Annotated in this window: 81 protein-coding genes (2 of these 81 running past the window's edge); 48 read left to right on the top strand and 33 right to left on the bottom strand. The window is 37.7% G+C overall.

Features of this window, described 5'->3' with window-relative positions; genetic code table 11:
* On the top strand, positions 1 to 683 hold the 3' portion of the coding sequence (locus IWC72_RS18460; protein WP_194530813.1) for a hypothetical protein. Its footprint begins 454 nt before the window's first position; the window shows 683 of its 1,137 coding nt (coding positions 455–1,137); its start codon lies beyond the left edge, outside the window; the stop codon is at positions 681 to 683.
* Positions 684 to 762: 79 nt separating this feature from the next.
* Here IWC72_RS18460 and IWC72_RS18455 read toward each other — a convergent pair whose 3' ends face one another.
* Entirely contained in the window at positions 763 to 1,479 is a 717-nt protein-coding gene (locus IWC72_RS18455; protein WP_194530812.1) for a hypothetical protein, read from the bottom strand.
* 194 nt (positions 1,480 to 1,673) lie between these two features.
* On the opposite strand from IWC72_RS18455, the gene IWC72_RS18450 reads away from it, so the two are divergent.
* Complete coding sequence (locus IWC72_RS18450) at positions 1,674 to 2,237, top strand: fasciclin domain-containing protein (RefSeq protein WP_194530811.1); 564 nt, start codon at positions 1,674 to 1,676, stop codon at positions 2,235 to 2,237.
* A 29-nt stretch (positions 2,238 to 2,266) separates the two neighbouring features.
* Here IWC72_RS18450 and pheT read toward each other — a convergent pair whose 3' ends face one another.
* The gene (gene pheT / locus IWC72_RS18445) at positions 2,267 to 4,693 is read right to left on the bottom strand and encodes a phenylalanine--tRNA ligase subunit beta (RefSeq protein ID WP_194530810.1); all 2,427 of its coding nucleotides are present in this window, start codon (positions 4,691 to 4,693) and stop codon (positions 2,267 to 2,269) included.
* Between the two features lie 130 nt (positions 4,694 to 4,823).
* On the opposite strand from pheT, the gene IWC72_RS18440 reads away from it, so the two are divergent.
* Positions 4,824 to 6,047, top strand: a complete 1,224-nt coding sequence (locus IWC72_RS18440; RefSeq protein WP_194530809.1) for a peroxiredoxin family protein — start codon at positions 4,824 to 4,826, stop codon at positions 6,045 to 6,047.
* A 2-nt stretch (positions 6,048 to 6,049) separates the two neighbouring features.
* Here IWC72_RS18440 and leuB read toward each other — a convergent pair whose 3' ends face one another.
* Together leuB and IWC72_RS18430 are read right to left on the bottom strand one after the other, a co-directional pair.
* Positions 6,050 to 7,168 (bottom strand): 3-isopropylmalate dehydrogenase, encoded by a 1,119-nt coding sequence (gene leuB, locus IWC72_RS18435; RefSeq protein ID WP_194530808.1) that lies wholly within the window; start codon positions 7,166 to 7,168, stop codon positions 6,050 to 6,052.
* Between the two features lie 139 nt (positions 7,169 to 7,307).
* Complete coding sequence (locus IWC72_RS18430) at positions 7,308 to 8,480, bottom strand: 2-isopropylmalate synthase (RefSeq protein WP_194527643.1); 1,173 nt, start codon at positions 8,478 to 8,480, stop codon at positions 7,308 to 7,310.
* A 306-nt stretch (positions 8,481 to 8,786) separates the two neighbouring features.
* Here IWC72_RS18430 and IWC72_RS18425 point away from each other — a divergent pair, with 306 nt between their 5' ends.
* Together IWC72_RS18425 and IWC72_RS18420 are read left to right on the top strand one after the other, a co-directional pair.
* Positions 8,787 to 10,331, top strand: a complete 1,545-nt coding sequence (locus IWC72_RS18425) for a hypothetical protein (protein WP_194527642.1) — start codon at positions 8,787 to 8,789, stop codon at positions 10,329 to 10,331.
* 3 nt (positions 10,332 to 10,334) lie between these two features.
* Positions 10,335 to 11,198 (top strand): DMT family transporter, encoded by an 864-nt coding sequence (locus IWC72_RS18420; protein WP_226979633.1) that lies wholly within the window; start codon positions 10,335 to 10,337, stop codon positions 11,196 to 11,198.
* Positions 11,199 to 11,265: 67 nt separating this feature from the next.
* On the opposite strand, the gene IWC72_RS18415 is transcribed toward IWC72_RS18420, so the two are convergent.
* Genes IWC72_RS18415 through panB form a run of 3 tightly spaced genes read right to left on the bottom strand, consistent with a single transcriptional unit; the run spans position 11,266 to position 13,376 of the window.
* Positions 11,266 to 11,802 (bottom strand): DUF4252 domain-containing protein, encoded by a 537-nt coding sequence (locus IWC72_RS18415; RefSeq protein ID WP_194530807.1) that lies wholly within the window; start codon positions 11,800 to 11,802, stop codon positions 11,266 to 11,268.
* A gap of 33 nt (positions 11,803 to 11,835) precedes the next feature.
* The gene (locus IWC72_RS18410; protein WP_194527640.1) at positions 11,836 to 12,534 is read right to left on the bottom strand and encodes an RluA family pseudouridine synthase; all 699 of its coding nucleotides are present in this window, start codon (positions 12,532 to 12,534) and stop codon (positions 11,836 to 11,838) included.
* Between the two features lie 23 nt (positions 12,535 to 12,557).
* The gene (panB, locus tag IWC72_RS18405; RefSeq protein WP_194527639.1) at positions 12,558 to 13,376 is read right to left on the bottom strand and encodes a 3-methyl-2-oxobutanoate hydroxymethyltransferase; all 819 of its coding nucleotides are present in this window, start codon (positions 13,374 to 13,376) and stop codon (positions 12,558 to 12,560) included.
* Between the two features lie 148 nt (positions 13,377 to 13,524).
* Between panB and IWC72_RS18400 the strand changes: the two genes are divergently transcribed.
* Both IWC72_RS18400 and IWC72_RS18395 read left to right on the top strand, forming a co-directional pair.
* Entirely contained in the window at positions 13,525 to 13,992 is a 468-nt protein-coding gene (locus IWC72_RS18400) for a nuclear transport factor 2 family protein (protein WP_194530806.1), read from the top strand.
* Positions 13,993 to 14,386: 394 nt separating this feature from the next.
* Complete coding sequence (locus IWC72_RS18395; protein ID WP_194530805.1) at positions 14,387 to 16,066, top strand: leucine-rich repeat domain-containing protein; 1,680 nt, start codon at positions 14,387 to 14,389, stop codon at positions 16,064 to 16,066.
* Between the two features lie 122 nt (positions 16,067 to 16,188).
* On the opposite strand, the gene IWC72_RS18390 is transcribed toward IWC72_RS18395, so the two are convergent.
* A complete protein-coding gene (locus IWC72_RS18390) occupies positions 16,189 to 17,652 on the bottom strand; it encodes a Gfo/Idh/MocA family protein (RefSeq protein ID WP_194530804.1) in 1,464 nt (487 codons plus the stop codon).
* A gap of 173 nt (positions 17,653 to 17,825) precedes the next feature.
* Here IWC72_RS18390 and IWC72_RS18385 point away from each other — a divergent pair, with 173 nt between their 5' ends.
* Positions 17,826 to 18,755: a 3-keto-disaccharide hydrolase gene (locus tag IWC72_RS18385; RefSeq protein WP_194530803.1), complete on the top strand. Its 930-nt coding sequence runs from the start codon at positions 17,826 to 17,828 to the stop codon at positions 18,753 to 18,755.
* 63 nt (positions 18,756 to 18,818) lie between these two features.
* Here IWC72_RS18385 and IWC72_RS18380 read toward each other — a convergent pair whose 3' ends face one another.
* From IWC72_RS18380 to IWC72_RS18360, 5 genes are all read right to left on the bottom strand, one after another.
* Complete coding sequence (locus tag IWC72_RS18380) at positions 18,819 to 19,616, bottom strand: DNA/RNA non-specific endonuclease (RefSeq protein ID WP_194527635.1); 798 nt, start codon at positions 19,614 to 19,616, stop codon at positions 18,819 to 18,821.
* A 122-nt stretch (positions 19,617 to 19,738) separates the two neighbouring features.
* Positions 19,739 to 20,527 carry a DUF3050 domain-containing protein gene (locus IWC72_RS18375; RefSeq protein WP_194530802.1) on the bottom strand — a complete coding sequence of 263 codons (789 nt, stop codon included), beginning with the start codon at positions 20,525 to 20,527 and terminating at the stop codon, positions 19,739 to 19,741.
* Between the two features lie 110 nt (positions 20,528 to 20,637).
* Positions 20,638 to 20,964 carry a DMT family transporter gene (locus tag IWC72_RS18370; RefSeq protein WP_194527633.1) on the bottom strand — a complete coding sequence of 109 codons (327 nt, stop codon included), beginning with the start codon at positions 20,962 to 20,964 and terminating at the stop codon, positions 20,638 to 20,640.
* Between the two features lie 47 nt (positions 20,965 to 21,011).
* Positions 21,012 to 22,415, bottom strand: coding sequence for a pyridoxal phosphate-dependent decarboxylase family protein (locus IWC72_RS18365; RefSeq protein WP_194530801.1), 1,404 nt, complete (start codon positions 22,413 to 22,415; stop codon positions 21,012 to 21,014).
* A gap of 78 nt (positions 22,416 to 22,493) precedes the next feature.
* Entirely contained in the window at positions 22,494 to 23,921 is a 1,428-nt protein-coding gene (locus tag IWC72_RS18360) for an L-serine ammonia-lyase (protein ID WP_194531192.1), read from the bottom strand.
* 307 nt (positions 23,922 to 24,228) lie between these two features.
* Between IWC72_RS18360 and dnaK the strand changes: the two genes are divergently transcribed.
* Both dnaK and IWC72_RS18350 read left to right on the top strand, forming a co-directional pair.
* Positions 24,229 to 26,136 (top strand): molecular chaperone DnaK, encoded by a 1,908-nt coding sequence (gene dnaK / locus IWC72_RS18355; RefSeq protein ID WP_194530800.1) that lies wholly within the window; start codon positions 24,229 to 24,231, stop codon positions 26,134 to 26,136.
* Positions 26,137 to 26,264: 128 nt separating this feature from the next.
* A complete protein-coding gene (locus IWC72_RS18350; RefSeq protein WP_194530799.1) occupies positions 26,265 to 27,200 on the top strand; it encodes a hypothetical protein in 936 nt (311 codons plus the stop codon).
* A gap of 33 nt (positions 27,201 to 27,233) precedes the next feature.
* Here the strand turns inward: IWC72_RS18350 and IWC72_RS18345 are convergent, their stop codons facing one another.
* On the bottom strand, positions 27,234 to 27,662 hold the full coding sequence (locus IWC72_RS18345) for a YybH family protein (protein ID WP_194530798.1): 429 nt from the start codon (positions 27,660 to 27,662) through the stop codon (positions 27,234 to 27,236).
* Between the two features lie 88 nt (positions 27,663 to 27,750).
* Positions 27,751 to 28,458 (bottom strand): Bax inhibitor-1/YccA family protein, encoded by a 708-nt coding sequence (locus tag IWC72_RS18340; RefSeq protein ID WP_194530797.1) that lies wholly within the window; start codon positions 28,456 to 28,458, stop codon positions 27,751 to 27,753.
* A 299-nt stretch (positions 28,459 to 28,757) separates the two neighbouring features.
* On the opposite strand from IWC72_RS18340, the gene IWC72_RS18335 reads away from it, so the two are divergent.
* Positions 28,758 to 29,426: a bifunctional 4-hydroxy-2-oxoglutarate aldolase/2-dehydro-3-deoxy-phosphogluconate aldolase gene (locus IWC72_RS18335; protein ID WP_194527627.1), complete on the top strand. Its 669-nt coding sequence runs from the start codon at positions 28,758 to 28,760 to the stop codon at positions 29,424 to 29,426.
* On the opposite strand, the gene uxuA is transcribed toward IWC72_RS18335, so the two are convergent.
* Together uxuA and IWC72_RS18325 are read right to left on the bottom strand one after the other, a co-directional pair.
* Complete coding sequence (gene uxuA / locus IWC72_RS18330) at positions 29,423 to 30,631, bottom strand: mannonate dehydratase (protein ID WP_194530796.1); 1,209 nt, start codon at positions 30,629 to 30,631, stop codon at positions 29,423 to 29,425. The two genes, IWC72_RS18335 and uxuA, sit on opposite strands and share 4 nt — an antisense overlap.
* Positions 30,632 to 30,683: 52 nt before the next feature.
* Positions 30,684 to 31,490 (bottom strand): SDR family oxidoreductase, encoded by an 807-nt coding sequence (locus IWC72_RS18325; RefSeq protein ID WP_194530795.1) that lies wholly within the window; start codon positions 31,488 to 31,490, stop codon positions 30,684 to 30,686.
* A gap of 344 nt (positions 31,491 to 31,834) precedes the next feature.
* Between IWC72_RS18325 and IWC72_RS18320 the strand changes: the two genes are divergently transcribed.
* The 6 genes from IWC72_RS18320 to IWC72_RS18295 all read left to right on the top strand — a co-directional run bounded on the left by IWC72_RS18320 (position 31,835) and on the right by IWC72_RS18295 (position 47,500).
* Positions 31,835 to 34,915 carry a SusC/RagA family TonB-linked outer membrane protein gene (locus IWC72_RS18320; protein ID WP_194530794.1) on the top strand — a complete coding sequence of 1,027 codons (3,081 nt, stop codon included), beginning with the start codon at positions 31,835 to 31,837 and terminating at the stop codon, positions 34,913 to 34,915.
* A 17-nt stretch (positions 34,916 to 34,932) separates the two neighbouring features.
* Positions 34,933 to 36,489: a RagB/SusD family nutrient uptake outer membrane protein gene (locus IWC72_RS18315; protein WP_194527623.1), complete on the top strand. Its 1,557-nt coding sequence runs from the start codon at positions 34,933 to 34,935 to the stop codon at positions 36,487 to 36,489.
* A 146-nt stretch (positions 36,490 to 36,635) separates the two neighbouring features.
* Entirely contained in the window at positions 36,636 to 40,088 is a 3,453-nt protein-coding gene (locus IWC72_RS18310) for a VCBS repeat-containing protein (protein ID WP_194530793.1), read from the top strand.
* A gap of 27 nt (positions 40,089 to 40,115) precedes the next feature.
* Positions 40,116 to 44,336 carry a two-component regulator propeller domain-containing protein gene (locus IWC72_RS18305; RefSeq protein WP_194530792.1) on the top strand — a complete coding sequence of 1,407 codons (4,221 nt, stop codon included), beginning with the start codon at positions 40,116 to 40,118 and terminating at the stop codon, positions 44,334 to 44,336.
* Positions 44,337 to 44,345: 9 nt separating this feature from the next.
* On the top strand, positions 44,346 to 46,181 hold the full coding sequence (locus IWC72_RS18300; RefSeq protein WP_194530791.1) for an arylsulfatase: 1,836 nt from the start codon (positions 44,346 to 44,348) through the stop codon (positions 46,179 to 46,181).
* Positions 46,178 to 47,500 carry a Gfo/Idh/MocA family protein gene (locus tag IWC72_RS18295; RefSeq protein ID WP_194530790.1) on the top strand — a complete coding sequence of 441 codons (1,323 nt, stop codon included), beginning with the start codon at positions 46,178 to 46,180 and terminating at the stop codon, positions 47,498 to 47,500. The genes IWC72_RS18300 and IWC72_RS18295 overlap by 4 nt, the downstream gene beginning before the upstream one ends.
* A 3-nt stretch (positions 47,501 to 47,503) precedes the next feature.
* Here IWC72_RS18295 and IWC72_RS18290 read toward each other — a convergent pair whose 3' ends face one another.
* A complete protein-coding gene (locus IWC72_RS18290; protein ID WP_194530789.1) occupies positions 47,504 to 48,367 on the bottom strand; it encodes an AraC family transcriptional regulator in 864 nt (287 codons plus the stop codon).
* Positions 48,368 to 48,596: 229 nt separating this feature from the next.
* Between IWC72_RS18290 and IWC72_RS18285 the strand changes: the two genes are divergently transcribed.
* From IWC72_RS18285 to IWC72_RS18270, 4 genes are all read left to right on the top strand, one after another.
* Entirely contained in the window at positions 48,597 to 51,845 is a 3,249-nt protein-coding gene (locus IWC72_RS18285; RefSeq protein ID WP_194530788.1) for a DUF1553 domain-containing protein, read from the top strand.
* Positions 51,846 to 51,869: 24 nt separating this feature from the next.
* Positions 51,870 to 53,387: a DUF1501 domain-containing protein gene (locus IWC72_RS18280; protein WP_194530787.1), complete on the top strand. Its 1,518-nt coding sequence runs from the start codon at positions 51,870 to 51,872 to the stop codon at positions 53,385 to 53,387.
* A 65-nt stretch (positions 53,388 to 53,452) separates the two neighbouring features.
* On the top strand, positions 53,453 to 54,556 hold the full coding sequence (locus IWC72_RS18275) for a twin-arginine translocation signal domain-containing protein (protein WP_194530786.1): 1,104 nt from the start codon (positions 53,453 to 53,455) through the stop codon (positions 54,554 to 54,556).
* Between the two features lie 164 nt (positions 54,557 to 54,720).
* Positions 54,721 to 56,400: a sulfatase family protein gene (locus tag IWC72_RS18270; protein WP_194530785.1), complete on the top strand. Its 1,680-nt coding sequence runs from the start codon at positions 54,721 to 54,723 to the stop codon at positions 56,398 to 56,400.
* Between the two features lie 86 nt (positions 56,401 to 56,486).
* Here IWC72_RS18270 and IWC72_RS18265 read toward each other — a convergent pair whose 3' ends face one another.
* The 9 genes from IWC72_RS18265 to IWC72_RS18225 all read right to left on the bottom strand — a co-directional run bounded on the left by IWC72_RS18265 (position 56,487) and on the right by IWC72_RS18225 (position 66,857).
* Positions 56,487 to 56,828 carry an L-rhamnose mutarotase gene (locus tag IWC72_RS18265; RefSeq protein ID WP_194530784.1) on the bottom strand — a complete coding sequence of 114 codons (342 nt, stop codon included), beginning with the start codon at positions 56,826 to 56,828 and terminating at the stop codon, positions 56,487 to 56,489.
* A 1-nt stretch (position 56,829) separates the two neighbouring features.
* On the bottom strand, positions 56,830 to 58,173 hold the full coding sequence (fucP, locus tag IWC72_RS18260) for an L-fucose:H+ symporter permease (protein ID WP_194530783.1): 1,344 nt from the start codon (positions 58,171 to 58,173) through the stop codon (positions 56,830 to 56,832).
* A 25-nt stretch (positions 58,174 to 58,198) separates the two neighbouring features.
* Positions 58,199 to 58,993, bottom strand: a complete 795-nt coding sequence (locus tag IWC72_RS18255) for an SDR family oxidoreductase (protein WP_194530782.1) — start codon at positions 58,991 to 58,993, stop codon at positions 58,199 to 58,201.
* A gap of 79 nt (positions 58,994 to 59,072) precedes the next feature.
* On the bottom strand, positions 59,073 to 59,900 hold the full coding sequence (locus tag IWC72_RS18250) for an amidohydrolase family protein (protein WP_194530781.1): 828 nt from the start codon (positions 59,898 to 59,900) through the stop codon (positions 59,073 to 59,075).
* A 28-nt stretch (positions 59,901 to 59,928) separates the two neighbouring features.
* Entirely contained in the window at positions 59,929 to 61,374 is a 1,446-nt protein-coding gene (locus tag IWC72_RS18245; protein ID WP_194530780.1) for a tagaturonate reductase, read from the bottom strand.
* 39 nt (positions 61,375 to 61,413) lie between these two features.
* A complete protein-coding gene (locus IWC72_RS18240) occupies positions 61,414 to 63,066 on the bottom strand; it encodes a UxaA family hydrolase (RefSeq protein ID WP_194530779.1) in 1,653 nt (550 codons plus the stop codon).
* A gap of 51 nt (positions 63,067 to 63,117) precedes the next feature.
* Entirely contained in the window at positions 63,118 to 64,134 is a 1,017-nt protein-coding gene (locus IWC72_RS18235) for a zinc-binding alcohol dehydrogenase family protein (protein ID WP_194530778.1), read from the bottom strand.
* Between the two features lie 175 nt (positions 64,135 to 64,309).
* Positions 64,310 to 65,848 (bottom strand): alpha-L-fucosidase, encoded by a 1,539-nt coding sequence (locus tag IWC72_RS18230; protein WP_194530777.1) that lies wholly within the window; start codon positions 65,846 to 65,848, stop codon positions 64,310 to 64,312.
* A 169-nt stretch (positions 65,849 to 66,017) separates the two neighbouring features.
* Entirely contained in the window at positions 66,018 to 66,857 is an 840-nt protein-coding gene (locus tag IWC72_RS18225) for an AraC family transcriptional regulator (RefSeq protein ID WP_194530776.1), read from the bottom strand.
* 183 nt (positions 66,858 to 67,040) lie between these two features.
* Between IWC72_RS18225 and IWC72_RS18220 the strand changes: the two genes are divergently transcribed.
* The 26 genes from IWC72_RS18220 to IWC72_RS18095 all read left to right on the top strand — a co-directional run bounded on the left by IWC72_RS18220 (position 67,041) and on the right by IWC72_RS18095 (position 106,494).
* Complete coding sequence (locus IWC72_RS18220) at positions 67,041 to 68,204, top strand: cytochrome P450 (RefSeq protein ID WP_194530775.1); 1,164 nt, start codon at positions 67,041 to 67,043, stop codon at positions 68,202 to 68,204.
* A 5-nt stretch (positions 68,205 to 68,209) separates the two neighbouring features.
* On the top strand, positions 68,210 to 68,518 hold the full coding sequence (locus IWC72_RS18215; RefSeq protein ID WP_194527603.1) for a 2Fe-2S iron-sulfur cluster-binding protein: 309 nt from the start codon (positions 68,210 to 68,212) through the stop codon (positions 68,516 to 68,518).
* Between the two features lie 6 nt (positions 68,519 to 68,524).
* A complete protein-coding gene (locus IWC72_RS18210) occupies positions 68,525 to 69,781 on the top strand; it encodes an NAD(P)/FAD-dependent oxidoreductase (RefSeq protein ID WP_194530774.1) in 1,257 nt (418 codons plus the stop codon).
* Positions 69,782 to 69,801: 20 nt separating this feature from the next.
* Positions 69,802 to 70,920 (top strand): Zn-dependent alcohol dehydrogenase, encoded by a 1,119-nt coding sequence (locus IWC72_RS18205; protein WP_194530773.1) that lies wholly within the window; start codon positions 69,802 to 69,804, stop codon positions 70,918 to 70,920.
* A 6-nt stretch (positions 70,921 to 70,926) separates the two neighbouring features.
* Positions 70,927 to 71,718 carry an alpha/beta hydrolase gene (locus IWC72_RS18200; RefSeq protein WP_194530772.1) on the top strand — a complete coding sequence of 264 codons (792 nt, stop codon included), beginning with the start codon at positions 70,927 to 70,929 and terminating at the stop codon, positions 71,716 to 71,718.
* A gap of 68 nt (positions 71,719 to 71,786) precedes the next feature.
* Positions 71,787 to 72,671: a phytanoyl-CoA dioxygenase family protein gene (locus IWC72_RS18195; protein ID WP_194530771.1), complete on the top strand. Its 885-nt coding sequence runs from the start codon at positions 71,787 to 71,789 to the stop codon at positions 72,669 to 72,671.
* Between the two features lie 176 nt (positions 72,672 to 72,847).
* On the top strand, positions 72,848 to 74,452 hold the full coding sequence (locus IWC72_RS18190; RefSeq protein ID WP_194530770.1) for a sulfatase: 1,605 nt from the start codon (positions 72,848 to 72,850) through the stop codon (positions 74,450 to 74,452).
* 668 nt (positions 74,453 to 75,120) lie between these two features.
* Positions 75,121 to 78,150 (top strand): SusC/RagA family TonB-linked outer membrane protein, encoded by a 3,030-nt coding sequence (locus IWC72_RS18185; RefSeq protein ID WP_194530769.1) that lies wholly within the window; start codon positions 75,121 to 75,123, stop codon positions 78,148 to 78,150.
* 30 nt (positions 78,151 to 78,180) lie between these two features.
* A complete protein-coding gene (locus IWC72_RS18180; RefSeq protein WP_194530768.1) occupies positions 78,181 to 79,785 on the top strand; it encodes a RagB/SusD family nutrient uptake outer membrane protein in 1,605 nt (534 codons plus the stop codon).
* A gap of 175 nt (positions 79,786 to 79,960) precedes the next feature.
* Positions 79,961 to 83,314, top strand: coding sequence for a VCBS repeat-containing protein (locus tag IWC72_RS18175; RefSeq protein ID WP_194530767.1), 3,354 nt, complete (start codon positions 79,961 to 79,963; stop codon positions 83,312 to 83,314).
* Positions 83,315 to 83,317: 3 nt separating this feature from the next.
* Positions 83,318 to 84,955: a tetratricopeptide repeat protein gene (locus IWC72_RS18170; protein WP_194527594.1), complete on the top strand. Its 1,638-nt coding sequence runs from the start codon at positions 83,318 to 83,320 to the stop codon at positions 84,953 to 84,955.
* A gap of 94 nt (positions 84,956 to 85,049) precedes the next feature.
* A complete protein-coding gene (locus tag IWC72_RS18165; protein WP_194527593.1) occupies positions 85,050 to 85,841 on the top strand; it encodes an IclR family transcriptional regulator in 792 nt (263 codons plus the stop codon).
* A gap of 426 nt (positions 85,842 to 86,267) precedes the next feature.
* Complete coding sequence (locus IWC72_RS18160) at positions 86,268 to 89,450, top strand: SusC/RagA family TonB-linked outer membrane protein (protein ID WP_226979631.1); 3,183 nt, start codon at positions 86,268 to 86,270, stop codon at positions 89,448 to 89,450.
* Between the two features lie 19 nt (positions 89,451 to 89,469).
* Entirely contained in the window at positions 89,470 to 91,218 is a 1,749-nt protein-coding gene (locus IWC72_RS18155) for a RagB/SusD family nutrient uptake outer membrane protein (protein WP_194530766.1), read from the top strand.
* A gap of 55 nt (positions 91,219 to 91,273) precedes the next feature.
* Complete coding sequence (locus IWC72_RS18150; protein WP_194530765.1) at positions 91,274 to 91,645, top strand: helix-turn-helix domain-containing protein; 372 nt, start codon at positions 91,274 to 91,276, stop codon at positions 91,643 to 91,645.
* Between the two features lie 124 nt (positions 91,646 to 91,769).
* Positions 91,770 to 92,915: a glycoside hydrolase family 117 protein gene (locus IWC72_RS18145; protein WP_394370076.1), complete on the top strand. Its 1,146-nt coding sequence runs from the start codon at positions 91,770 to 91,772 to the stop codon at positions 92,913 to 92,915.
* Between the two features lie 16 nt (positions 92,916 to 92,931).
* Complete coding sequence (locus IWC72_RS18140; RefSeq protein WP_194530764.1) at positions 92,932 to 93,948, top strand: zinc-dependent alcohol dehydrogenase; 1,017 nt, start codon at positions 92,932 to 92,934, stop codon at positions 93,946 to 93,948.
* 30 nt (positions 93,949 to 93,978) lie between these two features.
* Positions 93,979 to 94,743, top strand: coding sequence for an SDR family NAD(P)-dependent oxidoreductase (locus IWC72_RS18135; RefSeq protein ID WP_194531190.1), 765 nt, complete (start codon positions 93,979 to 93,981; stop codon positions 94,741 to 94,743).
* A 46-nt stretch (positions 94,744 to 94,789) separates the two neighbouring features.
* On the top strand, positions 94,790 to 96,181 hold the full coding sequence (locus tag IWC72_RS18130; protein WP_194530763.1) for a sulfatase: 1,392 nt from the start codon (positions 94,790 to 94,792) through the stop codon (positions 96,179 to 96,181).
* 9 nt (positions 96,182 to 96,190) lie between these two features.
* Complete coding sequence (gene aldA / locus IWC72_RS18125) at positions 96,191 to 97,645, top strand: aldehyde dehydrogenase (protein ID WP_226968085.1); 1,455 nt, start codon at positions 96,191 to 96,193, stop codon at positions 97,643 to 97,645.
* Entirely contained in the window at positions 97,646 to 98,740 is a 1,095-nt protein-coding gene (locus IWC72_RS18120; protein ID WP_194530762.1) for a mandelate racemase/muconate lactonizing enzyme family protein, read from the top strand. It begins immediately after the preceding gene.
* A 35-nt stretch (positions 98,741 to 98,775) separates the two neighbouring features.
* Positions 98,776 to 99,819, top strand: coding sequence for an aldose epimerase family protein (locus IWC72_RS18115; RefSeq protein ID WP_194530761.1), 1,044 nt, complete (start codon positions 98,776 to 98,778; stop codon positions 99,817 to 99,819).
* A 59-nt stretch (positions 99,820 to 99,878) separates the two neighbouring features.
* Positions 99,879 to 100,898 (top strand): L-rhamnose/proton symporter RhaT, encoded by a 1,020-nt coding sequence (locus IWC72_RS18110; protein WP_194527586.1) that lies wholly within the window; start codon positions 99,879 to 99,881, stop codon positions 100,896 to 100,898.
* A 105-nt stretch (positions 100,899 to 101,003) separates the two neighbouring features.
* Positions 101,004 to 103,541 carry a glycoside hydrolase family 2 TIM barrel-domain containing protein gene (locus IWC72_RS18105; protein WP_194530760.1) on the top strand — a complete coding sequence of 846 codons (2,538 nt, stop codon included), beginning with the start codon at positions 101,004 to 101,006 and terminating at the stop codon, positions 103,539 to 103,541.
* Between the two features lie 459 nt (positions 103,542 to 104,000).
* Positions 104,001 to 105,302, top strand: a complete 1,302-nt coding sequence (locus IWC72_RS18100; protein WP_194527582.1) for an MFS transporter — start codon at positions 104,001 to 104,003, stop codon at positions 105,300 to 105,302.
* A gap of 31 nt (positions 105,303 to 105,333) precedes the next feature.
* Complete coding sequence (locus IWC72_RS18095) at positions 105,334 to 106,494, top strand: mandelate racemase/muconate lactonizing enzyme family protein (protein WP_194530759.1); 1,161 nt, start codon at positions 105,334 to 105,336, stop codon at positions 106,492 to 106,494.
* A gap of 9 nt (positions 106,495 to 106,503) precedes the next feature.
* Here IWC72_RS18095 and IWC72_RS18090 read toward each other — a convergent pair whose 3' ends face one another.
* The 6 genes from IWC72_RS18090 to IWC72_RS18065 form a co-directional block, all read right to left on the bottom strand.
* Positions 106,504 to 107,274, bottom strand: a complete 771-nt coding sequence (locus IWC72_RS18090; protein WP_194530758.1) for a carbohydrate-binding family 9-like protein — start codon at positions 107,272 to 107,274, stop codon at positions 106,504 to 106,506.
* Positions 107,275 to 107,288: 14 nt separating this feature from the next.
* Complete coding sequence (locus IWC72_RS18085; protein ID WP_194530757.1) at positions 107,289 to 110,591, bottom strand: DUF5107 domain-containing protein; 3,303 nt, start codon at positions 110,589 to 110,591, stop codon at positions 107,289 to 107,291.
* A 112-nt stretch (positions 110,592 to 110,703) separates the two neighbouring features.
* Positions 110,704 to 112,425, bottom strand: a complete 1,722-nt coding sequence (locus tag IWC72_RS18080) for a phytoene desaturase family protein (protein ID WP_194530756.1) — start codon at positions 112,423 to 112,425, stop codon at positions 110,704 to 110,706.
* 111 nt (positions 112,426 to 112,536) lie between these two features.
* Complete coding sequence (locus IWC72_RS18075; protein ID WP_194530755.1) at positions 112,537 to 113,223, bottom strand: SGNH/GDSL hydrolase family protein; 687 nt, start codon at positions 113,221 to 113,223, stop codon at positions 112,537 to 112,539.
* Between the two features lie 17 nt (positions 113,224 to 113,240).
* Positions 113,241 to 113,699 (bottom strand): DUF4271 domain-containing protein, encoded by a 459-nt coding sequence (locus IWC72_RS18070; RefSeq protein WP_194530754.1) that lies wholly within the window; start codon positions 113,697 to 113,699, stop codon positions 113,241 to 113,243.
* Positions 113,700 to 113,768: 69 nt separating this feature from the next.
* Positions 113,769 to 114,053, bottom strand: coding sequence for a hypothetical protein (locus IWC72_RS18065; RefSeq protein WP_194527575.1), 285 nt, complete (start codon positions 114,051 to 114,053; stop codon positions 113,769 to 113,771).
* A gap of 159 nt (positions 114,054 to 114,212) precedes the next feature.
* On the opposite strand from IWC72_RS18065, the gene IWC72_RS18060 reads away from it, so the two are divergent.
* Positions 114,213 to 115,343, top strand: the 5' portion of a protein-coding gene (locus IWC72_RS18060) for a Gfo/Idh/MocA family protein (protein WP_194530753.1). The gene runs 9 nt beyond the window's last position; 1,131 of the gene's 1,140 nt are visible here — the first part of the coding sequence; it begins with the start codon at positions 114,213 to 114,215; the stop codon falls past the right edge of the window.

Genomic DNA, 115,343 nt, shown 5'->3' with positions numbered 1-115,343 from the left:
ATGTTCGCGTTTTAGACGTGTCAGTTTCGGAACCTACATTTATAGATGTAGAATTAAATCAAAGACCGCTTGAACTGGCTTACGCAAATAATAGATTGTTTGTACTTGGTGTAGATGAGGCTGTGACAGATGAAAATTCTATTACAGTAGTAGATGCTAATGCAAATACCGTAATACATAACCAACTCGTTGGTTTTGATGTAAGACGAATTTTTACAAACCCGGCCAATAATATCATTATTAGCTATGATAATTTGCATAGTACATTGAACAGTGAAACCATGGCTTTATTATATACTAGTTATGGTGAAGGTAAGGAGCCTAATTTTACCAAGTCGTCTACTTTGCATTTTGATAGTGCAGGTAAGATGTATTATCAAATGTCTCCAACAGCATATAGCATTTTCCCTGTAATACCGGCTATTTATGATTTCAGTAAGAATTTGACCGTTTTATATGCTTACGAAAACTTCATGACGGAAACTCAGCTTAATTTTGAGTTCAATGTAGAAAAAACAACAATGGTGAGTTATGATGAGGAAAATAATTTGTTATTAATTGGATACAAGAAAACAAGCGGAGAAAACAAAGGTGGTTTATTATTGATTAAACCAGAGCCTGATCCGGAATTATTGAACAGTATAGATGTAGAGGGTATACCCACATCTATTTTTATGAATTAATCAGTTGTTTTTAACTCAATCGAAAAAAGGCATTTTACTGTGTAGTAGAATGCCTTTTTGCATGGAATATAGTTTATGGTCAGGCGTTAAAGTATTTGCTGTTCCAAATGGTATGATTAAAGTTTTTTCCCAAAGCAAAGCCGTAAAAAATAACAATCGATGCCAAACATTTGAACATAAAAAAAAAGAGGATAAAAAACTGTGCATTAGAACTACTCTTGGAGAATAGTCCGCTAGGAACCAAAAGTGTAACTAGGTAACTTAGAGCAACTACTAGGCAAGTTAGGTTTACAATACTTTTAAAAGGCCACATTAACCATTTTCTTAGAGGATGTAAATCCTCTCCCCATTTATGAATAAGATAGAAGTAGTTGTTGCCAATAGGGGCAAATAGAATAGGGTCATCTTTGTCTTCAAGTTTAAAAAGCTTGGATGGTGCAATGATTTTAAAACCTCTTAATTCAATGCCATGAATTCTTTCTAGGCTCTTTATTTCGGCAATGGCCTCTGCTGGTATTTTTCCTTTGAAATAGTTTGAAGCTAAGAAGCGAAGCCTATAATCTATGCAGATTTTCTTTATTTGATCTATGTGGTAAATGCGGTCCGTTTGTAAGAGATCTAGGTTAAAGGAGTTGGTAGTAGAAGTGTTTTTTGTTTTAAGAGTTTCTCCAATTTTCTCTCTACTTTTAGAATCTTTACTTAGTATTTCATGCAATTCATATAAAGACTGTATAGGGTCTTTTTTACGTAAAGTTTTACGTAGTTCCTCTTCTATATTTACCTTTTTTAAGAGCATGTTTTTACAGGTTATCTCAAAATTAAAAAAATATGGAGCGAAATTTAGATTGCAAATCACAAGTGTTTGTTAATAATTTGTTAAAAATTAACATTTGAATGCCCCTAAATTACAGGGTGACTGGCATATGTTGTAACTTGTCGAAGTATTTGAACCGTTAATCGACTGCTTTAACAACTCCCTGGCTTATTTATATGAAATATCTTACTAAAGTCTTTTCTTGTGCCCTATGCTTTTCTTTTTTGTCACTTACTGCTCAAGAAAGTGTAAGTAAATCAAATTCAACTTATCATAAGACAGAAGGCAAGAAGTCAATTGTCAATTCTACGGCAACTTCTAAGAATCATCAAACTCTTTTGGCGGTTATGAAAGCTACGGACTTAGAAGAGCTATTGGATCATGCAGGTCCATTTACTGTTTTTGCACCATCTGATCTTGCATTTCAAAAGATATCGGGTAAAACTGTAGAGTATTTATTACATCCGGAAAATAGAAAAGAATTAAAAGATTTATTGACTTACCATATTGTAGCAGGTCAAATTACGGCCTCAAAAATATTGAAAGCTATGTGCAGGGGTAAGGGTAAGGCAACTTTTACCACGGTTCAAGGAGATATAATTACAGCTACCATGAAGGGTATAGACATCATTCTTAACGACAGTTTTGGGAATACTGCAACAATAGTAGTTGCAGATTCTAAGCAGCGTAATGGTGTGATCCATGAAATTGATAGTGTTATTCTTCCAGGGAAAATCTAAAGGTTTTTTAAATTTTTCCCTTTCCAAAATTATCTCAGTTCCGCTCCTAATTCGTTTTGGTACGTTTTTTCAAGCTTACCCATTATGCGGTCTATTTGTTTATCCGTTAACGTGCGTTGGCTATCCTGCAGGGTGAAACTTACTGCGTATGATTTTTTTCCTTTAGGTAACTTGTCACCTTTGTAAACATCAAAAAGGTTGATGTTTTTAAGTAGCTTCTTTTCTGTTTTTCTGCCTAATTCGTAAACCTTTTGGAAAGTAACGGAATCATCCAATAGAAGTGCAAAATCTCGCTTTACTTCAGGGTACTTTGGTATTTCGCGATAGGTGATACTATTTTTCTCAGCAAAGGATATTACGTTACTCCAATTAAAATCGGCGTAAAGGACCTCTTGCTTAATATTCATTTTCTTTAGTATGGATTTTTTAACCAATCCAAAGGAGACCAAATCTTTAGTTCCCGCATTTAAGCTTAAACCTTCTGAAAACAATGTGTTTGAAGTAGGTGCTGGTGTAACATCAGAAATACCTAAACGATTTAAAATGTTGGTTACAATTGATTTCAGGTAGAAAAAATCATTTGCTTTTTCCGTTCCGGCCCATCCACCTTCATTTCTGTTTCCGGTCAAATACAGGCAAAGATGTTTGTTCTCTATATATTTTGATTTTTTTTGCTCGTACGTTTTACCAAATTCAAATAACTTCAAATTCAGTTTTTTACGGTTGTTGTTGTATTGAATTGTTTCAAGACCGGTAAACAACATAGAACGACGCAAAACGGACAGGTCATTGCTCAACGGATTCAACATTTTTACACTTTCCTCCGTAGAATTATCGTCTAATAATTCCGCATTACCAGGAGCCGTTAAACTATTGGTCATAATCTCATAGAAGCCCTGAGAAGCTAAAAAGTCTCCGGTTATGCTCTGAAGTTTATAATCGTCAAACTTGGAAACTAATGCCGTAGAAGCATTTAGTTTTGTTCCAAAATCAATATTGTTATAACCATAAACGCGTAAAATCTCTTCAATAACGTCAACCTCTCGTTGTACATCTACTCGGTAACTTGGTATAGAAAGACCAAGACCGGCTTCAGTAACACTTTTAACCCTAATATCTAATGATGCCAAAATAGACTTAATAGTGTCTTGCGGAATTTCCTGCCCAACAAGAGAATAGGTTTTCTTAAAGGTTAGAAAAACTTGATGCTCGTCAAATCGCTTCGGATAAAAATCAACAATGTCAGAAGTAATATCACCTCCGGCTATTTCTTTGATTAATAAAGCGGCACGTTTAAGAGCGTACTCTACGTTTTCAATATCAATACCACGTTCAAAACGGAAAGAAGCATCCGTATTTAACCCATGTCTTTTGGCTGTTTTTCTAATGGCCACAGGATCAAAATAAGCGCTTTCAAGAAAGATGGAAGTAGTTGTTTCCGTTACCCCTGTATTTATTCCGCCAAAAACCCCAGCAATACACATTGGCTTTTCAGAATCACAAATCATTAAATCATCTTCATGTAACTCACGTTCCTCCCCATCTAAAGTCATGAATTTTGTTCCGGCAGGTAGTGTTTTTACTATTATCTTTTTACCGTGAATACGATCAGCATCAAAAGCATGCAATGGTTGCCCTAGATCATGCAAAACATAATTAGTGGCATCTACCAGGTTGTTTGTAGGATTGATGCCAATGGCCCGCAATCTGTTTTGTAGCCATTTTGGAGATGGTTTAACCACAAGATTACTTATGGTAATGCCTGCATAACGGGGAACCAGCTTGCTATCATCTACCTGTACTTGTAGTTTTAGTGAGCGGTTGTCTATGTTAAAATGACTTATAGAAGGTGTAATCAGCTCTTTAGTAATCTCTTTTTGCCTTAAACCGGCCTTTAAATCTCTTGCTACGCCATAGTGGCTCATAGCGTCTGCTCGGTTGGGAGTGAGTCCAATTTCAAAGACTTCGTCAACCTCTACATCAAAAATATCTGCACAAGGAGTACCCGGTTTTAGTTTGGCGTCCAATACCATAATGCCTTCATGGCTGGAGCCAAGCCCCAATTCATCTTCGGCACAGATCATACCATGACTTTCTTCGCCGCGAATTTTGCCTTTTCCTATTTTCCAAGCTTTGCCCTCTGGTGTATAAAGTATGGTTCCAACGGTAGCAACGGGAACTTTTTGGCCTTTTGCTACATTAGGAGCTCCGCAAACAATTTTTAATGGAGTATCGTCGCCTACGTCTACAGTAGTGATTTTTAGTTTGTCCGCATTTGGGTGCTTTTCGCAAGTAAGGACGTGTCCTACGACAATACCTTTTAACCCTCCTTTTATGGACTCAAAAGGAGTGATTCCTTCTACTTCTAAACCTAAATCGGTTAAAAGTTCACCTGTTTTTTGGGAGTCCCAATCAAGTTTAAGAAAATCTTTTAACCAGTTGTATGAAATCTGCATCGGTAAATTTTAGTGGCGGTAAAGATAAAACAATGCATTAAGACATTCAATATACAGCGCAACTGAATTACTCATTTTTTTGTTGTAAGTTTTACGCCTTTAAAACGATTATTAGGAGAAATAGATGATAATGAGGAAATTGATTTTTTTATGGGCGATAATTATTGTTTTGGTATCCTGTAAAAATGAAAATGAAAGCGAGCTGAACCAAGGTATTTGGTTGGGACAATTAGAAGTTATGGATGGTAAAAAACTACCCTTTAATTTTAATGTTTCAAAAGATGAAAATGATGCATATACCATTGAAATTTACAATGCTAGTGAAATTATTAAGGTTGATGAAATTGAGATAAAGGGCGATTCAATCCGGATTCAGACGCCTGTTTTTGAGGGGTATATTCAGGGTAAATTGAGTGAGAAAAGTATAAAAGGGAATTTTATAAAGGAAAGTTTGGATAGGGTAGTCCCGTTTGAAGCTTCTTATGGAGTGGAAAAACGTTTCACTGTAAATACACCGCCCGCTGTAAATATTTCTGGTATTTGGGAAACTGAATTTAGTCAAGGCACTTCCGATAGTTATATGGGAAAAGGGATTTTTGCAGAGAATGACGGTAAGGTTACGGGAACGTTTAGAACTACAACGGGAGACTATAGGTATTTGGAAGGCGTGGTTTCTGGTGATTCTCTAAAATTGTCTGCTTTTGATGGGGCGCATGCATTTTTGTTTCTGGCCAAGGTAACGGACAGTACACTGAATGGCACATTTTATTCTGATAATCATTTTAAAGAACCTTTTGTTGCAAAGCGAAATGAGAGTTTTGAGCTTCCTGAAGCGGACGAGCTTACTTTCTTAAAAGAGGGCTATGATAAGTTTGAGTTTTCTTTTCCTGATACAAATGGAAAGATGGTTTCATTAGAAGATAAAGCTTATAAGGATAAAGTGGTGCTAGTTCAGATAATGGGTTCTTGGTGTCCTAATTGCTTGGACGAGACCAAATTCTATGTTAATTATTTAAATGATAATCATACAACGGATTTGGAGATGGTAGGTTTGGCCTTTGAATATGCTAAAACTAAAGAGCTTGCTTATAAAAGTATTGAGCGATTAAAACAGCGGATAGGAGTGAACTATCCTATTTTATTGGCACAATACGGGACTTCGGATAAAGATGAGGCGCAACAAAAACTTCCTATGTTAAATCACGTTCTGTCTTATCCTACCACTATATTTATTGATAAAAAGGGAAAGGTCAGAAAGATTCATACCGGGTTCAATGGTCCTGCAACAGGAGAAAAGTATACCGTTTTCAAAAGGGAATTTGACAGCTATGTAAAAATGTTGATAAACGAATAGGTTTAAATAATAGTAGATTTACCTAAGCCTATGTTCTCATCATTAATACTAGGGCTTTCATCAGATTCTACAATATTTTCTGAAATGAAATCTCCTACATAATCCGTACCGTATTTGCTGCTTCCTAAGACGTCCGTGGTAACCACTTTTTTCACGAAAGATTTGTGAACGGCAGCTACAATGGCATTTGCCTCTTCGTTAAGGTTAAAATGTTGTAGCAACATAGCTGTGCTTAAAATAGAGGCTACAGGGTTGGCAATATTCTTTCCCTTTGCTTGTGGGTAGGAACCATGAAAAGGTTCAAACATAGCATTGTCAGTACCTACGGATGCAGAAGGCAACAATCCAACGGAACCAAGAATAACACTGCCTTGGTCAGAAAGGATATCACCGAACATATTATCGGTTAAAACCACGTCAAACTGGCGAGGGTTCAACATCATTTGTACTGCGGCATTGTCTATAAAAAGACATTCTAAAGTGACTTCAGGATAACTTTTTGAAATTTCCGTAACCGTTTTACGCCAAAGCCTAGAAGATTCAAGAACGTTGGCCTTATCCACTAAAGTCAGTTTTTTCCGTCTTTTTTTTGCAGTTTTAAATGCTAAGTGGGTTATACGGCTAATTTCTTCTTCGGAATAGCTGCAAAGGTCAGATGCGACCGTACCATCTTCGCTTAAAGTTTTTTCTCCAAAATAGATACCACCTGTAAGCTCTCTAAAGATTACTAAATCGGTATTATCAACAATATTTCGTTTTAAAGGGGAGTTGTCCAAAAAAGCAGGAAACATTTTTATAGGCCTGATACTGGCAAAAAGGCCAAGTTCTTTACGTAATCTCAAAAGACCTTGTTCAGGTCTTACTTTAGCTTCGGGATTATTATCATACTCTAAAGAGCCGATAGAGCCAAAAAGAATAGCATCAGATGCTCTACATAGCTCTAAAGTTTTATCAGGTAAAGGTCTTCCTGAACCGGACATGGCAATTGCACCTACGGGCGCTTCAACAAGTTCAAACCTGTGATTGAACGTTTCTTCGATCGCTTTTAGGCATTTTACGGATTGAGCCAATACTTCTGGTCCAATTCCGTCACCACCAAGGAGGGCAATTTTTAGCTGCATCTAGAGAATTTTTAGGGTGCTACCTGAATAAAACGCACATAAAAGTGCTTTCAATCCTAGGGGGCTAAGATTAAAAATTTTAATGACATAATCGCCAAAAAAACAGTAAAATATAAAGGATAAATTCTCTAGATGTTACCTACGAAATACTTTCTATGCTTATGTTGCTAGCTTCAATGATTTTTGGAATGTCTTGATCTGAAATCTCTTTGTGAATATCCGCAAACTTCAAGAACTCTTGATATACTTCGTCAAGCTGAAGTTTTGTTAGCTCATATCCTACCAATTTGGCTCTATATGCCAAAGCCGCTCTACCGCTTCTAGCGGTAAGAACTATAGAAGATTCGTTGACTCCAACATCTGCAGGGTCAATTATTTCATAAGTCTCCCTATTCTTAATGACTCCATCTTGGTGAATACCGGAACTGTGGGCAAAAGCATTTGCTCCAACAATAGCTTTATTGGGCTGCACCATCATTCCCATTTTCTGGGAAACCATTTGGCTCGTGTCAAAAAGTAATTTGCTGTTGATATTCGTATCCAAGTTTAGACTAGGGTGTTGGCGTAAAATCATCACCACTTCTTCTAAAGAGGTATTTCCTGCACGCTCGCCAATACCGTTAATGGTACATTCTATTTGGCGGGCACCGTTTATTACCCCGGCAATTGAGTTTGCGGTAGCTAAACCTAAATCGTTATGACAGTGGCAAGAAAGGATTGCTTTATGAATTCCGGTTACATTTTCCTTAAGATATTTAATCTTAGCTCCGTATTCATCTGGTAAGCAATAGCCCGTTGTATCCGGTATATTTAAAACCGTAGCTCCGGCTTTTACAACAGCCTCACAGACCCTTGCTAAGAATTCGTTATCCGTACGGCCTGCATCTTCTGCGTAGAATTCAACATCTTCAACAAAAGTTTTTGCATAACTAACGGCATCAACAGCACGTTCTATTATAGCATCTCTGTTGGAGTTGAACTTGAATTTTATATGCGAATCAGAAGTTCCTATTCCTGTATGAATACGTGCTCTTTTAGCAGATTTAAGGGCTTCGGCAGCAACCTCAATATCTTTCCTTACCGCACGGGTAAGTCCACAAACAGTTGCGTTTTTAACGAGGTCAGATATTTGGCTTACAGATTTGAAATCACCAGGACTAGATATAGGAAAACCGGCTTCAATAATATCCACACCCAAATAGTCTAATCGTTCAGCGATCACCAATTTTTGTTCTGCATCTAATTTACAACCGGGTACCTGTTCCCCATCACGAAGCGTTGTATCAAAAATTTGTACCTTATCTTTACTCATTATATCTTGTAGTTTAGCTAACTTAGGAACTGCTTACAACTTTTTCTTTGTCTACAAATATCACATTTTGTACTGTTATATCAACATTTTTAATAACCTTAGCCTTGGCTTTTACTAAAATAGGATTGGGTTATAGTACAAAACCTATGTGTTAGGTTCTAAATAAAAAATAGCAATAAAGTTCAATACGAATATATAACCAATAGGGCGAACCACCTAGGGCCTGCTGAAAATAGTACAACGTTAAGCTGGTTTTTTGGTTATGTAATAAACTGATATTAAGTAAATTAAATAATATTTTTTACGATGACAAATGCGCATAGAGATGCTTTGTTCGTGCTGGTGAAATCTCTTTCAAAATCTGAAAAACGTCAATTCAAATTGTATGTAGGGCGCTTGGGGGTGAATACGGATGCTAAGTTTTTAGCATTGTTCAACCTTATGGATAAACTTAGAAAGTATGATGAGAAGGCAATTTTAGAGAGTGGTATCGTTAAAAAGGCACAATTGTCTAACCTAAAGGCGCATCTTTACAAGCAAATTTTAGTCAGTTTAAGACTAAATCCCGTCAACCAGAACATTCGGGTTCAGATAAGGGAGCAACTAGATTTTGCTACAATTCTTTACCAAAAAGGACTTTACAAACAAAGCTTAAAAATTTTGGATAAGGCAAAATCTACAGCCATAGAAAATGAGGAAAAGAATATAGCTTATGAGATTGTAGAGCTAGAGAAAATAATTGAAACACAATACATTACTCGTAGTATTCCTGATAGGGCAGATGAGTTGGCCATACAGGCCAAAGAGCTTTCTGCTCAGAATGTTATGACCAGTAAATTATCAAATCTTTCGTTACAACTTTATGGATTAATGCTTAAGGTGGGTTATGTTAGAAGTGATGAAGATTATATTAGGGTAAAGAATTATTTTGAAATCCATTTGCCCAAATACAAATTAAAAGATTTAGGGTTCAGGGAAAAACTTTGGTTATATAAGGCTCACCTTTGGTACAGCTTTTTAACTCAAGATTTTCTTTCATCCTACAAGTATGCCAGTAAATGGGTAGACCTTTTTTATGAGCACGAAGACCAGATACATTTAAACCCCGTTTTCTTCCTAAAAGGGAACCATTATTTGTTGGAGTCTATTTTTTATGTGAAATACAGTTCACACTTCAGAGAAGTTTTAGAACGACTAGAAGCGGTAGTGGAGAGTAAAGATTTCCCAAAGAACGATAATATTGCTTCTTTGGCATTTTTATATATAAATGCCAATAAATTGAACCTTCATTTTTTGGAAGGTACTTTTAACAAGGGTTTATATCTGGTTAAAATTATTGAGTATGGCATCAATAAGCATAAGGATAGAATAGATGCACACCATATTATGGTGCTGTACTATAAAATAGCTTGTTTATATTTTGGTATTGGTGACAATAAGACTTGCATTCAGTACTTGAAAAAAATAATAAACAACAAGAACTTAAAAATGCGTGAAGACCTCATGTGTTTTGCTCGGGTTTTAAGTTTGGTGGCGCACTATGAAGCCGGAATGGATTATCACCTAGAAATTCAATTAAAGAGTACGTATAAGTTTCTGTTGAAGATGAACGATCTTCATGCGGTTCAAAAGGAGATGATTAAATTTTTGAGAAACTTAGGGAATATTTTTCCGAACGAGCTTAAAAACGAGTTTCAAAAATTGCACACGGAGCTTAAGAAATACGAAGACCACCCTTACGAGAAAAGAGCTTTCCTGTATTTGGATATTATTTCTTGGTTAGAGAGTCACTTAGAGAACAGGCCCGTGGCAGATATTATTCGTGAAAAGGCTATGGCCGTAAAAAGATAACTTTTGGCTTCAAGTACATCGTTTAATCTGGGGGACTTTTTGGAAATTAATTTGGCAATGGTACTTTTAAGTACTTCCGGCCCATTGGGTAGATTTATAGAATTACCAGTGGCGGTAACTATTGGTATCCGATCTATAATAGCACTCATTTTATTGGTGCTCTACTGCCGTTTTAAAGGTATTTCTTTTGGTTTGAGCAGTAAGGATAAAGGGCCAATTATCATTAGTGGTTTTCTTATGGGCATACACTGGTTGGCCTATTTTGTAGCACTTCAAAAGTCTAATGTGGCCATAGGAATGCTATCCTTGTTTACCTATCCTGTTATCACTGCTTTTTTAGAGCCTTTATTTCTTAAAACAAAGTTTCAGAAAATGCATTTGCTTTTGGGGCTTTTGGTGCTTTGTGGTATTTATTTTCTGGTTCCGGATTTTAGTTTTGAAAACAGTTATACGGTAGCCATTGGGTTTGGAATATTTTCTGCACTTTGTTATGCTGCGCGAAATCTTATATTAAAAAAACAAGTGAGCAAGTACCAGGGTTCGGTTCTAATGGCATACCAAATGGCGATTATTTGCTGTATGCTTATTCCAGCTTTCTTTTATTACGATTTAGAGACAGTACCGAGCCAGTGGCAGGGTTTGTTAGGACTGGCGGTCGTAACCACGGTTTTTGGTCATACCATGTTCGTGAACTGTTTTAAGTATTTTTCCATTACCACAATTAGTATTTTGAGTAGTATCCAACCCGTTTATGGTATTTTAATTGGTGCTTTATTGCTCTCGGAAATTCCGGTTTGGTCTACCGTAGTAGGCGGATGTTTAATATTGACTTCGGTGATTGTGGAGAGTGTTCGGTCTTATCGGTGAATCTTTTTTTTCTCATGTGTTTAGATTTTCACAAGACAAATTTCATCATTGTTCATCAAAAATTAATTTAATTACCTTCATTGATACCCGGAGTAAACCCACCTCCTTGGTACTGATTAATTAACCCGTCACCTAACTTTTGAAACTCTTCGTTTTGGGCCATTTGGCGGACTTTTACCGGGTCAAAATCCCCATTAAAGTATAGGAAAGAACCGTTCTGGTTATTGTTGTTGTATATCAAGATTTCTTTTACGGCGTCCCGTTTTTCACGTATGCTTACTACGTTTCGTTTGAGCTCATCGTTCTTACGGTATACTTCTATAAATGAACTGCCTGTTATGCCGTTCATTTGTTTGTTGAGAAACTCTGTTTTGGTAGCTGTAGTACTGGGAAAAGACATGTAGCGCAAGTCTTTGGTGTTCCCTACTAGAGATTTCATTTCAGGAGATATACCGCTAATGAGCGAGAGCATAAAACGAGGTACACGTACCGCCGTAACATGGTCATCTTCTTTGTGGGCATCGTAAAAGGTATCTATTGAGTTGTAGGTACGGCAAGACGCAAGCAGTACAAGACTGCAAATGAATAGTGTTCTTTTAATCATGGTTGTGTGTTTATACAGTTAAATATACTGTTTTTAACAACAAGCGTTCCAAACTGGGTCTTCCGGCGGTGGGGCCACGATTTCTATAGGTTCTTTTCTTACGGGATGCACAAAGGAAAGACTGCGTGCGTGCAGATGTATGCTCGCATTGGGATTGCTTCGGTCAAAACCATATTTTAAATCCCCTTTTATAGGGCAGCCAATAGCCGATAATTGTGCTCTTATTTGATGATGACGCCCGGTGTGTAAATCAATTTCAAGTAGATAATAACGATCCAGTTTTTTAATCACCTTGTAATCTAAAATCGCTTTTTTACTATCGGATACTTCTTTGGTATGCGCGTACGATTTATTTTGTTTATTGTTCCGTTTTAACCAATGCGTAAGGGTATCGGCGTTCTTTTTTGGTTTATTTTTTACAATGGCCCAATACGTTTTTTGGGCTTCTTTTTCAGCGAACAGCTTATTAAGGCGTGGTAACGCTTTTGAAGTTTTTGAAAAAACCACGATGCCGGAAGTGGGTCTGTCCAAACGGTGGGCAACACCTAAATACACGTTTCCGGGTTTGTTGTATTTTTCTTTGATGTAAAGTTTAACAACTTCGCTCAAAGGCATATCTCCTGTTTTATCACCTTGAACAATATCTCCAGGTCGCTTATTAATAGCGATTAGGTGATTGTCCTCAAACAAAACCAAGAGATTATTAGGATTAGAAAGTACCTTTTGGGCCACTAGAGCAAGGTTTTAAGATGAAATTAATACTGCTCGTCGTCGTTGGGGAAATCTTGGCTTTTTACATCTGTAACATATTGAGAAATAGCAGAACCCATTTCTTCATAAAGGTTCATGTAACGGCGTAAAAACCTTGGGTTGAATTCGTGTGTCATTCCTAATAGATCATGAATAACAAGCACTTGCCCGTCTGCATGTTTTCCTCCACCAATACCAATAGTAGGAATAGAAATACTTTCCGAAACTTTTTTAGTCAAATCTGCTGGGATTTTTTCCAACACAATGGCAAAACAACCCAGTTTTTCTAGGAGTTTGGCATCTTCAATCAGTTTTTTTGCCTCCTCTTCTTCTTTGGCGCGAACCGTATAGGTGCCAAATTTGTAAATAGATTGTGGCGTAAGTCCCAAATGCCCCATAACCGGGATACCGGCATTCAATATTCTTTTAACGGATTCTTTAATTTCCACGCCGCCTTCCAATTTTACGGCATGCGCACCGCTTTCTTTCATGATTCTAATAGCGGAGCGGAGTGCTTCTTTAGGATCGCTCTGGTAGCTCCCGAAAGGGATATCTACTACCACCAAAGCTCTTTCTACTGCGCGGATAACAGAAGTGGCATGGTAAATCATCTGGTCCAGTGTAATGGGCAAGGTAGTTTCATGCCCGGCCATAACGTTACTGGCAGAGTCTCCTACAAGAATAACATCAACATTGGCGGAGTCAACAATTTTGGCCATGGAATAATCATAAGCGGTGAGCATAGATATCTTTTCGCCATGTTTTTTCATGTCCACTAGAGACTTGACCGTTACTCTTTTGTATTCTTTCTTTGCCGTTGACATAATAGTTTTGTTTTGGAGGGATAAATGTAAGGAAAATGTTGGGTTTACGGGCTAGACGGACAATGCTTCTAAGTTATGACGGTCCCATAAATTTTAAAGTACTCGTTTTAAGCCGAATATTCACTAAGTTTGATAAAAATCGAATACTATGAAATGCTTATTCACCCTACTATTCGGCTTTCTTACCATTGGGATTTCTGCTCAGAATACGGAAGAATTGGCCGTTCAGAAAACCATTGAAGCCTTTTTCAATGGGTTTCATCAACAAGATTCCCTTCTCATAAAAGAGACGGTGTCCAAAGATGTTGTCATGCAAACCATTGCTCAGGACGAAGCTGGAAATCCTTTAGTGAAGACGGAAGAGTTCTCAGGCTTTCTTAAATCTATTGTAGGTATACCAGAAACCACAAAGTTTGAAGAAATACTAAATAGTTTTACCGTTCAAATAGACGGACCCATGGCTCATGCTTGGACGCCTTATACTTTTATGATAAACGATACTTTTCATCACTGTGGCGTGAATTCGTTTCAATTGGTCAAAGATGTCCAGAAAAAATGGCAAATTGTCTACCTTATCGATACAAGAAGAACAGAAGGTTGTGATGAGGCAAAATAAAAAGACGGATTGTAAAACCCGCCTTTTAAATTAAAATTTCTCTACACCTTAAAACCATCACGATAGGTTCTGCCAACAAATTGGTTGGCCTCCTCTAAATTGGTGATGCGCATGTTTTCGCCATCCCACAATAATTTCTTGCGGGCATAGAAATCCATTTTTCCGTTGCTGTCTTCTATTTACATGATTAGGAGAGCAAATTGGTCACATAGCAGTTAATATATGTATGATCGTACATAATATAGTACGAAGTATACATTTCGATATTTAAGAAAAGCTTCTTTAATTATATTTAAATCACGGGAGACGGAACAACCATAGTTTGATATACTTATTCCTGCCTATTGATTCACCAATGGTTTGTTCTCTGATATAAACACTTAAAATGTATGTAATGAAAACTTTGAAATTTTTAAAATTTGCTCTTTGTCTATTGATTCCGATGTTTGTGGTGGTAAGCTGTAATGATGAGGAGGATTTATATAATTATTTAGATGATGGCACTCTGCCTCGGGGCAGTCTTGCTATCCAAGCTTTTGTAAAAGATGAGATTACCATCAGTCTTACCGCGAAGGGCCTTACACTGGAAGAAATTCTGAACGATACACAAGTCAGTGTAAAAGATCTGGAGGGGAATGATGTATTGGATGAAAATTATTTGGATTTACCGGTTTCCATAAGTTTGCCGGTAGGTGAGTACCGTTTGTTCATGGAACGGAAAGGAGAAGAAAAACCTAATTTTAATGACCCATCGTATGTAAATACGGAATTTTATTCTGGAGGAGAGGGTTTTTCTATAAATGAAGGAGATGAAACCGAGGTTAATGTCGATATGGTTCTTAATCACATTAAAGTCATTGTAGAATTTTCAGATGAAATTTTGGACGTATACCCGGACATTGTAGCGGATGTTTTTGATCCAGACCCAGTCGATGCTACTGGAGAGGCGGAAAAACTAAGCTGGACTGTTGAAGAAAATAAATCTTCAGGATATATCTATATCGATAATTTTAATTCTGAGCTGAAGTTGTCTATCCATGCAACAGAGAGTACAGGTGAAGTGGTTACCTCGACCAGCACGTTCTCGGGAGCTTCTTTTAATCAAAAATATCATTTTTTCATTGGTTTAAGTCAACAAAATGATGTAGCCGATTTTTCAATTCACCCAGAATTAACCAAGGAAGAAATAATTGAGGAATTAATTTCGTTTCCGTTGAACGTATTATCGTGTGAGGGTTCCAGTATGTCCGATTATGAAATTTTAAAAAAACTATCCGAAGCCAATATTTATGAAGAAAACTATTCTATCTTACCTTGGGACCTTACGGATACTAGTATGTTAAGCTGGAGTGGAGTTACATTAGATAGTGAGGGACGAGTTATCGAATTGGATATCTCTGGTTTGGATAATGGACTTAGTTTTATTCCTGACTTTTGGCAATTATGTAAATTGAAACATTTGAGAATAGAAGAGTTTAGTGATGAAGCATCATTATCGGGTATTGGTCAACTTGTCAATTTGGAGTCTTTAGCATTTGGGGAAAGCAATATAGATACCCTTCCTTCAGATATAGGACAACTAAAAAATCTTAAGAGTCTAATAATCGGGGAATGTGTATTTTATGATGTTCCTACCGAAATTGGTCAATTGATCAAGTTAGAAACCCTAATACTTTATGCTACATTCATAGAGGCACTACCACCTGAAATAGGAGATTTACATAATCTTAAAAAGTTAACTTTGAGTAGAAATAGTTTTGGTGAAAATCTTATTCCCGTTGAAATAGGAAATTTGCAAAGTCTCGAAGAATTGGAGTTATATAGTAATGGTAATACATTTACTACTATACCCACTGAAATTGGGCAACTGGCAAATTTGAAGAGATTGGATTTAAGCGAAAACGGTCTGACCTCCATACCTACCGAGTTAGGGCAACTATCGAACCTGGTTTTTATGGATTTACGTAGCAACCCTGTCATAAATATTCCTCAAGCAGTTTGTGATTTAGATGATGCAGATACGGAAATACACCTTGACGATGGTAGTTTCTCTCCTGCGGATGTATGTAATTAAAAGCTTATTAAGATAAAATAAATAGCCCCAATTTATAAAATTGGGGCTATTATATAGTTAGTAATTTAGAGAGATAAATTTAATATAATATAAATTGAGCACCATATAGGATGGCATGTCTATTACACCTTAAAACCATCACGATAGGTTCGGCCAACAAACTGGTTGGCATCTTCTAAATTGGTAATTCGCATATTTTCTCCATCCCACAATAACTTCTTACGGGCATAGAAATCCATCTTTCCTTCGCTATCTTCTTTTCGTAATAAATAGCTTCTAATAGCCAAATTACCCATCAGTACCGTTTCTGTCATTGGGCCGGCATAATCGAAAGAGGAAGTTAAACCTTTATGTTCTTCACTACCAAAACCGGCTTTACAAGCATCTACCCATTTACGTTGGTGGCCGTATTCCGGCTCATCGTTAGGCTCCGTTTCCGGGCCAAAATCGGTTGTGCCATCGTTGAGATATAATTTGGGGGTAAGCGGACTACTATCATTAATATTGGTGGAGATGATTCCTTTTTCACCAATAATTAGGACACCATTGTAACTTCCCGGACCACCAATATCATTGTTCGCAGGGATAATATCTGGATGCGAAGGTCTAATGCCTCCATCGTTCCAGGTCATTTCAATTGGAGTTTTAGTTTTTTCCGTCGCATCAAAATGAAGCGTAATGAACGAGGAAGCTGGGCAACCTTCCGGGTGATAATCGGCATTCCACATTTGGGAATAGACGGAACTTACGCTAGCTTCGGCATCGGTAGGATATTTTAATCCCAACGTACGGAATGGAATATCTATCAAATGACAACCAACATCACCTAATGCTCCAGTTCCATAATCCCACCAGCCTCTCCAGCTAAAAGGGTGTAGGTTCGGTGTGTACGGTTTGTCTGGTGCGGGTCCTAACCAAAGATTCCAATCTAGGCTCTCCGGTTTCAAACTGGGGTCAGCTGGTTGCATAGCACCACCTTGTGGCCATACAGGGCGATTGGTCCATACCTGAACTTTAGAGACGGCACCAATAGCATCATCGTCAATCCATTTTTGGACCATGCCCAAAAGGGGATTTGAGCCTCCTTGATTTCCCATTTGACTTACAATTTTATTGTTTCGGGCCATTTGAGTAAGAATTCGAGCTTCACGAATGTTGTGGGTCATGGGTTTCTGTACATATACATGAATACCTCTCTCCATAGCATATTTTGCGGCTGGGCCGTGTATGTGGTCAGGAGTTGAAATGGTTACCGCGTCAATACCTTTTTCCTTATCCAGCATTTCCCTATAATCGGCATACAATTTAGCTTTTGGAAAATTCTCGATTGATTTTTTTGCAGAACCGGCAAAGTCAACATCACAAAGTGCTGCTACTTTTTCGCGTCCGTTTACAGAAGCATTAAAAATGTCACTACTTCCTTTGCCACCGGCACCAATAGCAGCTAGATTTAAACGGTCGCTAGGGGCTAAATAGCCAGCGCCACCTAATACATGTCTGGGGACGATAAAAATTGAGGAAGCAATAGCTCCCTTTTTAATGAATGATCTTCTTGATGTTGTTGAGGAGTTTTTTTTTTCTTTCATTAGATTGTTCCTTTGGTTTTAAGTTGTGAATGGTGTTTAAAGTTACTTAAAAATTAAAGACATAAAATAAAAGTTAAACTCTGTTTGCAGTGTTGTGATTGCTTAAAGAAATTCATGTGTAAACGTTATGTATTCCCTATATTTATCAATTGGAAAAATTTAAGAATAAGAATATGGGATTGAAATTGTATTCGGCCATGGCAGGTGTTATGCTTATGGCAATGGGTTTAAATGCACAGGAGGTAAAATCTTTAGAAGGAAAGTGGGATTTGGTCATTCAAAAAGACGGTGAAGAATTACCGTCTTGGTTAGAAGTTAAACATTCCGGCACCAATACTTTGGTAGGTCAGTTTGTTTATGCCTTTGGTAGTGCCAGGCCTATTGCTGAAATAGAAGTGAAAAACGATATTTTTACTTTTAGTATACCCAAACAATGGGAGCCGGATGGAACTGATATGACCTTTACCGGTTCTTTAGATGGCGAGGAACTGAAAGGAACCATGATTTACACAGATGGTAAACCGTATAGCTGGACGGCCGTGAGGACTCCCAAGCTAGAGTATGTTGAAAAAGCAAAATGGGGTAAAACTAAGGACCTTTTTAACGGGAAGGATTTAAATGGATGGAAAGCCATGGGTGAAAACCAATGGGTGATTGAAGATGGTGTTCTTTCCAGTCCAAAGTCTGGAGCCAATTTGGTTACAGAGGAAAAGTTTAAAGACTTTAAATTGCATGTAGAATTTAAAGTGCCACCAGGGAGTAACAGTGGAGTTTATCTAAGAGGTCGCTATGAAGTGCAGATTACAGATGATAAAGGTTCTGATCCATCTAGTGTTTTGTTTGGGGGTATCTACGGATTTTTAACACCAAATGAAATGGCGGCTAACGATGCTAGTGAATGGCAGGAATATGATATTACGTTAATTGGCCGTCGTGTGACTATTGTTGCTAATGGAAAAACAATTATTAATGACCAAAACATACCGGGAATTACTGGAGGTGCATTAGATAGTAACGAAGGAGAGCCGGGGCCGTTTTTGATTCAAGGGGATCACGGCCCTATTAAGTTTAGGAAATTTGAAGTGACGCCACGAATAGAGTAGAGGTGGATTGATACTATTTAAAAAACGCTCACTGTTCCACAAACAGTGAGCGTTTTTTGTTTATTACCATTTTATATCCTCAGTATGAATTAGAGGTTTTCGTTCTGTTGGAATAATTGAATTTAAATCAAACTCATTGACTTGGTGAATGGCCTCGTCAAAAGTAAAGTTGCATTTGGTTTCTATCTCGGCAGGTGCTACTTCGTATGTTTTAAAAGCCTCTAAATCTAGAAAAGATAACCGGGTTAAATCCTGGGTAAGGATAAAAGATTTTGTTTTGAGCGCACCGTTTTCTTCGTAGAGGACAGTTTTGTAAAATTCTGTTGGAATCTTATAACCTCTATATAGGCGGTCGTCTTCATGAAAGATACATCCGCCAATAATACTGACACGAGACCGGTCCATGTCTATTTGGTCGTAAAGCGAGTTTTCTAATTTTCCCCAAACACCTCCTTTTCCGCTTTGGTTGAAACTATCCATTTGTGGAGCAATGTTAGTGAAAACAAAAGAATCTGAATTTGCTTTTTTTGCTTCGTCATAATCGCCCCAATTCAAATCTACACGTCTGGCTAGGTGCCCACGGTCTAACGGATTGCTTTTATACAATTGATTCCCGGCCTGACTTTCAGATGGTATTCTAGCGTCCTCAAAAAAACCGACACCCTTTCTAGGAATGCGCTTAAGGTTGCGTCCATCTATATTCCATGCTACCCAAATGGCAAATTTTGTCTTATTGCTAAGTGCAATTGAAAAATGGGTGTAATCTATAATTTCGGAGCCTTCCAATAGAAAAGCATCATCCAAATTATTTAAAGTAGGAACCTGTATCTCGGTACTTAAAAATTCAGTATCAAATGCCATGAGAGGTTTTTTGTATTGTTAATGTTACCATGTCAAAAATGCGAAACATAGCAATACGGTTGCTGTTAGCTATTTTAAATTAAGATTATTTTTTAGGCCGAAAATACTCGTCTTAATGCTGATTACGCATTTTTGAGTTTAGAGTTGTTGATGTTTATTTCCTCTGTAATCGCATCCCAAAGTTCAATTCTTTTGACCAATGCTTCTTTGGCAACGGTTAAGGTTTCTTGCCATTTAACATCGTCATCGCCACAAAGTTCGGATACCATTTGAAGTGAAAGCGGACCGTGTTCATCCCCGTCCAATTCAATATGTCTCTCTAGGTAATAAACAAACTTGTTGTACTGTTGCTCATTTCCATCGGCACTTTTAAGCACTTCCATAAACATATCAGGTATAACATCTTCACGTCCAAAAGTAAATGCAGAAGCTACTAGATGAGGTTTTTGGGTGACAATGATTTCAAAAGAAAAGCGAACAAAGTCCGCCACTTTTTTAGAAATGTCAGTTGCTGTTAAAGCAGAGTCAACTGTTTTACCTTCAATCAAAAGATTAATAAACTTGTCAATTTTGGAGGTATCTGCACCTAATTGATGCATGGCTTCCAAGTACATTTCAAAATGACTTTTAGGCTCGTTTAATTCGTTAATATCACTTTCTTCACCGTGCACAATTTCATTGATGAAACGAGCAAGAATTGGATTTTTGCTAGGAATCCAAGGGATGCTAACATTTGTTAAGGAAATTTGTAGCGACTTTAAAAGTGACATGAAATCCCAAACTGCAAAGGCATGATTTTCCGTGAAAACCCTTATGTCATCTATGCTGTTGAGATTTTTATATAGTGGGTGGTTTTGAAGTTGATCTCTTAAGCCTTGTATTTCATTTTCGACCTGTTCTATCCTTTTCATTTATTTCTCTATTTGGGGAACTATTTTGTTTCAGTTGATTGCAATATAATATTTTGAAGTATTTAACTACAATAATTGTTGTATTATATTAATTAAAATATTGACGTTATCTAATGCGCAACATATTTGAGACCGACAATTGAACCAATTAGTGTAATGATAAAGAAAACCCTCCAAAAGTTGGCGGGGTCCTTAAAGACCAAAATACCCAATAATACGGTGCCAACGGCTCCAATACCCGTCCAGACTGCATAAGCCGTGCCAATAGGTAGTGTTTGGACTGCTTTTATTAACAGAAGAAAGCTAATGGTAGAGCAAATAAGAAAACCACCGTACCATAAGTACATGTCCGTTCCGGTTGTCTCTTTAGCTTTTGCCAGACAGAAAGCAAAGGCTACTTCAAACAGCCCTGCAATGATAAGCATGATCCAATTCATAAATTATTCGTTTTTACAAGGGAGTATATCTAAATATTTCTCTTTCATTAAATATGAGAAATTACATTTAGCATTTCAGATTTTATAATATCAATATCCGACGCACTTGTACGCCAGTTTACAAAAGAGGCTCTTATGCCAAAGGTATTTTTATATTTTGTAGGAGTCATATATACTAATTCAGATTTATTTAAAGCATTTAAAAAAGAATAAACCTTAGCTTGGCTAGTATCTGATTTGAGAGTGAAACAGACATTGTTTAGCCGCGTTGGCGCAAGAAGTTCAAAGGAATCGTTTTCTTCTATGAAATTGCTAAAAAGTTGAGCCATGTCAACCGCATTTTCTACAATATATCTATATCCTTTTTTACCATATGCCGTAAGAGAAAACCAGGCAGGTAGGGCTCTTAGTCGCCTTGAATTTTCCGGTAAAAAATTGAGATAATTAAAATTTTCTGATGGGTCACCTAAGTAAGGGGCATTGGAGTTTTGAAAAGTTTCCATTTGTAACTTGCTATGCTGTTTCTTTACAAAGAAAACTGCACTGTCATAAGGAACATTTAACCATTTATGACAGTCTACGGTAATACTATCTGCTTTGTCCCAACCTTCCGTTAGATGGTCGTACTTTGGTGAACAAGCGGCAAATCCGCCAAAAGCCCCATCAATATGCCACCAAAAATTATAGTGTTCTTTGAGCTCGGCTATAGCTTTGAAATCGTCAAAATCAGCTGTGTTTACGGTGCCGGCACTAGAGATTAGAATAAACGGATCTCCGTTAAGAATCTCAATATTTTTCTTAAGGTCTTGTATGTCTATCGCTTCACGATTACCTTTTATGGTTTCTATTAAAGTATAGTTTTTGCTGCCAATCCCTAACATAGAAAGGCATTTTAAAGCAGATGAGTGTGGGGTGGCCGATAGAATATTCAGCTTCCCATTTATTCCGTCCTTCGCAAAATCCTGGCCCATTTCTTTTCCTATCCACTGCCGGGCTACTCCTAAGCAGGTAAAATTTGACATTGTAGCACCAGAAACAAATCCGCCTAAAAAATCATTGGGCAATTGAAATAAATCTAACATTAATTGTATGGCAGCATGTTCAATTTGTACCGAAACATCTCCTTGCGAATTTACCGTTTGAGGATTTTGGTCATAAATTGTGGCAAGCCAATCGCCCATGATGGATGCTGGTGTAGTACCGCCCACTACATACCCCAAGTATCTTGGGCCGGAAGCCCCAACAATTTGGCTTTCCCATTTTTCTTTGAATTGTGCCAGTGTTTCCTGTCCACCAATGCCTTCTTCATTAAGGTTCTCATTAGTAATGGGTGGAACAGTTGTAGAAGTCTTTCTTTTATCTAAGTGCTGTAAATATTCAATACCCTTAAGTTTTGCCTTTTCAAGTAACGTTTCAAAATTGATTAGGTCTTCTTTTAAAAAATGCTCCATTTTGAGGTGTAATTATATATCAAAAGTACGCTGACTTAATTTATTTAAAGATGTGGAATGGAAGAAAATACTGTGCCATTAACAGTCACTCATATTAATACCGATTGCTAGTCCACCTTCCGAAGTTTCCTTATACTTGGAGCTCATGTCTTTAGCCGTATTCCACATGGTTTCTACAACCTTGTCCAAAGGCACCTTGGCATCGTTTGGGTCTGAGCCTAAAGCTAGTTCTGCCGCATTGATCGCCTTTATGGCACCCATACTATTGCGTTCTATACAGGGAATTTGTACAAGTCCGCCAATTGGGTCGCACGTGAGTCCTAGGTGATGTTCCATAGCAATTTCTGCAGCCATCAGTACTTGTTCAGGTGTACCGCCCAGCAGCTCGGTAAGAGCGCCGGCCGCCATAGCGCTAGACACACCAATTTCTGCTTGGCAACCACCCATGGCTGCGGAGATAGTGGCGCCCTTTTTAAAGATGCTACCTATTTCGCCAGCAACGAAAAGAAATTTTTTAATGTGCTCAAAATCGGCCTCGTGGTTTTCAATTACTAAATAGTACATGAGCACGGCAGGAATAACTCCGGCACTACCATTTGTGGGAGCGGTTACCACACGGCCCAAAGAAGCGTTCACCTCGTTAACGGCAAGAGCAAAACAACTGACCCATTTTAAAATCTGGCGAAATTTTACCTCGGTATTCCGTATGGTGGTCAACCAAGTTTCGGGAGAATCGTAGCTGGTAGAATTGCCTAAAAGGTTTTTGTTGAGTTCAAAGGCGCGACGGGTAACATTCAATCCGCCAGGGAGTTTACCTTCTGTATGACATCCAATATACATACATTCTAACATAGTGTTCCAAATGTGATGCAGCTTCTGGTCTATTTCGGAATCTGAGCGTAACGAACGTTCGTTTTCAAGGACTATCTCAGAAATACACTTGTTTTCACTTTTGCAATAGGCTAATAGTTCCGTTCCTTTTTGAATAGGATAGGGAAAACTGTCAAAAGTAGCGATGTTACGTTTGGCATTCTTCCGTTCTTTAACAACAACAAAACCGCCACCAATAGAGTAGTAGGTATGCTTTTTAGTCTTTCCGGATTTTAAGATGGCTTCAAATTGTAGTCCGTTGGCGTGAAACTCTAAAAACTTCTTATGGAATAGAATATCATTCTCTGGGTTAAAAGGAATGGATAAAGAATTTCCAAAGTTCAAAACATGGTTTTCTTTAATATCCGCAACAATAGAGTGTATGTGCTCAACAGGAATTTCAACAGGGTCGGTACCGGAAAGCCCTAACATAACGGCATAATCCGTAGCATGGCCTTTGCCTGTCAATGATAAAGAGCCGTACATGTGCACCCTAATACGGGTTACTTCATTAAAAAGTCCAGAACTCTTAAGCTCGGCAATCCATCGTTCAGCGGCACGCCATGGTCCTAAGGTGTGAGAACTGGAAGGACCTACACCAATCTTAAGCATATCAAAAATACTAATAGATTCCATCATAAGCTATAAACTCAATTATGATATAAAGATAGATAAAGCATACTTCTGGCAAAGTCAAAAAGTAAGCTGTAGAAAAACCTATATTTTCAATCTTGTTCATCAAAGTCTCAGGGAAGAAGGTTCCGTTTTTATGCCTATTTCTATAAAGTTGTCGCTTTTTGTATTGAAAAGGAGTGTTTATGGCGTGTTCTTAGCTGCCTGTATATATAGAAATGACATCATGTCAGGTTGCCATTGGTTGGCATATTGTTTGACAATTAGTAATCGATTATAAAAATTAGCACTAATAATTAAAACATATAACATGAGTAAAATTATAGGTATTGACTTGGGTACTACCAACTCCTGTGTTTCCGTTATGGAAGGTAACGAACCGGTAGTGATCCCTAATGCAGAAGGAAAAAGAACAACACCCTCTGTAATTGCATTTGTAGAAGGTGGTGAGATTAAAGTTGGTGATCCGGCAAAGAGACAGGCGGTAACTAACCCTAATAACACTATATATTCTATTAAGCGTTTTATGGGAAACAAATTTTCAGAGTCTAGTAAAGAAGCTGAAAGAGTACCTTATAAAGTAGTAAAAGGTGATAATGACACGCCACGTGTAGATATTGACGGTCGTTTGTATTCACCACAAGAGCTTTCTGCAATGATTCTTCAAAAAATGAAGAAAACTGCAGAAGATTATTTAGGACAAGATGTTAGCCGTGCAGTAATTACTGTACCAGCTTACTTTAACGATGCACAGCGTCAAGCAACCAAAGAAGCAGGTGAGATAGCAGGTCTTACTGTAGAAAGAATTATAAATGAGCCTACCGCTGCTTCTTTAGCTTACGGTATGGACAAGAAAGATACAGATCAGAAAATAGTTGTTTTTGACTTTGGTGGTGGTACACATGATGTGTCTATCTTAGAGTTGGGTGACGGTGTTTTTGAAGTATTATCAACAGATGGTGATACACACTTAGGTGGTGATGACGTTGACCAGAAAATCATTGATTGGTTGGCAGATGAGTTCAATAACGATGAAAGCATCGACTTACGTAAAGATGCTATGGCATTGCAACGTTTGCGTGAGGCTGCTGAGAAAGCAAAAATTGAATTGTCTTCTTCAGCACAAACGGAAATTAACTTACCGTATGTAACGGCTACCGCTTCAGGACCTAAGCATTTGGTTCGTACACTTACTAGAGCCAAGTTTGAGCAATTGATTGAAGATTTAGTAAAACGTACTATTGAGCCTTGCCAGACTGCTCTTAAAGCGGCTGGACTTTCTAAGAGTGATATTGATGAAATTATCTTAGTAGGTGGTTCAACAAGAATACCAGCTGTTGTTGAAGCTGTTGAGAAATTCTTTGGTAAAAAACCTTCTAAAGGGGTTAACCCAGATGAGGTTGTAGCCATTGGAGCAGGTATTCAAGGTGGTGTTCTTACAGGTGATGTAAAAGACGTATTGTTATTAGACGTTACGCCTTTATCTCTAGGTATTGAAACTATGGGTAGTGTAATGACAAAGTTGATTGAAGCGAATACTACGATTCCTACCAAGAAATCACAAGTATTCTCTACAGCAGCAGATAATCAGCCATCAGTTGAGATTCACGTATTACAAGGTGAGCGCCCAATGGCAACTGATAATAAGACAATCGGTCGTTTCCACTTAGATGGTATTCCACCAGCACAAAGAGGTACTCCTCAAATTGAAGTAACCTTTGATATTGATGCGAATGGTATCATTAAAGTTTCTGCAACAGATAAAGCAACGAATAAAACGCAAGACATAAGAATTGAAGCTTCTTCAGGTTTAACAGAAGAAGAAATTCAAAAAATGAAAGCAGAAGCAGAAGCTAATGCTGAATCTGATAAGAAAGCGAAAGAGACTGCTGATAAGTTGAATGAAGCTGACGGAATGATCTTTCAAACGGAAAAGCAATTGAAAGAGTTTGGCGATAAATTATCTGAAGATAAGAAAAAGCCAGTTGAAGAAGCGTTAACCGAATTGAAAGCGGCATACGAGTCTAAAGACCTAGCGGTTATATCTCCAGCTTTAGATAAAATCAATGAAGCTTGGAAGGTTGCATCTGAAGAAATGTACAAAGCACAAGCTGAAGCGCAACAAAATGGTGCGGCTCCTGAAGGTGATACTGCTTCTGCAGAAGAGCCAACAGAAGGTGATAACGTTGAAGATGTAGACTTCGAAGAAGTTAAGTAAACATAGGCGCTTAGCGCTATAAATAATTAAGACCCGCTCAATTTCTATAATTGGGCGGGTTTTTTTCGTTTTATCGATTTGGTACGGCTTTTGTTTTCAGTTGCCAGAATATCAAGTAGTTTTGCAGTATGATAAAAAAATTCTTGTTTGTATGTGTGGTATGGGGAATGTCTTCGATGGTATTTTCTCAAGACATCGAGATTTTTAAAGTATCCGATTTTAATCTGAAGGGAAATGTGAAATCGTGTTTCGTGATTACTGATTACGGTAAAGAGGAATATTATTTTAATTTGGATGGGTTTTTATCAAAGTCCGTTACAAGGTATAATGATACGGACCACGAAACCACCTATTATAAATATGAGAATGGATTTCTAAAAGAACGAAGAGTAGAGAATTACTCAGATGGTGCTTTTGATTACGCCACTTCTATCGCCAGTTTTTATGAAGTTGATACGGTAGGAAGTAAAAAGGTAACCGAAAATATAGTTTCCTACGAAAAGGAGCTCATAGAAAAAAATGTCTATTCGTATGATGATGAAGAAAAGCTAATAAAGCTTGTTCGTACTAACACCAGTGGTATAGACGAGAACAACTTTGAGTATAAAAATACGGACAGTTTAAGTACGGTTGAACAACAAGTGAACGGTGTTATTTTTAAATTAATCACTACCACTCCTTTAAGTGAGAACGGAAAGGAGTTCAAAAAAGTAGTTTCAGAAAACTATATGGAGGGTAACCTCACTTCAAAAACTGTTGAGGTTTTTAATGAGAAAAGTGAATTGACCATGCACAAGGAATCGATGTATGATAGCTCTACCGAAAAATGGATTCCGCAGAATGAAGAACAGTATCAATATGATGAGAATGGCTTCTTATCTACGGTCAAAACACAAAAACGATTTGGCGTTTTAACTCAAGAATATATTTATCAGTTTGATGGTACTCCTGCGAATAATTGGGTAAAAGAAATTATCACACCTAATAATACCTACACTACACGGCGCATAAAGTATTATTCTACTACTGCCACTGTTGAAGTTATAGAAGAAGAGAAAAACTAGAAATTTAAATTCTGGATTTTCAAGAGAGAGGTATTAACAAGAGGAATCTGCAATAATTTTCCATTCGCCATCTATCTTCTTAAAAATAATCATAAAAGTACCATTAGCATCCCCTGCTTCTCGGGTCAAAAAGTACTGTCCCATTACGTAATATGAGTCCTCTGTGATTTTGGTAATCTGGTCTACTTTAAAATTAAGCTTCCCGGTATGAGCCTTGGTAGGGTACCCTTTTTTATAGTTGTCTAAGGTGGTTTGCCAACCCTTGGTAATTTTTCCTCTACTGTAATACGTCAATTCATCAGATTTCCAATAGCCTTGCATGAACTTTTCTAAATTATGGTTAGACCATGCTGTTGCTTGATCGTCCAGTATATTTTGAATGCTTTCAATGTCGCTATCTTGTGCGGTTATAGAGCTAAATGCGAATAAAAAAATTAGTAAGAGTGTCTTTCCACTTTTCATAGGATAACAGGAATTAGGTGAAATGGGAAGATAAAAAAAAGCCTCTTAAAACTACAGAGACTTTTCACTTAAAAATAAACACTAACTTTTAATCTCTAGAAAGAATACTTAAGATATACCAAAATAAAAGCATCAGGCTTGAAAAAAGGCCAAGTGATGCAGCTACATGCTGATTTGAATTATACTTATGAACAAGGTTTGAAGTTTGGTACAAGATAGAACCAGATGCCAATACTACCATGGCAGCACTAAACCAAAGACCCAGGTTGAAACCAAATAGGACACCCGCCACGATTAAACCGAGTGCAATGGCAAATCCAACAGCTAAAATCGATTTAAGAAAAGAAAAATCTTTTCTTGTCAGAAATACTATTGCAGAGAGTCCTGTAAACAATGATAAAGTCATGATTGCAGCTTGATTAAGAATACTCATAGATCCTTCTTTCGTAGCCATAATGGCTATAAATATTAACGGAATGAATATGAATGCTTCTGCAATTACATAAAGTATGAGACCCACATAATGCAGGTTCGTATTCTCGCTCTTAAGGGCAAGACGTTCCGCATAATTCGTGATTAGCATAAATCCACCCAACATTATTAGCCAGCTATAACCGCCAGTAAGGGAAAGCGCGAGATTCAATACAGCTGGTATTTGAAAAAATAAAGTTTCTACAAGAATAAAAAGTAAAACTGCACCCGCTAAGTGCGTATAGATTTTTCTGTAAAAAGATGCGCGTTCAACATCGGTAAGCATACTTACCATTTGGGTATTGGTGGTTTGGTGGTTTTCCATTTTATTGGTTTTTTGATACCAACAAAAGAAAGTAAATTTTAGTGTTTGACTCTTAATTTTGGTTCAATGGTCATATTATTCGATTTTTTGAATAAGGTTTAACAATTATGTTGATAGTCGTGGGATTTGTTATATCTCAAAAGCAACACATATTGTTAAACACATTCTATACCCACTAATTGATAGCTAATTATGACTGATTAATTTCAAGGAAACCTTAGTTTTGTCTGTCGAAAAAAATATCGCCTATTTTTGCGAACAAATGATACAAGAAAAATAATTAACTATAAACTATAAGTATGGCTCAGTATTCAAGAATAGAGGTTGCATCCGTTATGAAAGAAAACGGTATGGTGCCGTTATTTTATCACCCAGATATAGAATTGGGAAAAAAAGTATTAAAAGCATGTTATGATGGTGGCTCGCGTTTAATGGAGTTCACTGCTCGTGGCGATTTCGCTTATGAAGTGTTTTTAGAATTGAATAAATATGCGATAAAAGAACTTCCGGGAATGGTTATGGGTGTAGGTTCTATCACCGATGCAGCTGCTGCAAGTTTATTTATGCAAATGGGTGCGAACTTTATTGTTACTCCATCACTTCGTGAAGATATTGCTATAGCTTGTAACCGAAGAAAAGTACTTTGGTCGCCAGGTTGTGGTTCTTTGGCGGAAATTAACCGTGCGGAAGAAATGGGTTGTGAAATCATTAAACTTTTTCCAGGATCAACTTACGGACCAGGTTATGTAAAGGCTATAAAAGGTCCACAACCATGGACGAGTGTTATGCCAACAGGAGGGGTTAGCACAGATGAGGCTAACTTAAAAGGTTGGTTTGATGCTGGTGTAACCTGTGTAGGTATGGGCTCTCAGCTCATTAGCAAAGATATTCTGGCCAACAAAGATTATGCTGGCCTAGAAAATCGTGTGAGAGAAACCCTGGCGTTGATTAAAACGTTAAGAGCTTAATAGTATTCGAAAAACGCTTTTCGAATTCCTAATTCCAATCCCCGTAATTCTGCTAATCCGCGTAAGCGACCAATAGCTGAGTAACCGGGATTGGTTTTTTTATGGAGGTCATCCAACATTTGGTGACCATGATCAGGCCGCATTGGTATTATGGCATCCTTTCGACCCTCTGTTTTTCTTCTTTTTTCTTCGGATAGAATCAATTTAACCAAATTGTACATAGGTACATCACCTTCTAAGTGGTTGGCTTCATAGAAATTTCCATTTTCATCACGTTTGGTACTTCGCAAATGAATAAAGTGTACACGATCTGCAAATCGCTCAAACATTTTAGGTAAGTCATTATCTGCTCTAGCTCCTAAAGAACCTGTGCAAAAAGTGATTCCATTATTTGTGGACTTTACTTGGTCAAATATATAAGCGTAATCCGCTTCATTCCTCATTATTCTAGGTAATCCTAAAATAGAAAATGGAGGGTCATCTGGGTGAATACACATTAACATTCCATTTTCATCCGCAGTAGGCATAACAGCATTTAAGAAGTGAACGAGATTGTTGCGCATATTATCCTCGTTCATACCCTGATAAGTATCTAGGGTAGCCTGAAACGGACTCAGGTCAAAACCGGTCTTAGGTATATTATAAGTTTCAGATGACCCTGGTAAACCGGCTATAATGGTTTTTACCAGTTTATAGATGTCATCATCGGTCATAGCCGTATAATAGGTTTTTGCGGCTTCAATTTGAGCTTCCGTAAAACTTTTTTCTGCGTTCGGTCTTTTTAAAATAAAAAGGTCAAAAGCAGCAAGCGCGGTGGCATCAAAGAGTAGGGCTTTGGAACCATCGGCCACTTCGTAGTCCAAGCTTGTGCGTGTCCAATCAAGGACAGGCATGAAGTTATAGCATACAACGTTTACACCGCACTGAGCCAGATTTTTTAGACTAATCTTGTAATTTTCAATAAGTTTTTCAAAACCTGCCTGCTGAGTCTTGATACTTTCATGAATAGGAAGGGACTCAACAACGGACCAAACCAAACCATTTTTTTCTAAAAGATTTTTGCGCTCTTGTATTTCTGATATTGACCAAATTTCACCATTGGGTATGTGGTGCAACGCGGTTACAACACCCGTGGCTCCAGCCTGTTTAATATCTTGTAGGCTAACAGGGTCATTGGGCCCATACCATCTCCATGTTTGTTCCATATTAGGTTCTTCTTAATTAGTTAATTATTTTTTGGTTTAAAACTCTGGGATCTTAGACACCGCTAAATGCACTGAATCCACCATCCACAGGAAGGACAATTCCTGTAATAAACTTAGAGGCATCACTACATAAAAATTGAATAGAACCATTAAGTTCGCTAACTTCGCCAAAACGACCCATGGGCGTATTTTTTATAATGGTCTCCCCACGTTCAGTAAAAGAACCATCTTCATTGGTAAGCAGCGCTTTGTTCTGTTTTCCGATAAAGAACCCAGGAGCAATAGCGTTAACACGTATGCCGCTACCAAACTTGGTAGCCATTTCAACAGACATCCATCTGGTGAAGTTTTCCATAGCAGCTTTAGAAGCAGAGTATCCCGCAACTCTTGTAATAACACGATCTGCCGCCATAGAAGAATAATTAATGATAACGCCCTCTTTCTGTTCGGACATAACTTTACCAAAAATTAAGGAAGGAATAAGGGTACCGTTAAGATTAAGTTCGGTAACCTTATTAAAGTCGTCAATCTTGATATCAAAAATGGTCTGTCCGGGAGCAACTGTTGCACCAGGTAAGTTGCCGCCTGCAATATTTAGAAGAATATCTATTCTGCCAAAATCTAACAAAATTTCGTTTTTAGCATTTTCTAAAGAGTTCTCACTCAATATATCGGCTTCATATGCTTTAGCGTGTCCGCCCACGGTTTTAATTTCATCTAAAAGCGATTGTACAGAAGTCCGCTTACGAGTCAATAAAGCCAATTTAGCTCCAGACTTAGCTAGACTTTTGGCAACACTTCCCGCTAAAGCTCCACTTGCTCCAGTAATGACTGCAATTTTATTTTCTATGTTGAACATTGTTTCAGTTTAAATTAAAAGCACAAGATAAAACAATCTAACCGATTACCTATAATATAGGCTTGTCTTAAATATTATTGTGGGGAGGGTTGGCTGGGCAGACAAATGGTTAATCTGAAAGTTAAAGGCTTTATTACAATTTTTTTCAAAAAGCAATAAGAATAGGGATTTTCTGACACCATATCAGTTTACAGACCCATTATTGTGTAATAAGTACACTTATTTATGAAGGTGTGACCATTTGTTGCGTTGATCTGACCATTTGTTCTTAAGGAATTGTTAAATAAACATGATTTTTGAGAAACTTAAATAAATGTTAACAGCTCAATTAAACTCACAAACTTATGAATGGAACTAAAATTAAAATTAAGAACAGGCAAACCCACAGGTATCTGTCGGGTTTGCTTTGGCTTTTAGCCATTGCTTTTGGACATGCTCAAGAGATATCTGTAAGCGGTACGGTATCGGATGATTCGGGTATACCGCTGGCAGGGGCTAATGTTCTTGTCAAAGGAACTACGAGTGGTACGCAAACAGATTTTGATGGGAATTATACTATTTCCGCAGAGGGTAATGCTACATTGGTATTTAGTTATATAGGATTTACTAAGCAAGAAGTAGCGGTTGATGGACAAACAACGGTTAATGCTACTTTAGCGGAAGATGCCAGTCAATTAGAAGAGGTTGTTGTAATTGGTTATGGTTCTCAGAAAAAGTCAGATTTGACTGGGGCGGTAAGTACTGTAGACAGCGAGGAAATAAATAAATTTACTTATAATGATGCTGCTCAGGCTATTCAAGGTCGTACAGCGGGTGTGAGAGTAGAGGCTAATGGAGGTTCTCCCGGTGCAAATGCCCTGGTCACCATCCGTGGCTCCAGTACCTTGTCAGATGCAGGTCCATTATATGTAATTGATGGTATGCTTACTGGAGACATGACGTCGTTGAACCCAGGTGACATAGAAAGTATTTCCGTATTAAAGGATGCTTCTGCCAGTGCTATTTACGGTTCTAGGGCAGCTAATGGTGTAATCATTGTTACAACAAAGAAAGGTACCCAAGGGGGTATAAAAGTAGATTTAGATTATAGTTATGGTCTTCAGTCTTCAGTAAAAAATATTGACTGGGCAAATGCAAGAGACTATGCAACTATTGTTAACGCTGCTAGAGATAACGATGGGAATGCAAGGTTTCCCGCTAATGATACTCAGTTCAATCCAAATGTTGACAGTGATATTCAAAAGGAATCACTACGTACTGCTGGCGTAATGAATGCCAATGCAAGAATTTATGGTGGTACTGAAAATAGTACCTATAGCCTTTCTATGAACCATTACGATCAAGAAGGTATTGTAAAGCAGTCTGACTATAAAAGAACGACTGCGAGAATCAACGCTACCTTGACTAAAGGAAGATTTAAATTGGAAAACACGGTAGGTTTAACACGTTCCGTAGATAATCCTAATCCTTACTTTAACAAGGAGAGAGATTTGGTTCCTACGATTTCCATATATGATTCTGAAGGTAACTTTAGTGCTACTGATCAGCCTGCAGATGTTGCAGTCGGTGCTTTTTATGGTGTTGGAAATGTAGGTAATTCTTTAGGTTTGGCAACTGTTGAAGATAGAACAGTTACTAGAAATAGTATACTAGGTAATATAGCTGGGTCGTTTGAAATTATAGATGGCCTTACCTATAAATTGAATTTAGGTTTGGATTACTATGCAGATAACAATTATAGGTTTACACCAACTTATGTTTTTAATACAGCAACGTTTGGTAACAACCAATTTGCTGAATTAGCCGAAACGAATACAAACTTTCTTTCAACCTTAATTGAACATACTTTAACGTACAGTAAGGAGTTCAATAAACATAATATAAATTTTGTAGCTGGTTATACGGATCAAGTTTCAAATACAAGGTCTCTTGGTGCTTTGGCCAGAAAATTTCCTTCTAACGATGTGCGTGTAGCTTCTGCTGCTGAAGATAAAGTTAATTTCCCATCGCAAGATTTAACTAAGACTATTCAGAGTTACTTTGGTAGGTTGAGTTATGCTTATGATAGCAGGTACTTGTTAACGGCTACCATACGTAGAGATGGTTCTTCATTGTTCAAAGAAGATCTTAGATGGGGTACTTTTCCTTCATTTGCTATAGGTTGGAATTTAGGTAATGAAAGTTTTATGGAAAACTTTACAGCCATTACTGATATAAAAATTCGAGCAAGTTATGGTGAAGTTGGGTCGGATAACGTTCCAATCTATTCATTAAGTCCAGAATTGAACCTTAATAGTGAATATCCAATAGGTGAAAGCCAAGAGAGAGCTACTGGGTATTCAATTACTAAGGGTATTAATGACCAGATAACTTGGGAAACCAGTAAAACAACAGATATAGGTTTAGAGTTTAGAGCGCTAAACCAAAAATTGAGCATTACAATGGATTATTTTCAAAAAAAATCAGAAGATGTTCTTGTTGAGCTTGGCTTGCCATTATATACTGGTTTTGGAAATAGAGTTCCTTTTAATACGGCCAGTATAGAAAATGAAGGTTTTGAATTCTTAGCGAATTATTCCGATAGCCTTAGTGAGGATTTTTCATTCAGCATTAGTGGAAACTTTACGACTCTTAATAATGAGGTTACGGCATTAGGTGACGCCACGCCAATAATTGAAGGACAATTTACATCTAACGGACTAAGAGGAACTAAAACGGATGTTGGTCAGCCTGTATCTTCTTTTTACGGATATATAGTTGATGGTATTTATCAAACAGACGCAGAGGCTTTGGCGGCAAATGATAATAACAACCCACAGGCAGGAGATTTGAAGTTTAGAGATATTGCCGGCCCTGATGGTTCGGGACCTGATGGTATTGTAGATGAGAACGACCAAACGTTTTTAGGTAATCCAGCTCCTAATTTTGAGTATGGTTTAAACATTTCTGCATCATATAAAAATTTCGATTTAAGTCTTTTCTTTAACGGAGTTTCAGGTAACAAGATATTAAACGGAAACAAGTATAGAGGGTATTTTGATACAGAAGGACCTTATCTTACGGATGCTTTAAGAGCTTGGACACCTACAAATACGAATACAAATATTCCTAGAAGTACACAGTCGGATCCTGGTTTTAATAGAAGACCATCAGATTTTTATTTAGAAAATGGAGCTTATTTTAGACTGAAAAATATGCAACTAGGGTATACTATTCCATCAGAAATATCTGAAAAAATGAAGATGACCAAATTAAGGATATATGGTTCTGCTACTAATCTGTTCACAATTACGGATTATACAGGCTATTACCCTGAAGTAGGTAGAAATACAAGGTCTTCAAGAAGAATTTTTAGCTCGGGTGTAGATGAAAGTGCTTACCCAACAGCAAGAACTATTCAACTGGGAGTACAGGTTTCATTTTAATTCTAACAAAAAAAGACATGAAAAATAAAATAATATCAAAAAGTCTATTGGCTGCACTGGTATTGCTGTTAGTGATATCATATAGTTGTAGAAAAGACATATTAGAGCAAGAAAATCCAAACGCGGTAACACCGCAATCATTTTGGAAAACAGAGGATGACGCCAACAAAGGCATCATTGGAGCTTACAGTCCGTTTACCCATATTTGGTACTATACCCGTTTTGAAGTTTTTCTTTCGGATTATAGAGATGATGTCGTAAATGCATTCGCAACATCAGAGCGTACTGCTGCCGGCTCTTTTAATGGAATTCCACAAAGTAATGGTGCATTTTGGGTATGGAGTGCTATGTATCAAGGAGTAACCCGAGCCAACGAAGTGTTGGCCAATGTTCCCGATATAGAAATGGATGCTACGGCCAAAGAAAATATATTGGGCGAAGCCTATTTTATTCGTGCTTATAACTACTTTAACCTTGTAAACGGTTGGTTAAATGTGCCGCTTATTACGGAACCGATTTCAGATTTGGAAGACCCTAAGTCTGTTCCGCAAGCGGATCCAGCTGACGTTTGGGCTCAAATAGAAAAAGATTTAATTGAAGCACAAAAATTAGCTCCTGAATCTTGGCCAGCAGCAATGGAAGGAAGAATTACTTCTGGAACGGCCACTGGTTTATTAGGGAAGGTATATTTGTACCAGAAAAAATATGCAGAAGCAAAAGCAGAATTTGCTAAGGTAATGGATGGAAGGTATGAGTTGATGGAGAATTATGCAGACAATTTCACAGAAGCTTCAGAGAATAATAAAGAGTCATTGTTTGAGGTTCAATTGGTTAATGATGGTAATACCGGTTGGGGTGGAGATGATCCAGGAAAAGGAAAAGGCGCAGCTTTTCACCCGGATATAGCTCCAAGAGGTTTTACAGGTCAGGATGGAATGCGTATCAATAACTGGGTACTTGATTTATTTTTGGATGAGAGAACGATTAATGACGAAATTGATCCAAGAACCTACACTACTTTATTCTTTAATTCGGACGAGACTACTACGTATCAAGGAGAGACTTTAGCATCCAGAACTTATGGGGATAAGAGCTACCAAGAAGTTTTTGAAGGTCAAGATTTAGTATGGGGTAATAAGTGGTTAGATATAACTTTTGATGACAAAACGGGGTCGCAAGATAATGGATGGCATCAATCTGGTAATAACTTACGATTACTTCGCTATGCAGATGTACTACTAATGTTCGCAGAGGCAGAGTTTATGCTTAATGGCTCTACTGCAACGGCGTTAGATGCTATAAATGAAGTTAGAGCAAGAGTAGATATGCCTGCTTTAACTAGTATTACTATGCAAGACATTGAAGATGAAAGGGTAAAAGAACTTTCTTTGGAACGTACAAGATATTTTGATATTCTTAGATGGGGTAAAGTAGAAGAGTACATTGTAAACAAACCTGAGTTGAAATCAGAGAGTGCGGGTACAAGTTCGTATAGGCCGGGTAGGGAGTATATTGCAATTCCTCAAAATGAAATTGATGCTAATCCGGTATTTAAACAAAATCCGGGGTATTAAAATAACTTATTTTATTTTTGAAAGGAACCATTGTAAGATGGTTCCTTTTTGTTTAAATTGAATTCTAGAAACTATATAGATTGAAAAAACTAATTTTTATCTCAGCCCTTATTTTCCTGACTTCATGCAGCAATCAGGAAAAAAAAATGGAATTGATTTCAGCCAATGATTCAGGCATCGATTTTTCTAACACTATAGATGAAACAAGTAAATTACATTATTTTAGTTTTCCATATATCTACATTGGCGGTGGGGTTGGAGTTGGTGATTTTGACAACGATGGGTTGAACGATATTTTTTTTGCGGGAAACATGGTTTCTTCAAAACTATATAAAAACAAAGGAGAATTCAAATTTGACGATGTTACGGATACATCTGGTATAACCGGTCAATATTGGGCAAACGGAGTTTCTGTAGTTGATGTAAATCAAGATGGCTTATTAGATATATATGTTTCTGTAGGAGGATTTGCAAAAGGACCAGAAAGAGAAAATAAGCTTTTTATAAATAACGGCGACTTTACGTTTGTAGAAAGGGCAAAAAGCTACGGTATTGCAGATTCTGGACATTCTACACAATCAGCTTTTTTTGATTATGATAGAGATGGTGATTTAGACTTGTATGTCATGACACATGCCAATGAATCTCCTAAAGAGATAGAGAAACTATACACTAAAATAGATGGTTCCGGTCCTAGCACGGATCGACTATATGAGAATAAAGGACTAGGTACGGATGGGCATCCTATTTTTGAAAATGTTTCCAAAAAAGCGGGTGTTTTAATTGAAGGATACGGTCTGGGTTTAGCTATTTCAGATATAAATCAAGATGGTTGGCCAGATATTTATGTGGCTAACGATTTTGTGGCTAATGACTTATTATATATAAATAATCAAAACGGTACGTTTACGAACAGACTTCCTGAGTATGTTCAGCATACTTCAAGAAATGGTATGGGTATAGATATTTCTGATATTAATAATGACGCTCTACCAGATATTTTAGTCATGGATATGCTTCCTGAAATAAATAAGAGGCAAAAAACTATGACTGCTAGTATGAATCATGAACATTTTAAGCAAACGTTACGAGAAGGTTTTTCGCCACAGTTCATTAGAAATACGTTACAGTTAAACCAAGGAAAGGATTTAGAAGGAAAGCCAATGTTTAGTGAAATTGGCAGATATTCAGGTTTGCATCAGACAGATTGGAGTTGGTCTCCGCTGATTGCTGATTTTAATAATGATGGTCAGAAAGATGTGTATATAACTAACGGTTTTAGAAGAGATATCACTAATCATGACTTTACGGAGTATTCAAGTCAAGCAGACATATTCAAGAAGGGTAAATTGTCTGAAGATAAGTTAGTAGAGCGGTTAAGAATTTTGGACAGTATTTTTCTGCCTAATTATATTTTTTCTAACGACGGAAAACTAAAATTTAAGGACGAGACCCAATCATGGGGAATGGACCAAGCCTCTTTATCCAATGGAGCTGTATATGCAGATTTTGATAATGATGGAGATTTAGACTTAGTCGTTAATAATATTAATTCGCCCGCTTTTATTTATAGAAATAATTTTGATAAGAATAGAGAGAATCATTTTATAGAAGTTAAATTAAAGGGGAGTCAGGGAAATTTAAACGGTATAGGAACTAAGCTTACGGCTTACTTGCCTAATGGAGAACAACAGTATTATGACTATAGTCCGGTAAAAGGTTATATGTCTTCAACAAATACTAACATTCATATTGGATTAGGGAGCACGGCTATAATTGATTCTTTAAGGGTTGGTTGGTTAGATGGGGCAGAACAAGTACTAACTAATTTGAAGGTAGATACTTTGTATACTATTCAATATGATAAAGCTAAAACAAAAGTCAAGAATGACAGCATCAATGTTGTCTCCAAAAATTATCTTCTTACAGAAATATTAAACGATAAGGTATTGGATTATTCCCATGAAGAAAATGACAATAGTGACTTTAGGGGAGAGCCCTTGTTATTGCATTTAAATGACTTTAATGGTCCAGGGATTGCCACAGGAGATATAAACGGAGATGGTAGGAAGGATTTATATATTGGAGGGGCAAGGAATTATAAAGGTAAAATATTTCTCCAGAATGTAAATGGCACTTTTGATTCTATAAGTCTTCCCGGCTCGGAAAAATACGAAGATCTTGGCGCTCTTTTCTTTGATGCAGATGGAGATGATGATTTAGATTTGTATGTTGTTAGTGGAGGTAGTTCCGTTAAATATTTTGAGAAGGGACATTACCAAGACAGACTATATACTAATAAAGGAAATGACATTTTTGAACATGAAATAGAGGCTCTACCAGAAATAAAGGCTAGTGGGTCTTGTGTTGTGGCTGCAGATTTTGATTCTGATGGAGATTTAGATTTATTTGTTGGAGGTATGATTGTTCCGGGTAGTTTTCCCAATACACCAAACAGTTATCTTTTAGAGAATGAGAACGGAAAGTTTGTTGATGTTACAGAAAAGAAAGCAAAAAGTCTTCAAACAATCGGTTTAGTAAGCTCTGCATTATGGACAGATTATGACAATGATGATGATTTGGATTTGATGGTAGCGGGGGAGTGGATGCCTATTACTTTATTCGAAAATAATAACGGTATTTTAAACAAAGTATCTAAAAACGGACTTGAAAATTTTAATGGGTTTTGGAATAGTTTAGTAGGTAAAGATTTTGATCATGATGGAGATATAGATTATATAGCAGGTAACCATGGTGAGAATACAGCCTTTAAGGTAAGTGAGAACGAGCCAATGCGAGTTTATGCAAAGGATTTTGATTTAAATTCAAGTGTAGACCCAATAATCACAAGATATATAAAAGGTAAGGAGGTTCCTTTGGCACCTAGAGGAGAACTGGCAAAACAATTGGTTTCCATAAAAAGGATATTCCCAACTTATGATCAGTTTGCGGAAGCAGAAATTAATGACATACTTATAGAATTAGACACTACTAAAATGCAAGTTTTGGAAGTTAACTACCTTAGCTCTAGTTATATTGAAAATTTAGGCAACGGTAGTTTTTCAATCACTCCTTTAGCACAAAGGGCTCAGTTTTCACCACTGTTTGGGCTAGCAACAGGAGATTTTAATTTTGATGGATTTGATGATGTGATCGGAGTAGGAAACTATTATCCTACGGAGGTCATTTCTGGTTGGTATGATGCCGGAAAAGGTGTAATTTTAAAAGGTAACAATCAGGGTGATTTTACTCCCATTTTACATTCTCAAACAGGTTTTAAAGTAGAGAAAGATGCCCGTGCTTTGGTGAATTTACCTCTAAATGATTCAACCATGCTTTGGGTGGCATCTGTAAATTCTAACAAAACAAAAAGATTCAGTCAAAAACTAGAATCACGAGTTATTGAATTAATGCCTGGAGAAGTTAATGCTAAAATCTATTTTAAAAATGGAAAAATGGCGAAGCAGGAATATTACTTTGGAGCTGGTTATTTATCACAGGCATCAAATATAATTCAGGTTCATGACTCCATGGATAAGATCATAATTTACAACAAAGATGGTATAAGTAGAGAGGTTGTCTTAAGTAAAATGAAGTAAGAAAGGCATAAGCACAGAAACACCAAGATGAAGAATAAACTTTTTGATTATACACTTATAATTGCTGGGGCTTTATTTACCATTTTCGGAAGTGCCCAAAACCACATCAACTTTAAACATATTACCACGAGTGATGGGCTTTCACAAAGTGATATTAATGCTATTTATCAGGACAAACACGGGTTTATGTGGTTTGGAACGCATGATGGACTCAATAAGTATGATGGTTATAAGTTTACCGTACACAACCCTAGTATCAATAAACCACACGAAATAAACAGTAATCTAATCTCTGCAATAAACGGGGATGAAGAAGGTAACCTATGGATAGGTACTACGGGAAGTGGAGTCAACTTTTACAATGTAGCTACAGGTGCTTTTACTTCGTATACGCATAACGAAGAGAATGCCTCAAGTATAATAGGTAATCATGTTACAGCCTTATATAAGGATAGTAAAAATCGTTTATGGATTGGTGTTCGTGATGGTCTGGATATGGTAGATCTTACTGTTTCATCCGAAAACGTAGAATTTCAGCATTTTAGTTCAGAGCAAGATCCTTTTATTATAGGTTGGGACGGTAGCTCTATCTATTCCATTTATGAAGATAAGAATGGGCAAATTCTAGTTGGTGGAGCCACTGGTCTTTTTAAGTTGAAAAAGGATCCTAATGGCAAGGATTATTTTGGGAATGTTAATAAATCTGTAGGGCTTCCAGATTGCATAGTTAGGAGTATTACCGAAGATAATTTGGGTAGACTAATGATAGCAACAAATTTAGGTTTGTTTTGTCAAGTTAAAGGAAAAGGCAGAGAACTTGTAAAAGTGTATGATACAAATTTTAATAGTATTCTAATAGATAATAATAATCGTCTTTGGGCCGGTTCCAATGAAGGTTTGTTTTATTTTGAAAATACCTCTCTTGATAAAATACCACAATTTGTTAAGCGCTTTACCTATGACTCCAGAGATGTTGGTAGTATAAGTAAGAACATAATAAAATCACTGTACCTAGATAATACTGGTATTGTATGGATTGGTACCAATGGAGGAGGGATCAATACTTTTGATCCAGGAAAAAAACCTTTCTTGAATGTTAGAAACACTCCTAATCCCCAAAGCCTGAGTTATGATAAAATCAGGGCAATGTATGAGGATAGTAATGGAACGGTATGGGTTGGTACAGAAGGTGGCGGACTCAATATGCAACTTAAAAAAGATGATGATGGCAACTATAATAAGTTTCAACATTTTCCTTTGATACCAAGGACATTTGCTATTACCGAAACAAATATAGATAACAAAAAAACTTTGATTATTGGTGCAGAAGGCACGCCAGGCTTGTATGTGTTGGATATTAGTAACCCAAACAATGTAAAGGAATCAGATTTAGTTCCTCAAGGCTTAATGGGAGGAGTGTTTAGTCTGTTGAATGACTCTAAGGGAAACATTTGGATTGGTACTTATACCTCAGGTATACATAGATGGATAAAAAAAGAAGATGGTAAAGGTTTTGCTAAATCAACCTTTAAAAGTTATCCTAAGCAACCTAACGCATTGCCTAGTAATATCATCCGGGATATTCTTGAAGACACAGAGGGTAATATTTGGTTTGCTACGGGAGATGGTCTTACTAAGGTAAATGCAATTGAGAGGTATAAGAAACAACCAAAGTTTAAGACTTATAAAAAAGACACTAAAGATCAAGGGGCGTTAAGCCATAATTACATACTATCGCTATATCAAAGTACGGAAGGAGAATTATGGGTAGGTACTTTTGGAGGAGGTCTTAATAAATATATACCCGGTAAAGATGGGGAGGAAGGTAGTTTTATTTCTTATTCTGGTCGTGATGGTTTACCAAATAACGTAATTAAAGGTATTTTAGAAGATTCTCAAGGAAATCTTTGGTTATCTACCAATATGGGGCTATCAAAATTTAACCCTAAGAACGAGACTTTTAAAAATTACAATGAGAGTGATGGTCTGCAGGATAATGAATTTCAGGAACTGGCGTGTGTAAAACGGTCTGATGGTGAAATGCTTTTTGGAGGAATAAACGGTTTTAATGCTTTTTATCCAGAAGAGATAAACGATAATATGCAACCTGCAGAAACGGTTATCACAGATTTATTAATCTCCAATAGGTCTGTTAGGATTGGAGAAAAAATAAATGACAATGTTATTCTAGAAAAAAACAGCAATAAAGTTGATAATGTTCGCTTAAATTATAAACAGAATAATTTTTCTTTTGAATTTGCAGCTCTACACTATGCCGCGCCTTCAAAGAATCAATTTGCTTACATGTTAAAAGGTTTTGATAATGACTGGATACAAACCAATTCTAGTAAGCGTTTTGCTACATATACCAACTTAGGACCAGGAGAATATACGTTTAAAGTAAAAGCCTCTAACAATGATGGTTTATGGGATGAATCTCCTTCTGAAATAAACATTACTATTACTCCTCCCATTTGGCAAACATCTGCGGCCTACCTTTTTTATGGTTTTCTTGTTTTAGGTGTTTTATGGCTGTTCTGGAGGTATACTTTTATTAGAACCAGTAAAAAGCATCAACTGGAACTGGATCATCTTGAAAAAGAGAAGTCAGAAGAAATGCAGCGTGTTAAATTGGAGTTTTTTACCAATATTTCACATGAGTTTAGGACTCCGCTTACCTTAATCAAAGGTCCACTGGAATATTTACGGAAAGACGGTTTTAAAGTAAGCCAAACCAAAGTTCAAGAACAGTACAATATTATGTACAAGAATACCAATTATCTTCTAAAGCTAGTAAATCAGTTATTAGATTTTAGGAAGATAGATCAAGGAAAAATGCACTTAGTTGTACGTAATAGTGATATTGTAGAATTTATTCAAGAAGTGGGGCAGCCTTTTCAGTTTTTGGCGCACAAGCAAAATGTAGACTTCACTATTACATCTTCAGAGGATACTATTATCTCATGGTTTGACCATGATGCGTTAGAAAAAATAATGAATAACCTTCTTTCTAATGCATTCAAATATACACCGGATGGTGGCCATATTGCGGTAAGCATTTCAATAGAGAAAGCAGGAAATCATGAGGATACATCTAGAAATGTAGTTATCAAAGTAAGGGATTCAGGCTCTGGAATAGCAAAAAACAGAGTGAATACAATTTTTGAAAGGTTCAACACTCAGGATAAGAAAGATAGAAGAAACCTGCAGGGAGCTGGCATTGGTTTGTCGTTTACCAAAAACCTAATAGAATTACATCAAGGTTCTATTGTGGTTAAAAGTAAACCGAATAAGGGAACTGATTTTGTGGTAAAATTACCAATGGAAAAGGAGAAATTTGCACACATTCCGGAGGTTAGTATCAAAGAGGTATCAGAAAGTGACTTTCTAGTCCGTTCTTCGGAGACCGAGTCTTTTGCTATTGGTATAAATGATGAAATTCTTGACGAGGACGTTTCTAAATCAAGACCTAAACTTCCTATTTTACTTAGTGTTGATGATAATGCGGACATTCGTACATTGGTAAAGCAAGCCTTAGATAGTGAGTATGTAATTTATGAAGCAGAAAATGGTAAACAAGCATTGAAAATGGCAAAAAGCCTAATGCCCAATATCATCCTAACAGATATTTTGATGCCCATAATGAACGGTACTGAGTTTTGTGAAAAACTAAAGAAAGATAAAGAAACAAGTCACATTCCAGTGGTCATGCTAACTGCAAAGGCTTCCGAAGAAAGTGAAATTGAAAATTTAAAGTTAGGAGTTGAAGGCTATATTAGAAAACCTTTTGATATGGAGTTACTTCAGCTTACATTAAGTAATATTTTAAAGCAAAGGGATCAGCTTAGGAAGCAATTCACTCGCAATATAACCCTACAACCTACGGAGATTGCCGTAACTTCGGTAGATGAATCTTTTCTGCAAACAGCTATTGAAATAGTAGAAAAGCACATGATGAATACAGATTTTAATGTAGAAATGCTGGTGAAGGAAATGGGGTATAGTCGTAGTAATCTTTATATGAAGTTTAAAGAGATTACCGGTCTTTCTTCTAGTGAGTTTATTAGAAATATACGCCTTAAAAGAGCCGTACAACTTTTTGAACAAAGTGATCTATCCGTTAAGGAAATCATGTATAAGACGGGTTTTAATACTGCATCTTATTTCTCAAAATGTTTTAAGAAACAGTTTGGGGTAATACCTAGTGAATATGTTGCCAAACTAAAAGAAAAAAAGACAACCTCTTAGATTGATCCAATGAAAATAAATCAACTTATCAAATTTTGCCTGCTGGTCTGTATAGTAGCATTTGTCTCTTGTGGACAGCAAAAGAAAACAGAAACAGGAAACGTTCCGGTTTTAATACCAGACGATAAAAAACCAAATGTAATCATTGTTTTTACGGATGATCAGGGTTACGGAGATTTAGCTTCTCATGGCAATTCAATATTAAAAACACCAAACCTTACTGCTTTTGGTAAAGAAGCTTTAGAGCTTACCAATTTTCATGTAGGGACAACTTGTGCTCCTAGTCGCGCGGGACTTATGACAGGGCGTAATGGCAATAGGAACAATGCATGGCATACTATTGCTGGTTGTTCTATTTTACTGCAAGATGAAAAAACCATAGCAGAGGTTTTTGAAGAAGACGGTTATAAAACGGCTATGTTCGGTAAGTGGCATTTGGGAGATAATTACCCATATAGACCATTTGATAGAGGTTTTCAAGAAACACTTTATAATGGTGGAGGCGGAGTTCAGCAGACACCAGATTACTGGAACAATACTTATTTTAACGATACCTATTTTAGAAATGGGGAACCGGAAAAAGTAGAAGGGTACGCTACGGATGTATGGGTCAATGAAGCAATTAAATACGTACAACGAAAAAAAGAGGAACCTTTTTTCTTGTACCTGCCGCTTAATGCAGCCCATTCGCCGTTTAATGTACCAGAGTCATATGCTAAGATGTATGAAAATGCAACATTAACGGATGTTCAGAAGCGTTTTTATGGTATGATTACCAATATTGATGAGAACTTTGGAAAGTTGATTTCATTTTTGAAAGACGAAAAATTATTCGATAATACCATAATTATTTTCACTACAGATAATGGTACGGCAGCAGGTATTAAAACGAATAAAGATGGAAGTATTTCGGGTTACAATGCCGGTTTACGAGGTACTAAAGGGAGTCATTATGACGGAGGACATAAAGTGCCGTTTTTCATCAGTTGGCCAGATGGAAAAATTGAAAAAGGTTCAACAAGCAATGAACTGGTGGCCAATGTAGATTTGCTCCCAACGTTGAGCAAGATGGCCGGAATTGAATTCAATTCTGAAAAACCTTTGGATGGAAGTGATATGACATCGGTACTTTTGAAAAAGGCAAAAGACAGTACACGTATGTTGGTCATTGATACACAACGAGGCCAATGGCCCGAAAAAGGAAAAAACAGTTGTGTAATGAGTACGGAATGGCGACTTATAGATGGTAAAGAGTTGTATAATATAGTTGATGACCCTGGACAAAAAAATGATGTTGCTGAACAACACCCGGATAAGGTAAAAAAAATGCAACAGTTTTATGATCAGTGGTGGTCCAGTATAGAACCGGAAATGAGATATGCCGAAATTCCTTTAGGCCACGAAAAGGCTAATCCGGTAACCATTACGGTTCACGATATGCATACAAAAGATAACATACCATGGAACCAAGTGCAAATTCGTCAAGGAGAGTATGCCCCAGATGGTTATTATAGTGTGAATATTGTTGAAGATGGTAATTATCAATTTAAATTATATAGATATGCGCCGGAATCAGGTTTGTCATTAAATGCTGCAGCAGATGAAATTATCGGTTCTTACACAGTTGATCAATTACCAGTAGGCAGAAGTGTTGTTGTAGAGAGGGCAGAAGTAAAGCTAGGAGATACTTTACTGCAAGCAAAAGCTAATGTAGATAAGCCTTATATAGAGTTGAATGGAAATTTTAAGAAGGGGAGTTATAAACTTCATAGTGATTTTTTTACTTCTAAAGGGACGAAAATGCCTGCATATTATATAGTAATCGATAAAAAAGGGAATTCATGAAAAAGACCAAATCGAATATTGAAGCAAAACAAAGTTTAAAAGCATCGTTGTCTCGAAGATCGTTTATGTCCAAGACTGTTTTAGCGGCTGGGGCAATTAGTATTGTTCCTCGTCATGTATTAGGTAAAGGTTTTGTAGCTCCTAGTGACAAGGTTAATTTAGGTTACATTGGTTTGGGTAAACAAAGTATAACCCTCTCCAATGCTTTTCTTGCGAATACAGATGAAGCTCAAATCGTTGCAGGATCTGATGTGTGGACTACCAAAAACGAGTGGTTTAAGGCTCATGTAAATAAATTATATGCCGATAAAAGAAATCAAAAGGAGTATAACGGACTGACCGTTACGGGCAATTATCTTGAGGTTTTAGATAGAGATGATATTGATGCAGTTATTGTTGCCACACCTGATCATTGGCATGCCATACAGGCCATTGGTGCAATGGAAGCTGGTAAACACGTGTATTGTGAAAAACCTTTGACTCTTAAAATTCAAGAGGGAATTGATATGGTGAAGACCGTTAAAAAAACAGGTAAGGTTCTTCAGACCGGAAGCATGCAACGTTCGTGGGCAACTTTTCAAAAGGCTACCGAAATGGTGCGGAACGGACATTTAGGTGATATCAAAAAAGTGCTTGTTAATGTGGGCGACCCCGCAATTCCATTTAACATGAAATCAGAACCAATACCATCTCAAGTAGATTGGAACCAATGGTGTGGCCCAGCACCTATGTTACCTTATAACGAAAGATTATCTCCTTCTGAAAGTGCGGCGTTTTTCCCAGACTGGAGGCTCTTTAGTGAGACTGGAGGTGGAATTTTAACAGATTGGGGTGCCCACATGTTTGATATTGCGCAATGGGGGCTAGGCATGGACCGTTCTGGTCCTGTGAAGTTTGTACCTCCCACAGATAAGAATGCCGTACGCGGAATGCAAATGTTTTATGAAAACGGAATTGAAATGGTCCATGAAGATTTTGGTAGGGGATGGGGTGTTCGCTTTATCGGAACTAAAGGTAATCTTGATATCAGCAGAAGCTATCTTGAAACAGACCCTGCTAGTATTTTAAAATCTCAGGTAACGGATAAAGAGGGCCTAAAATCTAGAGGTAATCATTATCAGAATTGGATAGATGCCATTAAGAACGATACTCCGCTTATCTCAGATGTAGAAATTGGTCATCGTTCTGCTACGGTCGGAAATATTTGTAATATAGGCTATCAATTAGGACGTACTTTAGAGTGGGATCCTAAAAAAGAAAAATTTATTGGTGATAGTGAAGCTAATAAAATGAAAAGTAGAAAAAGTAGAAAATACTAAAAATTAACCTCCGGGCCTTTCTTTTCGGAAGGCTCCGGGAGTTATTCCATTTTTAATTTTAAACATTCGGGATAAATAAGAAATCGTTCCCATCCCTGTTTTTCCTGCTATCTCGGCTAATGTATTGTTTGTGGTTAGGAGCAGGGTTTCCGATCTTTCCAAACGTACGGTCTGTATGTACTTACTGGGGCGTATTCCAAACTTTTGTTGAAATACCCGTGAAAAATGGTCGGCGCTCAAGTTACTATGTGCGGCTAAGTCTGCTACCGTAAGGGGTTCATGAAGGTGTTCTTTTATGTAGCTGAGGATTTCGTGAAAATCATTCCTAATATTTAGTTTAAAACTTTTACTGTTTTGTACAAATGAAGAGAACAGAAGTTGCAGCAGGGCATGGGTTTCTATAAATGACTTAGCAGATAAAAGCTCGTTTTTCTTTTCAGTTTCAGCCATAAACTTTCGGTTGTCATAGATACTGGGGTCGTCTTCCGTCAAGTATCGCTTAGGGTGTAGATGTATGAGTTTTTTAAAATAAATAAAAACTTGCTCATCTGCCTCAAGGTCATATTTAAAATCTTTCATGTCATAAATAGAAAGTCGGTCACCTACTTCTTCGGTAAAGTGAATGTAGTACAGCTCCAAATGGTCTTGACATTGATAGCGGCTATAGGTAAAGCTAGGTATAAGGTAAATGTGACCAGGTTCTAGGTCAAATTGCTCATAACTATGATACATACGAGCTGTTCCCTTGGTAACCAGATATAAACGTGAGAACGGACTAATTACATTGTCATAATCCCAGGAGGAGTCCAGTTTAGAGTAACCACAATGTAAAAAAGTAAGCTTTAATGACTGAAGGGTTTTGTTCATATAAAGTACGTTTATCGGATTTTAAATACTATTAATCGTTATGTAAAGATAAGAATAAAGCGTGTATTTGCTTATTATATGGTGTTTTGTGCAAATATTATGTTGTTTTGAATTATAAAATTTTATTTTATAAAATATCGGATTTGTACAATTCATAGCCTGATTTATACAAGAAATCGACAATACAAAAGATCTAAATTTGTTGAAAACATAAATTTTTTAATAAATAATGTCCAAATTAACAAGCTGTTTCGTTTTTTCTTTAGCATTCGTGTTGTTTTCATGTGGAGGCCCGGACCTTCCCGAAGACGTAGAAATCGCTTATGAGAAGCTTCCAGAAAAAGTTGATTTCAATCAGCATGTAAAACCTATTTTATCCGATAAATGTTTTATCTGTCACGGACCGGATAAAGCAAAAATTAAAGGTGGGCTACAACTTCATGATCCAGAACTTGCTTATGCGGAATCGCCTAATACACCGGGCTTATATTCTATAGATCCGGGCAATCCAGGGAATAGTGAGGTAGTAAAAAGAATCTTGACAGATAACCCGGATATTATTATGCCTGCACCGTCATCGCACTTAACCTTAACATCTACAGAAAAGGCCATGTTGGTCAAATGGATCGATCAAGGAGCGGAATACAAGGATCACTGGTCCTTTTTGAAACCTGTAAAACATGAGGTCCCAAAAGTGAAACAGACAGACTTTGTTCAAAGTTCTATAGATAATTTTGTTTTGGCCAGCTTGGAAGAAAAAGGGTTCGCGCCGTCCAAAAGAGCGGAAAAAGAATTGTTGTTAAGAAGGGCTTCTATAGATTTAACAGGGCTTCCCCCAACTTTAGAAGAAATAGATGCTTTTGTAAAGGATACATCGGAAAATGCCTTTGAAAAGCAAATAGACCGTTTATTGGCATCATCACATTACGGAGAACAAATGACTTTAGATTGGATGGATGTCTCCCGTTATGCAGATACTCATGGCTATAGTGTTGATAGATTTAGAGATACTTCACCATGGAGAGATTGGGTGATAAAGTCCTTCAATAAAAACATGCCTTATGATGAGTTCCTTACATGGCAATTGGCAGGAGACCTTTTTGAAAATGCTACTAAAGAACAAATTTTAGCAACAACATTTAATAGGTTGCACCCACAAAATTTAGAAGGTGGTATTATAGACGAAGAATTTAGATCGGAATATGTTGCAGATAGAACGGCAACGGTTAGTCAAGGTATGTTAGGCTTATCATACGCTTGTGCTAAATGTCATGATCACAAATATGATCCTATTTCTCAAAAAAATTATTTTGAGATGTATAGCTTTTTTAATAATGTAGATGAGACCGGTTTGATTCCTTGGGATATGGCCACTCCCGTTCCCGCTATGTTATTGCCCACAAAGGAGCAAGAAGATGTTCTTGCCTATTTAGAAAAAATTGTAGAGGACTCAGAAGAAAAGTTGGAATTTACGGCAAAGGCAGAGCAGGATAACTTTGAACAATGGCTTGCTAGTAACTCGTTCAAGAATATTCCGGTAAAAACTCGTCCAAAGGGACTAATCGCTTCTTTTGATTTTGATAATCAAAATCTAGTAAACGCTGTTGGTGGGAACGGAAAAAATAACATTAGGATGCGTCAGCAATTTGTGGATAACGAAAAAGCGATCTACAAAAAAGGAGCTAGTGGAAAAGGGCTTTTTATGGATGGGGATACGTGGCTAGAACTTGATAAAATAGGTATCTATAAGCGAAACGAACCTTTTAGTATTTCAATAAAAGTGTTCATACCTCAAGACCTTGAAGAGGGTGTTGTGTTTCATAAGATGCAAGGTCCTGAATTGCATAGTTTTAGGGGGTATCACTTGAAAATAAAAGATAACAAATTAGAAGCCTTATTTGCTCATGTTTGGCCGGATAATTCTATGGTGGTTGAGTCGCTAAAAGAAATTCCAAAAGAAAAATGGGTGCAGCTAACCCTTACGTATGACGGCTCTAGTAAAGCTACCGGTATAGGCATCTATATGGATGGCGAAAAATTACAGACGAAGACTATTTTTGATAACCTTTATAAGGATATTGTTTTCAATAATTTGAAGGACCGTATCTATAAAGAAACAGTAGAGCCGGGCTTAAGGGTAGGGGCTATATGGCGAGGAAAAGGAATAGGTAATGCTTTGGTAGATGACCTGATGGTTTTTGATAAGGAAATAAGTGAGATTGAAGTTATGCAAATAAGCACTACGGCTTATCTTAAAAACTTAGTTGCTAAATCTAGTGATGCACTTAGTGAAAAAGAGAAAACACAACTTGCACAATATTATTTGTTTAATAATTCTTCTAAATATAATGAAGTAGTATCTGCATTAGAGAAAGACCGAATGGTTTTGGTTGACAGCATAGAGCCTGTAAAGCAGATTATGGTAATGAAGGAGCGTAAAACACCACGACAAACCTATATTTTGGATAGAGGTAATTATGATTCTCCTACAGATTCTGTATTTTCAAATGTTCCGAAAGAAATATTCCCAATAAATGATAGCTTACCTAAAAACAGATTAGGTTTGGCCAAATGGATAACGGATAAGGATAACCCTTTAACGGCAAGAGTAGCCGTTAATAGATATTGGCAGAATCTTTTTGGAAGAGGATTGGTAAAGACCTCCGAAGATTTTGGTAATCAAGGAGAATTGCCTAGTCATCCAAAATTGTTAGATTGGTTGGCGATTCAATTTGTAGAATCCGGTTGGGACGTGAAAGCCTTGCATAAGACTATAATGTTGTCCAGTACTTACCAGCAAAGTTCGGTTATAAGTGAGGAGCTTCTCAAAAAAGATATTGAGAATAAATGGTTGACTAGAGGACCATCTAGCAGACTTTCTGGTGAAATGTTAAGAGATAATGCATTATACGCATCTGGTTTACTAAATGAGCAGGTAGGGGGTAAAAGTGTAAAACCTTATCAACCAGAAGGCTTGTGGAAAGTAAATGGGGCTACCTATGTTCAGGATGGAGAAGAAGGTTTGTACAGACGTAGTATGTATACCATTTGGAAACGTACCGTTCCTAACCCGACCATTTCAACTTTTGATGCGCCTACAAGGGATTTATGTAGCAGTAGAAGACAAAAAACAAATACACCGTTACAGGCATTAGTAGTGCTGAACGATCCTACGTACATAGAGGCCTCTAGAGTTTTAGGTAAACAAATAGCGGAGGCAGAAGATGTACGAACAGGAATAGCGTTGACCTTTAAGAAGCTTGCCGGTAGAAATATTACCAATCAAGAACTAGATGTTTTGGCCAAACTCCAAAACGAGGAATACAAAAAGTTCAGTACTAACTTGGAAAAAGCAAAAGGTTGGTTACAGACCGGAGCCTTTAAAATTTCTGAAACTGATGATAAAGCATCTATAGCGGCAAATGCCGTGGTAGCAAGTACCATAATGAATGCCGATGCCAGTATCACCAAAAGATAATAGTTAACAGCTAAAAAATAGTGTATGTGTAATAATCACCACCACAGCAAATTGACTTCTAACAATGAAGATTTAAAAAAAATTGAGAAGCAGTTAGATAGAAGACATTTCTTAAAACAGACATCGCTTGGTATTGGAGCCATGGCACTGGGCAGTTTATTAGGTGCTGAAAAAGCATTTGCCGGTATTGGCAAGAACAGTACGGAAGAAGAAATATTAAAGGTTTATAATAAAAACCGATTAGGTCTTCCGCATCATGCACCTAAAGCTAAAAGAATAATTTATCTTTTTCAGAGTGGAGGACCTTCTCAAATGGATTTGTTCGATTACAAACCAAAGCTGACAAACATGTTTGGTCAGGAATTGCCGCCATCCGTTATAAGTGGTCAAAGACTTACGGGAATGAGCGGTAGTCAAAGTACATTGCCCATAGCACCATCAACCTTTAAATTTAAACAATACGGGGAATCACGAGCATGGGTCAGTGATGCCATGCCATATTTATCGGAGGTTGTAGATGATCTATGTTTCATAAAAAGTATGCAAACGGATCAAATTAACCATACACCGGCCATTACGTTTATGCAAACGGGGAACCAGTTACCGGGAAGACCAGCAATAGGTTCTTGGTTAAGTTATGGCCTAGGTTCCGATAATGAAAACCTACCTACATTCATTGCATTGGTTTCTAAAAATGGAAAAGGACAACCGTTAACAGCGAGTTTGTGGGGTAACGGATTTTTACCAACAGAACACCAAGGTGTTCAGTTTAGATCAGGTAAAGACCCAGTACTTTACTTGAGTGACCCTGAAAATTACGATGGTACGGATAGAAGGGATATGTTAGATTATTTAAAACACTTGAATGAATTACAGACGGATGCTTATGGCGACCCTGAAATTCAATCGCGTATGTCTCAGTATGAAATGGCATTTAAAATGCAGACTTCCATTCCGGAAGTAACTGATTTAAGCAATGAGCCAGAGTATATCTTTGATATGTACGGAGAAGATAGTCGTGACCCTGGTACTTACGCTGCAAACTGTTTAATGGCAAGAAAACTGCTAGAAAAAGGAGTGAAATTTGTACAGTTGTATCACCAAGGGTGGGATCAGCATAATTATTGCCCTGGAGGTGTAAAAAGTCAGTCTAAAAAAACGGATCAAGCTACTGCTGCTTTAATCAAGGATTTAAAGCAACGTGGCATGTTTGAAGACACGCTTGTGGTTTGGGGCGGGGAATTTGGCCGTACGGTATATTCCCAAGGTCAGTTAACAAGTGAAAATTATGGACGTGATCATCACCCAAAAGCATTTACCATGTGGATGGCCGGAGCAGGTGTAAAACCTGGGTTTTCTTACGGTGCAACAGATGATTTTAGTTATAACGTAACCAAAGATCCTGTGCATGTTCATGATTTTCATGCTACGCTAATGCATTTATTTGGTATTGATCATGAGCGGTTAACATTTAAACATCAAGGTAGAAGATATCGCCTTACAGATGTGCACGGTCATGTAGTGAAAGATTTATTGACTTAGATTTACCCTTTGTTAACTAACTTTCATAGTAATTTACCAATCCAAATAAAAACCATCAGTATCATATGAGTAATAGAAGAAGCTTTCTTAAGAAATCGGCGTTGGGTGCTACCGCTTTAACTACCACAACATCTTTTGGGTTTAATATCTTAAAGAAAACCGCATTGGAAGATCAAATCATAGGTCACGGTGATTATAAGTACAAAGTAGTTAAGGATTGGGCACAAATGTCTGTTGCTCACAACCCGATACTGAACTGTCATGAAATGCAAATGGACAGTAAGGGAAGGCTTATCATGTTAGGAGACCACACGGATAATAATATTTTGATTTTCGATAAATCTGGAAAACTTCTTGATTATTGGGGTACACGTTATCCTGGGGGACATGGACTTACCTTGCATGATGAAGGAGGCGAAGACATGTTGTACATTGTGGACTGTGGATGGTTTGTAGACCGAACTGGGAAATGGAGTAAACAGGCTGGAACTGTAAGTAAAACTACTGTTGATGGCCGTCTTTTGTTTAATCTTCCTGATCCACATACCATTGGTGTCTATACGCAAGAACAAGAATATTTGCCTACGGAAACTGCAATAGGTCCAAATGGAGATATTTACGTAGCAGATGGTTACGGTTCTGACTTTATTCTTCAGTTTAGCGGTAAAGGTGAATTCATCCGCAAATGGGGTGGTCATGATAACAGCGATAAAAATTATAATCTTCATAACGCTCACGGTGTTGCCGTAGATTATAGGGACAAGCAAAATCCGGTGCTTGTGGTTACTTCTCGCTCTGATAAGAGTTTTAAATTTTTCACTTTAGAAGGAAAATTCATTAAAACAGTTGAGTTACCGGGAGCGTATGTCTGCCGTCCCGTTCTTGATGATGAAAATATCTATGCTGGCGTATGTTGGTCAGAAAATAAACAAGGACATAGGTTTAGCAATTCTGGTTTTGTAACTATTATGGATGGTGAAAACATGGTAGTTTCCAATCCTGGTGGCGATGCACCCGAATATAAAAATGACAAACTGCAACAAATGTATCAATCGGAAAAGGCTGTATTTAACCACGGACACGATGTTTTTGTAGATGAGGACAAGAACCTTTACGTATGTCAATGGAATGCCAACAGAACGCCCCCAGTTAAATTAGAACGGGTATAGAGTCTGTTCAGCTTACTTACGTTTAATTACAAATAAGTTATACAAAGACATTTGTGGCTAATAATTGATCATTTCTTTTATTGCTCTGTCATAAATATGCGTAATTTTCGGGTTAAGGTCTCAAGACTTTAATCAAACTCATATTAACAAAATTTCAAATTTAAATGTGCTGCAAAAAGAACAATCTACTGTATGCTCTTTTGTTGCTTATTGTGTTTTCTTCTTGTAAAGAAGAGAAGGCTGTAATCACAGAAAAAAAACCAAATATTATCTACATCATGGCTGATGACCATACAACCCAGGGATTTGGGATTTACGGTAGTAGATTGGCTAAATTAAACCCAACTCCAACCTTAGATAAGATTGCCAATGAGGGCATCATATTTGAAAATTGCTTTGTGAGCAATTCTATTTGTACGCCTAGCCGGGCTGCCATAATTACTGGGCAAAACTCTCAGTTAAATGGTGTTTTGGATTTAGATGGCCGTATTGAGCCAGCTCGCCAGTTTCTTCCAATTGAAATGAAAAAATTAGGTTACCAAACCGCTGTTGTTGGTAAATGGCACTTAAAAGAAGAGCCTGCAGCGTTTGACTATTATAAGGTTTTACCTGGTCAAGGTAAATATTTTGATCCTGAGTTCAGGGTTCGTGGTGATAAGCCGTGGCCTAAAAATACTGTTCAGACTAAGGGGCATTCTTCTGACATGGTTACCGATATTTCTTTAGATTGGCTAAAGAACGAAAGAGACCCTAACAAACCTTTCTTTTTAGTGCATCAGTTTAAAGCACCTCATGATGATTTTGAAAATGCTCCTCGTTACGAAGAGTATTTGGAAGATACCTTTATTCCAGAACCAGAAAGTTTGTACGAAAGAGGAAATAACGGTTCTATTGCAACACGTGGTAATAACGATTCTTTAACGAGAATAATAGGTTCATCCGTGTCGCACAGAAACTTGATTCGTAACCAGGCTATGAACATTTATGTAGATAGCTCTATTCACCGTTCGTATCGTGATGCGGATAAAATTCGTCCTGAAGAGTATGTAAAGTGGGAGATGGATGATGAAGAGAAGAAGTACACAAGTAAAGTGTACCAAGATTACGTAAAGAAGTATTTACGTTGTGTAAAAGGTGTTGATGATAACGTAAAACGTTTGATGGATTATTTAGAGGCTGAAGGGCTTATGGATAACACTATAATCGTTTATACGGGCGACCAAGGGTTTATGCTTGGTGAACATGATTTTATTGATAAACGATGGATGTATGAGGAATCTATGCGGATGCCTTTCTTTGTTCGTTACCCAGAAAAAATAAAAGCAGGAACCCGCACCGATGCTATAATCAATAATACAGATTTCGCACCTACGCTTATAGAAATGGCCGGAGGTAGTACACCTGATTACATGCAAGGAAAAAGCTTTAAAACAATTTTGGAAACAGGTGAGGAGCCAGCAGATTGGCAGAAGTCCACATATTACAGGTACTGGATGCACATGGCACACCGTCACCAAAACCCTGCCCACTTTGGAGTTCGTACCAAAGATTATAAGCTTATATTTTTCTACGGAAAATATTATGTAGATACCACAGACCCAAATGCAAATTGGGACAAAGAGAATTGGGGTAATGATTTTGATACAGATACACCTGCCGCTTGGGAATTTTATGATTTAAAGAAAGACCCCAAGGAAATGAACAATGCGTATGCGGATCCGGCGTATGCTGAAACTATAACGGAACTTAAGGAAGAGTTATTAAGACTTCGTAAAGACTTGAATGAAACTGATGAGAAATATCCTCACATTCAAAAAGTTATAGACGAGCATTGGGATGATTAAATAACTAGCGTTTAAAGCAAAAACAGAGCGTAGTTAAACCGAAATATTCGGTTTAACTACGCTCTGTTAATTTTGTAGAAGGGTTATTAGAGTTTGAAAATACGCTCTAATTCAATCCATTTTTCACCATTTTTAGACCAAGGTAGGCCTTGTTGGTATTTCCACATCAATTGTTCCCATTCTTGTACGGCTGGGTTCTCAGCATCCATTTCAGCCTTTCTCTTGGCATCAAAAGTTTCATCGACTTCCATAATCATAAACATACGGTTTCCGGTTAGGAAAATCTGCATGTCTACAATACCCGCATCTTTAATACTTTTTGTTATTGCGGGACGGGCGTTACCAGGAGCATGATATTCTTTGTATTCTGCAATGAGTTTTGGGTCATCTTTAAGATCACAGGAATAGCAGTATCTTTTCGTTTTCATGTTAAGCTGTTTTCAATTTGGTTACTTTATAGGCGTACATACCGTAGAATGCAACAAATAAAAGACAAATCATAGGTAATAGGAAAGAAAAGTGAATTTCAGTTATGTTTCCAGCTATCTTATCACCAAATACTTCTTGTCCGTTTACGGTATCTCCAAAATCCATTATACTAGCTTGTAGCTTTGGTAAAAAAGCACCGCCTACAATGGCCATAATAAGTCCTGATGAAGCCAGTTTTGCTTCTTCACCCATATCTTTAAGCGCAAGACCGTAGATAGTAGGGAACATGATAGACATGAATACAGAAACAAACACCAAAAATACTAAGCTTAGAATACCCGAGGTCATTATAATACCACCGCACATAAGTGCAGCTGCCAAACCAAAATAGGCTAACATTTTAGCGGGGTTTATTTTTTTCATTAATGCTGTACCAATAAATCTAGTAGTTACAAAAGACACCATTGCAGTAATATTCCACCAAGTGGCATCAACACCCAAATTTTGAGATTCATTTAGATATTCTACCAATTGAAAAATGGCTGTCCAGCACATAATCTGAGCACCAACATAGAACATTTGGGCAACCACCCCCAATATGAAAGTTTTACTCTTAAAAATACGGTCTAAAGATTCTTTAATGGATAAATGGTCTCCCATCACCATTGCTGGAATTTTAGTTTTCCAAATAACAAAGAAAACTAAAGCTACAAAGATACCTACCGCAATATATGGACCACTAATAATATTCAAATCAAAAGCTTTTATTTCAGCTGCTTTTTCGGCACCAAGTGCAACAATTTCAGAACTATCTGCATAGTCTGCAGAGAGTATTCTGTCCAACACTACAAATTTGGCAATTAGCATGCCTGTAAGAGAGCCTATAGGGTTGAAAGACTGGGCTAGGTTTAATCTTTGGGTAGCCGTTTCTTTATCTCCCATTGAAAGAATGAGCGGATTTGAAGTAGTTTCTAAAAATCCTAATCCGCAAGTAATTACAAATAATGAAATTAGAAAATACGTGTATGAGCCATTTTCAGCAGCAGGATAGAAAAGCATAGCTCCCAAAGCATAAAGCGCCAAACCAAGTAGCAAACCTGATTTATAACTGAATTTCCGAATGAACAATGCAGCAGGAATTGCCATGACACCATACCCGAAATAAAATGCGAATTGTACGTTGTAAGCTTCCTCGTTAGAGAGAATCATCACCTTCTTGAAGGCAGCAACCATTGGGTTTGTCAAATCATTGGCAAATCCCCAAAGAGCGAAAATAGAAGTCGCAGCAATAAAAGGAACAAGTAAATGCTTTGGTACTACGGGTGTTTTGGTGTTTTTTGTCATGGGTATGATTTTAAGTTGGTTGAGATTAATCTTCGGTCAGTAAAGAACGATCTAAATGCACATATCCACCATCTACAAAAATAAATTGTCCTGTAGTGTGCGATGATCTATTTGAGATTGTAAATAAGCAAGTGTCTGCTATCTCATTAGTGCTGGTCATTCTATTTTCCAAAGGAATTTTTTTCACAATGGATTGCAGTTTTTCTTCTCCGTTAGGTAATGTTTTAATCCATGTGTCGTAAGATGGAGTCCAGCTTTCGGCAATTATAATAGCATTGGAGCGGATGTCGTGTTTGATTAAATCAACGGCCCATTCTCGAGTCAGGCCAAGAACACCACCTTTAGAAGCAGCGTAACCAGAAGTTCTACCCTGTCCGGTTAAAGCAACTTTAGAACCAATGTTTAAAATGTTGCCTTTTGATTTGATTAAAGACGGCAGGGCATGTTTAACGATTAGAAAATAGCTCACCATATTCAACTTAAGTGAATCCATAAAATCTTCATAACTAGCATCAAGCCCAACACCATCGTTTACGCCAACGTTATTAATGACTGCATCAATACGCCCATATTTCTTTACAATTGTATTTACGGCATTTTCAATCTGTTCTGGGTCAGTTACATCGGTTTGACAAAAAATAGCGTCAATTCCTTTTTTCTGAATAGCTTCAACATAACCAAACCCACGAGCATTACGATCAATGACCGCAGGTATTGCACCTTCTTCCGCCAAACGCTGTAAAATAGTTTCTCCAATGCTGCCTTCTTTTCCTGCCGCGCCGCTAATAACGACTACTTTTCCTTTCAAATTTAAATCCATTTGGTTCTCGTATTTAAAATGTTGTTCCTAGCAGGTTATTGAGGTGTGTCAATACTAAATATGCTTGAACAACTTAAGTTTATAAATTATAAAATTCTCGTGCGTTCGCTCCCATAATCATGTTTTGGTCTTGGCTGCTAAGCGTTGAAATGAAATGAGATACAATGCTTTTTACTTGCCCGTAATTACCTGCTACCAGACACACAGGCCAATCTGAACCAAACATTAAACGTTCACTTCCAAAGGCCTCTAAGGTTAAATGCATGTACGGTTGTAGTTGTTCGGCCGTCCACGTCTTGTAATCGGCTTCGGTAATCATACCGGAGAGCTTGCAATACACATTTTTATGTTTTCCTATTTCTTTCATTAAGGTGGCCCAACCGTCATAAAAACCATCTTTTATATAAGGTTTTGCGATATGGTCTATGACAAATCTTTGGTTAGGAAATTTTTTTACAAATTCTAGAACAGAGCCTAATTGATGCGGGAAAACCAAAATATCATAAGCGTGGTCATATTTTTCAAGTTTGGATATTCCTCGTAAAAAATCAGGACGCAACAAGAAATTATGATCGGCTTCACCTTGAACCACATGTCTCCAGCCTTTTAGGTTCTTATTTGTACTGTATTTTTCTAAAACAGAATCAATATTATCTGCTCTAAGGTCTGCCCAACCCACAACACCTTTTATAAAATCGTTCTCCTTAGCTAAATCCAATAAAAAGTTGGTTTCCTCAAGAGTTTGGTCCGCTTGCACAGCAACACAACCATCAACTTGATTTTCTTGATAGACCTTCTTCAAATCTTGGGGAAGAAAATCTCTCCGGATAACTGACATGCTATCATCGATCCAAGAATGTTTTACCGGTTCGTATTTCCAAAAATGTTGGTGACTATCTATCGTCATTTTTCAATTTTTAAAGATTGAATATGGATTATAAGTTTTTTAAACAGGAAGTGATTCCGTTGGCTTCAATGTTTTCGATATTCTTAGCTACGGTTTCCGAAAGACCTTCTATTTGAGTTAAATCTTCGCCCCAAATAGCAGTGTTACTCAATACATTTTTTGTAAAATCCTGTAAGCTTGAACCATTGTCTACTTTCTCCCATTCCGATTCAAAGAAACTTAAAACAGCCTTATCATCATTAAGAGCAATGTTCTCACCGTTAAACTCGCCCTTATAAAACCGGAGCATAGCTGAAAGTCCAAAAACAATGCGTTTTGGTAACTTGTCTTGAGCATTGTAATAATCTTTTAGGGTAGGCAATAAACGAGCAACGAACTTAGAAGTACTATTTAAGGAGATGCTTATAAGTTGATGTTTTAAAAGGGGATTTCTAAAACGATCAAGAACATCACCAACAAACTTATTTTTTACATCATCCGGAAAATCAAGTGTAGTTGCGGATTCCTCTAAAAGAAGACTTTCTACAAAGTTACTCACGACCTCGTTCTCCATCGCCTCTTTCACAAAACGGATACCAGCCAAATAACCAACGGGAACCATAGAAGTATGTGCACCATTTAAAATACGGACTTTCATCTCGCGGTAGGGAGCAAGGTCATTTACGAATTCCACGTTTAGGTCAGTTTCCGAAAATGGAAGTTCTTTTTGAACCGTTTCATTCGCTTGGATTACCCAGCTGTGGTAATACTCACCAGCAACTAAAAGGTCATCCTTGTATCCCAATTCTTGCTCAATTTCTTCAGCACGGTCAGAAGGGTAACCAGAAACGATACGATCTACCAAAGTGCTACAAAAGTGATTTGCAGTCTCAATCCATTTTTTGAAATCAGCATCTAGATTCCAATGGTCTGCGTATTGTAAAACCGTCTTTTTTAAGGCTTCTCCGTTATCTTCAATCAATTCGCAAGGAAGCAAAATACATCCTTTTGAAGGGTCTGCATTAAAATGTTTGAAACGGTGGTATAGCCAGACTGTAAGTTTAGCAGGAAATTCTTTAGGTGGTGTAATATCAAATTTATCCTCGGTATTGAATTTAATTCCGGCTTCAGTTGTATTTGAAACGATAAATCGTAAGTCTTCGTTTTCGGCCAGTTTTAGATAAGCAGCCCATTCATTATAGGAGTGAATTACCTCCTGTACTTCAGTAACCAATGTTTTTTCGGCAACTAACTTTCCATTTTTAATACCGTCAAGAACAACGGTAAAAAGTCCGTTTTGCGTTTTTAATTCGGCATAATCACCGCCTGCAGTTGGTTTTATGATGGCTATATCGCCATTAAAATTTGTTTCTTGGTTGAGTACGTGAACCATCCAGTCCACAAAAGCACGTAAAAAATTTCCGCCACCAAACTGCATTACCTTTAATGGTCGTTGCGTTCTATTGGGGACGTTTGTATGATTTAAAATTTGCATTAATTAGCTGTTTGTTGAGTTAAATTTTAGTTGAGATAATTATAGTGATATACCTCTTTTCCAAGGGATAAAATCCTCTTGGCCTAATCGTACGGCTGCGGGAATAACTTCTCCGCTTGCTACCTTTATAATGTATTCCAATAGCTCCTCACCTTTGGTTTCAATAGTATCCTCTCCTGTAATTACAGTTCCGGTATTAAAGTCGATGATGTCTTTCATACGGCTACTGAGTGTATTGTTGCTGGATAATTTTATGACCGGAGCAATAGGGTTTCCAGTAGGTGTTCCCAATCCTGTTGTAAAACAGATTACGTTACAACCTGATCCGGCAAGACCTGTAGTACTTTCTACATCATTACCAGGCGTACATAAAAGATTCAGACCTTTTTTTCTAACGGGTTCTGTATAATCCAGTACATCGGTAACCGGACTTGTACCACCTTTTTTGGCTGCTCCAGCGGACTTCATAGCATCGGTAATAAGTCCGTCTTTAATGTTTCCAGGCGATGGATTATTTTCAAATCCAGATCCAACAGAAACTGCTTTGTCCGAATAAGCACGCATAAGTTTTGCAAACTTTGTTGCATTTTCTTCCGTTTCACAACGGTTAATAAGTTCTTGTTCTACACCGTTCAATTCAGGAAATTCTGAAAGTACGGTAGTAGCTCCTAAACCAACCAATAAATCTGAAGCGTAACCCAAAGATGGATTTGCAGATATCCCTGAAAAACCATCAGAACCACCACATTCCAAACCTAAAACAAGGTTAGTAAGAGGAGCTGGTTTCCTTTCAGTTTTATTGGCTTCGATTAAACCTACAAATGTTTTTTTAACGGCCTCTTCTATAAACTGACGTTCACTAGAACTTTTTTGTTGTTCTAGAATATGAAGTGGCTTTTTAAAGTTAGGGTCAAGCTTGGCTATAGCAGCTTCTAATAATTTAAATTGTGCATTTTGGCAACCCAAGCTTAAAATTGTTGCACCTGCCGTATTTGGGTGGGTAATGTATCCCGCCAATAGATTACAAAGTGTCTCAGAATCTTGACGAATACCGCCACAGCCACCATCATGGTTCAAAAATTTGATACCGTCAACGTTCGGAAAGGTTCTATTTTGCTTTATTTCTTCGGAAGTTTTAATAATATCAGAAGATAAAAGGTCACTCTCAGAAGCGCCGTTTTTATATTGCTTGACAAGAACCTCAGTGTCCACTACAAAATCAGTTGTGGTATGATATCCTAATGATTTTAATAATGCAGATTTCATTACGTCTACATTTCTGTTCTCACAGAAAACTAGAGGAATTACTAGCCAATGATTGGCCGTACCTACATTCCCGTCTGCTCTATGATATCCGTTGAAAGTAACATCTTTCCATTTGCTAACATCCGGTGCTGTCCAGCTTAGTTTTTCTTGACCAACAGCATATTCCGAAGAAGCATGAACTACATTTTCAGTAGTAATAGTTTCTCCTTTAGCAATAGGTTTTGTAGCCTTACCTACTAAAGAACCATACATAATAATGGAATCACCAACGTTTAGGTTGGTGGTTGTAAACTTATGTTTGGCCTTAACGTCTACCGTTAATTCAAAACGGTCGTTATTATGAGAAATCTCAGAACCTTTTGAGATATTGGTAAGAGCTGCCAGAACATTATCTTCTGGGTGTATTTGCAAAAATTGCTTTGACATAGTGTTCTTTACTTTTGTCTGTGCTTAATTGTTTTATTGATGCACGCTTTTTTAGTCGAAATCAACTGTAGCTTTAATAACTCCGTTTGCTGGGTCTAACCAACCATCAAAATTGGCTATCATTTCAGTATAAGGAACATTGTGCGTAATGAAAGAATCGATAGGGAAACCACCTTTTTCTAAAACAGAAATCACATGTTCAAAATCTTCCAAGGTCGCATTTCTACTGCACATAATAGTTGTTTCCTTAGCGTGAATTTTTGGATGTGTAAATACCAATTCGCCTTTAGAAAGACCTACCAATACGTATCTTCCACCATGTGACATATAATCTGGACCGGCTTCAAGAGCACCTTTGTGACCTGTTGCATCAAAAACAGCCGTAGCTAAATCACCATTCGTGATTTCTGAAACTTGGTCTACAGCATCTTTTCCGCCTAAAACCACATAATCAACACCAATATCATTCTTGGCATAATCTAGGCGTTGTTGGTTCATGTCAATAGCAATTACCTTTGCACCTGCAATTTGTGCCAATTTCATAATACCGATTCCTATAGGACCACAGCCAACAACAACAATAGTTTCACCCGGTCTTAAGTCTGCACGACGTATTGCATGTGCGCCAATAGCCAAGGGTTCAACAACTGCCATTTGGTCATCCGTTAATTGTTGTGCTGGAATAAGTAAATTGGTAGGAACCGTAATTTTTTCTTGCATCCCTCCATCTGTGTGAACACCTAAAACTTTGATATTCGTACAGCAGTTGGTTTTACCATTTCTACAGGCTATACAAGTACCACAGCTTACATAGGGCATAACCACTACGTTATCTCCTGCTTTAATACCTTGAGGATTCTCGTTTATTTCAACTACTTGAGTAGCCAATTCGTGACCAAGAATTCTAGGGTAGGTAAAAAATGCCTGGTTACCTGCGTAAGCATGTAAATCTGTTCCGCAAATACCTACTTTTTTTACTTTTAATATGGCTTCGCCGGATTTTCTTGTGGGTTCTTCTCTTTCTTTAAGAATGAACTCTCCCGGTTTTTCGCATACAATATATTTCATGTGTTTAATCTGTTTTTGGTCACATTTATATTAAAATGAGCTGTTTCTTTTAATACTATCTAGAACATAGGTTGTACACCTATCCGCTCTAGTGTAGTACTGAAAAAGAGCGCACCATTAAGGTGCGCTCCTAAATTAAAAAAAAACTAACTCAACTAACTTCTTTATTACTGTACTATAACGATATCTCAAGCACGTGTGCAAAATCTCCAGACTTGTTGCCCAAGTCAGAAATTGAAAGCGCATCGTCCTTCACATCAAAGGAAATTTTAGCATCACTACCTAGTAATCTCACGTTTTTGATATTTAGGTCCTTACCATATTCACTGGCTTTCCCTAAAGATTTAATATCTACTTTGTTGCCTTCTGGCCATTCCATCATGATGGCATAAAGCTTATCTCCTTTTTTAGTAAAGCGAATATCTTGACCGGTAAAGCCTTTGTTCTGACCTTCACTGTGGTGTCCTTTCTTAACTTCGGTAGGTCCTTCGCCAAAAGTGCTCCAGTATTCCGTGTCGTAAATGGCTTCACCATTTGTATTCAACCAATCTCCAATTTGAAATAAAATTTCTTTCTGATCTTCTGGGATGGTACCATCTGCTTTTGGACCTACATTAAGTAAAAGGTTTCCGTTTTTAGATACAATATCAACTAAATCATCAACCAAACTATTAGCAGTTCTGGATTCCCAGTTGGTAACATAGCACCAAGAATTTTTTCCGATAGAAGTATCCGTTTGCCAAGGCAGTTTACGAATCCCAGGAAGCTTACCACGTTCTAAATCATAGATGACAGTACCTTCAGGGAAAGCCTCGTGGTCAAAATTCTTATCGTTAATTACTACTTCTTTACCCCATTCCAAACCTTTGTTATAGTAGTAAGCTGCAATTTTAGGACGATATTCTTTATAATCAGGAATGTCTAGATAGAAATCAAACCAAAGAATATCCGGTTGGTAGTTGTCAATTAAATCTACCGTTCTATCCCACCACATTTTTTTAAACTCTTCAGAAACAGGCTCCGTTAGGTCCTTTCCTTTAGGAGAGTATAAATCTGCATATTCTGGGTCGGTGGTGTCGAACTTGTCTTTTTTATTATAGAAAGACCAGTTAAAAGCGTAGTGAGAAGACGCTCCCATTATCATACCTTGTTCACGACCTTCTTTAAAAAGTTCACCTAAAACATCACGTTTAGGCCCCATGTCTACTGAATTCCAACGTGTAGTGTTAGATTTGTACATGGCAAAACCATCATGGTGGTCCGCAACAGGAATTACATATTTAGCACCTGATTTCTTAAAAATATCTATCCATTCTTTAGCATCAAATTTTTCGGCCTTGAACATAGGAATGAAATCCTTGTATCCAAATTCCTTTTGGTCTCCAAATGTTTTCTTATGATGAAGATACGTTGCATTAGGTCCTTTTTGACCCAATTTTAACTGAGCACTAAAAGTAGCTGTATCCATGTACATCTGGCGTGGATACCATTCAGAACCATAGGCCGGTACGGCATAGGCACCCCAGTGAATGAAAATACCAAACTTACTGTCGTTAAACCATTCAGGATCTTTGTAATTTTTTTCAATCGACTCCCAATTCGGTTCATACTTCACTACAGTTTCTTTGGCAGTAGTTTCTTCTTTCTTTTCCGTTTTTGACCCGCACGAAGCAAGAACAGCACCAGTCAATATAAGTGTAAAAATTCTATTCATTAAAATCATTTAAAAGGTTGGTTAGTGATGCCAAAGATTGGCGCTATTAACGAGTTGCTAAGTTGCAATTTAATGACATAACAGAAAGAGCGAATTGTTCAAATAACTACAACAAATGGTCATTTATTTAATTTGTAGTGTTTTTGATGAGTTGTTAATACGCAGTTTATTAGGATTTTGCGTATTTTCTTTGGTAGGCTAGGGGAGAGCTGTCCATGAATTTTTTAAATTGTCTATGAAAAAAAGGGAGCGATTCATAACCACAAGAAAATGCAATTTGAGAAACTGAGTCATGAGTGTCAAGAAGCATTCTTGCCGAGATATTTATGCGAAATTCATTTAGAAAAGTAAAGAAAGGACGCCCCATCATTTTGGTGAAAAACCTAGAAAATGATTGCTCTGACATATTGACTAAATCTGCCACTTCTTTAAGGTAAATTTTGCGATTATAGTTCAATCCTACAAAATCATGAATTTGAGCCATACGACTACCATACTCAGAAGGTAGGTCTTCCGTAAAACTAGCTCCGGACAGCGTTTTATAACTACAACTGGATAATTTCACTAAAATGGTAAGTAATTCAATGTATAGGTCATGAGCTTCTAGTTCCGGACATTTTTTTAAACGCGACAAAAGAGGAGCGGTTTCTTCTTTATTGAATAAGAGCCCTCTAGAAGAGGTCCTGAGCATATGAAATAAAGAAGCTAATTCCGGTACTTTAGGGAAAACACCAATATTCCATTGTATCACAATGGATTTTGATAGCCCTTCTAGATTGGTGTTGTTTTTCCAGCAATGCGGTAGATTTGAACGTAATAAAACCAATTCGCCCGGTTGGTACGGGCCAACATAATCACCCACGAATTTAGTACCCACGCTTTCTTCTATATACGTAAGCTCATGTTGAGGGTGAAAATGCCAAGGCGTTTCAAAATCTTTTTTAGAATGATAAAAGCTTGTAATCGTACGCTGCTCGTCTAAGTGTATGGGCTCTAATACAGGTTTCATTCTAATACTAAATTAAAAATAAGAATCTTTTGGAATAGTTTATTTTGTTTGAAAATACGACAAAATTGATAACAGGTAACAGAATAAGGTACTTATTTGCTAAAAAAGGCAACTGATAGTGATTCCGAAATATTGATTTTTGTAACTCCTTGTAATAACTAGTATAACATTAATAGAATTCAAATGAAAAAAAGTGCGCTTCCAGATCCATTTGAAAAGGCTAGAGAGTCAAAAGGTTACGGTAAAATGGATGATCAAGATGATCCGGTAACCATGCTTTTACGTCATAAGGACGTTCGTAAAACAGCACACAATTATAAAACATTTCAATCAGGAGCTGTTCCCGGACGTATTGTGGTACCTTCTGAAGTAAATATTCGGGAGACACGTCAAATACCTTTTGAAGTAGATCCACCGGTCCATGGTATGTATAGGGCCTTAGTAGAACCTTGGTTTAAAAGGCCATTGCAGGCAGAATATCAAGAGAAGTTAGCGGCACAGATAGCGAATATAATAGACGAAGTACTTCAGGAAGATTCTGTTGAAGTAGTGACCGATTTGGCACTTAAGTTACAATCTAGGGCGTTAACGCTTCTTTTGAACACACCTTTTTCGAAATCCGAAACCTGGATATCTTGGGGAACCCACGTCTTTAGAAGTGAAGGTGAAGCTCTTGATGGGGACAAGGCGAATATCCTATATGATTATATAGATGCTCAAATAGACCGTGCAGCCAAAAGCCCAACGGACGACATGTACTCCGTGCTTTTGGACTCTGAATTTGAAGGTAGAAAGTTGACTAAAGAGGAAGTAAAAGGAGTAATGGTACTGACTTTTGCTGGGGGAAGAGACACCGTAATAAACGCGGTTACAAATGCCATAGCGTATTTGGCCGAAAACCCCGAGTCTTTGGAGCGCTTGCGTAATGAACCTGAAATTACAGGAAAGACCGTAGAAGAGATGATTCGGTATTTTTCTCCACTTACCCAAATGGGGCGTGTAGTTACGGAAGATACTTTTGTCTGCGAACATGCGGCAAAAGCAGATACTAGAGTATCATTATGTTGGGCGTCTGCCAATAGGGATTCCAAAGTGTTTGAGAATCCAAATGAGATTGTAATGGACCGAAAAATAAATCCGCATGTAGGTTTTGGCTTTAGTCATCATAATTGTTTGGGGGCTACCCATGCAAGACAGATAATGAAAATATTACTTCAGACTTTGGCTGAAAAAGTAAGCTCGTTTGAAATACTTGATTGCGAGGAAAACATAGAAGATTTACATCACTTTAAACGTAAAGTGGGCTTTCACAGTATACATATGAAATTCAATCCTTTAATAAAATAGAATCCATGGCAAAAATCACTTTTATAACCAACGATGAAGAAACAATAACTTTAGAAGGAACCTCGGGTTCCGTAATGGCATTGGCCGTAGATAATGGTGTGCCGGGAATTGATGGCGATTGTGGCGGAGTTTGCTCCTGCGCTACTTGCCATGTGCATGTAGCTCCAGAAGACATGGAGAAAACAGGAAGTGCAAGCGAAATTGAGACAGATATGCTAGAGTTGGATGATAATGCAGATGAATATAGCCGTTTATGCTGCCAAATAGATATTACCGATGCTATTGATGGTGTTGTGTTGAAAGTAGCCAAATAAAACATAATGTCAGAAAGTACAACAAACAATCAAAATTGTGTAGTAATAGGCGCCAGCCATGCAGGGGTGAACTTTGCGTTTGCTTTGCGCAGAGAAGGCTGGGAGGGTACAATTACCATGATAGATATTGACCCTACTTTACCTTACCACAGGCCTCCATTGTCCAAAGCATATTTGACCAGTGTAGATAGCATTGAGAAAAACCTTCTGAAGTCAGAAGAGAGTTATGTAAAAGAGAATATAAATCTTAAACTGGGTGTTTGGGTAGACGCTATTAACCGCGAAAATAAGAAGGTTGTTTTAGCTGATGGAACATCGCTAGGATATGATAAACTCGTAATTGCCACTGGTGCTCGGCCAATTATGCCTCCTATTCCGGGGTTGGATACGGCAAAGAATTCATTTGCGTTACGATCAGCTGCAGATGTGGCCAATATCCGAAAGACCGTTGCAGAAAATGTAGGTCTTAAGGTAGTAGTTATTGGAGGAGGATATATTGGACTAGAAACTGCTGCATCCCTAAAAAAAATGGGAGCAGAAGTAGTCGTTTTAGAACGAGAGTCTAGGACACTCGCCAGGGTAACAGCACCGGAAATGTCCCTATTTTTTCAAAAACTTCATGCTGAGCATGGTGTAGCCGTACTCACCGAAAAAAATGTAGTTTCTATAGAGAGTAATGGGAATAGAAATATCGTGGTCTGTTCGGATGGAACGAATTATGAGGCCGATATGATTGTGGTTGGTGTTGGTATTCATGTAAACAAAGAACTGGCAGAAAAAGCCGGTTTGACCATAGAAAATGGTATTCAGGTGAATGAAATGGCACAAACCAGTGATAAAGATATTTATGCCATTGGGGATTGTACTTTTCATCATAATCCGCATTACAAGCGTCATATCCGCTTAGAATCGGTACAAAATGCGGTAGATCAAGCAAAAATTGCAGCAGCAGCCATAAATGGTAAAGTATGCGCTTACAATTCTTTACCATGGTTTTGGTCTGATCAATATGATGTAAAATTACAGATGGTAGGTCTTTCTCAGGATTATGATGATGTAGTGGTGCGCAAAGAAGCGGATAAAGAAAACTGCTTTTCTGTGTGGTACTTTAAAGGCGATACGCTTTTGGCCGTCGATGCCGTAAACAATGCGAAAGCCTACGTGTACGGCACAAAATTTATCAAAGGAGGCGAGAAATTAGATAAATCAAAATTGGGTGATCCTACGGCTGAGTTCAAGCCAGCTAATCTTATCGCGCAATAATCAAATATAAAACACAATAGATGTCTATTCAATCAAAAAGTGCAGTGGCTAAAGGAGATGGTTCTTTTATCATTACCGAAGTTACTGTTGCCGAACCAAAAGCGGACGAGTTACTTGTTAAGGTAAAGGCTGCTGGTCTTTGCCATACGGATTATGATTCCCTTACTTGGGGAAAACCTATTGTAATGGGGCATGAGGGAGCAGGAGTCATTGAAAAAGTAGGAGCTGGTATCAAAGATTTAAAAGTAGGGGACCAGGTTCTTTTGAATTGGGCAACTCCTTGTTATGATTGTTTTCAATGTCAAGAAGGCAATCAGCATATATGTGAAAACAATTCCCCGGTTGTCGCTGGTGGAAATGGGCATACTCCCGGTCATGCGCATTTGGAAGGTAGCCAATGGGAAGGTAAACCAATTGAACGTTCTTTTAATCTAGGTACGCTAAGCGAATACGCTTTGGTAAAAGAATCTGCAGTAGTTAAGGTAGAAGAGGAAAATTTAAATTTCTCTGCTGCTAGTATTATCAGTTGTGGCGTAATGACAGGCTATGGTTCGGTAGTGAATTCAGCAAAATTAGCTGCCGGTAGTTCTGCTGTAATTTTGGGATGTGGTGGTGTTGGACTCAATGTTATAAATGCCTGTGAAATTTCTGGCGCAGGTAAAATAATCGCTGTAGACATCAATCCTAATAAACTAGAGCTGGCCAAGCAATTTGGTGCTACAGATGTTATTCTTGCCGATAAGGGGGATGAGGGATTGGCAAACGTTGCAGAGCAGGTAAAAACTATGCTTGGGGGTAGAGGGGCAGATTATGCTTTTGAGTGTACCGCTATTCCTGCATTGGGAGCTGCTCCATTAGCAATGATTCGCAATGCAGGTACAGCCGTTCAGGTAAGTGGTATTGAGGAAGATATTACGATAGATATGCGTCTTTTTGAATGGGATAAAATTTACATCAACCCGCTGTATGGGAAATGCCGACCACAAATCGATTTTCCAAAACTGGTACGATTGTACAAAAAAGGAGATTTGAAGTTAGACGAAATGATTACCAAAGAATACAAACTAGATGATTTACAATTGGCCTTAGATGATATGTTGGCCGGTAAAAATGCAAAAGGGGTAATAGTTTTTGATTAAATAAACATGTTCAGAACCACCGAAATTTCAGATGCCGCATACGAGAGTGCAAACCTTAGGTTCATAACTGTAAAGACCAATAAACTAAAGGGCAGAGGGGATATTTGTGTATTTGTACCACCCATGACGGACTTGGTAGATTTGCCACTTGTTATTTTGCTTCATGGGGTTTATGGCAGTGCTTGGGTGTGGTCTCAAAAGGCGGGAGTTCATATTTCTGCCCTTGAGATGATGGAGAGCGGGGAAATTCCACCGATGGTGATAGCTATGCCTTCAGACGGACTTTGGGGAGATGGTTCCGGTTATCTTCCGCATAATCAAAAAGATTTTGAAAGTTGGATTGTTGATGATGTACCTAATGCCATAATAGAGAATATTCCATCTGTTAGTAAAAAATCAGAACTGTTTATATCCGGATTGTCCATGGGTGGTTTTGGTGCTTTACGTTTAGGCGTGAAATATCATAATCGATTTAAAGCAATTTCTGGTCACTCGTCCATTACAGATTTAGAGCAGATGCATCTTTTTGTAGAAGAATCCTTGGATAATTATGAGCAGGAAGATGCTTGGGAGAATTCCGTTTGGGCATTAATAAAAAAGAATAAGAATCATTTACCATACTTGCGTTTTGATTGTGGTAGCCAAGATCAGCTTATAGCATATAACCGAAAGCTTCACGAGCAGTTAGAAGAGCATGAAATTCCTCACATTTATGAGGAGTTTAATGGAGCTCATGAATGGACGTACTGGAGCGAACATGTCAAAGATACGTTACGATTTTTTGCTTCTCACAGTTAAGCCGTTTGTGATTTGGTATATATAAGGCTTTCATAAATAATCAACCATAAATTAAAGAATCAAAAACCATGCAATTAGTAGAAGATTTGGCCGACCGCCACGAATTGATTTCGGACCTTTTTAAGCAGCCAAAATCACCAGAGGAATGGGAACAGTATAAATTGAGTGATGAGCAAGTAGCCCATTTTCATGAGCATGGTTATGTTTCTGGAATAAAATTGTTGGATGAAAGCCAGATTAATGTTCTCCGAAAGGAATTGGAAGAAATACGTGACCCGAAACACCCGGCACACGAGCTTTTTTATGAATTTCATGGGAATCAATCTACAGACCCTAATACCGTGCTTTTTCATTCCTTAGGGCATTGGCGCATTACTGAAGGATTTCATGATATATTATGGAACCCAGCTTTTACCATGGCGGCAAGTCAATTATTAGGTAACAATAATGTTAGGTTTTGGCATGATCAGTTGTTCTGTAAACCCTCAAACCACGGTGGTGTAGTGGCTTGGCATCAAGATTATTCTTTTTGGATTAGAACAATGCCCATGCAACATTTAACCTGTTGGACAGGTTTGGATGATGCCACTACAGAAAATGGTTGTCTTTATTATGTGCCTGGAAGTCACAAATGGGGACTCCTACAAAAGCCGGAACTTGCAGGTAAAATGGAAGGACTTATGGAATTTATGACCGATGAACAAAAGGCGAATTTTAATCCCGTACCTATTGAGCTTAAAAAGGGGTATGGTTCTTTTCACCATCCTTTAATGATCCATGGTTCGTATGAGAATAAGTCAGAATTTAGTAGACGTGCTTTTGTTTTAAATGTATTTTCGGACGGAACGTTAAGTGATACTGATGGAGAGATGCTTAGAGGTACACCCATTAGGGTTCCGAAAGGTGAAAAAATGGACGGTAAATTTTTCCCTCTTCTTTTTGATAAAAAATAAAAATATAGCAAACAAAGCCTCTTTAATAGAGGCTTTGTTTATTTATGGGATATTGTTTATTCTGGAATATTATTTTTTATATGAATGAAATAGTGAATTATTGAAACTTTGTCAACCCTATAATTTAGTATCTTTCATCTCGATAAAAGTAATTCACCATAAAATTTAAGAAAAGTATGAAGCATTTTCTCTATTCGATTTTGGCAGTAACTTGTTTGGTTCTGACCAGTTGTAAGAACGATGAAAAAAAAGTAGAAGAAAAGGCCGTTAGGCCAAATGTTTTGTTCATTCTAGCAGATGATTATGGGTACCATGATTTAAGTGTAAGTGGCAGTAAGTTTTATGAAACTCCAAATATTGATAGGATAGCCAATGAGGGAATGAATTTTACCAATGGGTATGCAGCCAGTAGGGTCTGTAGTCCTTCTAGGGCCAGTATTATGTTAGGTACATTCACGGCAAGGCACGGAATTACAGATTGGATTGGAGCACAAGTAGGTGAGGACTGGCGAAAAGCGGGTCGTTTTAATAAATTACTACCTCCAGATTATGAACATAATCTTCCTGCCCAAGCCACTACTTTGCCTGAAGCTATGAAAGCGGCTGGATACAAAACTTTCTTTGCAGGAAAATGGCATTTAGGGGAAAAAGGCTCATGGCCCGAAGACCATGGTTTTGATATTAATAAAGGAGGATGGGATGCTGGTAGCCCCAATGGAGGTTATTTTGCGCCTTATACCAATCCCAATCTGGAGAATCATGAAGATGGTGAAAACCTAACGATGCGTCTAGCGGAAGAAACCGTAAATTTTCTGAAAGAGAATAATCCTGAGAAAACGGGTCAGCCTGTCTTTGCCTATCTTTCTTTTTATGCGGTTCACGGACCTATTCAGACCACCAAAGGCAAATGGGCCAAGTATCAGAAAAAGGCAGAGAAAAACGGAATTGCGGAAATAGGCTATAAGATGGAAAAATTCCTCCCGATACGCCAAGTGCAGGATAATCCCGTTTATGCTGGTTTGGTAGAAACTATGGATGATGCTGTGGGTAGAGTTTTGCAAACACTAGATTCTTTGGGGCTCGATAAAAATACATTGGTAGTTTTTACGTCTGATAACGGAGGTGTTTCTGCAGGTGATTCTTTTTCTACTTCAAACCTTCCGTTAAGAGGAGGTAAGGGATATCAATTTGAAGGAGGTATTCGCGAACCGTATTTTATAAGAGCACCTTGGTTGGTTAAAAGCGGGGCATCTACTTCGGAGCCCGTAACTGGAGCAGATTTTTATCCAACAATTCTTGATATAGCCGGTATTGATTTAAAACCGGAACAACATTTAGATGGAAAAAGTCTACTACCAATTCTTAAGGGAGGAAATTTTGAAGAGCGTCCGTTGTTTTGGCATTATCCACATTATGGTAACCAAGGGGGAGAACCATCTTCGGTTATTAGAAAAGGCGATTGGAAATTGATTCATTACTATGAAGATGATAGGGAAGAGCTTTATAACCTTAAAGATGACTTAGAGGAGTTAACAGATGTTGCTTCAGAACATACAGATTTACAAAAGCAATTAAGTGAACAATTATTCGCCTATTTAGATGAAGTTGGGGCTCGGTATCCATCGAAAGACCCAGAGTATAGTTTACAAAAAGAGGAGGCATATCTCAAGAAGATCGTAGATAAGAAACTGCCATCCCTAGAGAAAGAGAGACTCAACTTTTTGTCTCCTGATTTTGATCCTAAAAATGATTGGTGGGGTAGTAATGTGACTGTGGATTAAAGTTGACTAAAAAGATGGTGTAAAGACTTTAAATAGAGCATTTTAGAAAAAGGGGCGAAATTTCGCCCCTTTTTTGTGCTTTATAATGAACAAATTGGCTTCTTAACATAATTTTTAGGTATAAGATATGCCAAGATTAGGATAACATATGTTCAAAAGATAAAATAATGTCAGCATTTGTTAATCCTAGCCTATAGGTGGTACTTGTCTAGTAGTAAGTTTAAATAGTGCAAATCTTAGAGATAATATTAGTGCTGAAATACTAGCAATATTTTAATAATTTCCTTAGTTGTCTCTTTTGATAGGTAGATTTTTAATTATCTATTTTGTTATGTAATCTATTGTAAATCAATTTTTTATAAAAACAATATAGTTTGGTAAACTGGATAAAAATTTAATGATTACAAAGTTTTCTGCTTACAAAAATGTTTACTACAATATTGAAAATTTTGATGGTTGTCTAGTTTTTGTCTAGGAAAACTATAGTGTTTCATATTAAAATATTCATAATATTAGCACTGTATTATTATGGTATCCTTAATAATTATGATAAAAAAATACTAACTTTCTTTTAAGAAATATTTAAGAAAAAAAGATGATAGTACAGGACCACTTAACTAAATAATTTAACTCAAACACTCAAACACTCAAAACTAAAACGGACAATTATGAAAGAACACATTAAAAAATTACTTAGAAAAAGTTGCCTGTTGGCACTCTTTCTTACAACAGTGGGTATGCAGGGATTGTATGCTCAAAAAACCGTAACTGGGACGGTTTTAGATGAGGCTAATCAACCTATACCCGGTGCTAACGTTGTGGTCAAGGGAACAAATAACGGTGTAGTAACCGACTTTGACGGTAACTTCAGTATCGAAGCTTCAAGTGAAAATGTATTATCTATAAGTTACATAGGTTATGCAGCTCAAAATGTAACCGTTGGGAATAAAGCCACTATTACGGTTACCATGGAGCCTGATGTACAACAGTTAGAAGATGTTGTGGTTATTGGATATGGTACGGTAAAAAAATCAGATGTAACCGGATCTGTATCACGTATAGATTCTAAATCTTTTGAAGATCAACCCTTAACAAGGGTAGAAGAAGCTTTACAAGGTAGAGCGGCAGGGGTTACGGTAGCAAAAGCGGGCGGACAGCCTGGCGGTGCAGTAAAGGTTCGGATTAGAGGTGTGAACTCAGTAACCGGAAATAACAGTCCATTAGTCGTAGTTGATGGTGTATTGGGTGGAGACCTAAGTACTATAAACCCAAATGATATTGCTGCTATGGATGTTTTAAAAGATGCATCTGCAACAGCCATATACGGTGTTAGGGGGTCAAACGGGGTTATTATTATAACGACCAAGAAAGGGTCAGGAAAGGGTAAAATCAATGTTGATTATTTCACTACTGTTTCATCAAGTCCTAATTCGGTGCCAAGGTTATCTGCTTCTGATTTTGCAACTATTGAAAACCTAAGAAGAACAAACTCTGGTGGAGCAGCGGTATACACTCCTGCACAAATAGCGGCACTTGAGGCAAGTGGAGGTACTGATTATGAGCAAGCCATATTAAGAACTGGTTTTAGCGAAAATTTGGCTATTTCGGCAAGTGGTTCTGAAGGTAAAATTAGATACTATTTATCCGGTAATTATAGAGATGAAGAGGGTGTCGTAATTAATACTGGCTACCAACAAATATCTGCAAGAGCTAATATAGATGCTCAAATAAATGATAAGTTTAAAATCGGTTTTAATTTGTACGGTAGTACAAGTGAGAATCAAAACAATACAGATAGATTTGGAAATGGTCAAGGAAGTTTTATTTACAAGGCTTTAACGTGGGACCCAACAACGCCAATTTTTAATTCTAATGGAGAATACAATATTAGGTCTGCGGTTGCCTCTTTGAACGACAACCCTGTTCGTACACTTAATGAAACAGATATTAAGGATATTGAAGAAAGATTAAATGCTACAGTAAACGCCACCTATAGCTTTACGGATAATTTCAGTTACTCCCTCATTATGGGGTCGCAGACTTCTAATTTGAACATTGAACGTTATGCTGTGGAAGTTGGGGATGATCAACTGCCTCATACGTCTTTTGCAAACAATAAAAATGTTAGCTATCAGATAAGTAATATTCTTACCTGGCAAAAAGTTTTCAACGAAAAACATGATATAAAATTAACAGGTGTCCAAGAATACTCAAATTCTAAATTCCGAGGAAATGGATGGAATTCCAATGATTTGTCCTTAAACGGAAGAGGTTTTTATTTTGCAGAACTAGCTCCAAATTCAGGACAAACTGTGAATAATGATTTTAATGAGAGAGAGTTGTCTTCGTTTATGTTGCGCGCTGAATATATTTTCAATGACAATTTGTTTTTAACGGCAACGGGGAGGTATGATGCAAGTTCTGTTTTTAGAGAAAAAGAAAGATGGGGTATTTTTCCTTCCGTAGCTTTAGCGTATAATATGACAGATTTAATAGATCAATCTGGAGACACAAGTTTAAAACTTAGAGCGGGTTGGGGACAAGTAGGTAATCAAAACATTGGTCCGTATTCAACTTTTAGCACATTGGGCTTTAACAGTTATGCAGCAGATGGGTCGGCGGCAACCACTGGTACTTTCATCAACAGAATAGGAAACCCTTTCGCAACATGGGAAACAACCACACAAGGAAATGTTGGTATTGATTTTGGATTTGCACAAGGTCGTGGTAGTATTAGTCTTGATGGTTATAAAAAGGTAACTGAAGACTTGTTGTTAGATGCCGCTATTCCGGATTATGATGGGGGCGAGCTTGGAGATAGAACAATTGTTAAAAATGTGGGTGAAGTTGAAAATGTAGGTGTTGATCTTACTATTGGCTATGACATTATCAATACGGAGAACTTAAACTGGAATGCCAACTTATCATTGTCTTATGTTAAAAATGAAGTAACTCAATTAAATGATGGCCTAACCGAAATTTTAGGTCAGTTTCAAGCTCCTGGTGGCCAAGGAAATATTCTTAACTTTATTGAGGTAGGTGAACCATTAGGCCAGTTTAGAGGAGCCACTTTCTTAGGAACTTGGAAAACTACAGATAATATTCCAACAAATGATGAGGGAACACCAATAGCAAAACCAGGAGAGGCTAGATATCTTCTTGATGAGAATAATGAAATTCTATACGGGGCTATAGGAAATGGTACGCCAACAACGACATGGGGGTTCAATAATTCAATAAATTATAAGAATTGGGATATAAACATCTTTTTACAAGGTGTACATGGTTTTGATGTTTACAATATTCAACAAGCCGCAATTGTGGGTGGAGCTGGGGATTCTAGAAGTTTCCTTTCGCCAGATCAAGTTAATCAATGGACGCCAACCAATGAGACGGACATACCGGCTTTCGCAGGCTTGTATGAGTCTAGCCGTTATGTAGAAAAAGGTGATTTTATTAGATTGAGCAACTTAACTATTGGGTACACCATAAAAGATATTAAAGGTTTAGGAAACACAACTATTAAGCTTTATGGGGGCGGTCAGAATTTATTTTTGATTACAGATTACTCGGGTTATGATCCAGAAGGAACTTCTAGAAGAAGTGCTCAAGGTAATGAAGATGTTGCTTCAGGTATAAATATAGGAGCGTATCCCAATCCTAGAACATATACTTTGGGAGTTAAAATCGGATTTTAATTAAAAATTGCAAATCGAAATAATAAAAAAATGAAAATACATAATAGAAATAAATCGGTAAAGACGCTAGTGGCAATTTGTGCCATGGCGGTCTGCGCAATGACTTTTCATAGTTGCGAACAATTTGAACTTGATGAAGTTCCAGGCAGAGCAAACTTGGCTGTTGAGCCTTACAATAGTATAGATGAGCTAGAACTAGCAGTGAACGGAATTTTCGGAAAGTTGAATAAAGCAGCTTGGATGACTACATTCTATGTAAACGGTTGGGCAGGAGATGATATGACTACCCATAGAGAAAGTAACAAGGCAGATTTTAGGGAGTATGACCAAAGAAATGTTGCCGCTACCAATGGTAGGTCTGCTACAAACTGGGCAGGTGTTTATGCCATGGTAAAAGCAGCAAATACGGTTATTATCAATTCAGAAGGAGTTGATTTTCCATCAGATGCTGCTCGTCAGAAAGAATTGTTAGGACAAACCTATTTTTTAAGAGGTTTAATGTTTTATCATCTGGCTCGTGTTCATGGTAGAATTGTACTTCCATTGGATTTAGAGATTGATTTTGAAAGAGAATTAGCTACGCAAGAAGAGGTTTATCAACAGATTGAAAGTGACATGTTAACCGCTGAAACTATGCTTCCTGCAAAAACAAATGTAGGGGCTTCTGACCCTAATTCAGGTTCAGCACGAGCAATTCTTGCCAGATTATATTTGGATTGGGCGGGTTACCCTGTTAAAGATGCGTCTAAATATGCTATGGCCGCCGCAAGTGCAAAACAAGTAATGAACAATGCAGGTACACATGGTTTTGCCTTGGTCCCTGATATGGCTACCCTATATACTGTTGAGGGAAGATTTAATACGGAATCTATTTTTACAATAGCATATTGTGCCTCTTGTGGACTTCCTAATCGTAAAAACGGAAAACTAGGTTTACCTAGTGATTATGCGACTCAAGGGTGGCAAGAGACTTTTGCAGAAATTAGATATTTTGAAGATATGCCTGAAGGTCCTAGAAAGGATGCCACATATCATACACAGATTCCTTTGGACGGTCCTTTACCAGGACCTGCTGATCCAGACCAGGAGTCCCGTGCTACATCTGATGTAGCAGGAGCAGTAAGTTTCTTGCCATGGACAAGTTTTGTAGATCAAGCTCAACCAGTTTTTAGAAAAATTGTTGGTCCATTTGAAGAAGGAACATTCAGTGGTTTTCAAAGTGATCGAAATGATTACTATATGAGATATGCAGAACTACTTCTCATATACGCTGAAGCTTCTGGTGAAGCAGGAACCGCCGGAGCTGATGCATGGCAAGCGCTTAACGATGTACGAAATAGAGCGGGCCTTGCTGATGTAAGCGCTGCCGATGGAACCATCCAGGATTTAGCATATCTAGAGAGAAAATGGGAATTGGCAGGTGAGTATTTAAGATATAATGATTTGGTGCGGAAGGAGCAAGTTGAAGCTGCACTTGGCGGTACGGCAAGAGACCCAAGAGTTTCAATCAATACATTGACCGATCAGCCAATAACGAAAGAAACAAATGCAATAATAGGATCTACGGCACCATCAAATTATTTTGCACCCAGACCACAGCCAGAGGTAGATAGAAATCCAAATTTGGCAAACTAAGAAGTTGAGTTAGTTTTAAGCATGACGGTAAGGTTTCTTTGTAAACCTTGCCGTTTTTTCTGGAATATGCATTACTACTTGATAACTATATCGACCTATTCGTACAGGTCTTACGCTAAAAATCTTTGTATTTTTAGGATGTCTATTCTTTTTTTTTATCATATATAGGTAACTTATGAGATATTATCTTACTGCTTTTGCCTTGTCTTTTCTATTTATTGTAAGTTCATGTAATAAATCTAAAAATGACAATAAAGTAAATCAATCATCGGAAGAAAAATCACCTAAACTCTTCAGTGAAGTTTCATCTGATCTTTCGGGAATTGATTTTGTAAACACCTTAGAAGAATCGTTAGAGTCTAATTATTATCAATATATGTACACGTATATTGGTGGAGGTGTAGCTGTTGGGGATTTGAACGATGATGGTTTTGATGATATTTATTTCACCTCCAATTCATCCGAGGATAAATTATACCTCAATACGGGAAACCTTCATTTTGAAGACATTACTAAAGCCGCCGGTATAGAGCAGCGACCTGGTTTTAACACAGGCGTCACCATGGCCGATGTAAATGGAGATGGATTTTTGGATATCTATGTGTCAAGAGGTGGTTGGCAAGATGAGGATGGGAAATTCAAAAATTTACTATATATAAACAATGGTCCCATAGGAGAAGCTGGAGTAAGCTTTACGGAACGTGCAGAAGAAATGGGCCTTGCTGATCCCAACAGAACAATTCAGGCTACCTTTTTTGACTATGATAAAGATAATGATTTGGACGTGTATGTTTCAAACACACCGGATATCACCAGCAGATCGGAAATAATAGATTTGAACAAAACTCAAAAAGACCCTAAAAGTGAAAAGTTAAAAGGGAGTGATAAATTATATGAGAATGATGGCACTGGTCATTTTACGGATGTATCCCAAAAAGCAGGATTACTTTATGATATAGGCTTTGGGCTTAATCCGCAAGTTGGAGATTTGAATAATGATGGTTGGGATGATATCTATATCTGTAATGATTTCAACGTACCGGATTTGGCCTATGTGAATAATGGCGATGGTACCTTTACAGAATCTCGGGACAAGCTTTTTAAGCACATGTCATTCAATAGTATGGGTAGTGATATGGCGGATATTGATAATGATGGCCTTCTGGATTTAATGACCTTGGACATGAATCCGCAAGATTATGTGCGGTCTAAAACTACTATGGCCATGACTTCCATAGCAGATTTTGAACATATGGTGGAGAAAGGGTATCACCATCAATACATGCACAACATGCTCCAGACCAATAACGGTAATGGAACTTTTAGTGAAGTTGGGAATATGGCAGGTATAGCCAATACGGACTGGAGTTGGTCTTTACTTTCTGCAGATTTTGATTTGGATGGTTTTAATGACGTTTACGTTACAAATGGTGTGTATCGTGATGTTATTGATCGAGATAAGAATAATGAAATTCTTGAGATACTAAGAGAGAATAAGAGAAAACCTACATCCGAAGATTTTCTAAAGTTTGCCAAGATGCTTCCGCAGCAAAAACTAAAAAACTTCTTTTATAGAAATAATGGAGATTTAACTTTTGAAGACATGAGCGATTCATGGGTAGATAGTGAACCTTCCTTTTCAAACGGAGCTGCGTATGCCGATTTTGATAATGATGGCGATTTGGATATCGTGGTAAATAACATAAACGATAAAGCTACTTTTTTAGAAAATAGAGCTATTGACAACCAGCGTAAATACTATTTAGAGATAGATTTGATTGCTGCCGGAAAAAATACTTTTGGAGTAGGCGCAACAGTGAATTTGTACTTTGATGACGGTACAAAACAAACGCGCCAGGTAACACCAACTAGAGGCTTTTTATCTTCAGTTCCAAATTCCCTTTACTTCGGTTTGGGAAAACATTTGTTCGTAAAACGGATGGAAATTATTTGGCCCGATGGAAAAATCCAGGAATTGGAAGATGTAGATGCCAATCAATCTTTACAATTAAATTATCGCTTTGCGGAAACCAAAGTAAAAGAAGAGGATAAGGCAGATTTACTTTTTACTAAAGTCACTTTTGATAACCGTCACTCAGACCCTTACTTTAACGATTTTGATTTACAGATTTTACTACCTCATAAATTGTCGCAATTAGGTCCTTCCTTGGCAAAGGCCGATATTAATGGAGACGGGCAAGAAGACGTTTTTATAGGAGGAGGAAAAGACCAACCTGGGCAACTACTTGTAAGCCGGTCAAATTCATTTCAAAAGATAAGTTCACCTGCTCTTATAGAGGATAAGTCGTATGAAGATGTAGGGGCTACTTTTTTTGATGCAGATGGTGACGGAGATTATGACCTTTACGTAGTTAGCGGTAGTTATGAGTTCAAGGAAAACCCTAGGATGTTGGTAGATAGATTATATCTAAACGATGGTAAGGGGAATTTTAAGAAAGCTAAAAATGCTATTCCAGAAGTAGGTATTTCAGGTTCAGTGGTTGTGCCTTCAGATTACGATGGAGATGGAGATATAGATTTATTTATTGGCGGAAGGCTAATTACCGGTAAATATCCACATCCAGCAAGTAGTTTATTGCTAGTGAATGATGCAGGTAAATTTACAATCCAAAATGAAAACCTTGCTCCGGAATTACAGGGGTTAGGTCTGGTTACCGATGCCAAATGGGTAGACATGAATAATGATCAAAAAGTGGATTTGGTTGTGACTGGCGAGTGGATGGGTATTTTGGTTTTTTTAAATAAAAATAATAAGCTAGAACGTAGTGACGCATATCCAGAATTAGCAAATGCCGTAGGTTGGTGGAACGAACTCTTAATAGATGATATAGATGGAGATGGAGACAAAGATATTGTAGGAGGGAATTTGGGGTTAAATTCCAAATTTCATGCTTCTTATGAGAAACCGTTTGAAATCTATACTTCAGATTTTGATATGAACGGTTCTGAGGATGTTATTTTGGCGAAAGAATATGAGGGTAAGCAAGTACCTGTTAGAGGTAAAAGCTGTATGACACAGCAGTTGCCACATTTGGCACAAAAAATACCGACATACACAGATTTTGCCAGTAAAGATTTAAAGGGTATTGTTGGTGAAGGTCTCCAAACAGCCCTTCATTACAAGGCCACTGAGTTTAGATCAGGTATATTTTTGAACGATAATGGTAAATTCAGTTTTAAGCCTTTTGCTAATCGCATTCAAGCAGCTCCCATCAATAGTATGATTTTTGAAGATTTTGATGGTGACGGATATAGGGATTTGTTATTGGCGGGAAATAATTATCAATCAGAGGTAGAAACAACACGTTCCGATGCTGGAACCGGAGTCTTTTTAAGAGGAAATGGTAAAGGTGTATTTAAGCCAATTTTGAATGGTGTATCCGGTTTTTTTGCGGACAAGGATGTTAGAAACATTGAGGTTTTAAATACGAATTATGGCAAGTTTGTGTTGGTTGCTAACAACAACGATTACCATGATTTATTCCAAATTAAAGTTAGCGTGAATTAAAACATGATGCAACGACTAAAAAATACAGGAATAATTGCTTTAATTTTTCTTTTTTTCTTTCCGTTTGGAAAAGTAGCTGCTCAAGAAACATCAGAGGAGGAATTAAAAGCTGAAATATTTTTTGATACGGCTAAAAAATTACGACGGAATAATCCAGAAAGCGCGCTTATTTTATTAGAGGCAAAGCATACAGAGTTTTTAAAGGAAGGAGACACTCTAAATGCTGTAAAAGCATTGCTGGAGATGCCATATATCTATGGTCAGCATGTAGATTATACAAAGTCTTATGATACGCTATGGTATGCACTTTTTTTAGCGGACAAAGCAAACAATGACGAATTAAAGGCATCCGTTTACAATTGGCTGGGTAGGTTGTACAGCTTTTTTAAACGGAAAGAAGAAGCATTAGAGTATTTAAAAAGATCTTTGGAAATCAACCGTAAATTGGTTGAAAAAAGTCAGTTGAAGAAAACGGATTTGGTATGGAATTATTACTTGTTAAGTGCAACCCATAGAGTGCTGAATCAGCCGGATATGCACAAAGTTTATTTGGATAGTTGCTTCCTTAATTACGCTCCTACGTCTAAGCAGTTGCCAATGCCGTATTTACATTTTGAAAAGGCCTTTCAAAAACATGTGGAAAATGAAAATAAGGAGGCCTTAGATCTTTTAAAAAAGGTAGAGCCTTGGTTTGTTGAAAACAGACCCTCCTATTTAGTTCTTGTTTATTCAGATATGGGAGATGTGTATAATGAATTATCAGAATTTACCGAAAGTGAATTTTTTTACGCAAAAGCTCTGGAAACATCCGAAAAGTATGATAGTCATGTAGATTTTTCTTCATTAGTGCATGGAAAGTTGGCTAATTTATATGAGAGTTTGGGGCAATATGATAAAGCCTTGCAAAATCAAAAAAAAGCAAGGGAAATCGATGCTCAATTTTTCGATGGTAGAACGGTTATTAATCAAAATCTATTAGAGATTAAAGATGAGTTCAGGATAGAAAAGGAAAAACAAGAACAGTTATTGCAGGCACAACGTTTGGAAAAATTAGAACAGGCGGATGAAATTTCTATGCTACAACGTGTTATTTTGTTGGGGTCTTTAGTTTTTTTAGTAATAATTGGCATAATTTATTTTAAGTACATGCGGTCTCAGCACCTAGCAGAAAAACGATTAATAAGAAGAAATAAGCAGCTGGAAATTAAGAAAGGGAAGGAACTTTTGGCTCTAAAAAATAAAGAACTTGCCGTGTCGGCCTTAAAAATGGTTGAAAAAGATGAGTTCTTAAATGAAATTGCGGATAGACTGAAAGGAGCTGAAGACGCTACGGATAAACCGGAAATTAAACAGGTCCTAAAATCTATATCTCATAACAGGAATGATAATTGGGATGAATTTAGATTAAGGTTTACAGCTGTTAATGAAGATTTTTATAATAAAATTACTAGTTTGTACCCAAAGTTAAGTCAAGCAGATCAAAAAATTTGTGCTTTAATTAAACTTAACTTTTCAAGTAAGGAGATGGCTAGACTTTTGGGTATTTCTGTTGAATCGGTTCATACTACTCGCTATAGATTGCGAAAAAAAATGAAATTAGAGAGGTCCGTCAACCTAGAAGAGTATATTTCATCTTTGTAAAGAAATATTTGTTGCTAATGATATTAAGATGACATTCAATATTTTTTATCAAAATACGGAGAAGAGTATTAAATTGCACTCATAATATGATATAATGAAGAAAGCCAAGGTAGAGCTAAAATCAACTTATAATGTTCCAAATTTAGAAAGAGGTCTTTCTATAATAGAGTTGTTGGCCACTCGGACAAAAGGATTGACCTTGGCGGAAATTACCGAAACACTTTCTATTACTAAGTCAAGTGCTTTTCGCATTGTAAGCACATTGATTTTCAAAAATTACCTTCAAAAAAACGAGACAACCAAAAAGATTACCCTTTCTAGGAAAATGCTCACTTTAGGTATTTCTTCTATGAATGAGCAAAGCTTAGTTGAGCATTCCATTGACGTAATGCGGGCGTTGCGAGACGAGCTCAAGGAGTCTGTAATGCTTGGGGTTCTCTTGGGGTCTACGGGTACTATTCTTGAACAGGTACCATCTTCACATCCTGTAAAGCTCTTTGTGGAACCAGGCACTCAATTTGATCTTCATAGTTCTGTGGGTGGTAAATGTATCCTTGCACATGTTGCAGGTGACGAAGCAGATGAAAAGTTGAGAGGAAAGACATTGACGAAATTTACCGAGAATACCATTACTTCAAAGAAAGACTTCAAAACGGTGTTAAAGCAGGTAAAAGAAATAGGGTATGCCGTTGATAATAGTGAGGACATACAAGGTATAAATTGTGTTGGTGCACCTATTTTTAATGAATATGGCTACCCCGTTGCGGCACTTTGGATTACTGCACCCTATGGCCGTCTCCCAGAATCAGAATTTGATGCTAAGGGTAAGATAGTTAAGAAGTACGCCATGCAGATTTCTATCAAATTAGGTTATCTTACTCATTAATTCTTCTCCTTTCGTTTTCTATACCGCTTATTTATTTCTTCTTAAATAGGTTTATAATCAGCTAATAGGCTAAAATAATTCGGTTTTTTCTACCGAATTATCCACTCGCATGTAAAAATCTAATTCTACAAATACAAGAATTTAATGATTTTCAGGGTGTTTGTGAAAGAAATCTTAAAAAAACATAGGTTAATTATATTGATATATCAAAATTTATTTTACTTTTGGTTCAAATAGAAAACTAGTTTCATATTTGAACTTTTGTAATTTTTAATTTAGTTTAGAATATGACCCATAAGATGAAGTGACTCATTGAGAACAGTGAGTTTTTTTATTGGCCATATTTAGTCACGATTTTTTTAAGAAAAGCCATGTTTTTTATCATGGAAATATTTTAAACAACTCTCTCAACTTAAACGAATGAAAATGAAATCTTTAGAATTTATTAAAATGGGAGCTTGCCTATCCATTTTTTTCTTGTTTTCGAGTTACGTCTCGGCGCAAGAAACTATTACTGGAACTGTTTCTGATCCACAAGGACCCATTCCTGGGGCCAATATTCTAATTGAAGGAACATCAATTGGAACTCAAACCGATTTTGACGGGAATTTTAGTATAGAGGCATCATCTACTGATGTTCTTGTTATTTCTTACCTTGGTTATGCCACACAAAAAGTTAATGTGGGGAATAAGACCATTCTTAATATTAGTCTATCCGCCGATCAGCAGCAACTTGATGAAGTTGTGGTAATTGGTTATGGAACTAGAAGTAAAGGTACATTGACTAGTGCTGTAGCTACGGTAGATGAGAATTATTTAGAGCAACAACCGGTGTCTAATGTAAGTAAGGCGTTACAGGGTAGTGCTTCTGGTGTTACTACAATTAGTGCGTCTACTCCTGGTGGAGATGCGGAAGTACGAATTCGTGGAATGGGTACGATAAATAATAATGGCCCGCTATGGGTTGTTGATGGTGTTCAAGGAGCGCAATCGCCTCCTCCTGGGCAAATAGAATCCATTCAAATATTAAAAGACGCATCATCTACTGCAATTTATGGGGCCAGAGGCGCCAATGGTGTTATTTTGGTTACTACGAAAACTGGTAAGAAGAATCAAGCGGTTAAGCTAGATATCAGTGTGAAAACGGGTATGAGTTTTTCGGATGCCAAGTATGATATCATGACGGATCCTCAATTGATAGGAGAGATGTTATGGTTGGAGTTAGAGAACGATGGTCTGCCACAAACTAATCCTCATTACGGAAGTGGTGCAACACCGGTTCTTAATGAATACTTGTATCCAAACGGAGGCGTTTCAGGTGCGGCCAATGTTAATCCTGCTTTGTATGACCAAGTAAATTACCCTATTACCAAATCAAATCCGCAAGGAACGGATTGGTTGGATGAAATATACCAACACGGTTTAATTCAGAATTACGATTTGTCATTGATGGGGGGCTCTGAGAAAACCTCCTATTCCTTTCAAGCGGGTTTTCTTGAAGAAAATGGTATACTTAAGAATACATCATTTAATAGGATTTCTTTCCGGTCTAATGTTGATTCTAATCCTTTTGAATGGTTGAATATTGGTCAGCGTTTAGGGGTTACTTACGGCGAAACCAAAGGTTGGGGCGGCAACAATTCACATAACAACTTATTTAATCAACTTTATTTAGCTAGTCCGTTGGTTCCTGTTAGGGATATTGCTGGAAACTGGGCTGGTGGTGTTGTTGGTGGTGCTAATATTAATGATGGTCCTAATCCTGTAGGTTTTTTGGATAGGCTTAAAAATAATAGTAATAAAAAATACAATATTACCGGAAATATTTATGCGGCGATTGAGCCTGTTAAAAATGTAACCATCAAAACTTTGTTGGGTTATGATGTGGATTTGTTAAATAATTTCGCACCTTCTTTTGCTGCTTGGGAACAAGATACGGGTGCTAAATCTACTACTCTTAATGAAAGTAGTGCCAATGAAACGCGTTGGAACTGGACAAATACCTTTAACTATAAAAATACATTTGGAGAAAACCATAGCGTAGATTTTCTTTTTGGTATGGAATCTTCAAGAATAACGTATAGAACTATTTCTGCATCTAGACAGGAGTACCTTTCTGATGATATTAATTTTTTGGTATTGGATGCAGGTGCTAGTAACCAGTTGAACAATGGTAGCGGATTTGCGTCTACATTGTTTTCATATTTTTCTAGAATTAATTACGACTATGCAAAAAAGTATATTTTAGACCTTACTGTACGGCGTGATGGTTCTTCTCGTTTTGGTGCTGAAAATAGATATGGAATCTTTCCAGCCGCATCTTTGGGATGGGTAGCGTCAAAAGAGAATTTTTTAAGTGGTACCGAAGACTGGCTCAGTTATTTAAAATTTAGAGCAAGCTGGGGGCAGTCGGGTAATGATCAAATCGGGAATTACAATAGATTTACTACATATGAGTCGGACCCTGGATCATCTTATTATGCTATTGGTGGATCGGATAATACAATTTCTCAAGGATATCAGTCATTGGCAATTGGTAACCCAGATGCAAAATGGGAAACTACTACATCTACAAATATTGCTTTTGATGCAACTTTATTTAGAAAATTGGACTTGTCCGTAGATTTTTGGAAAAAGGATACCGAGGATATGTTGTTTCCAGTGGCAATTCCGCAAGTTGTGGGTGATGTAATAGAACCTTCGGTAAATATAGGGGCTATGTCAAATAAAGGGGTAGATATATCACTTTCGTACCGTACTTCTGCATTAGATGATTGGTTTACCCTTAATATGTCAACCACGTTTACGGCTTATAAAAATGAGGTCACTAAACTTTCTGATAACGGGAATGAGTTTTTACAGGGATTTCCAACACGTCAGCAAATCTATACTAGAACGGAAGTGGGAAGAGCTTTTCCGGAGTATTATGGTTATGTAGTTGATGGTATTTTTCAAACACAAGGTGAAGCGGATGCACATGCTACAAATGGCACTTATAATGAACCGGGTAATTTAAAAATTAGAGATGTAGATGGGGATGGAGAGATTACTCCAGAAGATCGTACTTATATTGGCAATCCACATCCAGATTTTACAGCAGGTTTTCGTTTAGGTATGGGATTTGGAAATATTGATGTTTCGGCAACACTTTATGCTAGTGTAGGTAATGATTTGGCGAATTACACAAGTAGATTTACCAAATACGGACTTTTTGAAGGACCAAATAGTCCGGAAAGATTATATAACTCATGGGGAAGTCCTTACTTAGAGGATAACAATGATGCTACTTTGCCTAAAGCATCTACTTCAACTTCATTTGAGCAAAATGCTTCAACACTTTATATAGAGGATGGTTCTTTTCTACGTATTCAAAATCTACAACTGGGGTATACGCTACCGGACGAACTAATAGAAAAGTTACATCTTAAGCATATGAAATTGTATGTAATTGGCTCAAATTTATTCACGTTTACCAAATACTCAGGGTTAGATCCTGAAATTAGTGCGAAGAGAGAAAATGGCGTTCCACAAGAAATTGATCGAGGGGTTGATGTGGGTACTTGGCCAATATCCAAACAGATCATGCTAGGATTAAATATCTCATTATAATTTAAAAAAAATAGAACAGATGAAAAATAATATTTTTGCAAATAGTTTTGCCATCTTAATTTTGGTTTTGATATCCTCTTGTAGTGAAGACTTTCTTAACGAAGAGCCTGTAGGTACAGTAAACGAGGTGACACTTGTTAGTGAGGAAGGTATAAATGGGTTGCTTATAGGAGCTTATTCTTTAATTGACGGATATTCTAGCAATGGTAGTCCAAATGGTGGTACGGGAGAAGCTTCTGGAACGAATTGGATTTGGGGAGATGTGCCTTCTGATGATATGCATAGAGGAGATACTAACGGAGGTTGGTCTCAAATTAATGACATAGAACGATACGAGGTACAATCCGATAATGAATGGTTGAGTGGTGCCTGGGGTATTAATTACGATGGAGTGGCACGCTCTAATGATGTTTTACGTGTTTTGGGTACGGCTGGAGATGTAATATCAGCTGAAATGACTGACCAAATTGAAGCTGAAGCTAAATTTTTACGTGCATGGTTTCATTTTCAACTAAGAATTAAATTTGAAAAGGTTCCATATATCACCGAAGATGTTGATGCGGTTTTGGTTAAGAATGATAGAGAAATTTGGGATGATATAGAAGATGATCTTCAATTTGGAATTGATCATTTAGACTCAGCACCATCCGAAGTTGGTAGAGCTTCACAGTGGGCAGCAAAGGCATTGAAAGCCAGAGTTCATTTGTTTCAGAGCGAATTTGCAGAAGCAAAACCACTTTTAGATAATATTATTGAAGAGGGTCCTTTTCAATTAGAACCTCATTTTTACAATAATTTTGATGAAGAACATCAAAATAATGGTGAGAGTATTTTTGAAATTCAATATTCTGTAAACGACGGAGCAGGTGTACATAATTCCGGCGTTGATCACCAGACTTTGTATCCAAATGTTGAAGGGCTGGGCTATTCTTATAGTGCACCTTCTTTTGATCTTTTCAATGCCTATAAGGTAGAAGATAATGGTCTTCCATTGTTAGATAGTTTTCAGGACGACCTTCTTTTAGAAGATTACCAAGTTTCAGATACAGAAGAATTTACACCAACCAGTCAATTGTTAGATCCTAGGGTTGATTGGACTATTGGAAGAAGAGGTATCCCATTTTTGGATTGGGGACCAATGAGTGGAAGCGATTGGATGTCTGATCAATTGAACATGGGACCTTTTATGAATAAGAAGAACATGTTTTATAAGCGTAATAGAGGTGTAATTTCCACTGAGTCTGGTTATTGGGCTCCAGGTGTAAATGGTAACAATTTCAGGTTGTTAAGGCTTGGTCACGTGTTACTATGGAGAGCGGAGGTTGCAGTAGAGGAAAATGATTTACCTACAGCTGTTGCATTGGTAAATCAGATAAGACAGAGAGCGGCTGATGATATTGTAATGGGTAAAGTATCCAATACTACTTTTGAAGAAGGTAATCCTATCATAGTAGATGACTCAGAACCTGCAGCAAACTATAAATTAGGACTCTACGATTCTTTTCCTAGTGTAGAATATGCTCGGATGGCGGTAAGGCACGAAATGAGATTAGAATTTGCACTTGAAGGAATGCGTTTCTATGACCTAGTAAGATGGGGAATTGCAGATAGCACTTTAAACAATTATTTGTCTAGCGAATTGAAGGATAATAAGCTACCATGGTTATCTGGCAGTTCTTTTACTTCTGGCAAAAATAACTATTGGCCAATACCACAAGTACAATTAGACCTTCAGCCAGGCGTGTTAACTCAGAACTCTTCGCTTTAAAATATGAAGTGAAGGATTGAAAAAATGATTAAACTGGAAGAAAGTTAAAGAACTGATGAGACAAGATGAATTAGAAGTTTCATCACTTAATATATATGATCGGGAGTTTTTAAATCGAATCAGTATATATATGGAAGAGAACATGTCTGATGATACCTATTGGGTAGATGATTTGTCTTATGACATGAATACGAGTAGGTCTACTTTTTTTAGAAAATTAAAAAAGCTTACTGGGTATGCTCCCAAAGATTATATGAGAAATATGAGATTGACAAGAGCCGCTGAATTATTAGAAAACGGACAGTTGCGTATAGCAGAAGTGAGTTATCAAGTGGGGTTTAGCGACCCTAATTATTTTAGCAAATGTTTCAGAAGGTTTTATGGTACTTCACCATCTGATTATAGTGTTTTAAGCAGTGCCAGCTAGTAGAGAAAATTCATATATTTAAATTTATATCAAGTAACTGATAATCATGAACAAATACTCCCAATTTTTAATAGTAGCAGCAGTGCTGGTTTCGGCCTGTAATTCTCCTAAAACATCTAATGAAATGAAATCTACCAATGACTGTGATGATAAGGTGACATTTACTCCAGAGCAAATTGATCACCTCGGTATTACCGATACCAATCATTTGAGCGCAGCTTCAAAAAGAGCATTAAAGTGGCCAACGGATCTAGGTAACGAATGGTTCATTCAGTTTGGTCCGCTTCAACCTTTAAAAGGAGATTTGGCTTATGAGGAAGGTGTCGTTCGTCGTGATCCTAGTGCCATTATCAAAGAGAACGGAAAGTACTATGTATGGTATACAAGAAGTACTGGGCCCACTCAAGGTTTTGGAGGAGATATAGAAACTGAAAAGGTATTTCCTTGGGATCGTTGCGATATTTGGTATGCTACTTCAGAAGATGGCTGGACGTGGAAAGAAGAAGGGCCAGCGGTTACTCGTGGTGAGAAAGGTGCCTATGATGATCGTTCTGTTTTTACGGTTGAAATCATGAAATGGGAAGATAAATATTACCTATGCTACCAAACCGTTAAATCTCCATATAACGTCCGTGTAAAAAATCAGGTTGGTTTAGCATGGGCTGACTCTCCCAACGGACCTTGGACAAAGAGTGAAGAGCCAATTTTGAGTCCTGCGGACAATGGTATATGGAAGGGCGAAGAGCAAAACCGTCACTTAGTTGAAAAGAAAGGCGATTTTGACAGTCATAAAGTTCACGACCCTTGTATTCTACCATATAATGGAAAATTCTATTTGTACTACAAAGGAGAGCAAATGGGTGAGGAAATCACTTTTGGAGGAAGACAAATTCGTCATGGTGTTGCCATTGCGGATAATCCTAAGGGGCCTTATGTGAAATCACCATATAACCCAATAAGTAATAGTGGTCATGAAATTTGTGTTTGGCCTTATGATGGTGGTATAGCGGCATTGATTACTACGGATGGTCCTGAGAAGAATACAATTCAATGGGCTCCAGATGGTATTAATTTCGATATCAAGTCTGTTATCCCTGGGGTTAATGCTCATGCTATTGGTTTAAATAGAACTGCGGATGTTGAAAAAGAACCGACGGAAATTTTAAGATGGGGCTTAACACATGTATACAATAGTGGCGATTACCAAAGTATAATGCGGTTTTCGTCTGAGAGAAAAACATCTCATGTGGCAAAAGGTGAGAAAAAATAATAGAGAAATATAGTTAATGAAAGCAACAGTTTACAAAGGAAACAAAACGTTTTCTGTAATAGAGAAGGAGATTGAGCAGCCTGCAAAAGGTGATGTAAGAATAAAGGTAGCCTATTCCGGTGTATGTGGTACGGATGTGCACATTTATCATGGTATGATGGATAAAAGGGTAGAGATGCCTCAAACTATTGGCCATGAAATGTCCGGTGTCATTGATGCTGTCGGAGAGGGGGTTGAAGGTTACGAAGTTGGAGACAAGGTTGTGGTTCGCCCACTGGATGACCGTAAGGTTAAAGCTTCCGATAAAGGGTTCAATCATATCTGTGAAGAATTAAAATTCATTGGTATTGATAGTCCAGGTTCAATGCAACAATATTGGAACGTGCCATCTTTTGTTCTTCATAAGCTAAAGGCTGAAACCGATTTAAAACTGGCGGCTTTAATAGAGCCATTATCGGTTGCCACACACGATGTTCGCAGAAGCGGATTGGTTGCAGGTGAGACTGCCGTTGTTCTAGGTGGTGGACCTATAGGTCTTTTGGTAGCTATGGTGGCCAAAGATGTAGGTGCAAATGTTATTATTTCGGAAGTAAACGAAAAGCGTATTGCCAAAGCTGAATCTATGGGGTTACATGCTGTAAACCCAATGAAAGTGGATTTAGTAGAATACGTAAAAGAGAAAACGGATAACCGTCGTGCAGATGTGGTTTTTGAAGTAGCTGGCGTACAACCTGCTTTAGATATTATGTGCGAAGTAGCCGGTATTCGTGGTAGAATATTAATGGTAGCTATTCACGGGGAAAAGAAACCAGTAGATCTTTTTAAATTTTTCTGGAAAGAGCTGAGCTTAATTGGTGCTCGTGTGTACGAGAAGGAAGATTATGAGAAGTCAATTGAATTGATTACGGCTAACGAACTTCCTTTTGAGGACATGATTACGGACGTACAACCGTTGACCAAAATTCAACAAGTTTTTGAAAACATAGATAATAATCCAGATGGTATGAAGGTACTAATGGATTGTCAACAATAATAAAGAGAAATAACGCATAAGGAAATGAGCATATTAAATCAATTTAGCCTAAAAGGTAAAACCGCTTTGGTAACGGGTTGCAAAAGAGGAATTGGAAAAGCTATGGCAGTTGCCTTAGCGGAAGCTGGTGCGGATATCATTGGGGTCAGTGCTTCTTTGGAGAAGCATGGTAGCATGGTAGAGCAAGAAGTTGAAGCTACAGGTAGAAAGTTTAAAGCCTATACTTGCGATTTTGGGAATAGGGAGGCATTGTACGAATTCATTAAGGAAGTGAAAGGCGACTTTCCAAAAATCGATATTTTGGTAAATAATGCAGGGACAATCCTAAGAGCTCCAGCGGTTGAGCACTCAGATGAATATTGGGATAAGGTAATTGAAATCAACCAAACGGCACAATTTGTATTAACGCGTGAAATTGGTAAGGAAATGGTAGCTCGTGGTGAGGGTAAAATTATTTTCACGGCTTCATTGTTGACCTTCCAAGGAGGTATTACCGTACCAGGTTATGCAGCAAGTAAAGGAGCTATTGGTCAAATGACAATGGCGTTTGCAAATGAGTGGGCCGGAAAAGGAGTAAATGTAAATGCAATTGCTCCCGGTTACATCAGTACGGATAATACGGAAGCCTTAAGAAATGACCCAGATAGATCAGCATCTATCCTATCTAGGATACCGGCGGGAAGATGGGGTAAACCTGAAGATTTTGCAGGACCTATCGTGTTTTTAAGTTCAGATGCGGCGGCTTATATGAGTGGTGTTACCATGTTGGTAGACGGCGGTTGGATGGGTAGATAAGTATCTTAAGACTGAGTAAAAAAATCCAATAAATAAATACTGAAAAATGAAATTGCCAAGACAGGTATTCTTGTTCTTAGTGTCCTTTTTTGCGCTTATAAATGGCTGGGCACAAGACAAACCAAACATTATTTTTATACTATCTGATGATGCGGGTTATGCTGATTTTGGCTTTCAGGGAAGCAAAGATTTTCAAACTCCTGAACTTGATAAATTGGCAAAAAATGGGGTTCGATTTACTCAGGCGTATGTTTCTGCGGCCGTTTGTGGACCATCGCGCGCCGGACTTTTGACAGGAAAATATCAGCAGAAATTTGGGTTCGAAGAGAACAACGTTCCCGGTCTTATGAGTAAAAACGGAATTACCGGAGATGATATGGGGCTTCCGCTGGACCAGAAGACAATGGCGGATTATCTCAAAGAACAAGGTTATAAAACGGCGGTATTTGGAAAATGGCATCAAGGTAATGCAGACCGTTTTCATCCTACCAAAAGAGGTTTTGATGAGTTTTATGGCTTCCGTGGTGGCGCAAGAAGTTATATGCCTTATGGAAATGAAAATAAACTTCGTCGGGACGAAGATAGACTTGAACGTGGTTTTGAGAATTATAAAGAACATGACGGATATCTGACGGATGAATTAGCAGAAGAGGCCAACTCGTTTATGGATAGAAACCAAAAGAATCCATTTTTCATTTATCTGGCTTTCAATGCGGTACATACACCAATGGAAGCAATAGAAGAGGATTTAAAGAAAGTGAATGGCCTGAGCGGGAAACGGAAAACTTTAGCAGCTATGGCTATTGCAATGGATAGAGCATGTGGGAAAGTTTTGGACCATATTAAAGAACTAGGCCTGGAAAAGAACACACTTATAGTTTTTACCAATGACAATGGTGGGCCTTCGGATTCTAATGAATCATTAAATGACCCGTTAAGCGGTACAAAAGCAAACCACTTAGAAGGGGGGATACGCGTTCCTTTCTTGATGTCATGGCCCGGTATATTAAAATCAAATACAGTCTATGAAAACCCAGTAAGTACATTAGACCTTTTACCAACTTTTGTTACTGCCGCAGGCGGGGATGTTAGTAATGTGGAAGGTTTGGATGGAGTAGATCTACTGCCTTATTTAAAAGAAAAAAAGGCCGGTATACCCCATACAACATTGTATTGGAAAAAAGAGAACAGAGGAGCCGTTAGGCATAACGATTGGAAATTGGTTCGTTTTCCTGATCGTCCCGCAGAGTTGTACAACATAAAGGAAGATATTTCAGAAGTGAACGATTTGGCTTCGGCACATCCAGAGAAGGTTCGTGAGCTATACAAAATGCTTTTTGACTGGGAACTTACATTAGAAAGACCGCTTTGGGAATTAGAAAGAAGATTTGAAGGCAAAGCAGCTACAAGAATGGATACATATAGAAAACATAAATAAAATAAGAACATGTCAGCAATTAAAGAATACCAACTATTTATTGACGGAAAATGGGTAACATCTACATCGGGTGAGACCATAGATATTGTAAACCCAACTACAGAAGAAGTTGTGGCAAGGGTACAGAACGGAACTGTAGAGGAGGCTCAACAAGCTTTGGATGCAGCTGAAAAGGCGCAAAAAGAATGGAAAAAATTACCTGCTCGTTCCCGTGCTGATTTGCTATATAAATTGGCAGATGAAATAAAGGCAAATTCAGATTTCTTAGCGGAACTTTTGGTTAAGGAACAAGGTAAATTGCTCAAAGTGGCCAAAGGGGAAGTCGCGGTGACGGCTTCATTTATTGAGTACGCTTGTGAAGGTGCAAGAAGAATTGAAGGAGATATTATTCCTTCGGATAACCCTAATGAGCAAATCTGGATTCAAAAAATACCACGCGGTGTTGTTGTGGCTATTACAGCCTGGAATTTTCCATTGGCTTTGGCAGGTCGTAAATTAGGTCCTGCTTTGGTAGCTGGAAATACAATCGTTATTAAACCGACTTCCGAAACACCTTTAGCAACGCTAGAGTTGGGTAATTTGGCTAAGAAAGTTGGTATTCCAGACGGGGTTATCAATATTTTAACCGGTCCAGGAAGAGCCATGGGTAATACCCTTGTTGAGAGTCCTATCACAAAAATGGTGACCATGACAGGGTCTACGCCAGTAGGTCAATCTATTGCAAGGGCTGCTGCTCAGAATCTTACGCATGTACAATTAGAACTTGGAGGAAAAGCTCCTTTTATCGTTTTTGAAGACGCTGATATTGATGCGGCGGTTGATTCGGCCTTGCATTCCCGTTTTGATAACTGTGGTCAGGTTTGTACCTGTAATGAAAGAATGTATGTACATGAAGGAATTTATGATACGTTCATGGAGAAGTTCATTGCTAAAACTAAAGCCCTAAAGGTGGGGGATCCAATGTTGGAAGATACAGATATGGGGCCTAAGGTAAATGCTTCGGAACTAAAACATATGGAGCATTTGGTGGCGGTTAGCTTGGAAGAGGGCGCAACACTTGCTACGGGTGGTAAAAAACCCGAAGGCAGTTCATTTGAAAAAGGATTTTGGTTTGAGCCAACGGTTCTGACCAATGTAACGCAAGACATGACTATTGTTCATGAAGAGTCTTTTGGGCCTATTCTTCCTGTTTTAAAATTCAAAACTTTTGAAGAAGTGGTTGGGTATGCCAATGACTGTGAATACGGACTTGCAGCTATGATTTTTACCAACGATATGAGTACAATCATGAAATGTAATGATGAGTTGGAGTATGGAGAAATCTATGTAAACCGTGGTCATGGAGAACAGCATCAAGGATTCCACAATGGCTACAAGTTAAGTGGTTCCGGTGGTGAGGATGGTAAGTACGGCTTTGAGCAGTACATGGAGAAAAAGACGTTTTACATTAGACACAAAGCTTAAATGAGTACACGTATAAAATCGGTTGATTGTAAGTTGTTCAGGGTTCCGTTGCCGGAAGTCATGAACGATGCCAAACATGGAGACCATACGCATTTTGAACTGGTTACTTCCACTATTACTTTAGAAGATGGGAGTACAGGAACTGGTTATACCTATACAGGCGGGAAAGGCGGAAATGCCATAAAGGCAATGGTAGACCACGATATTGCGCCGGCTTTAATTGGTAAGGATGGTACAGATGTAGAAGGTATCTATGATTTCTTAGAGTGGCATATGCATTATGTGGGCCGCGGCGGTATTGTATCTTTTGCGGTTTCTACAATTGATATTGCCCTATGGGACATTCGTTGTAAAAAAGCAGAAAAACCGTTATGGCAAATGGCCGGTGGAGCTGGTAAAACCTGTAAAGCATATTGTGGCGGAATAGATTTACAATTTCCTATTCCAAAACTTTTGAAGAATATGGAAGGTTATTTGGCCGCTGGTTTTAATGCGGTTAAAATAAAAATAGGACGGGAAAACCTGGATGAGGATATAGAACGCATTAAGGCCGTTCGTGAATTTATTGGTCCGGATGTAACTTTCATGGTCGATGCCAATTATTCCATGACCGTTGAAAAAGCTATAAAAGCGATTAACAGGTTCCGGGAATATGACATTACTTGGTTTGAAGAACCTATCATACCGGATAACTACATGGGTTTTGCCCAGATTTCAGATGCTACGGATTTCCCGTTGGCCATGGGCGAAAATTTACATACCATTCATGAGTTTGAATATGCCATGGATCAGGCAAAATTATCTTTTGTTCAACCGGATGCTTCCAATTGCGGGGGTGTAACCGGTTGGTTGGAAGCGGCAAGATTAGCCGATAAACATGGTATTCCGGCTTGTTCGCACGGTATGCAGGAGCTGCACGTAAGTTTGGTATCCGCACAGCCTAATTCGGGTTGGTTAGAGGTACATAGTTTTCCTATTGATCAATATACCAAAAGGCCTTTGGTGGTGGAAAATCATCTTGCCGTTGCGCCGGATACACCTGGTGTAGGCGTTGAGTTCGATTGGAAAAAACTTGCACCTTATCAGTCTAAATAGAACATCAAACAAGAACATTTTAAATGCAAATGATAATGAGAACAGATCAAACGGATTTTGGTGTACTGAATGGTGAAACTATTCAACAGTATACTTTGGAAAATGATAATGGAGTTCGAGTAAAAATCTCCAACTATGGGGCTACAATTACCTCTATTTTAGTGCCGAACAAAGAAGGTAAAGCCGAAGAAATCGTTTGTGGTTTTGATACTTTTGAAGGCTATTTTTCTGATGCTTATAAAGCAAATGCCCCCTATTTTGGAGGAACCGTAGGTCGTTATTGTTCGCAAATTAAGGATGCTAAATTTTCTTTGAAGGGAAAGGATTATGAACTGGCAAAAATTGTTGGTAATAATAATCTTCACGGTGGTAAAGTGGGCTTCGACAAAAAAATATGGAAAGTAAGTTCGTTTTCAAACGAGTTAGCTAACATTCAAATGGAACTTACAAGTCTTCATTTAGAAGAAGGTTTTCCTGGAAATATTACGGTTCAAGTGACCTTTACATTAACAAATGACAATGAACTTAAAATACGATATGGCGCAATAACCGACCAAGACACGCCTTTCACCATTACAAATCACTCGTATTTTAATCTTTCTGGTTTTGCTGAAAATGTAGAGGGTCACTCCGTAATGGTAAACTCGGATACCAAACAAATTTGGGATGAAACCGGTGCAGCAACAGGTGAGAATGTTTCTGTTGCGGGCAAAACCGATGATTTGCGTACGGCAAAGACCATAAAAGAAGTACATGATGCCATGGGCGACGGTTTTGAGCACTTTTACCTCTTTGAAGATAAAGGATTTGAACTGGGTAAAGTGGCCGAAATATCCGAGCCTAAGAGTGGGCGTTCTATGGAAGTTTTTACTACGGAGCCCGGCATGTTATTGTATACGGGTAAATATACTTCTGATGAACTAAAGCGGGAATCCGGCTTGCAGTACGGCAAATTCCGCGGATTTTGTTGTGAAACCCACCGCTATCCTAATGGACCGAATATTGCCACTGCTCCCCAGAGCATTCTAAAAGTTGGCGAAGTTTATAACAGTACTACTATTTTTAAATTCAACTGGTAAATCAATAAAGTCAGGTGGGCCGGTAGTGGTTGACTTGACTTCAATTAAATATTTAAGTTATGACCGAAGGAGTTTTATGGGCGATTTTCGCCGGATTGATGTTGGGCCTTTATGCCCTTCCTGAAAAATTTACAAAGGGGTTCAAGTATGAAAATACGTGGAGTCTCTTTTTTCTCCTGACTATGTTCGTGGTGCCCATTATAGCATCAGTGACTCTTATTCAGGGTTTTGGTGAAATTTTTGGTAATATGCCAACCGATATTTGGATTAAAATGGGACTTACCAGTTTCCTTTGGGGAATAGGCGTTATGATGTGGAGTAAAGCCATAAATCATATAGGACTTTCCTTAGGTTTTTCAATATTTATTGGAACTATAATTTTAGTAGGTTCCCTTTTACCGTTCATAGAAGATGGTTTACCGCCATCTAATGTATTAACCTTCATTTTAGTCGGTATTTTGGTGGTCTTGCTTGGGGTAATATTGAACGGAAAGGCAGGTCTTACCCGAGAAAAGGACGAGAAAAAAATCGCCACGGAAAAAGGAGGTTCCAATAAAGGTTCTATGGTAACAGGTATTATGATTGCTGTTGTTGGAGGTCTTTTGGCTACCGGTTTCAGTTATGCCAATGCCGCAGGAAGACCATATTTGCACGAGGCAAGCATAGCACAGGGCAATGCCGATTGGATAACGGCAGTAGCTGTTATGTTTCCTATTTTCTTAAGTGGGGGTATCGTTATGACTGCTTACTTCTTGTGGCAGTTAAATGCCAAAAAAGCATGGGGAGATTTCAAAACGCCAGCTTTTGGAAAGAATCTATTTCTTATTCTGATCATGGCCGTTTTTCATTATGCTGCCTCAGCTCTTTTTGCATATGCTGCATTTAAACTTGGTGCATCCGGAAATACTGTTGGGTATGCAATTTTTAATACAGCTTCTGTTGCTACGGCAATTGTAAGTGGTTTGGTAACTAAGGAATGGATAAGCGCTTCGCCAAAAGCTAGAAACCTATTATATGGTGGATTGGGTTGTATGATTGCAGGAATTGTAATTGTGGCTTATGCGAACGGATTAGGTTAATGCCGGCTCTCCATCAAAAATAAAGTTAGTTTGTTTTAGTAGTAAGCCCGATTGTTATAAGCTTTTCAATTGGGCTTTTTTGATTCATATGGTAAATATAGAGTTATGAAAAAATATCTTTTGTTTTTTACACTGATTGGTTCCGTGCTAACTTCTTGCACGAATGATAAACGGGCTAAAACAGAATTAACACAAGTATCTACTGATTTCAATCACGATTGGCAGTTTCAGTTGGTAGACACCACTGGGAACTCCGCCAACTGGAAAAACGTAAGACTTCCACATGATTGGAGTGTTGAAGCTTCTTTTGACTCCATAAATGGCGAAGGGGCTACTGGGTATCTTCCCGGAGGTACAGGGTTGTATCGTAAAAAATTCCCATTAAGACTACAAGAGAATGAAAATGCATATATATTGTTTGATGGGGTTTATAATAACTCGGAAGTTGTTTTGAACGGAGAAAAGGTCGGTGCTCATCCGTATGGATATTCTCCATTTTATTTTAACATTTCACCTTATTTGAATTCGGAAAAAGACTCGAATTTAATCGAGGTTAAGGTTGATAGAACCCGTTATGCCGACAGCCGTTGGTACACGGGTTCAGGAATATATCGAGATGTAAAACTTTTGGTCAAAAACAAATTGCACATTCCTGTTTGGGGCGTGTTCATTACGACTCCTAAAATAGATGAAAATAGGGCAGAAGTTTCTGTAGCAATTAATATCCAGAACGATTTTTCAGAGAATAAAAACGCTGAAATACAAACTGATATTTATGATAGAGAAGGGAAAAAAGTCAATGAACAAACAAATACATTTTCCATTGCCGGAAATACGAAGACTTCACATCAACAGTCCGTATCTATTGAAAACGCTAATCTATGGAGCGTTGAAAATCCCTATTTATACAAAGCCATTACCTCAATCGTGCAAGACGGAAAAATTATTGATCAACAGGAAACAACCTTTGGTGTTCGATCCATCCGTTTTGATGCTGATGAAGGGTTTTTCCTTAACGGTGAAAATATGAAAATAAAAGGAGTTTGCCTGCACCATGACGGAGGATTGGTAGGTGCTGCAGTTCCTGATGATGTTTGGAGAAGACGCTTGGCCAAGCTAAAAGAAGCGGGTTGTAATGCGATTAGAATTTCGCATAATCCCGGTTCCCAAGCATTTTTAGATTTGTGCGATGAGATGGGCTTTCTGGTACAGGATGAGTTTTTTGATGAGTGGGACAATCCCAAGGACAAAAGAAAGAACATGAATGAACAAAGTGTAGACTACGTTACTCGTGGTTATACGGAGCACTTTCAAGAATGGGCAGAAAAAGATTTAAAAAACACCGTATTGGCGCACCGAAACCATCCAAGTATTATACAGTGGAGCATCGGTAACGAGATAGAGTGGACCTATCCAAGAAATGCAGATGCCACGGGTTTCTTTAACAACATGGGATGGCAGGGCAATTACTTCTTTTCCGAGCCACCGTTTTCCGTAGAGCAGATAAATGAAAAATTGAATACTTTGCCCAAGGGAAAATACGATATAGGTGAAACGGCTCACAAGTTGGCAAAATGGACCAAGGAATTGGACACTACACGCTATGTAACTGCTAATTGCATTCTACCTTCGGCTAGCCATTTATCGGGTTATGCAGACGCGTTGGATGTTGTGGGTTATAGTTACCGACGGGTAATTTATGATTACGGACACAAAAATTATCCGAACAAGGTAATCATGGGAACAGAAAATCTTCCGCAGTGGCATGAGTGGAAAGCGGTGATGGAACGTCCGTTTATTTCCGGGCTCTTTTTGTGGACGGGAATTGATTATATGGGTGAGTCTAACGGAGGCTGGCCAAAAAAAGGCACGAATAGTGGATTACTGAATTCAGCAGGTTTCGAAAAGACTTCATACCATATGATGAAAACGCTTTGGAGCGATGAGCCTCATTTATATATTACTACACAGTCTTTGGATAAATCAATTTTTAAGTTAAACAGTGTAGGAGAACCCATAGAAAAGAAAAAAGACGCTTGGAAACAGGCATTGTGGTTTTGGCATGAAAGCAATGAATACTGGAATTATGATGTCAATGAACCTACCGTTGTAGAGGTATATTCAAATTGTGAAGAAGTGGAACTCTTTTTAAACGATGCTTCGCTAGGGAGAAAAAAGCTAGCGGATTTTGACGACCATATCTATAAATGGTCCGTTCCGTTTACTGAGGGAGAATTAAAGGCTGAAGGTTATATTGATGGAAAAAAAGTAGATGCAATTGCTCAATTGAAAACAGCCGAAGAACCTCATGCCGTTCAACTTTCAGTGGACAAAAGTGAATTGTCTACCAATGCCTATGATGTGGCCCATATAGTGGCTCAAATTGTAGATATAGAAGGTAATCCGGTAAGACACCTCAATTCAGAAATTATTTTTACTGTTCATGGTGATGTAAGGCTACTTGGGGTTGATAATGGTTCGGAAAGAAATGTTCAGGATTTTCAGTCCAACAAAATTGTAACTGATCAGGGTAGGGTACTTTTAATAGTGCAATCAAACTCTCAGGCAGATAAAGTAACTATTTCCGCTGCTTCCGAAGGTTTGAAAGCAGGTGAAATTACGTTGAATGTAAATGCTATTTAAGGTTGACTATTTTTTGCAGGGTATTTCCAAATGAAATAGTTTTTTTTCATTACAAATTGTAAATCGTTCATTTTGTAAATGGATTTATGAGAAGTACAGAAAATGTTTTAATAGTCAAGACATCCATAAGTAGAAGCTATATCATACGGTCTTCTACTCCTAGCTAAGTAGCCGTGGCGTTCATAAGTAAAGCGTATTGGTCAAAGTATTTAAAAATTAATCTGATTAAAGTAAACTAGTTGAGTTAGTTGTTTGAAAACTGCAGCAGGTTCTTTTGACCTGTTGCCGTTTCTTTTTTATTAATCCATTGAGCAATTGTGTTTTAAAACTAAACTTATTTTACGCTAAACGATAATAATTGTTATCTTGACACTTTTAAAATCAGAAATTCATTTTTTTTCTGATTTTGTTTTTTTTATTGAAATAACCTGCAAAATTTATTTATAAATAATTAACTAAATGACCGACTTTAATTCAGCTGTGAATCCCACACGTAAACGTTATAATATATTGGCCATGGTATTCGTTACCGTGGTTATTAATTATTTGGACAGAAGTAATATTTCCGTGGCGGCTTTTGCCATGAAGGAAGATATTGGCTTGAGCAATGTACAGATGGGCTACGTATTTTCTGCCTTTGCATGGACGTATGCCTGTTTGCAAATCCCTGGTGGTATTGTCGCGGATAAACTTCCCACTCGTATATTATATTCTGTCATGATGGCCTTATGGTCTGTAGCCACTCTCATACAGGGAATGGTCAGTTCTTTTGGGGCATTATTAGGGTTGAGGGCCAGTATAGGTATTTTTGAAGCTCCTTCTTATCCTATCAATAATTTAGTGGTAACCAAATGGTTTCCTGAAAACGAACGGGCATCGGCAATTGCCATATATACTTCGGGACAGTTTTTGGGACTCGCTTTTCTTACACCGGTTTTAGTAACGATTCAGACCTATTTTGGCTGGAGAGGATTGTTTATTATATCTGGTATAATTGGACTTGTGTGGGCGGCAATTTGGTATTTTTTCTACCGTAATCCACAAAATCATAAATCTATAAATAAAGCAGAATTAGAGCATATTGAAAAGGGAGGTGGACTTGTTGGTAAAAACGATGTAAAGAAGGAGGACAAGAAAAAATTTGATTGGAACGACTTCAAGCAAGCTTTTATCTACAGAAAACTTTGGGGACTTTATATAGGTCAATTCTGTTTGGGAGCTACAACTATATTTTTCCTAACTTGGTTTCCCACATATCTCGTGGAATTTAGAGGATTAGATTTTTTGAAATCAGGTTTCTTGGCTTCCATTCCATTTTTGGCAGCTTTCTTTGGAGTACTTTTATCTGGTTTCTCTTCTGATTATTTGATTAAGAAAGGCTATTCCGTAGAGATTTCTAGAAAGACACCCATTATTGTTGGTATGTTATTATCTACCTGTATTATTGGGGCAAACTATACAGATGATACATTCTTTGTAATACTTTTTTTAGCCCTGGCCTTTTTTGGTAACGGGTTAGCAAGTATTGCGTGGATATTTATTTCGCTTATGGCTCCTAAAAAATTAATAGGACTTACCGGTGGGGCGTTTAACTTTATTGGTGGTCTAGCGGGAGTAGTTGTACCCATTGTAATCGGTTACTTGGTAGAAGATGGAGATTTTAGTCCAGCGCTTTTCTTTATAGGTGGTATAGCATTGCTCGGATTTATATCTTACACCTTTATTGTGGGTAAAGTTGAACGTATCGTACCAAAAAATTAATAAAACACTAAACATAATAAATAGGCATTTTATGAAGATATCAGCTATTAAAACTTTTCCCATAAATGTTGGTTTTGGAAGCCAACTTGTTGTAAAGGTTGAAACCGATTCAGGAATTTACGGATGGGGGGCATCAGGGCTTTCAGGAAGGGAATTAGCGGTTATAGGTGCAATAGAACATTTTAAAGGTTTTCTAATTGGAAAAGACGCGCGAAATATTGGTGCACTTTGGCAAGAAATGTATCGCGGACAATATTTTGAAGGTGGTAGAGTACTTACAGCGGCTATTTCGGCTATTGATATTGCTCTTTATGATATTAAAGGAAAGGCGCTTGGTGTTCCGGTATATGAACTTTTAGGAGGGAAACATCGCGACCATGTAGACTGTTTTGCTTCGGTTCGTTTTAGAACACGAGAAGAGCTTTTTGAGTATTCTAAAACATGTATAAAAGAGGGTTGGAACATGTTGCGTTTGGCTCCAGCTGAATTTGAGGCCGAAGGAGACAAAGAGCTTTTTGAACCTCGCCAGTCCATTGCAACAATCGCCGAATGGCTTACTGACTTGAGAAAAGAAGTGGGTACGGCCATTACCATAGGCATTGATTACCATACAAGACTTACTCCGGCCCAGACGTATTCATTTATAAAACGTATGCCTCCAGGAACATTAGATTATATTGAGGAACCTATCCGCGATGAAAATCCGGAAGCATATGAGAACCTTCGTAAAATGGTTGATATTCCATTTACTATAGGAGAAGAGTTTTCAAGCAAGTGGCAGTTTTTACCTTTTTTAGAGCGTAATTTGACTCAATATGCACGTATAGATATTTGTAATGTAGGTGGAATTACCGAGGCAATGAAAGTGGCCAGTTTAGCGGAAGCACATTATATAGATTTGATGCCCCATAACCCGTTAGGTCCTATTTGTACAGCGGCTTCCATTCATATGGCAGCAGCATGTCCTAATTTTGGCTGGTTGGAAGAAATGAATACTCCGGCACAGTATATGGGAACCGATGCTCCGGAATTTTATCCTGTGCGTCCAATTTTGAATGGACCTACGTATCCTGTATTGGATACTCCTGGACTAGGTGTTGAGTTCAATGAAGAATTGGCTTTGGAAAAAACTTTTAAACCAATTGAAATACCAAGGTTAAGACGCCAGGACGGTTCGTTTACGAACTGGTAGTCAAAAATATTATTCAACAAATTCCATTAGTCCAAACCTGTTCGCTTGATGTACGTTTTTGGAAATATCATAAATAGGGAAAATAGTTGATGTAGACCGGCGGTTGCCGTTAGCATCATTACGGTCTTGACGAATAGCAAGGAAAGCCCATTTGTTTCCGGGTTCAATTGCAACAACTTTACCAAGCTCACCAAAGTTAGAATAGGGGATGGCCATTTCCATGGTCCATCCCTTATCTATATCGGAATTATCATTTATTGTTCCATCAAATGTTACCTCTACCTCAAAACTAGGATTGAAAGATTTGTAAACTACATCTTTTCCCATTGTATAATTATTGAAATAAATAAAGTCGTTTGAAGCTTTGTTTAAATTCAATTCATATCCAAAATGAGTGTCTAGACTATCTGGAGCAGTAATGAAGAATATTTCGGCACAGTCATCAAAATAAGGTTGCCCGTCTCTTTTGGTTTCCCTAGATGTAATATATTGGTCTTCTATTTCAAAGAAGATATAGAACTCATCCTCGCCCCAAAGCATTCTAAAAGTTGATTTCTGCTGGTCCGAAGGTTTATCTATATTATAGAAATTATCTAAGGTTCTAGCTTCCGTTCTGGACCAAGCCCCTTCCTTCATTTTTCCATCTATCTGCATGGGCTCACTAACTTTAGAAACTTTAAAAATAGGTTGTTCCCCCAAAGAAAGTTTCTTTTCTTGTTGTGCCCACAGGGTAGCGGATAGAAAGAAGACAGTGACTAAAACCTTAGTATTTTGTAACATATGTTTAATGAGGGTTAGTTGTTCATCATGATTTTGGCCCACAAATTATTAGGATAAATATCTAATGCCTGTTGTAGTTCCTTTTCCGATTCTGCACTATTTTTAAGTCCTAAATTACCTAGTGCTTCTAAATAATAGGAGTTGGAAGTGAACTTTTTGTTTGTAGCGGAGGCTTCTTCTACGGCAACTAACGTATTGCCGGTGCCGCTCTCACGCATTGACTTCCCTTTTGCAATAAGGTCTTTATAAATGGTTTTTGCCTTTTCTGAATCTCCCAACTTTTCCAATGATTTACCTTGAAAAAATAAAAGGTCGTTCATACCTCTTCCGCTCTGGGCGTCAATGCTTTTTTGATAACTGGACTTCGCTTTTTTAGCATCACCCAATTGGTCATAAGCTTCTCCCATATAATAATAGATCATTGCATTTTTTTCGTCGTGTGTAGGCTTGCCTACTTCAAGATTTTCAGGGTAAAGTAGTGCGCGCTCCAAATGAGAAACAGCTTCTTTAGGGTTTTTATCGGCAATTAACTTTTTAGCTTTTAAGGTATGGGTATCTACATAATGCCAGTACGTTTCTCTACCACCTTCCCAAGTTCTAAAATGATGTTTGTCTAGAAATGCAATAGCTTTATCATAATCTCCGGCTAGATTTAAAAGTTCAACATACGTTTTTGGGGCATCCACATCTTCTCTTACGATATCAAGATTGTTATCTAAGATTTCCAGATTTTTTCTAAAATCGGCATCGGATTCGTCATAATATTTTGAAAGTTCCGAGTACCATAATGGATTTGAGTTGTCAAGCGCAATAGCCTTGGTCATATAATCTATGGCCTGTGATGGATTTTTTTGGTGATAGAAAGCGCCAAAGGCCAGATTACGCCAAACCATGGGAATACTTGTATCTATAGCACCGGCCTTCTGCCAATACATAATGGCATCATCCGGTCTTTTATCATACAAGAGGTTACCCAAAAGGTAAAAGGTAGTAGCGTTATTGGCATCAATCTCCAGAGATTTGTTTAAGACAGTTTCGGTTTCCGTACGATATGGGAAAGCGTAATCCAGAGATGCTTTTTTAGCCGTTGAAATAGCATCGGCAGCTTTAGATAAATTACCGGCTTTAGTGTAGAACCACGCCTCGTAGTATGCAATAAGAGGGTTAGACTCATTTTTTATGCCGGATAGCAAAGCAATTCCGTCTTCAATCAGACCTGCGTTCATGTAATTAGTGGCAATCTCCAAATAATTATTTTCTGGATCCTGCATATTCATTTTCCATGTATCCATTGAGCTGCTACCTTTGGCCAGTTCCATTTCATATAGCACAGAAAAATCAAGTGGATCGTAGGCAATTTGATTTTCTAAAAGTCCGTTGGCTTCATTTTGTCGGTCTAGTTTACGAAGTAAAGCCGCGTTCAATACTACAATCCTCCCATCTCTGTTGTTTGTGGAATAGGCTTCTTGGGCATATTCCAGAGCCTTTGAATAGTTTCCCTTGGCGCTCTCTATTTGTGCTAATTTAAAGTTGCCGGCAGAAAACCATTGATAGTACCAGGTGGCTCTGGCTAAGTTGGCATAGGCTTCTTCTTTATGGCCTAATGCTTGGTGTGCCAACCCTAAATAGTAGAATATTTCACCTTCTTTGGGTTGGTAGTATTTCACTTTTAATTTGTCCGCTGCGGTTTGAAGATATTTCAAAGCTTCTTCATATTTTGTTTGAGTTATTCTACGAATACCCAAAGCTAGATTGGTACGGTAATCATTTGGCGATTTGTCCAAAGCGGCTAAATAGTAATCATCTGGTTCTATACCCGGTCTTCTAAATTGCTCAACGAAACGTCCGGTTAAATATAAATCTTCAACAGTTTTTAATTCTTCTGGTTTCTTTACCTTTTCCTGATTTTCGGGTAGTTGAGGGTTTGCAGGTTTGTAGGGCGTGTATGAAATAAGTTCATTACCATCCGCATCCTGGATAAGAGCAGTAAGTTGATGTTCATCTAAGGCCTTTCTATTTTTATATGTGGATGTAAAAGGATGGGCGGGGTCAATATCTATCGTTTTTTCTTCCAAAATGGTTTGGCCGTTTTTAAGAATAACCTTAGCATTTTTAAAGGTTTTGGTGGTGTTGAACCCATAAAAAAACGTTTTTGCATTACGCTTTTGCAAGGTTACGGATGCATCGGTATTTGAATTTTTAACCACTTCTAAATCACGTACAGGATACCAGTAATTTTTTGCATCTTTAACGGAATGGGGAAGAATCCAATTATAATCGGGTTGATTGTTTGAAAATGTTCCCGTCATTAATTCTACATAAGCTTTTCCGTCGTCGGTAAGTTTACGTCTTGCATTTTGCCCTTGTAAGCCTGGTCCAAATTGCCATAGTTTTGAAGCATTGTTTTCAAATGGATCACCAACATGAACGGTTCCCGCATTTTGTCCATAATCATACCCACCTATAAAACCCTCTTTAATGTCCCACATAAAAAATGAAACCGGATTTGGGTGGTTTTTCCACCAAGTAAGGTCTACACCTTCTTCGTAACTGGTTCTTCCGTAATCGTCTGTTTTATTTGATAATGGCCACTTAATAAAACTACTATTGTTATGGTATACTCCAATTTCTTGACTTGGTGGCCAGAAGGTTCTAAAATCATCATTTGCTGTAATGGCCACATTTGCCCAAAAAAGAAATGTAGTCGTAACATCGCTAGTGTTATTAATACGATAATCCACTTCAATGTAGGAGCGACCTGGTCTCAGCGTCATACCTACTATACCACGCATATCTCGGGTTTTTTCGGTCTCACCGATCCAAACGGTAGCGCTTCCGTCTTCGTTATTTATCATTCTATAATCACTGGGTAGCATGGTAGTAGTACGGTGGTGGTGAGGAAAACACCATTCGATTCCCCCGGAAACCCAAGCGCCTAAAGTCCCTATTAAATCGGGTTTAATAACACTATTCGTATGAAAAAGTTCATGTCCGTTAGTTTTGTCGATCGCTGAGAATAGGCGGCCACCAAAAGCGGGTAAAACTTTAACTCGTATGTACTCGTTTTCTAGGTAGACCATGTCATAAGTGACATCTACTAACGAGTCACCTAATTTGGTTTGCGAAGCGTACGGATATACTTTACCCTGCGCTCCTTGAACGCCTCTACCCGTATAAAAAATAGGACTGACCTCGTCCGTACCTATTTTATACGTAGGGATGGTTTCTTGACCTTCGTAAACTTTTACTTGTGCCTGAAGGGCAGAAATACAAATAAAAAATAAAAATGTTGAGAGAAATCGAATTTGGTTTGGCATAATTTGTATGTATTGTAATGTTCTTCTTAAAATTAAGAAGTATTGTTAAATTACAGTAGAACAAATGGTCTGCCGAGTATAATAAATTGACAAAAATGACTTCGTATATATCTTATGTATTGATATCTGCGCTTTTGTTTTTGGCCCTAGCAGTTTTGACCGCTATTTTTTTCAGCATCCATTCTGGGTAGTCTGTGGAATCTTCGGCTTCATAGATTCTAATATGTTGGTTTTCCTGTGGTTTTTTGAGCTCATCTGGGTCACACTCTAAAATTTGTGCTGCGGTATCAACACCGGAATGCGAGACTCCTGCAACACCATGGGACAAAATACTGGCACCACATAGATAGAGGTTCTCAATTTCGCTTTTAGCTTTGTAAGCAAAAGGACCTATATGTTTGAGACTTTTTTCGGTACCGTAAATATTTCCATCTGTTGTATTTACATAGTATTTATTGGTCAATGGAGTACCTAAATCTTTTTGAACAATGTGATTTCTGATACCCGGAATAGCTTTTTCTAGTCCGTTTAGCATTTTTTGCATCAATCGTTCTTTAAAATCTAGATATTCTTGAGACCGCTCTTGATTTTCATTTTTGAATTTTTCGAACGCTTTAAAATCTACAAGGGTAATAGCTTCTATACTATGGTATTTGCCATCAAAGCTAGAAGGGTCTTTTAAGGTTGTGCAACTAATGAACATCCCTTCAAAGGCATCTCCTTTTGAAATATCGGATTCGAGCATGCTATCATAAAAATCGTCAGTGTCTTTATTTGGCATCATCCAAATATTGCCGGAATCTAGTCCTGCTTTGCGTAAGTCCATATCAACAATTAAAAACAACATCAACGAAGTACTTGAATATTTTGTTTTTGCTAATTTTTGCTGCAGACTTTTACTTAAGTTTTCTCTACCAATTAGATTGTTATAGGTAATACCTACATCCGCATTGGAAACTATGGTGCTAGCATATAATTTTTTTCCGTTGTTTAAAGTTACGCCAACGGCTTTTTTACGTTGGTCTCCTTCCAAGATAATAGTTTTTACGGCTGTGCTTGTGCGGAGTTCTCCACCATATTCTTTCAGTTTATTGGTCATTGCTTTTATGAGCGCTCCACCACCGCCCATGGGATAGTATCCTCCTTGAAAGTAATGGTACATTAATGCACTATGTAATACAAAAGGAACCTTTTTAGGTTGTGCACCATGGTCACCACATTGTATGTTCAAAATATTTTTTAAAAGTGGATTTTTGATATGCCATCCAATTACTTTTCTCACGCTGAACATACCGTACTTTCCAAAATGTTTTGTTTTGAAAGGAATTGTCAACTTCTGCCAAAACCCTTTAAAATAGGGTAGGGAGTAGAGTTCTTCACTAACTTTACGGGTCAAGTGAAGGTATTTGTAAATTTGTTTTTCCTCTTTAGGAAACCGTTGGGATAGACGTTCGATTAGCAAATCAAAATTAGCTGGAAAATCAAATCGTTCTTCACCTACAAGAACATGTTCGTAGGCATCGGGATTCATTCTAAAAAATACGAGGTCGTTGGCAATTCCTAAACCACGGTACAAATCGTTGGTAGCTTCTCCTTCAGCCATAAGTCCAACATAATGTACCCCAGGAGTAAAGCGGTGTCCGTTTAAATAGAAACTATGGCACCAACCACCAGGAACATCGTGTTGTTCCAGTACCACTACTTTCTTACCTGCTCTAGCTAGGCAAATGGCAGTAGCCAAACCACCAGCTCCAGAACCGATGATTATAGAATCGAAACGTTCAGATGAATCAGTGTCGATGGTCGAGTTTGAATCTTTAGCTGTTTCTTGCATTAGCAGATTTAAAAGTGGAATTTTTGGTAGCCAATACTAACGAAGATATACATAAAAAGGGTATTAGATTTTTACCTAAAAGATTCGAAAATTGTAAACGTGTGCTACTCTTTAATTTTGCAATGCATCGGCAATAGCTTTTTCTACAAGGGGCTCCATTACTTTGTAACCTTCAACAGTGGGGTGTACACCATCTTTTGCATATTTTTTTGGTAGTCCATTGCGCTCGTCTGCCAATGCAGAAAAGTAATCGAGATAAATATGGCCTTTTTCTTCAGCATAAGCTTTGATCATCTTGTTTAAATCCACAATTTTTTGGGCAGGCTCCACTCCTGGTTTCCATGGATAATTAAAAGCAGGTAAAGTGGAAGACAAAATTACTTTAATGTCATTTGCTGCCGCTAAGTCTGCCATAGATTTAATATTGTTCATAATCATCTCAAGAGTTGACGGCCCTGTATTGCCGGCTATATCGTTAGTACCCGCTAAGAGAACCATTACTTTGGGTTGTAAATCAATTACATCTTGTCTGAAACGTACTAACATTTGTGGAGTAGTCTGACCGCTAATACCTCTATTTACGTAGGGTTTGTTAGCAAAGAATTCCGGTCTTGAGTTGAGCCAACCTATGGTAATGGAATTACCCATAAAAACCACTCGGTTTTCATCTGTTGAGGGTTTAGCAAGTTTAGCATTGTCTTCTTTAAATTGACTCAAATTGGGCCAATCTTGTCCCTTTATCCCATTAATTATTCCTAGTCCCATTAATAAAGCAAGTAGTGTTGGTTTAAGTTTCATGTTGATCTGTAAGTTATCTAGTTGAATTGTTTTTTATCTTCCATAGTTAAAGGAACATTGTCCATAAACTTTCGTTGTGCTGGTTTTTGCATATAAAGATATGCCACCAAGAAAATTGCAATAACCAAAAATAAGGCATTGCCACTAAAGCTATACGCAAAGATAGCTAGAAATGCAGGCCCTTCTATAAGGGCGTACATTACTATTGATGCGGATAGATATTTACTCATTTTAGTTGATAATTCATCGGTTCTGTTGATGCTTTGAAGTTGTTTTTTAAATAAAAATTGACTCATAAAGTAACCAAAAGCAGCTACTATAGGTACTACATATATAAAAATGTCATTTGGGTCGGTATTAGCTTCAAAACTACCGTTATTAAAGTATGTTATTGCTCCAAACACTAGAATACCACCTACTAGCGCAAGATGAATTATGGATAAGGTCTTAAAAAAATCAGAAGGTTTTGTAGCCATCTATTGCTTGGTTTAGGTGTTTATAAAGATAGCTTTTCAAAAGGAATGACAAAAAATAATAACAAGGGCTTAGTTTGCTATTAGCCAGTAGAGGCAATAAAGAATAAGAAGAGAGATTACTACAGAGAGTATGTAAATCATCGTTTCAAAGCGTAGGTTGTTTTTATGTTGGCTTCTAATTTGATTTTTAAGGATGTCCCATTCACGTGGACTTAATTTTTTAAATTCTAATTCGGTTTTACCGGTGCCTTCTTTGCAAAGGTCCTTTAAATCTTTGAAATTCCGTTTTTTAAGAAGCGCCCTGTTCGTTCTTAAACTGGTAATCGCATGTGCCATAAAACCTTCTCCCGCCATGAATAGTTTTTATTTATAGGTAGCAATTTATTCAAAAATGTTACAACTTGTAAGAAAATACAGTATAAAATTTAACAACTCTAAAACTATTTTTCCACGTGCTAAAGGAAAACTTATTTATATGTATTTTAGAAGGAATAATTAAAAGAGGAACAACAAATGAAAAATATATCAAGAAGAAGCTTCAATACAAAACTGTCAAAAGGCTTGGCTGGCACTGCGTTTTTAAGCAGTGTTGGGTTGGGCTATGGATTTTCTCCTGAAAAGGAAAAAAAGAAGTTGGGCATAGCTTTAGTAGGGCTGGGAGGCTACAGCACGGGGCAATTAGCACCTGCTCTACAAGATACGGAACATTGTTATTTGGCGGGTATTGTAACAGGAACTCCGGCAAAAGAAAAGCTATGGGTAGAACAATACAACATCCCCAAGAAGAACGTCTACAATTATGAGAATTTTGATTCGATTGCAAAAAATAAAAATATTGATATTGTTTATGTAGTGCTTCCCAATAGTATGCATGCCGAGTTTAGCATCCGTGCAGCAAAGGCGGGTAAACATGTCATCTGTGAAAAACCTATGGCGGTCAGCGTTAAAGAATGTGATGCTATTATGAATGCTTGTAATGATGCCGGAGTAAAATTGAGTGTAGGTTATCGGATGCAATCGGATCCTTATACCAATGAAATCAAGCGCATGGTGAAAGAGAAGCCTTTTGGTGATGTACATTACGTATCTTCGGATGCAGGCTATATTTCTCGGGGAAATCCAGATCAGTGGCGTTTGGACCATGCCCTTTCAGGAGGTGGCGCATTAATGAATATGGGCGTGTATTCCATACAAAGTAATATATATGGTACAGGCCAGAACCCTATTTCGGTGGCAGCGCAGGAATTTAGCTCTAGACCTGAGTACTTTAAAGATACGGACGAAACCATAACCGCGCAGATGAATTTTCCTGATGGGGTAGTAGGTAATTTGTTTACCTCTCATAATGCAAACGCGAATCGCCTTTTTGTTTCTTTTGAAAAAGGATGGGCAGAACTGAACCCATGTCACAGTTACGGACCATTAAGCGGACGCACATCCGAAGGAAAGGAAATAAAATTCCCGCATCAAAGCCAACAAAAGTTGCAGATGGATGATTTTGCCAAACATATAATGATGGGTACCATCAATTATGCACCGGGTGAGATGGGCAAGCGAGATATGATAATTGTAGAAGCTATATACAAATCCATTAAAGAGGGAGGAAAAACCATTTCGTTAGACTTAGGAGATATGGGTATCGTA

Origin of the sequence: Zobellia roscoffensis (genome assembly GCF_015330165.1) — a bacterium.
Classification (GTDB): Bacteria; Bacteroidota; Bacteroidia; order Flavobacteriales; family Flavobacteriaceae; genus Zobellia; species Zobellia roscoffensis.
This window is presented reverse-complemented; position numbering and strand designations above follow the sequence as displayed.

Bases quoted from the DNA above. Each gene is read 5' to 3' on its own strand.
- IWC72_RS18455 (WP_194530812.1), bottom strand. From the start codon at position 1,479: ATGCTCTTAAAAAAGGTAAATATAGAAGAGGAACTACGTAAAACTTTA.
- IWC72_RS18450 (WP_194530811.1), top strand. From the start codon at position 1,674: ATGAAATATCTTACTAAAGTCTTTTCTTGTGCCCTATGCTTTTCTTTT.
- pheT (WP_194530810.1), bottom strand. From the start codon at position 4,693: ATGCAGATTTCATACAACTGGTTAAAAGATTTTCTTAAACTTGATTGG.
- IWC72_RS18440 (WP_194530809.1), top strand. From the start codon at position 4,824: ATGAGGAAATTGATTTTTTTATGGGCGATAATTATTGTTTTGGTATCC.
- leuB (WP_194530808.1), bottom strand. From the start codon at position 7,168: ATGCAGCTAAAAATTGCCCTCCTTGGTGGTGACGGAATTGGACCAGAA.
- IWC72_RS18430 (WP_194527643.1), bottom strand. From the start codon at position 8,480: ATGAGTAAAGATAAGGTACAAATTTTTGATACAACGCTTCGTGATGGG.
- IWC72_RS18425 (WP_194527642.1), top strand. From the start codon at position 8,787: ATGACAAATGCGCATAGAGATGCTTTGTTCGTGCTGGTGAAATCTCTT.
- IWC72_RS18415 (WP_194530807.1), bottom strand. From the start codon at position 11,802: ATGATTAAAAGAACACTATTCATTTGCAGTCTTGTACTGCTTGCGTCT.
- panB (WP_194527639.1), bottom strand. From the start codon at position 13,376: ATGTCAACGGCAAAGAAAGAATACAAAAGAGTAACGGTCAAGTCTCTA.
- IWC72_RS18400 (WP_194530806.1), top strand. From the start codon at position 13,525: ATGAAATGCTTATTCACCCTACTATTCGGCTTTCTTACCATTGGGATT.
- IWC72_RS18395 (WP_194530805.1), top strand. From the start codon at position 14,387: ATGAAAACTTTGAAATTTTTAAAATTTGCTCTTTGTCTATTGATTCCG.
- IWC72_RS18390 (WP_194530804.1), bottom strand. From the start codon at position 17,652: ATGAAAGAAAAAAAAAACTCCTCAACAACATCAAGAAGATCATTCATT.
- IWC72_RS18385 (WP_194530803.1), top strand. From the start codon at position 17,826: ATGGGATTGAAATTGTATTCGGCCATGGCAGGTGTTATGCTTATGGCA.
- IWC72_RS18380 (WP_194527635.1), bottom strand. From the start codon at position 19,616: ATGGCATTTGATACTGAATTTTTAAGTACCGAGATACAGGTTCCTACT.
- IWC72_RS18375 (WP_194530802.1), bottom strand. From the start codon at position 20,527: ATGAAAAGGATAGAACAGGTCGAAAATGAAATACAAGGCTTAAGAGAT.
- IWC72_RS18370 (WP_194527633.1), bottom strand. From the start codon at position 20,964: ATGAATTGGATCATGCTTATCATTGCAGGGCTGTTTGAAGTAGCCTTT.
- IWC72_RS18365 (WP_194530801.1), bottom strand. From the start codon at position 22,415: ATGGAGCATTTTTTAAAAGAAGACCTAATCAATTTTGAAACGTTACTT.
- IWC72_RS18360 (WP_194531192.1), bottom strand. From the start codon at position 23,921: ATGGAATCTATTAGTATTTTTGATATGCTTAAGATTGGTGTAGGTCCT.
- dnaK (WP_194530800.1), top strand. From the start codon at position 24,229: ATGAGTAAAATTATAGGTATTGACTTGGGTACTACCAACTCCTGTGTT.
- IWC72_RS18350 (WP_194530799.1), top strand. From the start codon at position 26,265: ATGATAAAAAAATTCTTGTTTGTATGTGTGGTATGGGGAATGTCTTCG.
- IWC72_RS18345 (WP_194530798.1), bottom strand. From the start codon at position 27,662: ATGAAAAGTGGAAAGACACTCTTACTAATTTTTTTATTCGCATTTAGC.
- IWC72_RS18340 (WP_194530797.1), bottom strand. From the start codon at position 28,458: ATGGAAAACCACCAAACCACCAATACCCAAATGGTAAGTATGCTTACC.
- IWC72_RS18335 (WP_194527627.1), top strand. From the start codon at position 28,758: ATGGCTCAGTATTCAAGAATAGAGGTTGCATCCGTTATGAAAGAAAAC.
- uxuA (WP_194530796.1), bottom strand. From the start codon at position 30,631: ATGGAACAAACATGGAGATGGTATGGGCCCAATGACCCTGTTAGCCTA.
- IWC72_RS18325 (WP_194530795.1), bottom strand. From the start codon at position 31,490: ATGTTCAACATAGAAAATAAAATTGCAGTCATTACTGGAGCAAGTGGA.
- IWC72_RS18320 (WP_194530794.1), top strand. From the start codon at position 31,835: ATGAATGGAACTAAAATTAAAATTAAGAACAGGCAAACCCACAGGTAT.
- IWC72_RS18315 (WP_194527623.1), top strand. From the start codon at position 34,933: ATGAAAAATAAAATAATATCAAAAAGTCTATTGGCTGCACTGGTATTG.
- IWC72_RS18310 (WP_194530793.1), top strand. From the start codon at position 36,636: ATGGAATTGATTTCAGCCAATGATTCAGGCATCGATTTTTCTAACACT.
- IWC72_RS18305 (WP_194530792.1), top strand. From the start codon at position 40,116: ATGAAGAATAAACTTTTTGATTATACACTTATAATTGCTGGGGCTTTA.
- IWC72_RS18300 (WP_194530791.1), top strand. From the start codon at position 44,346: ATGAAAATAAATCAACTTATCAAATTTTGCCTGCTGGTCTGTATAGTA.
- IWC72_RS18295 (WP_194530790.1), top strand. From the start codon at position 46,178: ATGAAAAAGACCAAATCGAATATTGAAGCAAAACAAAGTTTAAAAGCA.
- IWC72_RS18290 (WP_194530789.1), bottom strand. From the start codon at position 48,367: ATGAACAAAACCCTTCAGTCATTAAAGCTTACTTTTTTACATTGTGGT.
- IWC72_RS18285 (WP_194530788.1), top strand. From the start codon at position 48,597: ATGTCCAAATTAACAAGCTGTTTCGTTTTTTCTTTAGCATTCGTGTTG.
- IWC72_RS18280 (WP_194530787.1), top strand. From the start codon at position 51,870: ATGTGTAATAATCACCACCACAGCAAATTGACTTCTAACAATGAAGAT.
- IWC72_RS18275 (WP_194530786.1), top strand. From the start codon at position 53,453: ATGAGTAATAGAAGAAGCTTTCTTAAGAAATCGGCGTTGGGTGCTACC.
- IWC72_RS18270 (WP_194530785.1), top strand. From the start codon at position 54,721: ATGTGCTGCAAAAAGAACAATCTACTGTATGCTCTTTTGTTGCTTATT.
- IWC72_RS18265 (WP_194530784.1), bottom strand. From the start codon at position 56,828: ATGAAAACGAAAAGATACTGCTATTCCTGTGATCTTAAAGATGACCCA.
- fucP (WP_194530783.1), bottom strand. From the start codon at position 58,173: ATGACAAAAAACACCAAAACACCCGTAGTACCAAAGCATTTACTTGTT.
- IWC72_RS18255 (WP_194530782.1), bottom strand. From the start codon at position 58,993: ATGGATTTAAATTTGAAAGGAAAAGTAGTCGTTATTAGCGGCGCGGCA.
- IWC72_RS18250 (WP_194530781.1), bottom strand. From the start codon at position 59,900: ATGACGATAGATAGTCACCAACATTTTTGGAAATACGAACCGGTAAAA.
- IWC72_RS18245 (WP_194530780.1), bottom strand. From the start codon at position 61,374: ATGCAAATTTTAAATCATACAAACGTCCCCAATAGAACGCAACGACCA.
- IWC72_RS18240 (WP_194530779.1), bottom strand. From the start codon at position 63,066: ATGTCAAAGCAATTTTTGCAAATACACCCAGAAGATAATGTTCTGGCA.
- IWC72_RS18235 (WP_194530778.1), bottom strand. From the start codon at position 64,134: ATGAAATATATTGTATGCGAAAAACCGGGAGAGTTCATTCTTAAAGAA.
- IWC72_RS18230 (WP_194530777.1), bottom strand. From the start codon at position 65,848: ATGAATAGAATTTTTACACTTATATTGACTGGTGCTGTTCTTGCTTCG.
- IWC72_RS18225 (WP_194530776.1), bottom strand. From the start codon at position 66,857: ATGAAACCTGTATTAGAGCCCATACACTTAGACGAGCAGCGTACGATT.
- IWC72_RS18220 (WP_194530775.1), top strand. From the start codon at position 67,041: ATGAAAAAAAGTGCGCTTCCAGATCCATTTGAAAAGGCTAGAGAGTCA.
- IWC72_RS18215 (WP_194527603.1), top strand. From the start codon at position 68,210: ATGGCAAAAATCACTTTTATAACCAACGATGAAGAAACAATAACTTTA.
- IWC72_RS18210 (WP_194530774.1), top strand. From the start codon at position 68,525: ATGTCAGAAAGTACAACAAACAATCAAAATTGTGTAGTAATAGGCGCC.
- IWC72_RS18205 (WP_194530773.1), top strand. From the start codon at position 69,802: ATGTCTATTCAATCAAAAAGTGCAGTGGCTAAAGGAGATGGTTCTTTT.
- IWC72_RS18200 (WP_194530772.1), top strand. From the start codon at position 70,927: ATGTTCAGAACCACCGAAATTTCAGATGCCGCATACGAGAGTGCAAAC.
- IWC72_RS18195 (WP_194530771.1), top strand. From the start codon at position 71,787: ATGCAATTAGTAGAAGATTTGGCCGACCGCCACGAATTGATTTCGGAC.
- IWC72_RS18190 (WP_194530770.1), top strand. From the start codon at position 72,848: ATGAAGCATTTTCTCTATTCGATTTTGGCAGTAACTTGTTTGGTTCTG.
- IWC72_RS18185 (WP_194530769.1), top strand. From the start codon at position 75,121: ATGAAAGAACACATTAAAAAATTACTTAGAAAAAGTTGCCTGTTGGCA.
- IWC72_RS18180 (WP_194530768.1), top strand. From the start codon at position 78,181: ATGAAAATACATAATAGAAATAAATCGGTAAAGACGCTAGTGGCAATT.
- IWC72_RS18175 (WP_194530767.1), top strand. From the start codon at position 79,961: ATGAGATATTATCTTACTGCTTTTGCCTTGTCTTTTCTATTTATTGTA.
- IWC72_RS18170 (WP_194527594.1), top strand. From the start codon at position 83,318: ATGATGCAACGACTAAAAAATACAGGAATAATTGCTTTAATTTTTCTT.
- IWC72_RS18165 (WP_194527593.1), top strand. From the start codon at position 85,050: ATGAAGAAAGCCAAGGTAGAGCTAAAATCAACTTATAATGTTCCAAAT.
- IWC72_RS18160 (WP_226979631.1), top strand. From the start codon at position 86,268: ATGAAATCTTTAGAATTTATTAAAATGGGAGCTTGCCTATCCATTTTT.
- IWC72_RS18155 (WP_194530766.1), top strand. From the start codon at position 89,470: ATGAAAAATAATATTTTTGCAAATAGTTTTGCCATCTTAATTTTGGTT.
- IWC72_RS18150 (WP_194530765.1), top strand. From the start codon at position 91,274: ATGAGACAAGATGAATTAGAAGTTTCATCACTTAATATATATGATCGG.
- IWC72_RS18145 (WP_394370076.1), top strand. From the start codon at position 91,770: ATGAAATCTACCAATGACTGTGATGATAAGGTGACATTTACTCCAGAG.
- IWC72_RS18140 (WP_194530764.1), top strand. From the start codon at position 92,932: ATGAAAGCAACAGTTTACAAAGGAAACAAAACGTTTTCTGTAATAGAG.
- IWC72_RS18130 (WP_194530763.1), top strand. From the start codon at position 94,790: ATGAAATTGCCAAGACAGGTATTCTTGTTCTTAGTGTCCTTTTTTGCG.
- aldA (WP_226968085.1), top strand. From the start codon at position 96,191: ATGTCAGCAATTAAAGAATACCAACTATTTATTGACGGAAAATGGGTA.
- IWC72_RS18120 (WP_194530762.1), top strand. From the start codon at position 97,646: ATGAGTACACGTATAAAATCGGTTGATTGTAAGTTGTTCAGGGTTCCG.
- IWC72_RS18115 (WP_194530761.1), top strand. From the start codon at position 98,776: ATGAGAACAGATCAAACGGATTTTGGTGTACTGAATGGTGAAACTATT.
- IWC72_RS18110 (WP_194527586.1), top strand. From the start codon at position 99,879: ATGACCGAAGGAGTTTTATGGGCGATTTTCGCCGGATTGATGTTGGGC.
- IWC72_RS18105 (WP_194530760.1), top strand. From the start codon at position 101,004: ATGAAAAAATATCTTTTGTTTTTTACACTGATTGGTTCCGTGCTAACT.
- IWC72_RS18100 (WP_194527582.1), top strand. From the start codon at position 104,001: ATGACCGACTTTAATTCAGCTGTGAATCCCACACGTAAACGTTATAAT.
- IWC72_RS18095 (WP_194530759.1), top strand. From the start codon at position 105,334: ATGAAGATATCAGCTATTAAAACTTTTCCCATAAATGTTGGTTTTGGA.
- IWC72_RS18090 (WP_194530758.1), bottom strand. From the start codon at position 107,274: ATGTTACAAAATACTAAGGTTTTAGTCACTGTCTTCTTTCTATCCGCT.
- IWC72_RS18085 (WP_194530757.1), bottom strand. From the start codon at position 110,591: ATGCCAAACCAAATTCGATTTCTCTCAACATTTTTATTTTTTATTTGT.
- IWC72_RS18080 (WP_194530756.1), bottom strand. From the start codon at position 112,425: ATGCAAGAAACAGCTAAAGATTCAAACTCGACCATCGACACTGATTCA.
- IWC72_RS18075 (WP_194530755.1), bottom strand. From the start codon at position 113,223: ATGAAACTTAAACCAACACTACTTGCTTTATTAATGGGACTAGGAATA.
- IWC72_RS18070 (WP_194530754.1), bottom strand. From the start codon at position 113,699: ATGGCTACAAAACCTTCTGATTTTTTTAAGACCTTATCCATAATTCAT.
- IWC72_RS18065 (WP_194527575.1), bottom strand. From the start codon at position 114,053: ATGGCGGGAGAAGGTTTTATGGCACATGCGATTACCAGTTTAAGAACG.